The organism is Ruegeria lacuscaerulensis, from assembly GCF_013031245.1.
Lineage (GTDB): Bacteria > Pseudomonadota > Alphaproteobacteria > Rhodobacterales > Rhodobacteraceae > Ruegeria > Ruegeria lacuscaerulensis_C.
This window is the reverse complement of the sequence record NZ_WPZL01000010.1, coordinates 1-115,343: the sequence shown is the minus strand read 5'-3', so window position 1 is coordinate 115,343 and position 115,343 is coordinate 1. Positions and strand designations below refer to the sequence as shown.

Annotated in this window: 108 protein-coding genes and 7 pseudogenes (1 of these 115 running past the window's edge); 48 read left to right on the top strand and 67 right to left on the bottom strand. The window is 55.7% G+C overall.

Features of this window, described 5'->3' with window-relative positions:
* From GOX66_RS13970 to nuoG, 15 genes are all read left to right on the top strand, one after another.
* Positions 1–163: the 3' portion of a complex I NDUFA9 subunit family protein gene (locus tag GOX66_RS13970; protein WP_336509480.1), read on the top strand. The gene continues 746 nt to the left of window position 1, outside the view; only the last 163 of its 909 coding nucleotides appear in the window; its start codon lies beyond the left edge, outside the window; the stop codon is at positions 161–163.
* A 335-nt stretch (positions 164–498) separates the two neighbouring features.
* Complete coding sequence (locus GOX66_RS13965) at positions 499–996, top strand: NADH-quinone oxidoreductase subunit J family protein (protein WP_170763346.1); 498 nt, start codon at positions 499–501, stop codon at positions 994–996.
* A complete protein-coding gene (gene nuoK / locus GOX66_RS13960; RefSeq protein WP_170763345.1) occupies positions 996–1,298 on the top strand; it encodes an NADH-quinone oxidoreductase subunit NuoK in 303 nt (100 codons plus the stop codon). Before GOX66_RS13965 ends, nuoK begins: the two co-directional genes overlap by 1 nt.
* A gap of 2 nt (positions 1,299–1,300) precedes the next feature.
* On the top strand, positions 1,301–2,761 hold the full coding sequence (locus GOX66_RS13955) for a proton-conducting transporter transmembrane domain-containing protein (RefSeq protein WP_170763344.1): 1,461 nt from the start codon (positions 1,301–1,303) through the stop codon (positions 2,759–2,761).
* Positions 2,758–3,012 carry a hypothetical protein gene (locus GOX66_RS13950; protein ID WP_170763343.1) on the top strand — a complete coding sequence of 85 codons (255 nt, stop codon included), beginning with the start codon at positions 2,758–2,760 and terminating at the stop codon, positions 3,010–3,012. The genes GOX66_RS13955 and GOX66_RS13950 overlap by 4 nt, the downstream gene beginning before the upstream one ends.
* Positions 3,005–4,765: a Na(+)/H(+) antiporter subunit D gene (locus GOX66_RS13945; RefSeq protein ID WP_170763342.1), complete on the top strand. Its 1,761-nt coding sequence runs from the start codon at positions 3,005–3,007 to the stop codon at positions 4,763–4,765. The genes GOX66_RS13950 and GOX66_RS13945 overlap by 8 nt, the downstream gene beginning before the upstream one ends.
* A gap of 8 nt (positions 4,766–4,773) precedes the next feature.
* Positions 4,774–6,249 carry an NADH-quinone oxidoreductase subunit M gene (locus tag GOX66_RS13940; RefSeq protein ID WP_170763341.1) on the top strand — a complete coding sequence of 492 codons (1,476 nt, stop codon included), beginning with the start codon at positions 4,774–4,776 and terminating at the stop codon, positions 6,247–6,249.
* Entirely contained in the window at positions 6,246–7,685 is a 1,440-nt protein-coding gene (locus GOX66_RS13935; RefSeq protein WP_170763340.1) for an NADH-quinone oxidoreductase subunit NuoN, read from the top strand. The genes GOX66_RS13940 and GOX66_RS13935 overlap by 4 nt, the downstream gene beginning before the upstream one ends.
* Positions 7,686–7,887: 202 nt before the next feature.
* A complete protein-coding gene (locus tag GOX66_RS13930; RefSeq protein ID WP_170763339.1) occupies positions 7,888–8,253 on the top strand; it encodes an NADH-quinone oxidoreductase subunit A in 366 nt (121 codons plus the stop codon).
* Positions 8,241–8,735: a NuoB/complex I 20 kDa subunit family protein gene (locus GOX66_RS13925; RefSeq protein ID WP_170763338.1), complete on the top strand. Its 495-nt coding sequence runs from the start codon at positions 8,241–8,243 to the stop codon at positions 8,733–8,735. The genes GOX66_RS13930 and GOX66_RS13925 overlap by 13 nt, the downstream gene beginning before the upstream one ends.
* The gene (locus GOX66_RS13920) at positions 8,732–9,283 is read left to right on the top strand and encodes an NADH-quinone oxidoreductase subunit C (RefSeq protein WP_170763337.1); all 552 of its coding nucleotides are present in this window, start codon (positions 8,732–8,734) and stop codon (positions 9,281–9,283) included. Before GOX66_RS13925 ends, GOX66_RS13920 begins: the two co-directional genes overlap by 4 nt.
* Positions 9,280–10,494 (top strand): NADH dehydrogenase (quinone) subunit D, encoded by a 1,215-nt coding sequence (gene nuoD, locus GOX66_RS13915; protein ID WP_214652657.1) that lies wholly within the window; start codon positions 9,280–9,282, stop codon positions 10,492–10,494. The genes GOX66_RS13920 and nuoD overlap by 4 nt, the downstream gene beginning before the upstream one ends.
* Positions 10,491–10,982, top strand: a complete 492-nt coding sequence (nuoE, locus tag GOX66_RS13910; protein WP_214652655.1) for an NADH-quinone oxidoreductase subunit NuoE — start codon at positions 10,491–10,493, stop codon at positions 10,980–10,982. The genes nuoD and nuoE overlap by 4 nt, the downstream gene beginning before the upstream one ends.
* A complete protein-coding gene (nuoF, locus tag GOX66_RS13905) occupies positions 10,975–12,240 on the top strand; it encodes an NADH-quinone oxidoreductase subunit NuoF (RefSeq protein ID WP_170763336.1) in 1,266 nt (421 codons plus the stop codon). Before nuoE ends, nuoF begins: the two co-directional genes overlap by 8 nt.
* A complete protein-coding gene (nuoG, locus tag GOX66_RS13900) occupies positions 12,237–14,714 on the top strand; it encodes an NADH-quinone oxidoreductase subunit NuoG (protein ID WP_214652652.1) in 2,478 nt (825 codons plus the stop codon). The genes nuoF and nuoG overlap by 4 nt, the downstream gene beginning before the upstream one ends.
* Before the next feature lie 20 nt (positions 14,715–14,734).
* Here nuoG and GOX66_RS13895 read toward each other — a convergent pair whose 3' ends face one another.
* From GOX66_RS13895 to GOX66_RS13880, 4 genes are all read right to left on the bottom strand, one after another.
* Complete coding sequence (locus GOX66_RS13895) at positions 14,735–15,175, bottom strand: CBS domain-containing protein (RefSeq protein ID WP_170763335.1); 441 nt, start codon at positions 15,173–15,175, stop codon at positions 14,735–14,737.
* 76 nt (positions 15,176–15,251) lie between these two features.
* The gene (locus GOX66_RS13890) at positions 15,252–15,818 is read right to left on the bottom strand and encodes an NADH-quinone oxidoreductase subunit I (RefSeq protein WP_170763334.1); all 567 of its coding nucleotides are present in this window, start codon (positions 15,816–15,818) and stop codon (positions 15,252–15,254) included.
* A gap of 8 nt (positions 15,819–15,826) precedes the next feature.
* Positions 15,827–16,813, bottom strand: a complete 987-nt coding sequence (nuoH, locus tag GOX66_RS13885) for an NADH-quinone oxidoreductase subunit NuoH (RefSeq protein ID WP_170763333.1) — start codon at positions 16,811–16,813, stop codon at positions 15,827–15,829.
* A 298-nt stretch (positions 16,814–17,111) separates the two neighbouring features.
* The gene (locus GOX66_RS13880; protein WP_170763332.1) at positions 17,112–18,026 is read right to left on the bottom strand and encodes a LysR substrate-binding domain-containing protein; all 915 of its coding nucleotides are present in this window, start codon (positions 18,024–18,026) and stop codon (positions 17,112–17,114) included.
* A gap of 146 nt (positions 18,027–18,172) precedes the next feature.
* Between GOX66_RS13880 and GOX66_RS13875 the strand changes: the two genes are divergently transcribed.
* The 7 genes from GOX66_RS13875 (at position 18,173) to GOX66_RS13845 (ending at position 24,224) form a co-directional block, all read left to right on the top strand.
* Positions 18,173–18,667, top strand: a complete 495-nt coding sequence (locus GOX66_RS13875; protein ID WP_170763331.1) for a TRAP transporter small permease — start codon at positions 18,173–18,175, stop codon at positions 18,665–18,667.
* Positions 18,664–19,962, top strand: coding sequence for a TRAP transporter large permease (locus tag GOX66_RS13870; RefSeq protein WP_170763330.1), 1,299 nt, complete (start codon positions 18,664–18,666; stop codon positions 19,960–19,962). Before GOX66_RS13875 ends, GOX66_RS13870 begins: the two co-directional genes overlap by 4 nt.
* Positions 19,963–19,998: 36 nt before the next feature.
* The gene (dctP, locus tag GOX66_RS13865; protein ID WP_170763329.1) at positions 19,999–20,991 is read left to right on the top strand and encodes a TRAP transporter substrate-binding protein DctP; all 993 of its coding nucleotides are present in this window, start codon (positions 19,999–20,001) and stop codon (positions 20,989–20,991) included.
* Positions 20,992–21,056: 65 nt separating this feature from the next.
* Positions 21,057–21,368 (top strand): (2Fe-2S)-binding protein, encoded by a 312-nt coding sequence (locus GOX66_RS13860; RefSeq protein ID WP_170763328.1) that lies wholly within the window; start codon positions 21,057–21,059, stop codon positions 21,366–21,368.
* Positions 21,355–22,752 (top strand): NAD(P)/FAD-dependent oxidoreductase, encoded by a 1,398-nt coding sequence (locus tag GOX66_RS13855; RefSeq protein WP_170763327.1) that lies wholly within the window; start codon positions 21,355–21,357, stop codon positions 22,750–22,752. The genes GOX66_RS13860 and GOX66_RS13855 overlap by 14 nt, the downstream gene beginning before the upstream one ends.
* Complete coding sequence (locus GOX66_RS13850) at positions 22,749–23,864, top strand: NAD(P)/FAD-dependent oxidoreductase (RefSeq protein WP_170763326.1); 1,116 nt, start codon at positions 22,749–22,751, stop codon at positions 23,862–23,864. Before GOX66_RS13855 ends, GOX66_RS13850 begins: the two co-directional genes overlap by 4 nt.
* Before the next feature lie 15 nt (positions 23,865–23,879).
* The gene (locus tag GOX66_RS13845) at positions 23,880–24,224 is read left to right on the top strand and encodes a RidA family protein (protein ID WP_170763325.1); all 345 of its coding nucleotides are present in this window, start codon (positions 23,880–23,882) and stop codon (positions 24,222–24,224) included.
* Between the two features lie 87 nt (positions 24,225–24,311).
* Here GOX66_RS13845 and GOX66_RS13840 read toward each other — a convergent pair whose 3' ends face one another.
* The 6 genes from GOX66_RS13840 to GOX66_RS13815 form a co-directional block, all read right to left on the bottom strand.
* On the bottom strand, positions 24,312–25,277 hold the full coding sequence (locus tag GOX66_RS13840; protein WP_237212603.1) for a D-cysteine desulfhydrase family protein: 966 nt from the start codon (positions 25,275–25,277) through the stop codon (positions 24,312–24,314).
* Positions 25,278–25,338: 61 nt separating this feature from the next.
* The gene (locus tag GOX66_RS13835) at positions 25,339–26,061 is read right to left on the bottom strand and encodes a hypothetical protein (RefSeq protein ID WP_170763323.1); all 723 of its coding nucleotides are present in this window, start codon (positions 26,059–26,061) and stop codon (positions 25,339–25,341) included.
* A gap of 130 nt (positions 26,062–26,191) precedes the next feature.
* The gene (locus tag GOX66_RS13830; protein WP_170763322.1) at positions 26,192–26,926 is read right to left on the bottom strand and encodes an aspartate/glutamate racemase family protein; all 735 of its coding nucleotides are present in this window, start codon (positions 26,924–26,926) and stop codon (positions 26,192–26,194) included.
* A 48-nt stretch (positions 26,927–26,974) separates the two neighbouring features.
* Positions 26,975–28,213 (bottom strand): NAD(P)/FAD-dependent oxidoreductase, encoded by a 1,239-nt coding sequence (locus GOX66_RS13825; RefSeq protein ID WP_170763321.1) that lies wholly within the window; start codon positions 28,211–28,213, stop codon positions 26,975–26,977.
* A gap of 5 nt (positions 28,214–28,218) precedes the next feature.
* On the bottom strand, positions 28,219–30,432 hold the full coding sequence (locus tag GOX66_RS13820) for a TRAP transporter permease (protein ID WP_170763320.1): 2,214 nt from the start codon (positions 30,430–30,432) through the stop codon (positions 28,219–28,221).
* An 81-nt stretch (positions 30,433–30,513) separates the two neighbouring features.
* Entirely contained in the window at positions 30,514–31,521 is a 1,008-nt protein-coding gene (locus tag GOX66_RS13815) for a TAXI family TRAP transporter solute-binding subunit (RefSeq protein WP_170763319.1), read from the bottom strand.
* Between the two features lie 129 nt (positions 31,522–31,650).
* Between GOX66_RS13815 and GOX66_RS13810 the strand changes: the two genes are divergently transcribed.
* Positions 31,651–32,619, top strand: coding sequence for a LysR family transcriptional regulator (locus tag GOX66_RS13810; RefSeq protein WP_170763318.1), 969 nt, complete (start codon positions 31,651–31,653; stop codon positions 32,617–32,619).
* Positions 32,620–32,712: 93 nt separating this feature from the next.
* Here the strand turns inward: GOX66_RS13810 and GOX66_RS13805 are convergent, their stop codons facing one another.
* The 12 genes from GOX66_RS13805 to GOX66_RS13750 all read right to left on the bottom strand — a co-directional run bounded on the left by GOX66_RS13805 (position 32,713) and on the right by GOX66_RS13750 (position 47,447).
* Positions 32,713–35,229: a cation:proton antiporter gene (locus tag GOX66_RS13805; RefSeq protein ID WP_170763317.1), complete on the bottom strand. Its 2,517-nt coding sequence runs from the start codon at positions 35,227–35,229 to the stop codon at positions 32,713–32,715.
* A 765-nt stretch (positions 35,230–35,994) separates the two neighbouring features.
* Positions 35,995–36,924: an autotransporter domain-containing protein gene (locus tag GOX66_RS13800; protein ID WP_170763316.1), complete on the bottom strand. Its 930-nt coding sequence runs from the start codon at positions 36,922–36,924 to the stop codon at positions 35,995–35,997.
* 514 nt (positions 36,925–37,438) lie between these two features.
* Positions 37,439–37,840 carry a RidA family protein gene (locus tag GOX66_RS13795; RefSeq protein WP_170763315.1) on the bottom strand — a complete coding sequence of 134 codons (402 nt, stop codon included), beginning with the start codon at positions 37,838–37,840 and terminating at the stop codon, positions 37,439–37,441.
* A gap of 27 nt (positions 37,841–37,867) precedes the next feature.
* On the bottom strand, positions 37,868–38,029 hold the full coding sequence (locus tag GOX66_RS13790; protein ID WP_170763314.1) for a hypothetical protein: 162 nt from the start codon (positions 38,027–38,029) through the stop codon (positions 37,868–37,870).
* Between the two features lie 18 nt (positions 38,030–38,047).
* On the bottom strand, positions 38,048–39,235 hold the full coding sequence (gene kynU, locus GOX66_RS13785) for a kynureninase (protein ID WP_170763313.1): 1,188 nt from the start codon (positions 39,233–39,235) through the stop codon (positions 38,048–38,050).
* A gap of 3 nt (positions 39,236–39,238) precedes the next feature.
* Positions 39,239–40,078, bottom strand: coding sequence for a tryptophan 2,3-dioxygenase (locus GOX66_RS13780; protein ID WP_170763312.1), 840 nt, complete (start codon positions 40,076–40,078; stop codon positions 39,239–39,241).
* The gene (locus GOX66_RS13775) at positions 40,075–41,694 is read right to left on the bottom strand and encodes an AMP-binding protein (protein WP_170763311.1); all 1,620 of its coding nucleotides are present in this window, start codon (positions 41,692–41,694) and stop codon (positions 40,075–40,077) included. The genes GOX66_RS13780 and GOX66_RS13775 overlap by 4 nt, the downstream gene beginning before the upstream one ends.
* A gap of 4 nt (positions 41,695–41,698) precedes the next feature.
* Positions 41,699–42,853 (bottom strand): acyl-CoA dehydrogenase family protein, encoded by a 1,155-nt coding sequence (locus tag GOX66_RS13770; protein WP_170763310.1) that lies wholly within the window; start codon positions 42,851–42,853, stop codon positions 41,699–41,701.
* Between the two features lie 45 nt (positions 42,854–42,898).
* Positions 42,899–43,699 carry an enoyl-CoA hydratase family protein gene (locus GOX66_RS13765; RefSeq protein WP_170763309.1) on the bottom strand — a complete coding sequence of 267 codons (801 nt, stop codon included), beginning with the start codon at positions 43,697–43,699 and terminating at the stop codon, positions 42,899–42,901.
* Between the two features lie 3 nt (positions 43,700–43,702).
* The gene (locus GOX66_RS13760) at positions 43,703–44,179 is read right to left on the bottom strand and encodes a MarR family winged helix-turn-helix transcriptional regulator (protein WP_170763308.1); all 477 of its coding nucleotides are present in this window, start codon (positions 44,177–44,179) and stop codon (positions 43,703–43,705) included.
* Positions 44,180–44,742: 563 nt separating this feature from the next.
* Positions 44,743–44,919 carry a hypothetical protein gene (locus tag GOX66_RS13755; protein ID WP_170763307.1) on the bottom strand — a complete coding sequence of 59 codons (177 nt, stop codon included), beginning with the start codon at positions 44,917–44,919 and terminating at the stop codon, positions 44,743–44,745.
* 176 nt (positions 44,920–45,095) lie between these two features.
* Entirely contained in the window at positions 45,096–47,447 is a 2,352-nt protein-coding gene (locus GOX66_RS13750) for an oxidoreductase (protein ID WP_170763306.1), read from the bottom strand.
* Between the two features lie 113 nt (positions 47,448–47,560).
* Between GOX66_RS13750 and GOX66_RS13745 the strand changes: the two genes are divergently transcribed.
* From GOX66_RS13745 to GOX66_RS13730, 4 genes and pseudogenes are all read left to right on the top strand, one after another.
* Positions 47,561–48,037: a MarR family winged helix-turn-helix transcriptional regulator gene (locus GOX66_RS13745; protein WP_170763305.1), complete on the top strand. Its 477-nt coding sequence runs from the start codon at positions 47,561–47,563 to the stop codon at positions 48,035–48,037.
* A 461-nt stretch (positions 48,038–48,498) separates the two neighbouring features.
* Complete coding sequence (locus GOX66_RS13740) at positions 48,499–48,975, top strand: P-loop NTPase family protein (RefSeq protein WP_170763304.1); 477 nt, start codon at positions 48,499–48,501, stop codon at positions 48,973–48,975.
* 88 nt (positions 48,976–49,063) lie between these two features.
* Positions 49,064–49,246: pseudogene (locus GOX66_RS26455) on the top strand (helix-turn-helix domain-containing protein); the annotation flags it as partial.
* Positions 49,242–49,874 (top strand): annotated as a pseudogene (locus GOX66_RS13730) (IS6 family transposase). The pseudogenes GOX66_RS26455 and GOX66_RS13730, both read left to right, overlap by 5 nt.
* On the opposite strand, the gene GOX66_RS26170 reads toward GOX66_RS13730, so the two are convergent.
* Both GOX66_RS26170 and GOX66_RS13720 read right to left on the bottom strand, forming a co-directional pair.
* Positions 49,831–50,088, bottom strand: coding sequence for a family 1 glycosylhydrolase (locus GOX66_RS26170; protein ID WP_170763303.1), 258 nt, complete (start codon positions 50,086–50,088; stop codon positions 49,831–49,833). The pseudogene GOX66_RS13730 and the gene GOX66_RS26170 sit on opposite strands and share 44 nt — an antisense overlap.
* A 38-nt stretch (positions 50,089–50,126) precedes the next feature.
* Positions 50,127–51,158 carry a LacI family DNA-binding transcriptional regulator gene (locus GOX66_RS13720; RefSeq protein ID WP_170763302.1) on the bottom strand — a complete coding sequence of 344 codons (1,032 nt, stop codon included), beginning with the start codon at positions 51,156–51,158 and terminating at the stop codon, positions 50,127–50,129.
* A gap of 239 nt (positions 51,159–51,397) precedes the next feature.
* Between GOX66_RS13720 and GOX66_RS13715 the strand changes: the two genes are divergently transcribed.
* The 6 genes and pseudogenes from GOX66_RS13715 to GOX66_RS13690 all read left to right on the top strand — a co-directional run.
* Positions 51,398–52,756, top strand: a complete 1,359-nt coding sequence (locus GOX66_RS13715) for an ABC transporter substrate-binding protein (protein WP_170763301.1) — start codon at positions 51,398–51,400, stop codon at positions 52,754–52,756.
* A gap of 96 nt (positions 52,757–52,852) precedes the next feature.
* Positions 52,853–53,859: pseudogene (locus GOX66_RS13710) on the top strand (carbohydrate ABC transporter permease).
* 11 nt (positions 53,860–53,870) lie between these two features.
* The gene (locus GOX66_RS13705) at positions 53,871–55,019 is read left to right on the top strand and encodes an ABC transporter permease subunit (RefSeq protein ID WP_170763300.1); all 1,149 of its coding nucleotides are present in this window, start codon (positions 53,871–53,873) and stop codon (positions 55,017–55,019) included.
* A 21-nt stretch (positions 55,020–55,040) separates the two neighbouring features.
* On the top strand, positions 55,041–56,696 hold the full coding sequence (locus tag GOX66_RS13700) for an alpha-glucosidase (RefSeq protein ID WP_170763299.1): 1,656 nt from the start codon (positions 55,041–55,043) through the stop codon (positions 56,694–56,696).
* 3 nt (positions 56,697–56,699) lie between these two features.
* Positions 56,700–57,824 (top strand): ABC transporter ATP-binding protein, encoded by a 1,125-nt coding sequence (locus GOX66_RS13695; RefSeq protein WP_170763298.1) that lies wholly within the window; start codon positions 56,700–56,702, stop codon positions 57,822–57,824.
* A gap of 97 nt (positions 57,825–57,921) precedes the next feature.
* A pseudogene (locus GOX66_RS13690) lies at positions 57,922–58,002 on the top strand (IS6 family transposase); the annotation flags it as partial.
* Positions 58,003–58,060: 58 nt separating this feature from the next.
* Here the strand turns inward: GOX66_RS13690 and GOX66_RS13685 are convergent.
* From GOX66_RS13685 to GOX66_RS13645, 9 genes are all read right to left on the bottom strand, one after another.
* The gene (locus GOX66_RS13685) at positions 58,061–58,651 is read right to left on the bottom strand and encodes an MFS transporter (RefSeq protein WP_170763297.1); all 591 of its coding nucleotides are present in this window, start codon (positions 58,649–58,651) and stop codon (positions 58,061–58,063) included.
* Between the two features lie 410 nt (positions 58,652–59,061).
* Positions 59,062–59,403: a hypothetical protein gene (locus tag GOX66_RS13680; protein WP_170763296.1), complete on the bottom strand. Its 342-nt coding sequence runs from the start codon at positions 59,401–59,403 to the stop codon at positions 59,062–59,064.
* On the bottom strand, positions 59,400–60,035 hold the full coding sequence (locus tag GOX66_RS13675; protein WP_170763295.1) for a hypothetical protein: 636 nt from the start codon (positions 60,033–60,035) through the stop codon (positions 59,400–59,402). The genes GOX66_RS13680 and GOX66_RS13675 overlap by 4 nt, the downstream gene beginning before the upstream one ends.
* Positions 60,036–60,148: 113 nt before the next feature.
* Positions 60,149–60,994, bottom strand: a complete 846-nt coding sequence (locus GOX66_RS13670) for a class III extradiol dioxygenase family protein (RefSeq protein WP_170763294.1) — start codon at positions 60,992–60,994, stop codon at positions 60,149–60,151.
* Positions 60,995–61,022: 28 nt separating this feature from the next.
* Positions 61,023–61,391: a protocatechuate 3,4-dioxygenase gene (locus GOX66_RS13665; RefSeq protein WP_170406630.1), complete on the bottom strand. Its 369-nt coding sequence runs from the start codon at positions 61,389–61,391 to the stop codon at positions 61,023–61,025.
* 131 nt (positions 61,392–61,522) lie between these two features.
* Positions 61,523–62,707, bottom strand: coding sequence for a 4-hydroxybenzoate 3-monooxygenase (locus tag GOX66_RS13660; protein ID WP_170763293.1), 1,185 nt, complete (start codon positions 62,705–62,707; stop codon positions 61,523–61,525).
* Positions 62,708–63,059: 352 nt separating this feature from the next.
* Positions 63,060–63,932: an SPL family radical SAM protein gene (locus GOX66_RS13655; RefSeq protein ID WP_170763292.1), complete on the bottom strand. Its 873-nt coding sequence runs from the start codon at positions 63,930–63,932 to the stop codon at positions 63,060–63,062.
* 65 nt (positions 63,933–63,997) lie between these two features.
* Positions 63,998–64,573 (bottom strand): TMEM175 family protein, encoded by a 576-nt coding sequence (locus GOX66_RS13650; RefSeq protein WP_170763291.1) that lies wholly within the window; start codon positions 64,571–64,573, stop codon positions 63,998–64,000.
* Positions 64,574–64,713: 140 nt separating this feature from the next.
* The gene (locus tag GOX66_RS13645; RefSeq protein WP_170763290.1) at positions 64,714–65,556 is read right to left on the bottom strand and encodes a nuclear transport factor 2 family protein; all 843 of its coding nucleotides are present in this window, start codon (positions 65,554–65,556) and stop codon (positions 64,714–64,716) included.
* A 189-nt stretch (positions 65,557–65,745) separates the two neighbouring features.
* Between GOX66_RS13645 and GOX66_RS13640 the strand changes: the two genes are divergently transcribed.
* Positions 65,746–66,657: a LysR family transcriptional regulator gene (locus GOX66_RS13640; protein WP_170763289.1), complete on the top strand. Its 912-nt coding sequence runs from the start codon at positions 65,746–65,748 to the stop codon at positions 66,655–66,657.
* A 34-nt stretch (positions 66,658–66,691) separates the two neighbouring features.
* Here the strand turns inward: GOX66_RS13640 and GOX66_RS13635 are convergent, their stop codons facing one another.
* The 6 genes from GOX66_RS13635 to GOX66_RS13610 all read right to left on the bottom strand — a co-directional run bounded on the left by GOX66_RS13635 (position 66,692) and on the right by GOX66_RS13610 (position 71,827).
* Entirely contained in the window at positions 66,692–67,480 is a 789-nt protein-coding gene (locus tag GOX66_RS13635; RefSeq protein ID WP_170763288.1) for a nuclear transport factor 2 family protein, read from the bottom strand.
* A gap of 108 nt (positions 67,481–67,588) precedes the next feature.
* The gene (locus GOX66_RS13630; protein WP_170763287.1) at positions 67,589–68,458 is read right to left on the bottom strand and encodes an amidohydrolase family protein; all 870 of its coding nucleotides are present in this window, start codon (positions 68,456–68,458) and stop codon (positions 67,589–67,591) included.
* A gap of 11 nt (positions 68,459–68,469) precedes the next feature.
* A complete protein-coding gene (locus GOX66_RS13625; RefSeq protein WP_214652649.1) occupies positions 68,470–69,543 on the bottom strand; it encodes a 4-oxalomesaconate tautomerase in 1,074 nt (357 codons plus the stop codon).
* On the bottom strand, positions 69,536–70,207 hold the full coding sequence (gene ligK / locus GOX66_RS13620) for a 4-carboxy-4-hydroxy-2-oxoadipate aldolase/oxaloacetate decarboxylase (RefSeq protein WP_170763286.1): 672 nt from the start codon (positions 70,205–70,207) through the stop codon (positions 69,536–69,538). The genes GOX66_RS13625 and ligK overlap by 8 nt, the downstream gene beginning before the upstream one ends.
* On the bottom strand, positions 70,207–70,941 hold the full coding sequence (locus GOX66_RS13615; protein WP_170763285.1) for a PIG-L deacetylase family protein: 735 nt from the start codon (positions 70,939–70,941) through the stop codon (positions 70,207–70,209). Before GOX66_RS13615 ends, ligK begins: the two co-directional genes overlap by 1 nt.
* Before the next feature lie 106 nt (positions 70,942–71,047).
* A complete protein-coding gene (locus tag GOX66_RS13610; RefSeq protein WP_170763284.1) occupies positions 71,048–71,827 on the bottom strand; it encodes a coniferyl-alcohol dehydrogenase in 780 nt (259 codons plus the stop codon).
* A gap of 398 nt (positions 71,828–72,225) precedes the next feature.
* Here GOX66_RS13610 and GOX66_RS13605 point away from each other — a divergent pair, with 398 nt between their 5' ends.
* Together GOX66_RS13605 and GOX66_RS13600 are read left to right on the top strand one after the other, a co-directional pair.
* Positions 72,226–72,789, top strand: coding sequence for a putative antibiotic biosynthesis monooxygenase (locus tag GOX66_RS13605; RefSeq protein ID WP_170763283.1), 564 nt, complete (start codon positions 72,226–72,228; stop codon positions 72,787–72,789).
* Between the two features lie 101 nt (positions 72,790–72,890).
* On the top strand, positions 72,891–73,352 hold the full coding sequence (locus tag GOX66_RS13600; protein ID WP_170763282.1) for an MOSC domain-containing protein: 462 nt from the start codon (positions 72,891–72,893) through the stop codon (positions 73,350–73,352).
* Between the two features lie 82 nt (positions 73,353–73,434).
* Here the strand turns inward: GOX66_RS13600 and GOX66_RS13595 are convergent, their stop codons facing one another.
* The 5 genes from GOX66_RS13595 to GOX66_RS13575 all read right to left on the bottom strand — a co-directional run bounded on the left by GOX66_RS13595 (position 73,435) and on the right by GOX66_RS13575 (position 78,354).
* Entirely contained in the window at positions 73,435–73,734 is a 300-nt protein-coding gene (locus GOX66_RS13595; RefSeq protein WP_170763281.1) for a DUF2218 domain-containing protein, read from the bottom strand.
* On the bottom strand, positions 73,731–75,218 hold the full coding sequence (locus GOX66_RS13590; RefSeq protein ID WP_170763280.1) for an aldehyde dehydrogenase family protein: 1,488 nt from the start codon (positions 75,216–75,218) through the stop codon (positions 73,731–73,733). Before GOX66_RS13590 ends, GOX66_RS13595 begins: the two co-directional genes overlap by 4 nt.
* Before the next feature lie 144 nt (positions 75,219–75,362).
* Positions 75,363–76,745, bottom strand: coding sequence for a TRAP transporter large permease (locus GOX66_RS13585; protein WP_170763279.1), 1,383 nt, complete (start codon positions 76,743–76,745; stop codon positions 75,363–75,365).
* Positions 76,742–77,278, bottom strand: coding sequence for a TRAP transporter small permease (locus GOX66_RS13580; RefSeq protein ID WP_170763278.1), 537 nt, complete (start codon positions 77,276–77,278; stop codon positions 76,742–76,744). The genes GOX66_RS13585 and GOX66_RS13580 overlap by 4 nt, the downstream gene beginning before the upstream one ends.
* A gap of 65 nt (positions 77,279–77,343) precedes the next feature.
* Positions 77,344–78,354: a TRAP transporter substrate-binding protein gene (locus tag GOX66_RS13575; protein WP_170763277.1), complete on the bottom strand. Its 1,011-nt coding sequence runs from the start codon at positions 78,352–78,354 to the stop codon at positions 77,344–77,346.
* Positions 78,355–78,435: 81 nt separating this feature from the next.
* Here GOX66_RS13575 and GOX66_RS13570 point away from each other — a divergent pair, with 81 nt between their 5' ends.
* Both GOX66_RS13570 and GOX66_RS13565 read left to right on the top strand, forming a co-directional pair.
* Entirely contained in the window at positions 78,436–79,353 is a 918-nt protein-coding gene (locus GOX66_RS13570; RefSeq protein WP_170763276.1) for a LysR family transcriptional regulator, read from the top strand.
* Between the two features lie 138 nt (positions 79,354–79,491).
* Positions 79,492–80,931: an SLC13 family permease gene (locus tag GOX66_RS13565; RefSeq protein WP_170763275.1), complete on the top strand. Its 1,440-nt coding sequence runs from the start codon at positions 79,492–79,494 to the stop codon at positions 80,929–80,931.
* 102 nt (positions 80,932–81,033) lie between these two features.
* Here the strand turns inward: GOX66_RS13565 and GOX66_RS13560 are convergent, their stop codons facing one another.
* The 4 genes from GOX66_RS13560 to GOX66_RS13545 are packed head-to-tail and all read right to left on the bottom strand — an operon-like array spanning position 81,034 to position 85,691.
* Positions 81,034–82,560, bottom strand: a complete 1,527-nt coding sequence (locus GOX66_RS13560; RefSeq protein WP_170763274.1) for a tripartite tricarboxylate transporter permease — start codon at positions 82,558–82,560, stop codon at positions 81,034–81,036.
* A gap of 7 nt (positions 82,561–82,567) precedes the next feature.
* Positions 82,568–83,059, bottom strand: a complete 492-nt coding sequence (locus GOX66_RS13555) for a tripartite tricarboxylate transporter TctB family protein (RefSeq protein WP_170763273.1) — start codon at positions 83,057–83,059, stop codon at positions 82,568–82,570.
* Between the two features lie 12 nt (positions 83,060–83,071).
* A complete protein-coding gene (locus GOX66_RS13550; RefSeq protein WP_170763272.1) occupies positions 83,072–84,073 on the bottom strand; it encodes a Bug family tripartite tricarboxylate transporter substrate binding protein in 1,002 nt (333 codons plus the stop codon).
* 37 nt (positions 84,074–84,110) lie between these two features.
* Positions 84,111–85,691, bottom strand: a complete 1,581-nt coding sequence (locus GOX66_RS13545; protein ID WP_170763271.1) for a sulfatase — start codon at positions 85,689–85,691, stop codon at positions 84,111–84,113.
* A gap of 100 nt (positions 85,692–85,791) precedes the next feature.
* Here GOX66_RS13545 and GOX66_RS13540 point away from each other — a divergent pair, with 100 nt between their 5' ends.
* Together GOX66_RS13540 and GOX66_RS13535 are read left to right on the top strand one after the other, a co-directional pair.
* Positions 85,792–86,685 carry a LysR family transcriptional regulator gene (locus GOX66_RS13540; RefSeq protein ID WP_170763270.1) on the top strand — a complete coding sequence of 298 codons (894 nt, stop codon included), beginning with the start codon at positions 85,792–85,794 and terminating at the stop codon, positions 86,683–86,685.
* Between the two features lie 137 nt (positions 86,686–86,822).
* A pseudogene (locus GOX66_RS13535) lies at positions 86,823–86,981 on the top strand (transposase); the annotation flags it as partial.
* A gap of 597 nt (positions 86,982–87,578) precedes the next feature.
* On the opposite strand, the gene GOX66_RS13530 reads toward GOX66_RS13535, so the two are convergent.
* From GOX66_RS13530 to GOX66_RS13520, 3 genes are all read right to left on the bottom strand, one after another.
* The gene (locus tag GOX66_RS13530) at positions 87,579–88,118 is read right to left on the bottom strand and encodes a GNAT family N-acetyltransferase (protein ID WP_170763269.1); all 540 of its coding nucleotides are present in this window, start codon (positions 88,116–88,118) and stop codon (positions 87,579–87,581) included.
* 4 nt (positions 88,119–88,122) lie between these two features.
* Positions 88,123–88,566 carry a hypothetical protein gene (locus GOX66_RS13525; protein WP_170763268.1) on the bottom strand — a complete coding sequence of 148 codons (444 nt, stop codon included), beginning with the start codon at positions 88,564–88,566 and terminating at the stop codon, positions 88,123–88,125.
* A 130-nt stretch (positions 88,567–88,696) separates the two neighbouring features.
* Positions 88,697–91,240: a serine hydrolase gene (locus tag GOX66_RS13520; protein WP_170763267.1), complete on the bottom strand. Its 2,544-nt coding sequence runs from the start codon at positions 91,238–91,240 to the stop codon at positions 88,697–88,699.
* Positions 91,241–92,144: 904 nt separating this feature from the next.
* Between GOX66_RS13520 and GOX66_RS13515 the strand changes: the two genes are divergently transcribed.
* On the top strand, positions 92,145–93,563 hold the full coding sequence (locus tag GOX66_RS13515) for an aldehyde dehydrogenase family protein (RefSeq protein WP_170763266.1): 1,419 nt from the start codon (positions 92,145–92,147) through the stop codon (positions 93,561–93,563).
* Positions 93,564–93,632: 69 nt separating this feature from the next.
* Here the strand turns inward: GOX66_RS13515 and GOX66_RS13510 are convergent, their stop codons facing one another.
* From GOX66_RS13510 to GOX66_RS13475, 8 genes are all read right to left on the bottom strand, one after another.
* Positions 93,633–95,279 (bottom strand): choline dehydrogenase, encoded by a 1,647-nt coding sequence (locus GOX66_RS13510; RefSeq protein ID WP_170763265.1) that lies wholly within the window; start codon positions 95,277–95,279, stop codon positions 93,633–93,635.
* Between the two features lie 36 nt (positions 95,280–95,315).
* Positions 95,316–96,002: a GntR family transcriptional regulator gene (locus GOX66_RS13505; protein ID WP_170763264.1), complete on the bottom strand. Its 687-nt coding sequence runs from the start codon at positions 96,000–96,002 to the stop codon at positions 95,316–95,318.
* Positions 95,999–97,426 carry an amidase family protein gene (locus GOX66_RS13500; protein ID WP_170763263.1) on the bottom strand — a complete coding sequence of 476 codons (1,428 nt, stop codon included), beginning with the start codon at positions 97,424–97,426 and terminating at the stop codon, positions 95,999–96,001. The genes GOX66_RS13505 and GOX66_RS13500 overlap by 4 nt, the downstream gene beginning before the upstream one ends.
* Positions 97,423–98,199, bottom strand: a complete 777-nt coding sequence (gene ehuA / locus GOX66_RS13495; RefSeq protein WP_336509479.1) for an ectoine/hydroxyectoine ABC transporter ATP-binding protein EhuA — start codon at positions 98,197–98,199, stop codon at positions 97,423–97,425. The genes GOX66_RS13500 and ehuA overlap by 4 nt, the downstream gene beginning before the upstream one ends.
* Positions 98,196–98,861 (bottom strand): ectoine/hydroxyectoine ABC transporter permease subunit EhuD, encoded by a 666-nt coding sequence (gene ehuD / locus GOX66_RS13490; protein ID WP_170763262.1) that lies wholly within the window; start codon positions 98,859–98,861, stop codon positions 98,196–98,198. The genes ehuA and ehuD overlap by 4 nt, the downstream gene beginning before the upstream one ends.
* 3 nt (positions 98,862–98,864) lie before the next feature.
* Positions 98,865–99,584: an ectoine/hydroxyectoine ABC transporter permease subunit EhuC gene (gene ehuC, locus GOX66_RS13485; RefSeq protein WP_170763261.1), complete on the bottom strand. Its 720-nt coding sequence runs from the start codon at positions 99,582–99,584 to the stop codon at positions 98,865–98,867.
* A 62-nt stretch (positions 99,585–99,646) separates the two neighbouring features.
* Positions 99,647–100,492 (bottom strand): ectoine/hydroxyectoine ABC transporter substrate-binding protein EhuB, encoded by an 846-nt coding sequence (gene ehuB, locus GOX66_RS13480; protein WP_170763260.1) that lies wholly within the window; start codon positions 100,490–100,492, stop codon positions 99,647–99,649.
* 126 nt (positions 100,493–100,618) lie between these two features.
* Positions 100,619–101,782: a M24 family metallopeptidase gene (locus GOX66_RS13475; protein ID WP_170763259.1), complete on the bottom strand. Its 1,164-nt coding sequence runs from the start codon at positions 101,780–101,782 to the stop codon at positions 100,619–100,621.
* Positions 101,783–101,867: 85 nt separating this feature from the next.
* On the opposite strand from GOX66_RS13475, the gene lhpI reads away from it, so the two are divergent.
* From lhpI to GOX66_RS13445, 6 genes and pseudogenes are all read left to right on the top strand, one after another.
* A complete protein-coding gene (lhpI, locus tag GOX66_RS13470) occupies positions 101,868–102,803 on the top strand; it encodes a bifunctional Delta(1)-pyrroline-2-carboxylate/Delta(1)-piperideine-2-carboxylate reductase (RefSeq protein WP_170763258.1) in 936 nt (311 codons plus the stop codon).
* A gap of 11 nt (positions 102,804–102,814) precedes the next feature.
* A complete protein-coding gene (locus tag GOX66_RS13465; RefSeq protein WP_170763257.1) occupies positions 102,815–103,999 on the top strand; it encodes an aminotransferase-like domain-containing protein in 1,185 nt (394 codons plus the stop codon).
* Between the two features lie 17 nt (positions 104,000–104,016).
* Positions 104,017–105,042: a succinylglutamate desuccinylase/aspartoacylase family protein gene (locus GOX66_RS13460; RefSeq protein ID WP_170763256.1), complete on the top strand. Its 1,026-nt coding sequence runs from the start codon at positions 104,017–104,019 to the stop codon at positions 105,040–105,042.
* A gap of 67 nt (positions 105,043–105,109) precedes the next feature.
* A complete protein-coding gene (locus tag GOX66_RS13455; RefSeq protein ID WP_170763255.1) occupies positions 105,110–106,090 on the top strand; it encodes a GlxA family transcriptional regulator in 981 nt (326 codons plus the stop codon).
* A 63-nt stretch (positions 106,091–106,153) separates the two neighbouring features.
* Positions 106,154–106,642: a GNAT family N-acetyltransferase gene (locus tag GOX66_RS13450; RefSeq protein ID WP_170763254.1), complete on the top strand. Its 489-nt coding sequence runs from the start codon at positions 106,154–106,156 to the stop codon at positions 106,640–106,642.
* A 148-nt stretch (positions 106,643–106,790) separates the two neighbouring features.
* Positions 106,791–107,471: pseudogene (locus GOX66_RS13445) on the top strand (IS6 family transposase).
* A gap of 180 nt (positions 107,472–107,651) precedes the next feature.
* Here the strand turns inward: GOX66_RS13445 and GOX66_RS13440 are convergent.
* The 8 genes and pseudogenes from GOX66_RS13440 to GOX66_RS13405 all read right to left on the bottom strand — a co-directional run bounded on the left by GOX66_RS13440 (position 107,652) and on the right by GOX66_RS13405 (position 114,265).
* Positions 107,652–108,059: a hypothetical protein gene (locus GOX66_RS13440; RefSeq protein WP_170763253.1), complete on the bottom strand. Its 408-nt coding sequence runs from the start codon at positions 108,057–108,059 to the stop codon at positions 107,652–107,654.
* Positions 108,056–108,769, bottom strand: coding sequence for an ABC transporter ATP-binding protein (locus tag GOX66_RS13435; protein WP_170763252.1), 714 nt, complete (start codon positions 108,767–108,769; stop codon positions 108,056–108,058). Before GOX66_RS13435 ends, GOX66_RS13440 begins: the two co-directional genes overlap by 4 nt.
* Positions 108,770–108,773: 4 nt before the next feature.
* Positions 108,774–109,910: an ABC transporter permease gene (locus GOX66_RS13430; protein ID WP_170763251.1), complete on the bottom strand. Its 1,137-nt coding sequence runs from the start codon at positions 109,908–109,910 to the stop codon at positions 108,774–108,776.
* Positions 109,907–111,061, bottom strand: coding sequence for an efflux RND transporter periplasmic adaptor subunit (locus GOX66_RS13425; RefSeq protein WP_170763250.1), 1,155 nt, complete (start codon positions 111,059–111,061; stop codon positions 109,907–109,909). The genes GOX66_RS13430 and GOX66_RS13425 overlap by 4 nt, the downstream gene beginning before the upstream one ends.
* Positions 111,058–111,672 carry a TetR/AcrR family transcriptional regulator gene (locus GOX66_RS13420; RefSeq protein ID WP_170763249.1) on the bottom strand — a complete coding sequence of 205 codons (615 nt, stop codon included), beginning with the start codon at positions 111,670–111,672 and terminating at the stop codon, positions 111,058–111,060. Before GOX66_RS13420 ends, GOX66_RS13425 begins: the two co-directional genes overlap by 4 nt.
* 347 nt (positions 111,673–112,019) lie before the next feature.
* Positions 112,020–112,562 (bottom strand): AAA family ATPase, encoded by a 543-nt coding sequence (locus GOX66_RS26315; RefSeq protein WP_419555560.1) that lies wholly within the window; start codon positions 112,560–112,562, stop codon positions 112,020–112,022.
* 208 nt (positions 112,563–112,770) lie between these two features.
* Positions 112,771–113,401 (bottom strand): annotated as a pseudogene (locus GOX66_RS13410) (tyrosine-type recombinase/integrase).
* A 183-nt stretch (positions 113,402–113,584) separates the two neighbouring features.
* Positions 113,585–114,265 carry an IS6 family transposase gene (locus GOX66_RS13405; RefSeq protein WP_170763247.1) on the bottom strand — a complete coding sequence of 227 codons (681 nt, stop codon included), beginning with the start codon at positions 114,263–114,265 and terminating at the stop codon, positions 113,585–113,587.
* A gap of 242 nt (positions 114,266–114,507) precedes the next feature.
* Between GOX66_RS13405 and GOX66_RS13400 the strand changes: the two genes are divergently transcribed.
* Positions 114,508–115,080, top strand: a complete 573-nt coding sequence (locus GOX66_RS13400) for a GNAT family N-acetyltransferase (RefSeq protein WP_170763246.1) — start codon at positions 114,508–114,510, stop codon at positions 115,078–115,080.
* Positions 115,081–115,343: the final 263 nt, after the last annotated feature.

Sequence of the window (115,343 nt, the reverse complement as noted above, 5' to 3'; positions counted from 1 at the left end):
CTGGTGGTTTCTTGCTGCAGCGATGGCAGTTTTGCCCAAGCCGCCCATCACCCCCGCTCAGGTCGCACTGATGCAGCAGGACAATGTCGTCGGGGAAAATGTCGCAAATTTCTCTGATCTTGCGATCAATCCGAAATCCGCAGTGGCATTGGGCCTGGTCTGACCGAGCCGTAGGGTTGGCTTGATTGGCAACAAGCCCTTGTGTGAAGCATCCGCGTTCACTGGGATTCGTGCCATTGGCGACGTTCTCGAGGCGTGTTTCCGGTCGCCTGCCAGAGCGCGCGACCTGGCGAAAAGCGACCCTGAACAGACAATGCGCATGTTCGCTTAGTGGACATGAAAAGACGGGGTGGAAAGGGTTCCGGGCGCCTAACTCCGAGAAATTCTTGTTAAAAAACGCCATTTGAGGCACAATTCACGGGCACTTTGAACATTACCGCAATCCGAATTCCGGCAGTTTTGGACCGGATGGAATACGTACGTCGGGAGTCGACGTCGATGGAACAGGGGTTTTTTCTGATATTTGCAGTTGGGGCCGTGGCGGCGGCCCTGGGAGTGGTGTTGGCGCGCAATCCAATCCACAGCGCGGTGGCCCTGATGGCTTGTTTCATCAATATCTCGGCAATTTTCGTGATGCTTCAGGCGCCGCTTCTCGCTGTTATCCAGATCTTTGTTTATGTCGGCGCGATCCTGGTCCTTTTCCTGTTCGTGACCATGATGCTGGATATCCGCGACGCGTCGCTGAGGCGGTTCTTGCCCGGAAGCAACTTCGCCGCTCTCGGACTGGTGGCACTGTTAGGGATTGAGATGCTGGTTCTGGTCATGATGGGCCAGCGGTTCCCGAAAACCGTCGCGGGGACTACGACCGGCGGCGAGATTCGTGAGTTGGGTACGACTCTGTTTGCCGATTACCTGCTGCCTTTCGAAGTGGCCTCGGTCATCCTGCTTGTGGCTTTGATCGGTGCCATTGTGTTGGCGCAGAAGGAGCCGCGTTAATGGTGCCGCTGTCTTGGTATATCGTTCTGGGTGTGATCCTGTTCGTGATCGGCGCTGCCGGGGTTCTGATACGGCGCAATGTTCTGGTGGTGCTGATGTCGCTGGAACTGCTGCTCAACTCGGTCAACATCAACTTCATCGCGTTCGCCCATTTCCACGACGATTTCCGCGGCCGTATTTTTGCAATCTTCATCATCGCGATTACAGCAGCGGAAGTTGCGATTGCTCTAGGCATCCTTGTTGCCTTGGTGCGGAACAAGGCCACGCTGAAAGTCGATGAAATCACGATCATGCGAGGGTAGCGGTGGAGGCGGTTTTTTCCATAAGGCCGCTTCTGGCCATCGCCGTCGCCGGACTGGCGTCAGGTCTGGTTCTTTATCTTCGTGATCGCGTTGGGCCACGGGACCTCGTGTCACCCGTCGCGTCCGTGGCGCTGTTTGCACTGGTTGCGTCAATGGCGCCGCGGGTTTTGTCGGGCGGAACTTATGAGCTCGTTCTTTTCGAAATCCTGCCGGGGGTCGATTTCGCATTCCGGGTGGACGCGCTGGGGATGGTGTTCGCCACTATTTCCTCGCTGCTGTGGATTTTCGCGTCGATCTATACGATCGGGTATATGCGCAGCCTCGGTGAGCATGCGCAGACCCGGTTCTACATCTGCTTTGCTGCTAGCCTTGCCGCCGCAGTCGGAGGGGCGTTCGCAGCCAATCTGTTTACGCTGGTAATCTTCTACGAAGTGTTGAGCCTCGTGACCTATCCGCTGGTTTACCACCACGAGGACGACGAGGCCTGGGAGGGCAGCCGCAAATATCTCGTCTACCTGATGGGCGCATCAAAAAGCGCTTTGCTGGCAGCCATAGCGCTGACCTACCACCTGGCAGGCACGCTCGATTTTGTTCCTGGCGGATTACTGGCCGGGGTGGAGACCGCGCCGGTTCTGCTGACGGTTGTCTATTTCTGCTACCTCTTCGGGTTCGCAAAGGCGTCGTTGATGCCGTTACATGCCTGGCTGCCCGCCGCGATGGTGGCCCCGACCCCTGTCAGTGCGCTTCTGCATGCCGTTGCGGTGGTGAAAATGGGCGTCTTTTGCGTGTTGCGCGTGGTGTTCGATGTTTTCGGCACCGGGCTGATGGACGCGCTGGGGCTTGCAATCGCCACGGCCTATCTGGCCTCGTTCACCATTCTGACCGCGTCGATATACGCGCTGACCCGCGATGATCTGAAGGCGCGGCTGGCGTATTCCACGGTCAGTCAGCTGTCCTACATCATCCTCGGGGCGGTCCTGTTTTCGCCGGTCGCAATGGTCGGAGGTATCATCCATATCGCCGCGCATGCCTTCTCCAAAATCACGTTGTTCTTTTGTGCGGGTTCGATCTTTTGCGCCACGGGCAAACGGAAGATCAGCGAGATGGGGGGCATCGGGCGGCAACTGCCCTGGACCATGGCCGCCTTCTTCGTCGGGTCGCTCGGCATGATCGGCGTGCCGCCAGCCGGAGGGTTTGTATCCAAATGGTATCTGGCATGGGGCTCGGTCGAGGGGGGGCAATTCGTGTTTCTGGTCGTGCTGTTGGTCAGTTCGATCCTGAATGCCGCCTATTTCCTGCCAGTCAGCTATATCGCCTTTTTTGGTAAAGAAACGGATGGGGATAGTCGCGTTCGTGAAATCCCCTTGGTCACGGTGCCGCTGGTCGCAACAGGGATACTGTCACTCTTGATGGGCATTTTCCCCGGCTATTTCATCACATTGGCAGAGGAGGTGGTCAGATGATCGCGCGTATCGTCAGTTTTTTTGGAGACTCAAAATATGCCAATCTCCGCCTTCGCCTGTTCTATCTTGTGCTGGCACTGATCGTCGTGGCAGATTTTTTGGTTCCCCGCGAACATGTTGAATACCTATGGGAACGATTGCCAGGCTGGTCGGCAGTATATGGGTTCGCATCCTGCGTGGCGATCATATTTGTTTCCAAATTCCTCGGTCATCAGGGCGGGCTCATGCGGCCCGAAGACTACTATGACTGAGTTCGTGCACCCAACAATCCTGTTCTTCGTCGGAGCCTTGGTGATCCCGTTTCTGAACGGTACGGTGCGAAAGTTCTGGCAACTGCTGATCCCGGCCCTTGCCATCGGCGTCGTTGCGATTGCGCAACCGGGCTCCTATGGCACTGTTTGGTTTCTGGGGCAGGAACTGCTGATTGCACGGGTCGACAAGCTCAGCCTGGTCTTTGCCAGCGTCTTCACGATCATGTCGCTGATTGGCATGGTCTACGCGCTGCATCTGAAGCGACCAGGCCAGCATGTTGCAGCCTTCCTCTATGTCGGCAGCGCACTTGGGGTGGTATTTGCCGGCGACTACCTGACGCTGTTCGTGTTTTGGGAAGGCATGGCCTTTGCCTCGGCCTATCTCATCTTCGCTGCGGGTGATGAAAGGGCGGTGCAGGCCGGGTTCCGCTATCTGATGGTGCATCTCACTGGGGGCATTGCGCTGTTGGGCGGGGTCATCCTGCATGGCGCGGCGACCGGATCGGTTATGTTCGGCCCGATTGAGGGGCCGCTGGGCGCTGCCGCCTATCTGATTCTGATCGGCTTTACACTTAACGCTGCCGTGCCACCATTGAACGCCTGGCTGACGGATGCCTATCCCGAGGCCACCGTCACCGGCGCAGTGTTCCTGAGCGCCTTCACCACCAAGACCGCCGTCTACGTGCTGGCCCGTGGCTTTCCGGGGGCGGAACTGCTGGTCTGGTTCGGCACCGCGATGGCGATCTACGGGGTGATCTATGCGGTGATGGAAAACGATTGCCGCCGCCTGCTGGCTTACCACATCGTCAGTCAGGTCGGATACATGGTGGCCGGGATCGGCATCGGAACCGAGATGGCGCTGAATGGCGCGACCAGCCACGCCTTTGCCCATATCCTCTACAAGGCACTGCTGTTCATGGGCGCAGGTGCGGTGATCTATGTCACGGGACGGCGCAAACTGACCGAGCTAGGCGGGCTCTACCGGACCATGCCGCTGACTGTGACGCTTTACATGATCGGGGCCTTTGCGATTTCCGCCTTTCCCTTCTTTTCGGGCTTCGTGACCAAGTCGATGGTGGTGTCCGCTGCCGGGTACGATCACCGGGCGGTTGTGATGCTGCTGCTGACGTTGGCGTCGTCGGGGACATTCCTGCATACCGGCCTGAAACTGCCGTATTACATGTTCTTTGGAAAAGATTCTGGTCTGCGCCCGCCAGAGCCGCCGCGCAACATGCTGGTCGCCATGAGCATCGCTGCAGCGTTGTGCATCGGCATCGGCGTCTATCCCGCACCGCTTTATGCGCTTTTGCCGTACGAGGTCGACTATCACCCCTATACCTGGCCGCATGTGACCGAGAGCATGGGCATCCTGATGTTCACGGCGCTTGGCTTCGTACTGTTCCTGAAAGCCCTGGACCCCGAGGACACGATCAGCATCGACACGGATTGGTTCTATCGCAAGGGCGCGCGGGCGTTCATGCGCTTCGCGGAAAAACCGTTCGCGCGCTATGAGCAGGCGGTAAGCGCGGTGTCGGAGAAATCACTGTTGCCCTTCATGCACCGTTCGGCTCAGGCAGGGCTTCGAGCCGATCTCGGCGGGATCGATGCGATCGTGAACGGTGTCGCCCGCAAGGTGCTGCGCGGCGGAGAGAAACTGCGTCGCGTTCAGACCGGTATCGTTACTCACTACGCGGTAGGAATGATCGCAGGCGTGATCGCTGCAATCGCAATATTCGCCGTTGTGTGGCTTTAGGGGGCGGCATGGGGTTTCCGCTGCTCAGCCTCATCATCTTCCTGCCGACGGCGGGGGTTGTTGCTGTTCTGTTCATGCGGGATGCGAAGACGATTAAATGGACCGCGCTTGCGGTCACGCTTGTCGATTTTGTGCTCTGTCTGCTTTTGCTTTTGGGTTTCGACACGTCCACGCATGAGATGCAGTTCGCCGAGGAGCGGAATTGGATACCCGCGCTGGGGATCAAATATGCCGTCGCGGTTGACGGCATATCAATTCTGTTTGTTTTTCTCACCGCGCTACTTGGCTGGATCTGCGTTCTCGCATCGTGGAATGCCATCGAGACGATGGTAAAGGCCTTCATGGTCAGTCTGCTTGCCATGCAGACACTGATGCTGGGCGTCTTTTCGGCGCTCGATCTGTTCCTGTTTTACGTGTTCTGGGAGGCGATGCTGGTCCCGATGTACGCGATCATCGGTATATGGGGCGGAGAACGCCGTGTGTATGCGGCGTTCAAGTTCTTCCTCTACACCTTAGCGGGCAGCGTGCTGTTCCTGATCGGAATTATCGTGCTGTATTTTCAGGGCGGCAGGACCTTTGACATTCTCGCCCTGATGAACGCGGATCTCGCGTTCGTTACACAAGCCTGGCTGTTCTTTGCCTTCCTTATCGCCTTTGCTGTGAAGGTGCCGATGGTGCCGGTGCACACCTGGCTGCCCGATGCCCATGTTGAGGCACCAACCGCAGGCAGTATCATACTGGCAGGAGTTCTCCTGAAGATGGGCACCTACGGTTTTCTGCGTTTCTCCCTGCCGATGCTGCCCGAGGCGTCTGTCTATTTTTCCACCTTCATGCTTATCCTGTCCGCCATTGCGATTGTCTATGGCGGTTTGCTGGCACTGGCGCAGGACGATCTGAAAAAACTGGTGGCCTATTCCAGCATCTCTCATATGGGCTTTGTCACGCTCGGCATTTTTGCCCTGAACAGCCGGGGGGTTACGGGCGGAATTCTGCAGATGCTCAACCACGGCATAACCACCGGCGCGCTGTTTTTGTTCGTCGGGCTGATGTACGAACGCACGCACAGCCGCAGCATCGCCGATTATGGCGGGCTGATGAAGGTAGCGCCGTTTTGCTCCATATTTCTTGGGTTGTTTACGCTGTCATCAATGGCTCTGCCTGGGTTGAATTCATTTGTCGGCGAATTGCTCATCCTTTCGGGCGCCTTTGCCGCAAATCCGCTGCTGGCGGGCATTTCGATCCTTGGGGCCGTTCTGGCAGCCGCATATCTGCTGAGCATGTTCAGGCGCGTGGCCCTTGGCAGCGCGCGAGTGGAAGAGCAGTACGACTTCTGGGATCTCGACAGGCGCGAGCTTGCCTCGATCCTGCCTCTTGCCGTTCTGGTGATCTGGATCGGCCTCTATCCGAAACCATTCCTTAGCATCATCCAGACTTCGGCCGATCACTTGCTGACACAGGTGCATGACAAGGAGGGTGCGGAGTGAACCAGGCGCAACTCCTCCAGTCGGTTCTGGTCAGCCTGCCCGAGATCGTAGTGATCACCGGGGCCTGCGTTCTGTTGATCCTGAGCCTGTTTGTACGCCCCGAGCGCGGGTATATTCTGGACTTGGCCGCGATTGCCGTGGTTCTTGTCGCCGCCGCGCTGACCTGGGCGTTGGCGGATCAGAACCTGCTGGTCTATTCCGGCATGTTCGCGTCCGACCGCTATTCCGCCTTTTTCAAGGCCATTTTCTACATTTCCACCGTGCTGACCCTCTTGCTGTCGCGTCGTTATGTCGAGATCGAACGGGTCCAGCGCGGAGAATACAACGTGCTGCTGCTATTTGCGTTGTCCGGCATGATGATCATGGCCTCAGCCAACGATTTGCTGTCGATCTACGTCGGGCTCGAGCTGATGGCGCTGTGCACTTATGTTCTGACGGGGCTATTGCGGCGCGAGGTGCGCTCGAACGAAGCGGCGCTGAAATATGTGATCCTGGGCGCGGTTTCGACGGGCGTATTTCTGTACGGGGTGTCGTTGATCTATGGTTTGACCGGCACCACGGAACTCGATGCTCTTGCCACAGCCGTAACAGCGAGCCAACGCGACCCCGGTCTGTTGCTGGCTGTCGTGTTCATTGTGGCTGGATTGGTTTTCAAGGTTGGTGCGGTGCCGTTTCACATGTGGGTTCCCGATGTCTACGAGGGTGCGCCTACCCCCATTACCGCTTTCATGTCCGTGGGGCCAAAGGCTGCGGGGTTCGCTGTAATCCTGCGGGTTGTCCTGAACCCCCTACTGGCTGCGACGGACGTCTGGATTGTTGTTGCCGTAATTGCTGTTTTCACAATGGCGCTCGGCAGTTTCGTGGCGCTGGTTCAGGACAACATCAAGCGCCTGCTGGCATATTCCAGCATCGCCCATTCCGGCTTTGTCTTACTGGGCATTGTGGCGGGCGGCCCGGATGGTGCGGCAAGTGTGATGCTTTACCTGTTGATCTATACCTTCATGAATATCGGTATTTTTGCTGCTGTAATCGCGATGCGTTCCGAGGTTGGCCGGGGTGAAGCCATTGATGACTTTTCAGGTCTTTCCAGATCGCACCCTGCGCTTGCCCTGTCGATGCTGCTGTTTCTGTTCGCCTTGGCCGGTATTCCGCCTACGGCGGGGTTCTTTGCAAAGTTTTATGTGCTGGTCGCATTGATTGAAGGGGGACATGTGACGATTTCTGTCATCGCAGTGCTGCTGAGTGTGGTTGCGGCTTATTTCTACATTCGTATCGTCATGGTGATCTACATGCGCGATCCGGCGGGAAAGTTCGAGCTGGCGTTTACGCCAGGCTTGAAACTGGCGCTGGCGATTGCGGTCGTCGGAACCATCGTGATCGGTCTGCTTCCGGCGTGGTTTTTGAATCTGGCGCAAATGTCGGTCTTGGGCGGATGACCAGGGGACGAATACGTCGACGCAAGTCACCATCGGTACCGCCTGCTAATTTGCACGCACATGTTTTTTATTTGAAAAACAGACATCCACGGTTATTCTTTTAATCACAAGGAAAGGCAATGAACTTTCCCAAGGGCTGGTAAGCCCTTGATCTTTGGGCAGGTATCACGAGCGCAAGGTCCGGAGTACAGGGTTTTGCGATATGACTGGACTTGAATTTCTGCCTGTTCTCATCATGGTTGCCGGGGTAATCCTCGTGGTGACAGCAACGCTTTTTGTTTCGTCACTGCTGCGCCCCTCCAACCCGTACCCCGCCAAGAACATGCCGTATGAATGCGGCATGGACCCTGCGGGTGAGGCGGCTGCGGGTCAGTTCAAAGCGCAGTTCTTCCTGATCGCGATCCTGTTCGTTGTTTTCGATGTCGAGGCGATGTTTCTCTTCCCATGGGCCGTCGTACTGAAAGAGATCGGCATCGTCGGTTATATCGAGATGTTCGTTTTCATTGTCCTGCTGCTGGTTGGGTTTGCTTACGCCTGGTTGAAAGGAGCGTTGGAATGGGAAACGTAATCCGTGACAGCGTGCTGTTCACCACAACCGATCAGATTGTCCGCTGGAGCCGCAAATCAGCACTCTGGCCCGAAACTTTCGGCATCGCCTGCTGTGCGATCGAGATGATCTCGGCCGGATGCGCGCGCTATGACCTGGACCGGTTCGGAGTGGTGTTTCGACCCTCTCCACGCCAATCCGACGTTATGATCATCGCCGGTACGGTGACACGAAAATTCGCCCCAGTGATACGTCGCCTTTACGACCAGATGCCCGAACCGCGTTGGGTTATCGCCATGGGCACCTGCGCAATCTCGGGCGGGGTCTACAACACCTATGCGGTCGTGCAGGGGTCCGAGACCTTCGTGCCGGTGGACGTGCATGTCCCCGGTTGCCCGCCGCGCCCCGAGGCGCTGATGCACGGCTTTCTTCTGCTGCAGGAGAAAATCAAGAAATCCGAGGCGCTTGCGGATACGCCGCTGGGTCGGGCCGTCGGACCATGACCATCCCGCCGGACCCATTTGTTGCCCGGCTCGAAACCCGGTTCGGCAATACAGTTCGATACACCGGTGTGGCGCATGGAATCCATGTATTTACAGTTTCACCGGAAATCATCGTAGATATCTGCCGCTTCCTGAAGGACGAACTGGGCTTCAATTTTCTTTCGGACATATGCGGGGTCGACTACCTGCCGGACACGCCCAGATTCGAAGTCGTCTACCATCTGTATTCTCTGTCCGACAAATGGCGCGTTCGCCTCAAATGCCGGTTGGACGATCCGCCCCATATCGCCAGCGTCGCCAGCATCTGGCGTACCGCCAACTGGCACGAGCGCGAAGCGTGGGACATGTATGGCATCACCTTCGATGGCCACCCGGATCTGCGTCGCATCTATATGTGGGAGGGGTTCGAAGGGTTTCCGCAGCGCAAGGACTTTCCGCTCAGAGGTTACAGGGATGAGTTGAACCCCTTTGGTGCTGAAGGGGTGCCGCCAACGCGGCCTGATCTTGAGACCAAGGACATCCCCGGCGGCACCGGAGATAAATTATGACCGAAGCCACAGAACTCAGGCCGCCACCGGGCGGACTGCCGGATACCAAGGAGGTGCTGCTGAACCTCGGACCGCAGCATCCAAGTACGCACGGGGTTCTGCGGCTGGTGCTGGAAATGGACGGTGAATATGTCGAGCGGGTCGACCCACATATCGGCTATCTGCATCGCGGCACGGAAAAGCTGTCCGAGACCTTCACCTATACGCAGATCTTTCCGCTGACCGACCGGCTGGATTACGTCTGTCCACCGTCCAACAATCTGGCCTTTGCGATGGCGGTGGAAAAGCTGCTGGGAATTGAGGCACCTGTTCGCGCGCAGTATATCCGGGTCATCATGGCCGAGTTGGCGCGGCTGTCGGGGCATCTGCTGATCACCGGCGCATTGCCGATGGATTTGGGCGCAATGACCGCGCTGCTTTACGCGATGCGCGAACGGGAAATGATCATGGACCTGATGGAGATGGTCACTGGCGCGCGGATGCATACCTCTTATTGTCGGGTCGGTGGCGTGCGCGAGGATTTGCCCGTGGAATTTGCGGGCAAGATCAGAGAGTTCTGCGATATCTTCCCCAACCGTATCCGCGACTATGAACGGCTGGTTGAAAAGAACCGGATGTTCATCAAACGCACCAGAGGTATCGGCGTAATTGAGCCCGAGGATGCAATCGACCTTGGGCTCAGTGGTCCAAACCTGAGGGCCTCGGGCGTGGATTGGGACATTCGCAAGGATGAACCCTATGAGATTTACGATCAGGTCGAATTTGATGTGATTACCCGAGAGGAGGGTGATTGCTACGCCCGTTGGCGCTGTCGGGTCGAAGAAATGCGCGAAAGCGTCAGGATCATCGAACAATGCCTCAGGCAGATGCCCGAAGGCCGATTTCTGGCAGATATTCCTACAGTGGCCTTCCCGGTCGACAAGGACAAGGTCCACAACTCGATGGAGGCGCTGATCCAGCATTTCGACCTTTCGGCCTATGGCTTCAAAGTCCCTGCCGGCGAGGTCTATTCCGCCATCGAGGCCCCGAAGGGCGAACTTGGGTTCTATATCGTCAGCGATGGCAGCCCGAAACCATTCCGGATGAAGGTTCGGGCCCCGTCCTTTGTCAATCTCCAGGCGCTCTACGGTACGAAAAACGCCCATTACCTTGCTGACATGATCGCGGTGCTGGGCAGTCTGGACCCGGTGATGGCGGAGGTCGACAAGTGAACGCTCCAATGGACATGCGTATGCGGATCGAGGCGGCGGCGGCGCGGTATCCCGACCAGCGATCGGCCATCATGCCGGCGCTATATATCGCGCAGAAAGAGCGCGGCGTTCTGACCGGCGAGGTGCTGGAAGAGGTGGCCGATATCCTTGGCGTGGAACGGATCTGGGTTTATGAGCTGGCCACCTTTTACACACTCTACCACACAGAACAGGTGGGCCGGTTCCACTTGCAGCTTTGCAACAACCTGTCCTGCATGCTGCGCGGCGCTGAGGAGTTGCAGGCGCATATGGAACAGGTGCTTGGCATTGAAAAGGGTGGCACGACCGGGGATGGGCTGTTCACACTTTCTACGGTGGAATGCCTGGGCGCGTGTGAGATGGCGCCGGTGATGCAGGTTGGTGACGACTACCACGGCAACCTCGATGCGGCGCGGATCGACGAATTGCTGACGGCTTTGCGAAACACCGGGAGGGTGGGGGATGACTGAGGCTGTCCTGCTCAAGAATGTCGGTATTGCCGACAGCCAGCGGTTGAGCGTCTATGAGACCACTGGCGGGTATAGTGCGCTTGCCAAGGTGTTAAAGGAATACACCCCTGAAGAGACCATAGAAATTGTCAAAGACTCGGGCCTGCGCGGGCGCGGCGGCGCGGGGTTTCCGACCGGGCTCAAGTGGAGCTTTGTACCGAAAGGCGCGGAGAAGCCGAAATACCTCTGCTGCAATGCGGATGAGGGTGAGCCGGGCACATTCAAGGACCGGATCATCATGGAAGAGGATCCGCATCTGTTGATTGAGGGGATGGCCATCTGCGCCTACGCGATCGGGGCGGAAACCGCTTATGTCTACGTTCGCGGCGAATACGTGAAGGCGATCAGGATCTTGGAAGCAGCGATCTCGGAGGCGCGGGAACAGGGGTATCTCGGGCGCCGCATAATGGGGTCGGATTTCAGTTTCGACGTCCATATACACGAAGGCGCCGGCGCCTATATCTGCGGTGAAGAAACCGCGATGCTGGAATCTCTGCAAGGCCGCCGCGCACAGCCAAAACTGAAACCACCCTTCCCGGCGGTCGCGGGGCTATATGAAAGTCCTACGGTCATCAACAATGTTGAGACGCTGGCCTGTGTGCCCGCGATCATCGAACGCGGCGCATATTGGTTTCGCGGGATCGGACCCGAGAAAAGCCCGGGACCCAAGCTTTACTGTCTGTCCGGCCATCTGCGTAAGCCCGGCCTCTACGAGCTTCCGATGGGTATCCCGCTGCGTGAATTGGTCGATGATTACGGAGGAGGGCCGCCCGAGGGGCACCGGATCAAGGCGGTTATCCCCGGTGGCGTGTCTGCGCCGTTAATCCCTGAGAGCGGGCTGGATGTTGGGATGGACTTCGACTCGCTGGCCGCCGCCGGTTCCATGTTGGGTTCAGCGGGGGTCATCGTGATCGATGACCGCACCTGCATCGTCAAGGTTGCGACCCGGATTATCGAGTTTTTTCACCATGAAAGCTGCGGGAAATGCACACCCTGCCGCGAAGGGCTGGACTGGGTGGTCAAGATTCTGCGCCGGATCGAGGCGGGCGAAGGCGCGCCAAATGACCTCGATCAGTTGGAGGGGCTGTGCAGCGGCATTTTCGGTAACACTTTCTGTGCTTTGGGCGATGGCGCGGCGATGGGACTGCGGGCGTCGCTGGAGCATTTCCGGGACGAATTTGTCACCCATATCGACGAAGGGAGGTGCCCGTTTCATTGAGCGATACCAGCGATGTTACTACCCTGACCATCACCATCGACGACCATGAGCTGCAGGTGCCGCCGGGAACCACAATCCTGAGCGCCGCGGAAGGCTTGGGCATCGACATTCCCACCTTCTGCTTCCAGAAGCGGTTGCCGGTCCTGGCCTCGTGCCGGATGTGTCTTGTCGAGATCGAAGGGCAGGGCAAGCTGCAGCCCGCCTGCGCCACGGCGGTCATGGATGGAATGGTGGTGCGGACAACAACCGAGCAGGTCTCCGAAACGCGTTCGGTGATGCTCGACATGCTGCTGGCCAACCACCCGCTCGACTGTCCGATCTGCGACAAGGGCGGTGAATGCGAGCTGCAGGACATGGTGATGGAGTATGGCCCTCGGGAAAGCATGTTCCGCGATCCCAAACGGGTGTTTCATTCCAAGGATATCCAGCTCAGCCCTGTCGTCATCATGAACGTCAACCGTTGCATCCAATGCCAAAGATGTGTGCGCATGTGCGAAGAGGTGGTCGGCGCTGTGGCCCTGGGCACCGTCGAAAAAGGCATGGATACCGCTGTCACCGGGTTCGAGGGCAGCCTTGCCAGTTGTGACCAATGTGGCAACTGTATCGAGGTCTGCCCGGTCGGGGCGCTGATGAGTTTTCCCTACCGCTACAAATCGCGGCCTTGGGATCTGGTTGAGACTGACACGATCTGTGCTCATTGCGGGACCGGTTGCCATCTGACGGTCGGCACCCGCGAAGGTGAATTCATGCGGGTTCGGTCGCAATGGGACAAGGGTCTGAACCTGGAAACCCTGTGCGTGCGTGGGCGGTTCGGAATGGACGTATTTGCCAGCCCGGACCGGGTCAAGCGCCCGATGGTTCGGCAGGGAGAAGCACTGACGCCAGTGTCCTGGGAGAACGCGGGCGAGTATTTGCGCACGCGACTGTCGCGGGCCAGGGGCAGGGCGGCCGGGATTGCCTCCGCCCGATTGACAAATGAAGCGCTGTTTCAGTTCGGGCGCCTGATGCAGGGAACATTTGACAGCGAATTGGTCGCGGTGTCTTCGCGTTTCGATTTTCCCGATGCGCTTGGTCCGCTGTTACGCGATTTCTATACGCGCGCGCCTTTCGAAGAGATTATCAAAAACGACTGCACGCTTGTCGTCGGCAGCAATGTGACAGAGGAAAACCCGGTCAGCGAGTACCTTTTGCGTGGCGCGGTGCGAGGTGGAGAGACGCAACTCTGCCTGCTGTCGGCGCGCCCGTCGCGGCTCGATGCAGATGCACGCGCCTCAGTGCGGATGCTTCCGGGAACCGAGGCCTTCGTTCTGTCAGAGTTGCTAGATGGTCTGCTTGACCGGCGCGAGGGGCACGCCGAACCATTCGCCTCCGAATTTGAGGCGGGAAGCGCGCGAGGTCAGAACGAGCAGGCAAAGGCAGGACTTGGCGATCTGATCTCTGCGTTATCCGCCGCCCCAAGCGTAACGGTTCTTATTGGGATGGACCTGTTCAGAAACCCGGATACGGAAGCAGTCTGTTCGTTGCTTCACTGCCTTTTGCAGCGCTTGCATATACTTGGAAAAAACGTTGCATTGCAGGGGCTTTTTGATCGCCCCAACCAGATGGGTGCGCTGGACATGGCAGTTGGCAAAGAAGGTAAACCCCTTACAACGGTCGGCGAAGTGCTCGACCAGTGCGCCGAGGGCCAAATCAGCACGCTTTATGTTGCGGGGGCCGATCCTGTCAGTTCTTACCCGGATCGTGCCCGTGTTATTGACGCGCTGAAGAACGTGGACCTTTTGATCGTACAGGATTGGGTGCAGACGGACATTGCCGAACTTGCGGACGTGGTTCTGCCTTCGGCGGCACATGGAGAAGAGACCGGAACCTTCACCAACAATGAAGGACGGGTTCAGGTCGTTGGAAAATTCCGTACTCCGGTATTCACAGCGCAAAGCAATATTGAAATATTCGAGTGGATTGCGTCACTTGGAGATACGCCGCTGGAAGTCTCTGATCAAGCAGGTGTTTTTGGCGAAATCACCAGAACGAACCCCGCATATTCCGGTCTTTCGCTCGCCCAGATTGGACCGAATGGAGCTTTCACATCAGCGCAGCAGCGACCCCTGGACAGATCGCTTTTGGTCCCAGAAACGGCCAATGGGGCAGATGTGGAAGGGCTGGCGCTGGCCACGGGAAACGGGCTTTTTTACGGGGGATATTTCTCCGAACATTCGGCCACGCTTGCTACGGTTGCAGATGAGCCTTACGTGGAGATGAGTGTCAGGGAAGCCGAAGAGCGGGGGATTGAAGCCAATCAAATGGTTGTGGTGACGTCAACTACAGGGCACCTGACGGCCCGCCTGAAGATTAATCCGCGGTTTCCCGACGGGCTGGTGTTTGTGCCGGAAAGCTATCGGAGCTTGCGGCTCAACAGCCTGATGAAGAATGGTGAATATCCATGCCGCGTCGAGGTCCGTAAAACGGACGGTTGAAACTCGCGAAATGGTGGGGGTCAGTGGTACCCGGTTCCCGCGATATATGCATGCAGTTCTTTTTGCGTCCTCAGCGCTTCGTCCAGGCGCGCCTTGACTACGTCACCGATGCTGACCACCCCGGCAAGCGTATCACCGTCCATCACCAGAACGTGCCGTGTCCGTTCCTGGGTCATTATTGCCGAAACCTTTGGCAGCAAGTCATCCTTGGAACAGGTGGATATGTCGCTGCGCATGATTTCCGACACGGGTAAATTGGCGACCATGGCACCACGTTGCGCCACAGCATTGCAAAAATCACGCTCTGAAACCGTGCCTAATACTTGAGCCGGCGTCGTACTTACGATGCCCAGGCCGATTTGATTTTCGTGGAAGAGTCTAAGCACCTCGACCATCGTTGTATCCGGGCTCACCGAAATCACCTCTGAGCCTTTCAACTGCAAAATGTCGGAAACGAACATCCATACCTCCTTGGCGGTGTTCCCGCCAGTTGCCAAATGCGCGTTTCTGTATCCTCGTGCCCGGCGCCGCGGATCTTCATTTGCGACGAATATTCCGCCACCAATTGTATCCGGCCTCCTGCGCGGTCTTCACGTGAACCCCGTCTATGGTTTCCAGACGTGCGTTTACTACACCGCCGCCGGTTTCAGCCTTGCCGGGCTTCGTCAGGAGCGTATCCCGATCCACCACCAGTTGGGCCGAGTCGTAGCTGGAAAATTCGTACTGTTGCCCCAGCGCGATGGCGTCCGCCGGGCAGGCGTCCTCGCAAAGCCCGCAAAACAGGCACCGCGCCGTATCTATGTCGAACACCTTGGGGTGGCGCGCACCGTTTTCGTCCTCGTAGGGAACAACGGTGATGCAATCGCAGGGGCAGATTTTGGCGCAAAGTTCACAGGCGACGCAGTTTATCTCACCTTCTTCGTTACGCTTGAGGAAATGGTGGCCGCGATAGCGCGAATAGGGTAGCCATTTTTCCTTGTCAGGATATTGCTCGGTCACCGGTCGCGACAGCATATAGCTGAACGTCAGCACCAGCGCATCGCCAAGGTCGGCGAAGAAAGCCCACCCAATCCAGCCTTGCCGCTTGTCTACATCGTCGATCATGGTTGCCCTCATAGGAAAACAACCCCGGTTATCATTATGTTCGCCAGTGATAGCGGAAGCAAGACTTTCCACCCGATCTCCATCAACTGATCATAGCGGTATCGCGGGAAAGTGAAGCGGAACCACATAAAGACATAGATGAAAAAGGCCACTTTCAGTATGAACCAAAGGATCGGCGGCAAGGGGATTAGCACGCCGTTCCAGCCGCCAAAGAACAAAATGACCGTCAGGACCGAGACCAGTACCATCACCACATATTCGCTGACCATGAAGAAGATGAACCGGATGCCGCTGTATTCTGTGTGAAATCCCGCACCCAAGTCGCCTTCGGCCTCGGCCAGATCAAAGGGAATGCGCTGAGCCTCGGCCAACCCGGCAACGAAGAAGACGAAGAACCCAACAGGCTGATACACCACGTTCCACATATCCGCCTGCGCGCGCACGATATCGAGCAGGCTCATGGACTGTGCCAGCATCACCACGCCGATGACGGCAAAGCCCATCGGAATCTCATAGCTGATCATCTGGGCGCAGGTTCTCAGCCCACCCAGAACGGAGTATTTGCTGTTGGAAGCCCAACCACCAAAAATGACCCCATAGACCTCGATCCCGATCACCGCGAAGACGAACAGAAGGGCCACATTCATGTCCGAGACGTACAACGTGATTTCGTGACCCAATACCGAAACGCTCTCGCCAAAGGGTATCGCGACGAACACGACAAACGGCGGCAGCATTGCCAGAACCGGGGCGAGTTTGAATATCAGCCGATCGGCATCTGCGGGAATATGATCCTCTTTGGTCAACAATTTGATGCCGTCGGCCAATGGCTGCAATAAACCGTGCCACCCAACACGCATTGGACCCATTCTCTGTTGGATGTGCCCGGCGATCTTGCGTTCAAGCCAGACCAGCGGTAGCGGCAGCAGCAGCAGAGCCGCGATCAGGATGGCGACCTTCAGGACGATCAGGCCAATTGCGATAGCAAGTTCCATGGCTATAAGTTCGTTCAAAGTCAGGACAAGGGCGCGATGGATGCAACCCGATGAATAATGCCTTCAGCCAAGGTTAGCATAATTTTGGAAATCTTGTCAGAGCGGTGCATTTAACCCTGGGCGATCAACCCCAGCATCTGATGGATGGGGTCCTCAGAGGTCCTACCCGGTGTTGAAACCCGCGTTGCAATTGGCACGATGGTTTCAACTTAGCGAAAGATCACCAAAACTAGCAACAGATCGCATTCCAAGAGGTTCGCTGGATTGGAAACACATGCGTTTGAGCATGCCAAAGTCCTCAGAACTGCTTGTTGATGCTTTCAAGTGCCGACCCCAATAGCTGGGCAAACTCGCTTGCAAGCGCTGACGGGGGGCGGTGTGCGGGCCGCATGATTGAAACTTTTAGAACTACATCTGGGCGAAATGCCCGGAAGACGACCGGACGGGGTTCAGGCCGCATATTGACGTATCCGGCTGCGGTGATCGGGTCGCAGATGCAATAGCACAGCCCCTTTTCCACCAATGTCAAAGCCGGGTGAAAGGTTCTGAGTTCGAACCGATGTTCGAACCGGGCCTTTTGACCGGCAAACGCCCTGAGGGTCGCAATCAGGTTTGGATGCCCCTCTTGCAACCCAGCCATCGGACGTCCCGACAGGTGATGCGCATCAACCGTATCAAGTTCGGCCAGTGGATCACCTGCCGGGATCGCACACACGCATCTCATATCAAAGTCGACGGTTTCAATCGCAGCGGTGGATTTAGGGGTTTCGCCCAATCCAATGTCATATTGCTGCGAGGCCACCCATTCCTCGATTACCGGGGATGCGCGCATCATCAGTGACGCGCGCACATCCGGTTTGTCCACCAGGAACTCACCCAGTAGCTGCGGCATCAACAGGCTGGCGGCGGCTGGCATACAGGCGATGTTCAGGCGACCCTTTGTCAGCGCCCCAATCTCGCGCATTGTCCGGGTCGAAAGCGACAGGCGATCCAGAATCGCTTCTGCCTCGGTGATGAAATACTGGGCCTCGGGGGTAGGGGCCATTTTCCCGCGCTGCCGGCGGAAGAGGGCGATGCTCAATTCGGCCTCTAGGTTTGCAATCAAAGCACTGACGGCGGGTTGGGTGCGGCCGAGGATTCGGGCGGCATCAGACACCGAACCCGTCCGCATGACCTCGCGAAAAGCCTGCAATTGGCGAAAACTGAGATTCATGCGCTGTTGTTAATCCTCATCTTTTCCTCATCATATAAAGTAACTCTATTCCACAATCAATTTAATCGTTTTGACTTGATGATCCCGGCCCGTGATTTTGCTCTCCAAGAATGCACCGCCTGCATTCGCTATGACGGAGGGGGGAAATGACACGCTTTGCAAGTGTCCTGCTGACAATCCTGATCTGCCTGGTTGCTCTTGGGCAATTCGTGCAGGTGATCACGCGCTATGTGCTGGAAATTCCGGTCATGGGGCTGGAGGAAAGTCTGCTTTACCCCACTTTGTGGCTGTACATGCTGGGGGCGGTCAATGCCTCGCGCGAGAACACGCATATCCGCGCCAATGTGCTGGAAATCTTTCTGTCCACCGAGCGCCAGCATCAGGTTCTGGCGGTCATAGGTGAGGTCATCAGCCTGATCGTAGGTATCTGGCTGACCTCCTGGGCCTGGGACTTCACCACGTACTCGATGCGTGTCTGGCGCGAGAGTCCGACGCTGTACCTGCCGACCTTCTATGTCGATGTCGCTTTGTTTGTCGGGTTGGTCCTGATGATGATCTTCACCGCCTGGCATCTGCTGATGCATCTGCGTGCTCTGTTCTCCCCAGTTGCCGAACCCGCCATTGAAGGAAGCCTGAAATGATCGAGATTGCGCTTTTCGCCGTACTGGTTCTGGTCATCCTGCTGACGCTTGGCGTTCCGCTGCCGTACTGTTTCGGTGCGGGTCTGATGGTGATGTATTTCGCCGGAGACGTAGTCATGAAGGGCAATATGCTGTGGGGGTTCCAGCAGCTTGGAAATCCGGTGCTGCTGGCCATTCCGCTGTTTGTTCTTGCCGGTACGATCATGTCCGTATCGGGTATTGCGGCAAGTCTGCTGAACTTCGTGAACATCTTCATCGGTCACCTGCGCGGAGGTCTGGGCGTTGTGGCCACCGTGTCCTGCGCCCTGATCGGAGCTATCTCTGGTTCGGGCTTAACCGGTGTCGCCGCGATCGGTCCTCTGCTGATCCCTGAGATGGAGAAACAAGGCTATCCCCGCGAATACGCGACGGCGTTGATCGCAAATGCATCGCTTCTGGGCCTGCTGATCCCACCTTCCGTGACAATGATCGTTTATGGCTGGGTGACGGATACGTCGATCCTGGCCTGCTTCCTGGCGACACTGGGGCCCGGCCTGCTGATCATGGCCAGTTTTTCAGCGGTCAACATCCGGATGGCCCGCAGGTTCCCCCTGCAACTGAACGAACCGCTCAAAGGCTCGGCCTTCATGACCGAAGCAACCCAGCGCGGATTCAAGGCCACGCCTGCTTTGCTGATGCCGGTGATCATTCTGGGTGGTATCTATGGTGGCATCATGACCCCCACCGAGGCGGCCGCGGTGGCGGTTATCTATGCAATCCCGGTAGGATTCCTGATCTACAAAGGATTGGATGTACGCACCTTTTTAGGCGCAGGAAGAGAAGCAGCCACTTCGGTCGGGGCGATCATGCTGATGATCCTGTTCTCGATGATCCTCAGCCAGATGTTCGTACTGGAAAGCATACCGCAAGCCATCGTGCAGGCGATCTTTTCGGTGACCGAAAACAAAGTGCTGCTGCTGGTGCTGATCAACATCCTGCTGTTTCTCGTCGGGATGGTTGTCAATGACGTCACCGCCATCATCCTGATCGCGCCGCTCTTGCTGCCGCTGATGCAGGCCATCGGCGTCAGCCCGATCCAGTTTGCTGCGATCATGGGGGTCAACACCGCCATGGGGGGTGTGACACCCCCCTATGCCTCGATCCTCTATCTGGGCGCGCGCATCGGTCAGGTGCCGGTCACTAAAGTGATCCGCCCCGCCATGACCCTGATCCTGCTCGGCTATCTGCCCGTCGTGTTCCTGACCAGTTTCTGGCCGGACCTGTCGATGTGGCTGCCCCGCTTCTTTGGCTACTAAGCCGCCCATTTCATCACTCACGGAGGAGACTTATCCATGATGAACTTTCTGAAATCCACCTGTATGGCCGCTGCCGTTGTGGCATCCGCCGGTATCGCTGCTGCGGATACGCTGAAGATCAGCCATATCCGCCCCCAAGGCGCAACAATCGACAACGAACTGCGCGCCTTTGCGGACGAGTTGAAGACCGCGACGGATGGCTCGGTTGAACTGAACCTGTTCCCGGCTTCGGCGCTAGGAGACTATACCTCGGTTCAGGAGCGTATCTCGGTCGGAGCTATCGACATGGCCGTGCAACCCGCTGCCACTGCTGTTGATCGCCGCATGCAGATCTCGGCATTCCCCTACGTTGCTGCAAACTGGGCTGAGGCGAAAGAGATTTACGGCCCCGGCGGTGCGATTCACGGTGCGATGAAGGATCTTTATGCCAAGCAGGACATCACCATGCTGGCAGCCTATCCGGTCTATTTTGGCGGCGTTGCGCTGAACACCGACGCGGTGAACCCGGGCGATCCGACCTCTGCCAAGGGCATCAAGGTGCGTGTGCCCGGCATCAAGAGCTTCCAGCTGACTGCTGACGCTCTGGGTTATATCTCGTCGCCGATCCCGTTCTCGGAAGCGTTTACAGCGGTGCAAACCGGCGTTGTTGACGGCGTCGTCGGGTCGGGGGCCGAGGGGTATTATGCTTCGTTCCGCGATGTGACCACGTCATATGTACCCGTCAATACGCATTTCGAAGTTTGGTACATGATCATCAATTCGGGCACGTTGGCCGACATGAGTGACGAAGATCGGGCTGCGTTGGAAACAGCCGCGCTGGAGTTCGAAGCCACGCGTTGGGAAACAGCCGAGGCCGATCAGGGCGCATTTGAACAAAAGCTGGCCGACAACGGGGCTACGATCGTTTCGCTGACGGATGAAGAACTTGCCGCCACCGCTGCCCATGTGCGCGCACAAGTCTGGCCGCAGGTCCTGCAGGACGTTGGTCCGGATTGGGGTCAGGGCATTCTCGACCAGATCGGCGAATAACCCTGAACCTGGGCAAGGCGTGCTCTTCCCAGCGCCTTGCCCTGTATTCCGACGGAGAATCTCTAATGTTCAGATCCTTGCAAGATCACAATCGCGACCGGGTGACGCTGACCATTAATGGCCAGCAAGTGGCCGCGCGCGAGGGCCAGACCGTGTGGTCCGCCATGGCAGTCAGCGGCCAGGTCGAGACCCGTAAAGCAGCACTGTCAGGCGATGCGCGCAGCGCGTATTGCGCGATGGGTGTCTGTTTCGAATGCATGGTGAACATCGACGGGCTTCCAAATCAGCAAGCCTGCCTGAGACGTGTGTCGGAAGGTATGAACGTCACCACTCAACATATTGCAGAAGACTCCGAGGCGAGCGATGCAGGCCTTTGATTGCGCGATTGTAGGGGCAGGCCCGGCAGGCATGTCCGCCGCCATAGTGCTGGCGCGCGCGGGCGTTCAAGTGGCGGTTCTGGACCGTGCGCCAAGGGCAGGGGGGCAGGTATTCCGCTCGGCCGCGAACAGCCCGGTTCCGGATGTAGCGGCCCTCGGTTCTGACTATAGTTCAGGGGCGGCACTGATTTCCAGATTTGAAGAATCTGGTGCTGCGCATTTCGCTGGCGCGGACGCGTGGCATCTGGGCGATGACGGTCGCATTCTCTTTTCACACGAGGGCGACACGCGAGAATTACGCTGCCGTGAAATGCTGCTTTGTCCCGGTGCCATGGAAAGGCCCATGCCGATCCCCGGGTGGACAAAGCCCGGCGTTATGACTGCCGGTGCGGCGCAAGTGATGCTGAAGTCAGATGCGGTTGTGGCCGAAGGAGCGGTTTTTGCTGGTTCCGGCCCGTTGCTCTATCTGATCGTGGCGCAGTACCTGCGCCTTGGAGTGCCTGTGGCGGCTTTGGTCGATACGACGCCTCGGCGGCACTATTTTGATGCTGCGCCACAAATGTTCCGGGCGTTGGGGCATATCAGGCAGCTGAGTAAAGGCTTGTCTTTGCTGCGGGAAATCCGCGCCTCGGGTGTCGCGGTCCATCAATTTGCTGAACGGCTTGAGGTGATCGGTGGCAATAAGGCCGAAGGGGTCAGGTTTGTCGCGACAGGCAAACATCACGAGATCGCCGCCGACACTGTATTTCTGCACCATGGCGTGCAGCCTAACCTGAACATGACGCGGGCGATGGATCTGGACCACCACTGGAATCCTGAGCAAATGTGCTGGCAGGTTTCCGTTGATGACTTCGGTCAAAGCTCGATTGCACACGTGTCAGTGGCAGGCGATAGCGCGGGCATTGTCGGTGCCGATGGTGCACAGGCTGCGGGTCGGCTGGTCGCGCTGAATATCCTTAACCGCCTTGGCCATTTGTCGCAGGTCGAGCGTGATCAAAAAGCGGACAAAGACCTGTCCTATTTGTCTTCCCTGAAACCGTTTCGACGTTTCATTGATTGCCTCTATCACCCAACCGATGCGTTGCGCCTGCCGCGCGACCCGGAAACACTGGTCTGCCGTTGTGAAGAGCAATCCCTGGACGATCTGCGAAAGGGGTTCGAACAGGGCGCGCGTGACCCGAATGCACTGAAATCACTGACCCGCTGCGGAATGGGGCCGTGTCAGGGTCGGCAATGTGGTCACGTGGTGGCCGGGTTACTGGCAAAATGGCGCGGCGAGAATCCGGAAACAGTAGGATATTACCGCTTGCGCAGCCCACAGCGCTTGCTGACGCTGGATGAATTGAGCCGGTATGGCGCCGTTCAGGCGGAGGCTGCTGAATGAAGGCGGATGTTCTTGTCATAGGCGGCGGGATACAGGGCTGCGCCACGGCCTTCCATCTGGCGCGCAGGGGCGTATCTGTGATCGTGGTCGAGAAGGATTATGCCGGGCGTCATGCCTCGGGTGTCAATGCCGGTGGCGTGCGTCTGTTGGGCCGCGACATGGCAGAAGTGCCGCTGTCCAAGATGTCGATGGAAATGTGGCAAAGTCTGGATGAGGAATTGGGTCACGAGACAGGCTTTCGCCGTCAGGCCCTGATTAACATTGCCGTGAATGAGGTGGACCTGGACACCCTGCGGGCGCGCGAGGACAAGATGCGCGCGGCGGGATACACGCATGAACGTATCATCGACCGGACCGAGCTGATCGGGCGCCTACCGCATGTGAACCCCGAATGCGTGGGCGGCGTGATCTCGGAATTGGATGGCTATGCGATCCCCTACAAGGCCACCGCTGCCTTTCGCCGAGCGGCCGAAACACTGGGCGCACAAGTAATTGAAGGCGAAGAAGTGCTAGGGCTCAGACGGATTGGAAACACATGGCTGGCACAAGGTCGGAAGCAACGATACGAGGCCGAAACTGTGGTCAATTGTGCGGGTGCCTGGGCGGACCGGATCGCCTTGATGATCGGGGACAACGTACCGCTAAGCCACGCGGCACCCATGCTGATGATCACGGCCCGGATGCCGCATTTTGCCAAACCGGTGGTTGGTGCAGTCAGCCGCCAACTCAGCTTTAAGCAGTTTGAGAATGGTACGGTCCTGATCGGAGGCGGTGCCAAAGGGTTTGCAGATCGCGCCAACGATCGAACCCGGTTGGACTATTCGAAACTGGCTGCTGCGTGCCGGACCGCGGCCGAGTTCTTTCCGATCATGCGCAAGGCCAGCATCAACCGGATGTGGGCGGGGCTGGAGGCATACATGCCGGACAACCTGCCGGTCATCGGACCCGCTGTGAATGCTGCCCGTGCCTTCCACGCTTTCGGCTTTTCTGCGCACGGTTTTCAGATGGGCCCCGTGGTCGGACAGGTCATGGCCGATTTGGTGACTGGTGGACAAAGCCGTTTCGATTTATCGCCTCTTCGTATCGACCGCTTTGACCGCAAGGTCCTTTAACAGGAGACATCCACCATGACGATCACTCGTATCGAAACCGGCCAACGCATGAGCCGGATCGTCAAACATAACGGCACCGCTTACCTGTGTGGCCAGACCTCTGACGCGGCCTCTGTCGCAGACCAGACACGCGACATTCTGGCTAAGGTCGAAGACCTTCTTGCCAAGGCGGGCAGCGATAAAACCCGGATATTGCAATGTGTAATCTGGCTGGCCGACATGGCGGACTTTGCCGAGATGAATGAGGTTTGGGATGCCTGGGTGCCTGAAGGACATGCACCGGCTCGCGCCTGCGGCGAAGCCAAACTGGCACGTGATGTGCTGAAGGTCGAGATGATTGTAACTGCCGCCTACGACTGAGCTGGAACAATCAGGATTTCAGGAATTTGACAGGAGCAAACCCACATGACCTTTTGTAGTCATGTGGGTTTACTCATTCTCGGGTCCTTAATTGTGCGTCAGTTCGTTCTGATAACCAAACAAAGCCGGCAACCCGCCGGTATGGATCATGACGACTTTCTGCCCTGGTTTGATTTGTCCTTCTCGAACGATATCCAGAAGCCCGGCGAACGTTTTTGCAGAATAGACAGGATCGAGGAATATACCTTCGGTCTGGGCCATCTTTTCCAGCGCCGATTGCGTCTTCGGGCCTATTTGGCCGTATCCCGGCGCCAGCGCGCCATCCCAAACTTCTATTTTTTCCAGTAACAAACCGGGATCGATGCTCAGCATGTCCGCTAGCTTTTGCAATACGACGGTCATGCGCGTCCGCTGATTTTCGGTGTCCCGTCGAACGCAAACTCCGAATACCTGAGCGGGCACCGTCGACAACGCTATCCCGGTAAGAAGACCACCATGCGTCGCGCCGCTGCCGGATGGGACGACTGCGGTATCAAAATCCTGCATCTGCTTGCACAGTTCCTGACCTGCAGCGACATAGCCAAGTGCGCCAAGTGGTGGATGGTTCAGCCCCAGATGAATGACGTAAGGCTTACGTCCTTGCTCCTTCAACTCATCAGCGCGCGCATGCAGCGCGGCGTCCGCGCCAGCCTCGTCCTCACCAACAGGGTAGCTCATGTGCTCTGCGCCCAAGATTTTGGCCAGTAGCACATTTCCGGACTTGTAGTATTCCGGCCCCATGTTCGGGACACGCTCTTCAAGCTGAAGAACAGCCTTCATACCCAGCCGCGCGGCCGCCGCGGCGGCGGAACGAACAAAGTTTGACTGAACCGCACCGGTGATCAGGACTGTATCTGCGCCTTGTGCCAGTGCATCGCCGAAATAAAACTCAAGTTGTCTTGTTTTATTGCCACCGAATCCAAGCCCTGTCAGGTCATCGCGTTTCAGCCAGAGATCGATCCCAAGCTCTTCGGACAACCTGTCAAGCCGCTCCAGTGGTGTCGCACCGGACATGAACTGGGCCCTGGGAAACCTGGCCAAAATATCGTTTTGAGTCATCATCCGCCCATTGGAGTTACGCCATCACATAGGCGCGTTGGAAGAGAACATAGCAAGCCACAAGGGAAATTACCCGAATTGCGGTTTTGATGAGGGATTGTGGCAGGTAAGGACGAGCGGCACGACCGCATAAGCTGCCGATTGTCGTTACCCCGACGAAGGCCCAAAGCTGTAGTCCCAGCGGGATGGATTGCCAGTCTGACAGGCTGTGCAACAGAAACGCGATCCCATACGCCACGAGGGCAATGGGTTGAACCAATCTTGCAACCGCGCGAGCCGAACGACCTTTTGCAATCAACCCAAACACCATAAGAGGCCCCGGAGTTGCGGCCCAGACCGTCGCCAAACCAGATAATCCCGAGACCGCCGCAAAACCCGATGTGCCGATTACGGCATGCGTCGGGACAAGGGTCGTCAACAGTCCGATCAGCAACAGGCAACCGGTCAATGCCAGCACAAAGGGTTCGCTCAGCATGGGGTAAATGGCCAATCCGAGTACCACGCCAACCAGACACCCCGAGACTGCCGTAGATATGGTTTTTCGCTCTTCAGTGAGAATGCGCCAGTCAGTCGCCACTGCTGACACGATGGTGTTCAATAGCAACAGGACCGGGACAGCGGTCGCGGTGCCCAACAGGATCATCATCGGCGGACCAGCGACAATGCTGAAACCGATGCCGATCCCAACCTGAAGCATTGCACCCAAACAGATCGCGAGCATTAGGATGGACAATTCCACGGACAACTCAAACCCTCATCGGCACATTCGGTCCCTCGCAGGATGCAGGCACCCAGTGAATTGGGTTTTGGTCTATCTTGTTTCCTAAACGCCGGAAACCATCCATTGCCCATATAAGGCCAGTGAGCCTTCAACCCCAGGGCATGATGCCTGAATATGGCACGCGCGCCGCAACGCTGTGTGCCATTTGGGCCAGTGTCGTGAGATCGAATACCGGCAGTTTCAGTTCTTGCTGTATCTGTGACGCGTATGGTGGCAAATCGGTGCATTCCAAGACCAGCGACCGAATTTCAGGCGCTTCGCGTTTCAGATTGCGGACGGCATTCAGAACTTCGGATTCGATCAGGTCCGTGTCCATTCTTGTCCGCGTGTTGCGCAAGATCACTTCGGCGAATTCGCTGGTCTCTTCCAGCCCTTTCACAGCCACCGGAATTCCCGCCGCGCCGACACCCTCAAAATGTCGCTGGGTCAGCGCCGATGCGTCAGCGGTCAAAATCCCTACCGGGGCACCGGTCATGTTAAAAGCCAACGGCACCTGAATCAGGCTGGATGCAAAAACGGGTACCGAAACAGCCGCCGCCAATTCTTTTTGAAACAACGCCAGAAAGCCGCAACTGCCAGTGATGGCTCGTACACCTTCTGCTTCCAGCCGTTGCGCTCCTTTGATGAAGGGCTCCAACAGTTCTGGCGTCGGGTTGTTCAGCAACTTTGGAACAGTAACGCCATCGATCATCTCATAGAGCACCGGAAACGGCAGGCTCGAGGGATTTTTGATATGGCCGGGAGGCTTCGGAAAGTAGCTCTCTAGGCACAGAACGCCAATCGAAGCCCCACAGATATTCTGTCCACCATTGTAAACCGGCATTTTGGTTGCGTCCTTCCGATGAGATTGCGCTGAATTGGTTGGTATTGCTTAGAACCGGGTCAGGGAAAACGGAGCAAGATCAATGTTATGGCGGCGACCTGATACAAGATCAGCCACAAGCTCCCCCGTTTTCGGTGCCATCATCAGACCGTAATGCGAGTGCCCGAATGCGCTATAAAGCCCTGAATTCCCGTTGAGCTGCCCGATTGCTGGAAGGCTGTCCGGGAAAGACGGACGTCGCCCCATCCAGAACCGCGCTTGGCTGGTATCGAGATTCGGCACCATTGCCTTGGCCTGATCCGTCAGGATTGTTTTTTTGCGCGGATCAACGGGGGCGTCGATGCTTGCAAACTCGGCCGTGCCCGCGACTCGCAAACCGTCCTGCATCGAACTTGCCACCACCTTTGCATCCACATCCATGACAGAGTTGTTCAGACAGGTGGACGGGTTGGGAAATTCAACATGATATCCGCGCTCGGCCACCAGCGGTACAGACAACCCGAGTGGTTTCAGAAGGTCCGCGGACCAGACACCGGCAGCAAGCACGACATGTTTGGCGTGCAGTGTTTCGTTTGACGTGGCCAGATTCCAGCCCCCGTCTTCCGCGCGCGCCAGACCCGTAATCTCGGTCCTGCAAATCTCGGCGCCCTGACTGCGTGCCTTTTTCGCCAGTACCACACCGACCCGGCCCGGCGAAGTGACCCGGGCCTGTCCTTTGATCAGCACGGCCGCTTTGAAGTCACGTGACAGGGCCGGTTCGAGTTGGTGCAACTCATTACCGTCAATACGTTCCAGCTGGCCGCCTTTTTCCGTGCGGATCAGATAATCCAGGCCATTCAGATTGGCCTGTTCCGGGTGGCGGAAAGCGTGAACGTAGAAACTGTCCGTGATCAGGTCTTCGTTGCCTGTTCCCTGAAGATGCCGCCGGTACAGCTCGATGGACGGACGGCACAGCAATTCCATTGCGTCCGCGACCTCGCGAACGGTCTTTTCGCCGGAATTTCCAAGAAACCGCAGTCCCCACGGTACCATTTTTGGCCAGAAGGATAAACGAACAGACAGTGCGCTTTTCGGGTCCAGCAACATTTGGGGCAGCTTTTTCCAGATGCCCGGCACTGATTGCGGGATGATCGACCATGGCGACACCACTCCGGCATTCCCGAATGAGGTTTCCTGACCAGGTTCGCCCCTGTCGACAAGCCGAACAGGAATACCACGTTCCTGCAGCGACAAGGCGCAACAGATGCCGACGATACCGGCGCCGATGATTGTGACTTGTTCGCTCATCGTGTTCAGGCCGTGGAATGGCTACGGTTGCGGGCGATTAGCTGGGTGACAATGACAGGGGACGCCACAGCGAGTGCGATCAGGTCCGCCGTCAGTGACGGAGCTACAAAGATCACCCCTGCGATAGCCATCAGAATGCGCGAGGCTAAATTCAAGGGTTTCAGCCAGTAGCCAACCACTGCCGCCGACAGGGCAATAACCCCGGCAATGCAACTGGTTGCGGTATAGGTGAATTCCCACAGGTTAAACCCGGTCGAGGACACGAACAGAAGTACGGGGGCGTACACAAACGCCATGGGAGCGATAACTTTCCCCAACCCCAGTGTGAAAGCCGACAAACCGGTTCTGAATGGGTTCGAGTTGGCAATGGCCGCCGCCGCATAGGCTGAGGTGCAAACCGGGGGCGTGATTTCGGACACGACGCCGTAGTAGAGCACGAACAGGTGGCTGGCGATGGGCGGAACGCCCAGTTGCGCCAGCGCAGGCTGAGCGACCGAAACCAGCATGATGTACAGCGCTGTTGTCGGAATACCGGCACCCATCAGGATGCAGACGATTGCGATAAAGACCAGCGAGATGAACAGTTGCAGGTCTTCCATGGCAAACAGTTGGAAACTGCCAAACGAGATCATGTTGTACAGGTCCGAGGCAAGATTCCCGGCACCCTGTGTCACCATGAAGCCGATACGGAAGCCGATCCCAGTTGTGTTGATTACACCAACCACGATGCCCACGGCAGCCGCCGCCGCACCGACCGCCAGCGAGTATTTCACGCCCAGCTCGACCGCCTGCAGCATCTCGGGCACTTCGATCCGTTTCTGCGGGTTCAGCGTGGCGACCACAGACAAACCGCACAGGATCGCCGTCATGGTCAGGTCGAACCCGCCGTCTGAGAATTTCCACAGCACAAAGGCCAGGAACGCCGCTGCATAGATCAGCGTCGGGGGTTGTCTCAGGCGCGACATGCCCGCGATTACGGCCAGTGAAATACCACAGAAGGCCGACATGAAGGGCGTGTAACCAGTGAACAGAACCACAAGCAGCCCGATCAGAGGCACGATATTGGCCCAGCCTTCGGCCCAGACGGCTTTAAGCTGCGGCAGTTGTTCCTTGGCCAGACCCTTGAGGTTCAGCTTGCGCGCCATCAGGTGCACGACAGCAAACACGCCGACATAGTGCAGCAGAGCAGGGAAGATCGCCGCGATCACGATGGTGGTGTAGGGCACCTCGAGAAACTCGGCCATGATAAAGGCCGCGGCTCCCATGATTGGCGGGGTGATCTGGCCCCCGGCCGAGGACGCGGCCTCAACGCCGCCGGCAAAATGGCCGGGGTATCCTAGACGCTTCATGTTGGGAATTGTCAGCGCGCCGGTTGAAACGGTGTTGGCCACCGAAGAACCCGAGATCGTGCCGAAGAAGGCCGAGGATACCACCGACACTTTTGCCGGACCGCCAGTATAGCGGCCCGCCAAAATAGTAGCGTTATCGATGAATAGTTGTCCCAACCCGGTTCGCTGCGCGATGACGCCGAACAGCACAAAGTGGAACACGATGGTCGAAACGACCCACAAAGTGACGCCATAGATGCCTTCCTGCGGGAAATACATCGACGAGACAAAGGTTTTGAAGTTCACGCCCGGATGTTGCAGCAAGCCGGGGAAATAGGGGCCTAGCAACGCATAAGAGATAAAGACGCAGATGATTAGCGGCAGCACCCAGCCCAGCGTGCGGCGGGCAATGTCCAGCACCAGCAGGATGATGACGACGCCCAGAAATACGTCATAACCGTTAGGGTTGCCCATACGAAAGGTTTGTTCCTCAATCCCCAGAAAGGGAATGCCGCGCCAGGCAATGCCGACATACAGCGCTGCGATGATGCCAAGCGCCATGAAGACCAGATCATATAATGGAATATTGCCGATCCGGAACCGGCTGATCTTGAGCGCATAAAGGCTTTTGGCACCGATCACGGGTATCGTCGCGTAGACCAGTATGAACAGAAAGGTCAGATAGATACCCATGTGCCAGTGGTCGGCAGGCAAGCCAAACCCGGCAGTGAAGAACTCGTAGAACGCAAAGATCAGGGCGACAACGCGCAGAACCTTGCCGGCCGTTGGTGTTACCTGCCGGACAGCGGCGCCTTCGTCGAACTGTTCTTCGATGGCTGCCAGTTCTTCGGCTGTAAGTTCGTGGTCATCAAGATTCTGAGTCTCGGACATGATGGCCCCCTGATTTTGCAAAAATTGAGAATGCGGTGCCCCCGCGGGGGCACCGAACGTACCAATCAGACTGCGGTCTGATTACTGAAGAAGTCCGGCTTCTTTGTAGAACTTCTCGGCACCCGGATGCAGCGGAACACCCAGAGCTTCGACGCCGTCCAGCGCGGTATCAGGCGTGATCTGCTTACCCTTGGCATGGCCATTATCCAGCAGCTTGCGGGTGTTGTCATTCCACAGCGCTTTGGTCAGCTGATAGACAAGGTCGTCCGACAAGTCCGAGGATACAACCAGCATCGCACTGACCGCAGGGGTCTTGGTTTCCGCGTCGATCCCTTCATAAACTCCGCCCGGAATGGCCGAGGGGATATAAGCCGGAATGATCTCGTTGATCTTTGCCAGATCTTCATCCGAGAACGAATGCAGGTTCATCCCCTTGGTCGAGGACAGCTGCACCATCGCGGCAACCGGCCAGCCCGCAGCATAGAAATAGGCATCCAGTTGACCGTCCGCCAAACGCTCGGCGCTTTGGCTATTGTTCAGTTCGGCTTCATCCATGTTGTCACGGTTGACACCCCAGGCATCCAGCATTTGAAGCACGGCGACCTGCGTGCCCGATCCCGCCTGCGCGATACCAACGCGTTTGCCTTCCAAGTCGCCCAGATCATTAATCGTGGCCCCGGCTGGCAGCACCAGATGCAGGTCTTCAGGGAACAGGTTGGCGACGATGCGCAGGTTTGGATGCGGCTTGCCTTCGAATTTGCCCTCACCCAGATACATCGAGCGGGTGACATCCGCCGCAGCAAGCCCTGCTTCAAGTTCACCATTTTGAACGGCAGCATTGTTGAAGACCGACGCGGTCGTAGACTGCGCAATTGCGATCAGGCCCGGCACGCCACATTGGCCGCCTTCCTCACAAGGGCGCGAGCCCGGAGGGGCAGAGATGCCGTTGGCAATGGTTCCGCCGATCGGGAAGTAAGTTCCGCCTGCGCCCCCGGTTCCGATGCGAAAGAAGGTTGGGTCCTGAGCTAGGGCAGGTGCCGCAAGAGCACCAGCCAATGCAAGGCCAGTGAGGCTTTTCATAAATTTCATTGTCATCTCCCAGTTTTGAATCCTCGGATTCGGCTCCTCCGAACTTCGATCCTGCAAGCCTAGAAGCAAATTTCATAAATACAAATTTGTTATATTTCACAAAACAAAAGTTTAACTTATATAGCAAGGATGAACCTCACGCAGCTCACCGTATTTCGCGAAGTGATGGAGACAGGCTCCATCTCTCAGACCGCCAGGAAACTGAACCGCACACAACCGGCGATCAGTCTGGCGTTAAAGAACCTGGAAAAAAGTCTTGGTCTGGCTTTGTTTGAACGCAAGGGGCGACGGCTGGTCCCGGTTCCGGAAGCCCATTATTTACTGGCTGAAACCACGGATATTCTGGACCGGCTCTCGACCATTTCCAATACTATGGCGGGCTTGATCAAGGGTCATTCGGGCAGTTTGAATATTGCTACTATGCCCGGTCCCTCCGCCTTTCTGTTTCCGCGATTCATCAGCGAATCAGTTGGCGAAAATCCCGATATTCGCATCACGCTGTCCACGCGCAGTTCCCCGCAAATCATGGAACTGGCCGGCACTCAGAATATCGATTTCGGATTCGCCGATTTTGAGTTCTCGACAGGCAGGCAATCACAATATTCGGCCGAAATTATCTGCGGCGATTGTTTTTGCGCTTTGGATCGGGAAAATCCTTTGGCCGCCAAGAACAGTGTCAAAATCTCTGATCTGGACGGCGTTCCGATGGGTGGGTTGCACACGACACACCCTTTTCAAAGCAAGGTGAGACAGCAATTTCAGGCCGTATCCGCCAATTATAACCCAAACGTAACTTGCCAGTACTTTCTGCCACTTATTCCTTTTGTCAGTTCGGGCCAATGTTGCACGATTGTTGACCCATTGACCGTTGCGACCGAGCGGGAACTGAACCTTTCCAACGGCAGGGTCATATTTCTCCCTTTTGATGATCCCCTCAGGTATGAGTACGCGATCCTTAAGCCTGAGCATCGTCCGCCTTCGCGTTTGGCCCTGAAGATCAGAGCGGGCTGGAAGGTCGAAGTGATAGAAATGTTAAAGGAAGTGGGAGCAAACCCACGCACCAGAGTGATTTCTGACGAGCGTGAGAAGCAGGGCTGAGGTCTTGCGGTAATTTGTGCCGAGAAGTGAAATTGCACAAAAATGGATTGGCCTTATCTTTGGTGGCTTTGATGCCCGTCGTGTTTGAGCAACTCAGTTCCCGGAATCCTGCCTGAAATTTGGAAGCGGCAACGGGTTGAGTTTCTGTTCGTTCATATTGGAATGCACCACGTCGCGTAAAGCGGCGCTGCGCTGCAACAGTTTTCGGAACTCGTGTTCGCGAAGCGCCAGCAAAACCGACGGCGCAATTGCCCGAGCCTGGGCAGGGCGTAGTTCCTGGTTCAACATTGTATCATGGCCAAACATGTCTCCCCTCCCCAACCGCGAGGTGCGACCGGCGCGGGTCACCTCAATGGCTCCCGACGCGATGAAATACACACTCTTTCCCGTGGCCGACACTGTCAGCACCTTATCGCCGGCATTGACGAAGATGGATTTGAGACTGCGTTGGAGCCTTCTTCGATTGCGGCGATCAAGGGAGGCGTAAAAGGGCAACCGACGGATAAGCTCCGCCCGTTGAACCGCAACATCCAAACCTGGTCGGCTGTCCAGCGCGGCCCTTCGCGCAAGCAAGTCCTGTAGTAGGGCCGTATACACTTCGGTGCCGATCAGGCCGTCTTCGTGCAGAGACCGGTACTCGCGTTCCTCAAACCGCAGAGCGGCGCGACGGATGAAGAGGCGTTCCAGCTCTTCTGCATAGCCGGGATATTGCAGACGTAATCCATCCAGTGCGGCGGACAACGCATTTTCACGCCGCGCGACTGTCGCATGCAGAAGCTGTGCGACACGTTTGCCGTGAATCCTTCGGATACGACTGTCAATGAAAACACCGAGATCCTCCAGAATGACCCGTTGTGACAGCATGAATTCGAACCGGTCCGCAGTCAGTTTACTTAGTGGTCCCGACACGCGCAGCCGGTTATGAAGCGCAAGAGCCATACGAAAACCGGGGCCATATGCCAGCATTCCGCCGGCGCTCCTGCGGTATCCGGCCCGGCCTTTTGTCCGGACAGCTTCAATCAAACTGTCGGCGTTGGTGATCAGCCGCTCAGCCACACGAATGGAAACCAGGCGCTCGCGCATCTGGTTGAGCGCCAACTCGCGTTCCGCGGCAGCCAGCGACACGAGTCCCAGCTTGACACGGTCCTTGTCGAGCAATCCCGTGGTTTCTTCGGCGACCCGAACAGCTTCACCCAGCCTGTTGCCAAAGCTTTTGGCTTCGGAGCGCACGGTCTCATGATTCAGGCGGTAGGATTGAGTAACATCAGCGACGTCCTCGCGCACGGTCTGCAAAGCAACGGCGACGGCTTGTTGCGAAATGGCGGCGTCGAACGAAGAAAGCCTGTCCAACCCCAGTTTTCTAATCACTCGGCGCAGAGTGGTACCTTGCACGATCAGGGTGAACAGAGTGAACCCGGTGGCCAGAATGCCGACGAGGCGTTTGGTTTCATGCGGGATCATTGGATTTTCGGTCACGGCCAGCGCCAACGCCAATGTCAGAGCGCCACGCAGGCCGCCCCAGAGGATTGCAAAGCGAAAACTTCGGTCAATGGCAGGTGAGACGCGTAGGCCGGTGAGTACCGGCATCAGCACAAAAAGTATTAGCGCGCGGGCCACGATGGCGGCGACAATGACAACCAGGATCAGACCAAAATCACTTAGCCGTATCTCTTGCAGAAGACGAGGGATGAACAATGCAGCGAGCACGAAGATCAAAGCCCCGGCCCAATGCGCCAGCAAGTCCCAGGATTCGCGCAGTTTTTCCCAGGCCTGAGGCGACAGACGTCCGGGGGCAGTGAGATGCAGTGAAAGCCCCGCCGCGACCACGGCAATCACTCCCGACGCGCTCAGCACCTGTTCGGACATGATGAATGCCAGGTAGGGCAGGGCGACAGAAATCGACAGCTGGGCAAGAATGAAATCAGGAAACAGACTCATGATCCACACCGCGAAACGAGTCGCCAGCCAGCCCGTCACCGCACCGCCAACAATGAGCAGTGGAAATCCGGACAACGCGGTTCCCAAAGATGGATCCGGTATGCCGATTGTGACGAACCCCAGAAAGAGGCCAAAAAGGGCAATCGCGGCTGCGTCATTCAGCAAGCTTTCACCTTCGATAATCCGCGTAAGACGCTGGGGCGCGGCAATGGAACGAAAGATGCTTACCACCGCCGATGGGTCCGTGGTGGATACAATGGCGCCAATCAGCAGACAGGCAGTTAAGGGCAATCCACTGGTTCCATAAAGGGCGTAACCGACAAATCCGGTTGCCACCACAACCGCGACCACGGCCAGTACCACAATCGGTACGCCGTCTCTTATCATTTGGCGCAGATCCATTCCGATCGTTGCCTGAAACAGCAAGGTGGGCAGGAATACGTAGATAAAGATGTCGCTGCGGATCGGCAGGCCGAGAATGGCCTCTGCAACTGGATTTAACGCATCCGTCAAATCAGTTCGCAAAAAGGCGCTCGCGGCCAGGCCAATGAAAATACCCAACAAGGCAATGATCGCGGTGAAGGGCAGCCGCAGTTTAGCAGCCAGGGGTTCGGCAAGACCCGTCACAAAGAACAGCACAGCGATAACAGAGATGATGACCCAGATGTCCATGTTTTTCAGTAGCCCTCTGCCGAACTAGTGAAAGCATTCCTTCGGGTGGCGCAAAGTGATTTCATCGACAATAAGATAGGCATTTTCCAAGCCAAATAATGCTGCTTAATCAGGCTGCGAGTGGGCATCCTTACTTCCATGCTTCGAACCATGCAGCATTGGTTGAATCGCAACAAGGGTCTGTGCAGTAGCTTGCGTTTTTCCGGATTATGATAAAGCTGAGCGTATGGCGCGGTTTGTGTCGTAAAATTCTTGAGTTGGTGGCAAGGGCCTTTGTTTGGGCGCGCCTATCCTGCGAGTTCGATAAAAGCCGATATCCAGATGCCGCTGCGCCAGGGAATTGTCTCTTTCGGATTCCGCTGCATAATCAATACAACCAGATGAGCCAGATCCTCTATTAGTTCAGGCCACTTTCAGGCCCAAAACGTCTGGCGTCAGACACAACAGTCTACGACGCGCCAATTGCGGCGTCGCAGTAGTCACACTTAACAAGATCCCGAATTCAACAGCGTCACGGTTTTTGAGGAGCTGGTCGACAGGTGGGATGAAGCTTCTATTTCGACACATGGTCCCTCCGACAGTAAACAGAGCTTGGGGTGATGGCACATGGTCCCAATCTTGCAGAGGATATCAGCGGGCAACCGGATGCTGCGTTGCCGATCTACACCTCCCGGATCCCCAGCGTAATTAATGGCAAGAGGCTCTGGTCTAAATGGAAGGCTTTGAAAAACAGCACAGTAGCGCCGGAACATTCGACCCAACCGGTTAAAACCGGAGACCAAGTCCAATGGAGAAGCCGTCGAATTTTTCGGCGACGACTCCGTTCAACATTATCCGGCCGGCGCGGACACCGGGTAGTCCCGTCTGGTCGGTCTCAATTTCAATACCCACGCCAGCAGTCGCCAACCATTCGGTATCCAGAACATTTGCGCCATCGCCATGGTAGAAAACCAAACCCGAGTCTAGAACGAGTTTGGTTGGCAGGTGGAAAAATCTGACACCATAAAGTGGATACCGGTATCGTGTGAACAAATTCGTCTGGTTGGAGTTGGCCTCAGCATTTCCGGCAAGCGGTTCGTTTATCGGATAAAATTCAAGATAGGTTTGTCGAATCCGGTATTCAGATTGCCATAGTCCGATCTGTGCCTCTCGAATAATGCTAAGCGACGCTCCAACTCCGAAAGCGGTCAGGTCGCCATCGACTGCTTGTGACGAATCCGACCGGATCGAAAAAACCTCAAAACCATCCAGAAAGGCATCGCCCGCGACGTGACCTAACGACAAATGCCCTGCGGGGCGAATTGTCCAGTCGTTGGGCAAAGGGAATTCCCAGCCAATGCCAACCGTTGCAGCCACGCTTGCCCAGGTTACGTCCACTTTGGTCCCGGGTGCTATTTCAGGAAAAAGAAGCACAGGATTGTATTTCTGATATGCCGCCAGCCCCTCGATATAGAGGCCATTGTCAAACGGGAGGTAGCCGCCTCGTAACTGTGTGGATCTGAGACTTTTTGTGTTTCCTGTGGCCCGCAAAAACGAAAAGGACGGCAGAGTTTCATTTGGCGTCGCCGCTATCCCCAGAACTGACAGGGCCGCGCGGGCGGCGGCTTCCGAGGCGTCCGGTTTAATATCCTGCGCTGCTGAAGGAGGGGCAAAGCAACTGGTCAAAAGCGCAATGCACACCAGAAATGATCTCAAAGCACGTGTCCTTGCCGAAAACCGCCCCAATTTGTCTGCTCTGGTTTCCAGAATGCATGATTTCGCATTGAAGGGGATAGCTGAATCGTAAATTGATGCCAAAAAAACAGGCTTGTGCGTCATCCACGACTTATCGAAGTTCATGAACCAGCAGTTGGATGCCATATGGCGCCTGGGCCTATACTCATTCGTTTCAAAGGTGTTTTAATGCCCTTTCCGGGGCATCGGCCGGGCGCACGGTTTCCTGCGTGGGCTCGGCTCCGTACCGCGCGTTATTGTAACCTCAAAGACCCAGCCGATGGTCGTATCCTAGACCGCATTGCCCCGCCGAATGCGGTTGTTATCACCCGCCCGGTTGGTGCACACAGTGAGACGTCATTCAACGTGAACCTGCCCACATTCGGGTTATCATTCATCAACGCCTTTATCAGCGACGCCGCCGGATCATCTGCCGTATCGACGAGAGCGCCCGGTGAGTGAAGGAGAGGTGCCGAAAACAAGTGCGTCTATGCCTCTAACCCTGCGAAATAAATGCCGTTGCTTCGATTTCGATCTGGGCTTCATCCTCGACGAGGTCCTTGACGATCAGCATCGACATGGCCGGGAAATGTTTGCCGAAGACCCGGCGATATGCCTGACCGACTTCGCGCTGCCTGGCGAGGTATTCATATTTGTCTTTCACAAACCATGTCAGCCGTCCGATATCCGTCACGTCGCCACCAGCAGCGCGAACAATCTCTGCGATGTTGGACAAAGCTTGTTCCATCTGTCCGATAAAATCCTTGGCCACAAAGACCTTGTCCTTGTTCCAGCCAATCTGTCCGCCGATATGCAAAGTTCCGTCGGCCATCAACATGCCGTTTGCATAGCCAAGTGCAGGGGCCCATCCTTCGGGATGAATAGTCCGAGGTGTCATGCGGTCTCCTCCATGACTTTATAGATATTATTGCGCATGTCCTTGGGCCAGCATGTCGCTATTTATGGCCTTGATGCCATCATTGATCACTTCGGAGTAACGCGGAAAAAGGTCATCCCGGCCGATCTGCTCAGCGGCCTTGTTGGTCGTGCCCGGTCCACAGCGGATCTGAACAATAAGACAAGCCAAGTTTCTTCCTTTCTTCGTTCAGGTCACGCGCGATTTCACCTGGTACTTCGGATCACGCCAAAGTTCACCGTTCAGGACATCCTCCATGATCTCGCAAGCGCGAAGGACATCGTTTTTATCCAGATAGAGCGGTGTAAAACCGAACCGCATGATATCGGGCGCACGGAAATCACCAATCACGCCGCGATCGATCAACGCCTGCATGGCGGCGTAACCGTGCTCGAAGGCAAACGAGACTTGCGAGCCGCGCTGCGACGCATCCCGAGGTGAGGCAAGCGTAACCTGCGGACAACGGGCTTCTATCTCCGAGATGAAGGTTTCACTAAGTTCTATCGAGGCGGCGCGAACTTCTTCCATGCTGACGCCGTCCCAAACTTTCAGCGCTTGTTCCAGGATGGAAAGTTGCACGATCGGCGGTGTTCCGACCCTCAGGCGCTCAGTTGTCATCGCCGGGCGATAGCCCAGCTCCATCGCGAAAGGCGCATCATGCCCCATCCACCCCGCAAGAGCGGCCTGGACATCGCCAACGACATCCGGACGCGCATAGATGAAGGCAGGGGCGCCCGGGCCGCCATTCAGGTACTTGTATGTGCAGCCGACCGCAAAATCAGCGTTTGAGGCGGTCAAATCCACAGGAACGGCACCGGCGCTATGTGCCAGATCCCAGATCATGATTGCCCCGGCATCGTGGGCCCGGCGTGTGATGTCATCCATGTCATGCAGTCGACCGGATCGATAGTCGACCTGTGTCAGCATGACGACAGCGACTTCTTCAGAAATTGACGCGATGACATCTTCGGGCGCCGGAGCACGCAGCTCATAACCCTTGTCGATCGTGTCGATCAAACCCTGGGCCATGTAGAGATCGGTGGGAAAGTTGCCGCTGTCTGACAAGATAACCTTTCGGTCCGGGCGCAACTTCAAACCGGCGGCCAGCGCCTGATACACTTTGATGGAAAGCGTATCACCCGTGGCGACCGAACCCGCAGGTGCACCGATGAGGGTGGCAATCTGGTCGCCCACACGCTTTGGCAGCGATATCCAATCTGCTGAGTTCCATGCCTTGATCAGTTCGCCGCCCCACTCCTTACGTATCACGTCGGTGGCACGTTCTGCCGCGCCACGGGGCAGGGCACCCAGGGAGTTTCCATCCAGATAGATTACGTCGTCCGGAAGGTCGAAAAGGTGCTTTTTAGGTAGGACCATAAGTCAAAGTTCTCCGCGCAGATTCCAGAGTTCGGGAAACAATTCGACGCTCAGCATCTTGCGCAGGTACTGCACACCAGATGTGCCACCGGTTCCGCGCTTGAACCCGATCACCCGTTCAACCGTCGTTACATGATTGAAGCGCCAGCGCCGGAAATAATCTTCGAGATCGACCAGCTTTTCACCCATCTCGTACAGCGACCAGTATTCGTCGATATCCTCATAGACGATTTTCCATCTCGCCTGAATTTCGGGCACGGCGCTGTGTGGCGTGTCGATCTGCGGCGGCGGCACATGGTCCTCATGCCCGTCGATTGTGCGAAACAGCACACGCACAACTTCGTCATAGAAACTCGGGCGCGCCAGTTCTTCTGCCAGTATCTGATGGACGTGGGGTAAATGCTCATGCGGTTTCAGCATGTTGGGGTTTCGGTTCCCCAGCACGTATTCGATCATCCGGTACTGATAGGACTGGAAACCAGATGACGGGCCTAATGCCTCGCGAAAGGTTGTGTAGTCCGCAGGCGTCATAGTGCGCAGGACGTCCCAGGCGTTGTTCAACTGTTCGAAAATGCGGCTGACGCGCGCGAGCATTTTGAACATCTGCGCTGTGTCACCCGTGCGCAGAGCTTTACGTGCCGCGGCCAGTTCGTGAATTGCCAGCTTCATCCAAAGTTCGCTTGACTGATGCTGGATGATGAAAAGCATCTCATCATGTGCGGTGCTTTGCGGATGCTGCTGTGCCAGAAGGGTGTCGAGTTTAAGGTAGTCGCCGTAAGACATCGCATCTGCGAACGTCATTTTCGCGCCGTCTGTACCGGGGTTGTAAGCTTCGGTGTTCATTTGGTTTCCCTCAGCTTGAAACGCTGAATTTTGCCGCTTTCGGTTTTAGGCAGGGTTTTGGCAAAGACGACTGAGCGGGGGTATTTGTAAGGGGCTATAGAGGCCTTTACGTGATCTTGCAGAAGTTGGGCGAGAGAATCGTCGGGAACAGCGTCCGACGACAAAACCACATGCGCCTGAACGATGGACCCGCGATCCCTATCCGGTATGCCGATCACCGCACATTCCGCCACCGCCTCGTGTGCCAATAGGGCGGCCTCGACCTCGGGTCCGGCGATGTTATAGCCGGATGACACGATCATGTCGTCATTTCTGGCGGCAAACCTGAAATACCCGTCCTCATCCAAGGAGAATGCATCTCCCGAAATATTCCAGCCGTTTTGAACATATTCGTCCTGACGTTCACCGCGCAGATAGCGACAGCCGGTCGGACCGCGTATAGCAAGGCGGCCTACCTCTCCGGACACGACATCCGTTCCATCTGAGCCAATGACCTTTGCCTCATACCCCGAAACGGGTTTCCCGGTGCAGGCCGGCTTATGATCTTCGAACCGGTTGGTAATAAAAATGTGCAGCATTTCGGTCGCGCCGATGCCATCCAGCATGGGTTTGCCGGTTTTTTCCATCCATTCGTCATAGACGGGCGCGGGCAGGGTCTCGCCTGCGGACACGGCTGCGCGAAGGGACGACAGATCCGCGCCTTCATCCATTGCGCGCATCATGGCATGATATGCGGTGGGCGCTGTAAAGCAGACCGTTGCCTTATACTTCTCGATGATTTCAATCATGTTCGGCGGGGAGGCCGTTTCCAGCAATGTTGCAGCCGCGCCAAAGCGAAGCGGGAAGATCGCCAACCCGCCAAGCCCGAAGGTAAAGGCCAATGGTGGTGAACCGACAAAGACGTCATCGGGCTGAACGTTCAAAACCTCGGTTGCATAGCCGTCTGCAATGATCAGAAGGTCGCGGTGAAAATGCATAGTGGCCTTCGGATTGCCCGTTGACCCGGAAGTGAACGCAATCAGAGCGACATCGTCCTGCGATGTCTGGACCGCATCGAATTCAACGGGTTTTTCTAACGCCAGTCGGTCAAGCCCGGCATCGTGGTTCGAAGTGCCGTCGAAGCCGATCACCGTTTTAAGAAACTTGCTGCTTTTGGCACAGGCCGCCATTTCGTCCATCAGGCGTGTGTCGCACAGAGCGTGCGTAATCTCGGCCTTCTCGACGTATTTTCCCAGTTCCGCTGCGCGTAACATCGGCATGGTATTGACGACGACCGCACCAGCTTTGGTTGCAGCCAGCCAGCAAGCCACCATGGCGGGGTTGTTGGCGGAACGGATCATGACGCGATTGCCGGGTTTGACGCCCAGATCCTCTACCAACACGTGAGCTAGCCGGTTTGTCCAGTCGGTCAGTTCCTTGTAGGTGCGCCGGCGTCCGTTCCCGATCAAGGCCGTGCGATCCCCAAAACCAGCCGCGACCATTGCGTCCGTCAACTCCACCGCGGCATTCAGTTGGTCAGGGTAGTCGAACCCGTCCAACAACAAGTCCGGCCAGCTCTCAGCGGGAGGCAGGTTGTCGCGGGTGAAAGTATCCGTATGCGCAGAAGGCTTGAGCATGGTTTCAGCTTCCCTGTTGTGCCGCAAGTGTCTGACGGGCAATGATCACGCGCTGGACATCTGATGCGCCTTCGTAAATGCGCAAGGCCCTGATTTCGCGATAAAGTTGCTCGACGGTCTCACCGGACCGGACACCGTCACCGCCATGCAGCTGGACGGCCTTGTCGATGATTTGTTGTGCCTGATCGGTTGCAAACAGCTTGGCCATCGCTGCCTCGCGGGTGACGCGGGGGGCACCGGAATCCTTCGTCCAGGCCGCGCGATAGACCAGCAGCGCGGCCGCGTCGATATCCAGCGCCATGTCGGCGATATGCCCCTGAACCATTTGCAGATCAAACAGCGGAGCGCCTTGGACGTATCGGGTAGTGACACGTGCCAGAGCCTCGTCCAGCGCGCGCCGTGCAAAACCCAGTGCAGCAGCCGCGACCGTGGAACGGAATACGTCCAAAACGGACATGGCGATTTTGAACCCCTGACCGGGTGCACCCAGCATAGACGTTGCCGGCACACGGGCATCCGTGAACCGCAAGGTTGCCAACGGGTGGGGTGCAATGGTGTCCAGCCGTTCGACAACTTCGAAACCCGGCGTGTCAGGGGTGAAAATGAAGGCACTCAGTCCCTGGGCGCCGGGTGCCTCGCCCGTGCGGGCAAACAGCGAATAGACATCCGCGATGCCTCCGTTCGAGATCCAGGTTTTTTCACCGTTCAGAACATATTCGTCGCCGTCCAGAACTGCCGTCATGGTCGAGTTTGCCACGTCCGAGCCCGATTGCGGCTCGGTCAGGGCAAAGGCTGATATCGCCTGTCCCGACCTGGTCTTCGGCAACCATGCGGCCTTTTGCTCGGGCGTGCCGAAAAGCGAGATTGCCCCGGTGCCAAGACCTTGCATGGCAAAGGAAAAATCGGCCAGCCCGTCATGACGTGCCAGTGTCTCGCGGATCAGACACAGGCTGCGGACATCCAACGGCCCTTCCTCGCTTGCCGAATGGGTCAGAAACCCTACGTCGCCCAGCATCTTCACGAGCTTACGACAGGCCGCATCGGTATCGGAATGATTGACACTGCGCAGGTTGGACGTGGCCCACCCGTCCAGCGCCTCGGCCAAATCGCGGTGGCGATCCTCAAAGAAAGGCCAGTTCAGAAAGCTTCGGTCAGCCATCCAGCACCTCCGGATTTTGCGCCGAAAAATCTTGCGCTTGCATGGTCAGTTCCCCTCAAAAACCGGCCGTTCTTTTGCGAGAAAGGCGTGATAAGCCCGGTGGAAATCCTGACCCTGCATGCAGATGGCCTGCGCCTGCGCCTCGGCTTCGATGGCTTGTTCGATCGACATGGACCATTCCTGCGCCAGCATCGTCTTGGTCATCATATTGGCGAAATTCGGCCCGTCCGCGATACGCCGCGCCAGGTCCCGTGCATTTGCCAACAGCTCATCCGCAGGAACAACGCGATTGAAGTAACCCCAGGCAATGCCTTCTTCGGCACTCATTGAGCGGCCCAGATACAGCAACTCGGCAGCGCGACCCTGCCCGATGATGCGCGGCAGGATTGCGCAGGCACCCATATCGCACCCTGCCAGACCGACGCGGTTGAAAAGGAACGCTGTTTTGGCTTCTGGCGTTGCGATGCGCAAATCCGATGCCATCGAAATGATGGCCCCTGCACCGGCGCAAACACCGTCCACCACTGCGATGATTGGTTTGCCACAGTTCACCATCGCCTTGACCAGGTCGCCGGTCATGCGGGTGAAGGCCAGCAGTTCTTTCATGTTCATCTTGGTCAGCGGTCCAATAATGTCATGCACATCACCGCCCGAGCTGAAATTACCGCCGCTCGGCGCAAAAATCACCGCTTTGACGGTATCGTCATAATGTAGATCGCGAAACCAGTCGCGTATCTCAGCATAGCTTTCGAAGGTCAGAGGGTTTTTGCGCTCGGGGCGCGTCAGTGCGACTTCGGCGATGCCATCGGCAACTGAACAGCTGAAATGAGTGACGTCCGTACGCATTTTTCAATCCTGACTTTCCAGAAATTTAGCAAGATGATCGAGCCGCGACATCATGCCTTCGATGTCGTTGGCATTCAGGCCACTGAGTATCTCGTCGATCCAGGCTTCATGTGTCGTCGCGTGTTCGGCAAACACCTGTTCCCCTTTTGGCGTCAGGCGCACCAGGTTGGCACGTCGGTCGCTGGGTGAGGCAATGCGCAGCACAAGTCCTTCGTGCGTTAGCCGATCAACAATTCCGGTGATATTGCCGTTGGAGACTCGAAGCATTTTTGAGATTTCGCTCATCTTCAAACCTTCGGGGCGGCGGGACAGGGTGGACATCACGTCGAACCGGGGCAACGTCCAGTCCAGTTCGCTGCGCAAGCGTCTGCGGATTTCGTCCTCGATCATGCTGCTGGTCTTCAGCAGGCTGAGCCACAGACGAAGACGTGACTTTGAGATGGGTTCGCTTGCGGGGTCAGGCTGTTTTTCGGAGTTCATTGTTCGCCCCTGAGAAAGTAAGTGTATGGTCGTTGTCGGAGAGCGCCGCATCTGAACAAGGCCAAAACACTACATTTGCTGTCACACTGGTGTGTTTTCCTGGGCCAACCATACACAGGATTATCTCTGCCTGACGGCGCGCAAAGTGCCTTTAGGTATAGTGATTTGCCGGAAAAAGATGAGTTTGGCGCGCCCAACGAACAGGCAAGAATTACGCAATGCACCCTCCCTTTCGCAGCGACAGTTACCCGCCCTTTGATGGGTTTAGTCGTAGCTGAGTTCGTTAAATATTTCAAGCTTAAATATTTTATGTAGTATTTTTACAAGTATGAACAAATAAATTTGGATCAGGGAAGTGGACGAGAGCCAGGCCGTCACACTCTGATTTTCACCCGCGACGCTCGCACATCAAGAGGGCCTATCGTAACGCCACTGCTTGTTTTGCCTCGTCTCAATCACTGGCGACGTTAGAAATGTGCATTTTCCCGAACGTGGTCTGGTGTAGGTGCAGCCGTGAATTACAGCTGTTTCAAAATCGAAACGCCGGTCTAATTTATTGAGTGCTAGCTAAGTGGCCACGGGTCAGTCAGGAAATTTCGCAGCAATTCAGCGGCCGATTCTTGTGGTAGCCAGTCCTTGCAGTTGCCGTCCCTTGCCGTGCCAACTAGTACGTCCTCCATCGACCCGACGAACATGCGGAAGAAGCTGTTCGAAAGGGCATTCATCGGCAAGTCAATCATTACCTCCACGACCTGCGTCTGAGTGTAGCCCGCTTTCAGAATTGCGTTCTGCGCGTCCTGGCCTCAGTTGCCACGGGTTTCCAGCACGTGTTTGAAAAAGCTTTGCAGCGCCCGGAGTTTGGCATTTATGGCTTCGGCGAAGCTGCGCGATTCCGGCGCGCAGGAGGCCGTTTGGCTTAACCGGTGCGGGTATGCCGCCCCGGGGCCGCCTTGCGTTGTAAGTCCAGGGTCTTCTCGCGGCTCTTTTCGGCCTCTCGGAAAGCTTGCATAGCACCGCTTTCGTATTGTTTGGCCCAGGCCCGCTTGTTTACCGCGCCATACCACGCGGCGGCCTGATTGGCGAAATACGGATTCCACAAATGTGGGCGGCCAATGGCGACCAGATCGGCCCGGCGCGTGTGCAGGATGGTGTTGACCTGCGCCGCTTCGGTGATTGCGCCCACCGCCATCGAGGCAATTTTGGGCACGTTGCGCACGGCTTCGGCCAGATGGGTCTGGAACATCCGGCCATAGACCGGTTCCTGATCCGGAATGGTCTGCCCGGCGGATACGTCGATCAGATCGCAACCCGCATCGCGGAATGCTTCGGCAACGGCGATCAGGTCCGCCTCGGTCAACCCGCCTTCTTTCCAGTCGGTGCCCGAAACGCGGACCGCCATCGGGCGTTCGGCAGGCCAGATTGCACGCATCGCTTTAAACACTTCCAGTGGATAGCGCAGGCGGTTTTCCAAACTGCCGCCATACTCATCACTACGCTGGTTGGTAAGTGGCGACAGAAAAGACCCCATCAGGTAACCATGGGCGCAGTGCAGCTCGACCATGTCAAACCCGGCGCGTATGGCGCGTTCCGTGGCCTTCTCAAAATCAACCTTGATCCGGTCCATGCCCGGCTGGTCCAGCTCGACCGGGACCTGGCTGATGCCGTCGAACCACGGAATAGGAGAGGCCGAGACAAGCGGCCAGTTGGATTCCGCATTCGCGATGGGATGGTCCATCTTTTCCCAGCCCAGCTGCGTTGAGCCTTTGCGACCCGCATGGCCGACCTGCAATGTCACTTTCGCGCCTGAGGTCGCGTGGATCATATCCACAATCTCTTTCCACGCGGCTTCCTGTTCATCGTTCCACATGCCCGGACACCCTTCGGTGATGCGAGCGTCGGGTGAGGTACAGGTCATTTCGGTATAAATCATGGCTGCACCGCCATGGGCGTGGCCAACGTAATGCACCTTATGCCAGTCATTGGGCACACCGTCGCCATCGCAGCTGTATTGTGCCATGGGCGACATCACCACGCGGTTCATCAATTCCAGGTCGCGCAGCTTGAAGGTTGAGAACATGGGTGTTGGGCGTGTCTCGCGCAGGTCCTCGCCGGTTTCGCGCAGATGGCGGGCATACCATTCATCGTCGGCCTGGCGCACGAATTCGGGGTCGCGGACAACCAGATTGTCATAGGTGATCGACTTGGCCCTACACATAACGACCATGGCAAACTGATAGGGGTCCATGTCCCAGGACCGGTTCATATGTTCGAACCAGGCCAGCGAGACATCGGCGTTATGCTGAATGATCTGGCAGGGCGTTCGGCGCGCGTCGTCGTAGGCATTGAATGCCGCTTGCACGTCGTCTTCGGCATGTTTCAGCAGGGCATCCGACAGGGCGATGGCACATTCCATGGCCAGTTTGGTACCCGACCCGATCGAGAAATGCGCGCTCGCTTTGGCATCACCCAGAATGACGATATTGTCGACATACCAGTTTTCGCAGAACACGCGCGGAAAGTTGCGCCAGTTGGACCGGTTGAGAAGCAGGGGATGGCCCTGCAATTCTTCGGCAAAGATCTCCTCCAGCTTTATTTTCGAGCCTTCTTCGTCAAACTCCTCGAAACCGTGACCCTGCCAGGTGGCCTCGTCCATTTCGAACACCCAAGTCGAATGGTCTTTTTCGTATTGATAGCAATGCGCCACTATCTGTCCGTGTTCGGTTTCGCGGAAGAAATAGTTGAATTCCTCCATAGGACGGGTCGACCCCATCCAGCAGAACCGGTTTGATTTCCATGTAGTTGAGGGCTGGAAGCCGTCTTCGTAGTAGGTGCGAATGGCCGAGTTGATGCCGTCGCCTGCAACGATCACGTCCGACTCTGCAAACCGGACCTTGAGGTCCTCTGGCTTGATTTCGACCCCAAATTCCATTTTGACGCCCAGTTCCCTGCAGCGGTCCTGAAGGATGCTCAGCAGTGTCTGACGCGAGGTGCCGCAGAATCCGTTTCCCGCGCAGCGCATCTCGTGGCCCTTGAAGTGGATCGCGACGTCGTCCCAATAGGCGAATTCGTCCTTGATACGGTCAAATACAGGTTTGTCGCGGCTCAGGAATTCGTCCAGCGTTTCGTCTGAAAACACCACGCCAAAACCAAAGGTATCGTCGGCCTGGTTGCGTTCGAACACTTCGATTTCCCAATCCGGGCGTGCTTTTTTGGTCAACAGCGCGGTGTAAAGCCCGCCCGGGCCGCCGCCGATCACTGTGATCTTCATGTCTTTTCCTCCGGATGTGATATGTGTGCAATAGCACATAAAATGAAATGGTTTAAGTATAAAGTTTCTGCTATGCTGAAAACGATGTATTCAGTTGGCGCAGAAAGGGTATCATGAATATCGAAGACACAGATCCGCCCGAATACCATCTGACAACGCTCAACATGCAGATTCGCGAGATGATGAACGCGGTACTGCGGCCACATAGATTGAAGCTGGTCGAATGGCGGTTGCTTCAATGTCTCTCGGATCAGGGCGCCTTGTCAGTTTGCGATCTGGCTTCGCTGGCGGTGATCGAACGAACAGCCACCAGTCGGCTGGTGGACCGTTTGGTAGAGAAGGGGTTCGTCGCCAAGGAACAAATGCCCGATGACCGGCGGTTCTCGCAGGTTTCCCTATGCGAGGCCGGGCTTGAAATACTGAAAGCCTGCACTGCGGATGTCGATGCGGCGCGTTCACAGCTTTTCGGCGGCCTAAACCAGACCGAAATTAGCTCTTTTTTGAACACGCTGAAAAAGCTGCAACACAACGCGGTTGGCGTCTTGCTGGAGCGCGGTCGAATGCCGCGACCTGTACACCGAAGCGCCTGACTGATCGCGCAGGCTGAGGGTAGTTGCTGTTCGAATGCAGGACTATCTGGGGTCCATTGCGAGAGAGTGTGAAATCCTACGCTAAGCCGGGAACAGCCGTTCAAACCTCGCGCGACGAAGGCCTGTTGAGAGCCCAACCTTTGAAATTGAAATTGCGTAATCCTGAACCTCGGAGTCTGTGCAGGAGACTTCAACGAGGCGTAATTGACCAGTATCTTGGTCGCGTTGAAGCCGCGCAGCCGATCCAGAGTACCAGCTGGCCATCGAAAATGTGTTGCATGAGGTCTTTTCCAGGGCGGTGTTGCAATTGCTGACTCGGGTGCGCTAGGTCGAGCCTCTGACGGTGGGCAAACGGCAGGGCGCTTTCGTGGGTATCATTCCGGTCAACTTGACTTTTCCGCGGGCCAGCATTCTGACAAAGATGATCAGGGCACGGTTGTGGCCAGCGCGGGCGGCTGGATGTGCTTGCGCTGGGGCGAGATGACTCGATCAGCCTGGGCGATCCGCATCGTGTAGTTTTCCTGACCGTTCTGTCGCCGGTCGCATTGCCGAAGTCGGTGTCCGCTGCACCGGTCGGGCCGGTAGCCTTTCTACGCGTGCTGGTTGCCAGCGCTGTCAATGCGATTGCACCGTCTCCGATTGATAGCGTTCAGTTGCCGATACGCGCGCCGACTGCCAGGGGTTTTTGGTCGCGGGCAGTCGATCATGGCGCGGCTTATGCATATAACCACACCGCTGACAGTTACATCGATAATGCGGGCAGTTTGCTTTTTCCGACTTCGATTCTTTTAGGCGAGCACCTGACGGTCGAGGTGCATGAGGTCTCATACCGGAACGGTGACGCGTCGACCCTGAATGAGATCAGCCTGACTATCCCGAGCGGCGGTACTACGGCATTGGCCAACCCCAATGGCGCGACTACTTTTACCATAATTTAGCTTCTGCGATTTTGGTGCCAATTTTGGCACATTCTAAACTGGGTTGCGACAAATCCCCTATCTTGCTGAAAAGCGAGGAGAACAGAAATTGACCAACACGGAGCTGGACCTGCGCGAGCGGCGCGCAATTGAGGACATGCTGAACGCAAAGATGCCCGTAAGCAAGATCGCGGCCGAGATCGGAAGGCATCGTTCAACCGTCTAACGGGAGATCAAGCGGAACCGTTTCGAGGACGATGAACTGCCGCATCTGAGCGGTTACTACAGTGTTTTTCTATCTTCGGTTCACTGTGTCCTAGCGCGGTTTAGAGGAGATAATGGCGGAACGTGGTGTACGGGTTGACCACGCCACTCTGATTAGGTGGGTGGTGACGTACTCTCCGCTGATCGCAGCGCGAGCGCAATCGAAGAAGCGCCCAACGCTAAAGTCTTGGCGTATGGACGAAACCTATCTGCGTGTGCGTGGCAAGTGGGTGTATCTCTATCGAGCTGTCGACAAGGCAGGAAATACCCTTGATTTTATGCGGTCTGAGCGCAGGAACGGTTCAGCGGCGACCAGGTTCTTTGCCAAAGCGCTGTCCACCAATGAGATCCCGGACAAGATCGTGATTGACAAGAGCGGAGCCAATGCGGCCGGTATTCGGGAAGTGAACAAGATCTTGAAGCGATTTGGCTGTTCCGCCAAAATACAAACGATCAGGTCCAAGTTTCTGAATAACATGATCGAGTGGGATCATCGGTTCATAAAGCGGCGTGTTCGACACATGTGCGGGTTCAAATCATTCGAAGCCGCGTCGGCCACCTTAGATGGGATCGAGATCGCAAAAATGATCCGAAAGAGGCAAATCCCCAACGCTACGACCTCAGGCTTTCGGCTATTTTCTGAGCTCGCTGGATAGGTGCGTCAAAGCGAAGGCTAATTTCAACCTTTCCGAAGTTTTGCGACACAACCAAATCGGCTTCGTATCGCGCATAGTGACCGCAAGCCCGATCACCGTTTTCTGCCCGCACAATATTGCCGGTTGTGCGGGCAAAACTATCCCAATGGGTTTCACCTACACCGCCAAAGACGTGGCCTTCAATCTGATAGGCAGAGGTGGCGACTCCAAACAAAAAAACCTTCGGGAAATTCGGAGCGTTTGTTTTTCATACTAAGCCTTGTTTGGTGCTGGGCCGGTGGAGCGTCCCAATACGAGTTCAGCTTCCAACAATTGTGTGCTCGGAGCTGCGGCAGGATTGTTTATTCGCGCGATGAGCATTTCGGCCGCAATCTCTCCGGCGTGTCGCACGGACGAACGCGTTGCGGTGAAGATTGGGACATCCCGACCATTCTGCATGTAGGAAAGAGCGTCGTCATGGGTGATGACGGAAACGTCGCGACCCATTTTCAATCCTGCTTCTTCCAAAGCGCGACGTACGCCGATGGCAGAAATGATGGATGATACCAGAATCGCTGTCGGCGGGGTTCCTTGTGCCAACAAGGCTTGCGTAGCTTCGTGGCCATAGATTTCGGTCATCTCGGCGCTTCGCATCAATGAGGGATCATGCGCGATGCCAGCTTCATTCAGGGCGGCCAAGTACCCGTTGCGACGGCGTTGGGCAAAGTCCATGTATTCCAATCCGTTGATGAGAGCGATGCGACGGTGCCCGAGGTCGATCAGGAATTGAGTGGCTCTTTGAAAAGATCGCTGGTTGTTGATGTCGATCCAGTCATATTCATCGGTCGCGCCCGTTGAGCGGCCATGCACGACAAAGGGCACGCCCAAGCGAGACAGCGTGCGAATTCTGGGTTCGTCAACTTTCGGTCCCTGAATAATCACACCGTCAACGGCACCACGCGCAAAAAGGTCTCGATAGCTTGCCTCAATCGAAGTATCCGGCGCGTTGGTGAACATCATGTCATAATTGTGCTCGGCATAGACTTTTGCCGCGCCGGCAACAAAGTCACCGAAGATCGGGTTTACCATCTCGTGCTGAGAAGAGCTGGGGATCACATGCCCAATAACCATTGACCGGCCGGTGGCCAGCCCTTTGGCACGTACGTTGGGGCGGTACCCATGTTTTTCGGCTGCAGCTTGCACCTTGAGCCGGGTTTCCTCTCTGACCTCGGGATACCCGTTCAGTGCGCGACTGACCGTGGTTTGGGACAAACCCAGAATATCCGATAGCTGCTTGAGGTTCATAGTTATTCAAAGCGCCTTCAAATTCGAGATTCGACAGTTTCGAGAGTCAAAACCGCTATAAAACTGTCTGCCTTTTTGCGTTCCAATGGTTTTGAAGGCCAAATGGTGCCCTAGTCAAGGGAATTCTGATCATTGACAGGCACCGAATGTTAGGGATAACAATGTGCATTCAAAGCGCTTTGAATAGATTCGCTGAGCGCTGGAGTTTGAGCGCCTTTGGCGCAAAGGGAGGAATGAGTATGAAAAAGTCACTGATGTTGGGTGTGGCAGTCTCTGCTCTGACAAGCACCGTTGCATTGGCCGATGACGGGCTGATCTTTGCGCCGGGCGACGGGCCATTCACTTGGGACAGCTATAACGCATGGGCCGAAGCTGCGCCGGATCTGAGCGGACAGACCATCACAATTGCCGGCCCTTGGCTTTCACCTGAAGACGGCTTCTTCAACAATGCGCTGGCCTATTTCGAAAAAGCGACCGGAGCGGATGTGGTTTATACTGGATCGGACAGCTTTGAGCAGCAGATCGTGATCGATGCCGAAGCCGGTTCCGCGCCCAATATCGCTGTTTACCCGCAGCCAGGTTTGGCAGCCGTCATGGCGTCCAAGGGCCAGCTTTACCCGCTGGCTGATGGGTCGGCCGATTGGGTGGCCAACAACTATGCCGCTGGCCAATCCTGGGTCGATCTGGGCACCTACCCCGATGCGGATGGCAACGACCAGATGTATGGCTTCTTCTACAACGTGAACGTCAAGTCGCTGGTCTGGTACAACCCAGAGAACTTTGAGGATGCCGGTTATGACGTGCCGGAGAGCATGGAAGACCTGAAAGCCCTAACCGAGCAGATCGTGGCTGATGGTGAGACACCTTGGTGCATCGGCCTGGGTTCTGGTGCCGCGACCGGCTGGCCAGCGACGGATTGGGTCGAAGACATGATGCTCCGCACACAGCCGCCAGAAGTCTATGATGCGTGGACCACCAACGAGATTCCGTTCAACGATGAACGTGTGATTGCCGCAATCGAAGAATTTGGTTGGTTCGCTTTGGATGATGCCAAGGTTTCGGGCGGTGCAGGCGCAGTCGCGTCCACCGATTTCCGTGATAGCCCCAAGGGCCTCTTCACCTCTCCGCCGCAGTGCTACATGCACCGTCAGGCGTCCTTCGTTCCGGCGTTCTTTCCCGAAGATGTTGAGTTCGGTGTAGATACCGATTTCTTCTATATGCCGTCTTACGCCGATAAAGATCTGGGCAACCCGGTTCTGGGTGGTGGTACGCTGATGGCAATCACCAGCCCATCGGATGGCACATCGGAATTAATGAAGTTCTTTACCCTGCCGATCAGCCATGAAGTCATGATGGCGCAGACCGGCTTCCTGACACCACATAGCGGCGTGAATGTGGAAGCTTATAAAGACGACACATTGCGCGGCCTGGGTGAAATCTTGCTGGGCGCGACGACCTTCCGCTTTGACGGTTCCGATCTGATGCCGGGTGGTGTCGGTGCAGGCACCTTCTGGACGGGTATGGTTGACTATACCGGTGGTAAACCCGTCAAGGATGTTGCCGACGAAATTCAGGCGTCGTGGGATGCTTTGAAATAAGCAAATACCCCGTGCCCGCTGTTTCTTAAAGCGGGCACCGAACTTACCTGAGGTCAGGCCTTTCTTCACAACCTTGACTTAAAGAGAGGGAAACCCATGCATCCGGCAATTTTGGGCATCATGACCATCGCGCTTGGCGTTGGGTTTTGTCTTCTCTATTTCTACGGATCGAACCTTATACTCGATAAGGTTATCTTCCCGAACAAAGGCCCCAATGCGGGGACCAATATCAATCGCGCCAACATGGTGCGGCCTTGGCTGTTTCTGGCTCCTGCGCTTCTCGCGCTGAGCCTTTACCTCGTCTACCCGGTCATCGAAACCCTGCGCCTATCTCTCACGGAGCGCGCTCCGGGTGGAGGGTATGAATTCGTCGGCTTCGACAACTACGCCCTAATGATGTCTGAGGGAAAATTCTGGGAGGCGATGCGCAACAACATGCTTTGGTTGTTGGTTGTGCCTGCAGCCTCGACCGGGTTTGGCTTGCTGGCAGCGCAGCTTACTGACCGTATCCGGTGGGGCAACATCGCGAAATCGCTGATTTTTATGCCTATGGCAATCTCATTCGTTGGCGCGTCTGTAATCTGGAAGCTCGTATATGATGCGCGGCCTGAAGGGCAGGATCAGATCGGGCTTCTGAACGCGGTTTACATCTTCTTCGGCGGGGAAACGCCTCATGCGTGGATCACTCTGCCGTTTTGGAACAATTTCTTTCTCATGGTTGTCCTGATCTGGATTCAAACCGGGTTTGCCATGGTGATCTTGAGTGCCGCTTTGCGTGGTATTCCGGAAGAAACTGTTGAGGCCGCGGTTGTGGACGGAGCCGGACCCTTTCAGATCTTTTCAAGATCATGGTGCCGCAGATCATGAATACGATCCTTGTTGTCTGGACAACGATCACCATCGCCACGCTCAAGGTATTCGACATCGTGTTCGCCATGACCAACGGGCAGTGGGAAACGCAGGTTCTGGCCAATTACATGTATGACAAGATGTTCCGCGGCCTTGATTGGGGTGTTGGTTCGGCGTCGGCAGTGGTGATCATGATACTGGTTCTGCCGATCCTTGTCTGGAACGTGCGCAACGCGCGTAAAGAAATGCGCTGAGGGCTGGGATCGTGGACAATATCGCAGGTACCAAATCAACATTGAGCTGGGCAGTTAACCTTTCGGTCGCGGCACTTGTCATCCTTTGGCTGCTGCCCACGGTCGGGTTGTTTGTGTCGAGTTTTCGCACGGCGGATCAGATTGCAACTTCTGGCTGGTGGCGCGCCCTTGGCACATCGGAACAAAACATCATCGTTCGCGCTGGAGCACCGGAAACCCAAGTGCAACAGGGCGACCTCTATGTGATCGAGGGCAACCTGTTTGAAGAAGGTGTGTCGGGCGAGGTTTCCTCCTGGGGGATTTCATCGCGTGCGATCAACGCCTTTCAACCCGGCGAAGTGGCGGAGCTGCGCAAAGGGGGGACGGCCACTGTGGATTCATCCGGGAACTACCGGATGGAGAATACGGAACCGTTTGAAGGCAAGCGCGGCCAACGTATGTTTCTGACCGCTGCAGTGCCGCCTGAACTGACCTTTGACAACTATCACGTGATGCTGCTGGACGAGAGCAACTCGGAAGGGATGGCCAAGGCGTTTTTCAATACATTGACCGTGACAATCCCAGCCACGATCATCCCGATCCTGATTGCGGCATTCGCGGCCTATGCGCTGGCCTGGATGGACTTCCCAGGTCGCGCACTATTGATCGCCGCAATCGTCGGTTTGCTAGTTGTGCCCCTGCAACTGGCGCTTATCCCGCTGCTAAAACTTCATTTGGGCATTGGGATCGGCAAAGGCTATATGGGCGTCTGGCTGGCCCATACAGGGTTTGGGCTGCCCTTGGCGATCTATCTGCTGAGAAACTACATGGCGGGCCTGCCGCGCGATCTAATTGAAAACGCCCGTGTCGACGGCGCGACCGAATTTCAGATCTTTACCAAGCTGATCCTGCCGCTGAGCTTCCCCGCACTGGCGTCATTCGCGATCTTCCAGTTCTTGTGGACGTGGAATGACCTGCTGGTTGCCAAGGTTTTCCTGATCGACAGTACCGGCCAGACGACCGTTATGACCAACCAGATTGTCGAACTGCTGGGAACGCGGGGCGGCAATTGGGAAATTCTGGCCACGGCCGCTTTCGTTTCGATCGCGGTGCCGTTGGCTGTCTTCTTTGCAATGCAGAAATACCTGGTGCGCGGATTGCTCACCGGGTCTGTGAAATAACCTGCGAAATAAAGGCGTGTGATGAACGTGCAAGTGAACACCGAAATGAAAACAGCGGCAAAGGCCAATGCGGATTGGTGGCGTGGTGGTGTGATTTATCAGATCTACCCGCGCAGCTTTCAGGACAGCAATGGCGACGGGATTGGCGATCTGAACGGGATCACCCAAAGGCTGCCTTACATCTCTTCTTTGGGCGTAGACGCGATCTGGATCTCTCCCTTCTTCAAGTCACCGATGAAAGACTTTGGCTATGATGTAAGCGATTACCGCGATGTCGATCCGATGTTTGGAAGCATGGATGATTTCAAGACCATGCTGGATGCAGCACACGCGCAGGGTCTAAAAGTAATGATCGACCTAGTGCTGTCACATACGTCGGATCAGCATCCGTGGTTTGCCGAGAGTCGTGCCAGCCGCGAGAGTCCAAAATCCGATTGGTATGTCTGGGCCGACCCCAAATCGGATGGGACACCTCCGAACAATTGGCTTTCCATCTTCGGCGGGTCGGCATGGCAGTGGGATAGCCGGCGTTTGCAATACTATCTCCACAATTTCTTGACAGCACAGCCCGATCTGAACTTCCATTGCGTCGAAGTGCAGGATGCGCTGCTTGATGTGGCACGGTTCTGGTTGGATCTGGGTGTTGATGGCTTCCGTCTGGATACTATTAACTTCTATTTTCATGACAAAGAACTGCGCAGCAACCCGGCCTTGCCGATGGATCAGAGAAACGCCTCGATCGCGCCCATGGTGAACCCATACAATCATCAGGATCACCTGTTTTCCAAAAGCCAGCCTGAGAACATCGCCTTTCTTGAACGGCTTCGCGCATTGACGGACGAGTATGAAGGCCGCGCTTGTTTGGGCGAGGTGGGCGATGCGCAGCGTGGGCTTGAAATCATGGGGGAATACACGACTGGTGATAAGCGCATGCATATGTGCTACGCGTTCGACTTCCTTGAAAAGCGGGGGCTTAGCGCGCAATACGTCAAATTCGTCTTTGATGAACTGACATCCAAAGCAGGCGATGCATGGCCATGCTGGGCATTTTCGAACCACGACGTCGAACGACATGCGTCCCGTTGGGGATTGAGCGAAGAAGCCACACGCCAACATGCCGTCTTGATGATGTGCTTACGTGGGTCGGCCTGTCTGTATCAGGGCGAAGAGCTGGGATTGGCCGAGGCAGATGTCCCGTTCGAGAAGTTGCAAGATCCCTATGGGATCGAATTCTGGCCTGAGTTCAAAGGCCGGGACGGATGCCGCACACCGATGGTTTGGTCCGCACAAAGCGAACATGCGGGGTTTAGCGCGGGTGAACCGTGGCTGCCGGTGAGCCCACGACAGGCTGAAAATGCAGTGGACAGGATGGACGCAGATCCGTCTTCGATGCTGCATCACTATCACCGTGTAATCGCATTTCGGAAGACTCACACGGCATTGGCAACTGGCACGCAGACGAAAATGACCCAGGAAGGGTCGATCCTGACGTTCCTTCGCGAGGATGAAGATGAGCAGGTTTTCTGCGCTTTCAATCTGGGAGAGGAAACATCTCAGGTGACCATACCCGGCGAAGGTTGGCACATGATTGGTCAAGAACTGGGAGGGTGCGAAGGCTCGGATTCCGTGACGCTTGAACCTGCGCAGTTCTGCCTGATGGCGAAAGATAAGGGGTAAGGCATGTCGGAACTCAAACTCACGGACGTCGCCAAGAGATACAGTGAAGTCGATGTGCTTCAGAACATCAACCTGGACATTCAGACCGGGGAACTGGTTGTTTTTGTGGGTCCTTCCGGCTGCGGCAAGTCAACGCTCCTTCGAATGATAGCGGGTCTGGAAAAGATCTCGGGCGGCACTTTGGAGATTGAAGGCTCCGTCATGAACGATGTGCCGCCTGCGCAAAGAGGAATCGCCATGGTGTTCCAGTCTTATGCGCTCTACCCACACATGACCGTGCGCGAGAATATGGCATTTGCACTCAAGATTGCGAAACGGCCTGCAGCGGAAATCAATGCGGCGGTCGAGCGTGCAGCGGAGATTTTGCAGCTTGGCGACTACCTCGATCGCTTGCCCAAGGCGCTATCCGGTGGGCAAAGGCAGCGGGTTGCGATTGGCCGCGCGATTGTGCGCGATCCCAAGGTCTATCTGTTTGACGAACCGCTTTCCAACTTGGACGCCGCTCTGCGCGTGGCCACACGGATCGAAATTGCCCGCCTGAAAGAGGCAATGCCCGACAGCACCATGATCTATGTGACCCATGACCAGGTAGAGGCGATGACATTGGCCTCGCGTATCGTGGTGCTGGCGAATAAGGGGATCGCGCAGGTTGGCACGCCGCTGGAATTATATGAGACACCCGATAACGAGTTCGTGGCGCAATTCATTGGGTCGCCCGCTATGAACTTGCTGTCCGGTACTATCACGGAAACTGGAGCTGCGACCAAGGTTCAACTTGATGGAGGAGGCACAGCTATTTCGGCTATCCCCACGGACGCGTTGCAGCAAGGCTTGAAGGTCAATGTGGGCGTGCGTCCCGAGGATCTGATGCCCACAGAAGGAGCAGCCTTGTTCTCTGGTAAAGTGGATTATACCGAAGCCTTGGGAGAAGTGACCTTGCTCTACTTCGAAGCCACCCAAGGTTCAGACGGTGTCATCGCCAAGCTTCCAGGCATTGAGCGGAATTTGCGTGGAAAGACTGTTAGCCTGACGGGACACCCGGACAAGGTGCACCTCTTCCATGATGGGCAGTCGTTGCGAAACGCGAGCGATCATCAACCGGAAGGGTATCGCCAAATTGGTGAATGACAGCTGCGCAAACCCGTTTACCGATGGGTCAAACGGCGATTTTTGCGGTGGGTATTGTCAAGTTGTTCATTTGTCTTGAGCGGGTTATCTGCGGATCATGAACATTCTGACCAATATGCCGCGCCTGAAAGGGTTCCGCTTTCCTCGTGAGATCATTGCTTACGCAATCTGGGCGTATCCAACGGAGAAAATTACCAAACCTTCAAGTTCAACGGCCCTTGGGAAAAAAGCAAACGTCAATTCGGCAGCGGCTTGCCGCGGCCCTCGGGAAGGCGGTTTAGCGCCATCAGCGATAAGGCTCCGGCTACCATGAGTACGTAGGCCGGAACAAAATCATTCGAAGTGCGTGACACCAGATACGTCACCACCAAAGGGGTTGTCCCGCCAAACAGCCCGAGACAAAGGTTGAAACCAATTGCCGTGCCGCTGCATCGCACCGAAGCTGGAAACATTTCGACCATGGTCGGCATAATGACCGCGAAGCCAACACCGTAGAGGACATCAAATCCGCACTGACCGATCAAAATATAAACAAAACTCTGATGATGAATGAGCCACCATAGTGGCCAGGCAAAAATCATGCTGCCAATGGCAACAAAAGCCAACATCGGCTTGCGCCCCCAACGATCAGCCAGCCAGCCTGCGGGCAGGGTTACAACCAGCATTGTGAAAATCGCCAGCGTATTGATATCCATGGATTTGGCGGTTGAGATGTGCATCTTCTCGGTCAGGAACGAGGCGGCGTAAACAAACTGCATATAATAGCAAATGCTGGTGACCAGCAGCAGGCAGACGAGGCGAAGGACGGGCCTCCAGTGGTTCCGCATCACCACAATCTAGGGCGAACCTGAGACACGCTCGGATGCGTCCAGAACACTTGGTTCCTCCATTTGGCAGCGCATCAACAATCCCCAAATGGCAATCAGCCCACCCAGAAGAAAGGGAACCCGCCAGCCCCACAGTTGCATGGCTGCTTCCCCCACAATTGTGCTTGTCAAAGCCGCGCAACCGGAGCCCAAGAGGGGTTTTGTTGCAATCTTTTGAGAACGATGACCTGCTCAAGAGATTGCAACAAAACCCAGGTGCGGCGACAGATAGAAGTGCGAACATTCCGAGAAGAGTACTTATTTTCTTTACGAATGATGGCATTGTATCCTCTTGTTTTATTAAGGTTTGGAACACTGAAATGATTTGCAGTCAACAGAGGGTGATGCCACCCCTTCGCAGAGCGACATGCTTACTGCTCAGAACCGCGCGGCATGCCAGATTGCGCTTCAGTGGCATTTTGGAATAGGAGTTGCATTTTGATTTCCTGAGGCATGGAATCAGCGGTTGGTTCGAACGGAGTGCTCGCTCCACCCTTCGCAATGCAGTAAAAAATTTTGCTCCAGTTTCTGTGCACCCAGCCGGGTTTGGAAAACGGATTCACGGGATTATCGGCATAAATCCGGGCCGCCGTGACCTGTCCGTTGGAGTTGTTGGCATAGACCGCTAGACCCGCTGTATCCTCCTCAAAGTTTATGGTGCCCCAGCTGGCCAAATTTTCCTCGATAGCGCAGGTTTGTTCGCCGCTTGTCACAAAAACCCAGCGTAAAGGGACACCCCCCGCTCTGCCATCGCTATGGTGAAAAATCGGATCTGTTCTTCTCCTCTGAAGGGCACGCTGGGTACACCCACGAGATAACCGTCTTCAGGAAATAGCTTGTAGACGTCAAATTCGGTGGCAGCGATCTGATCAACATATTTCCGAACAGGACCAGGTAACGAGTCAATCAGCGATTCACCAGTTGGCAACATCGCCTTCCTTACGAATTTCTGGTTGCCGCTCAGGAAGCCATAACTGTAGTAGAACCGCATGGCTGTTACACCTGAAATGCCAATATCAGATACATTTGCGAACATGATCGGTCGCGGGGCCGGTGGAATCGGCATTTGTATACCGACCTCGTGGACAACGCGTTCGGATGATGCCGTGTTTTTCACCAGTTTGAGAGTGTCAATTGACGCCCCCAGGCATTCCAACCAGGCTTTTTCTTCTTTGAGGAATCTGGCCACTGCGTTGCGGCCGGTAACCAGACCGCTTCGAGGGGCATCCATAACTGGTTCACCCTCAAATGCGTCGAGAATGGCTTCAATGTTCCCTGAAAGTAAATTCGAGAAAAAGTTTGCAGCGTCGTCATGAGGGCAAACATTGCTATCATCAGCTATCATAATATGCTTTCCCCAGCGGTTTTTCAGATGGAATTCTCGAAGCTAAAGTTCGAGTGAAAGAGTGAACCAGTGGCGCCCGGCCAGTTACAACGATCTACCGGACGCCACTATTCCTATGCCGCTTTGGCATCTTCCATGACCGTGACCGCCATGCCTGTCAGCATTGGCATGTAGTAGCTACGGTGGATTTTGTTGACCTCAGGGGTCAGTGCGCCGCGCATGCCAAGCCACATCATCATCTCAACCGACTCCGCGCCACCGCGCTCCATCCAGATATCATGCGGGATGTCGATCAGGGCCTTCGGATCATCCTCGATTTTGTTGAGGAATTCCTCATCCCAATCTTCGTTGGTATGGCCAAAACGTGTACCATTGAGCTGATGCGACAGACCGCCGGTGCCTACCACGGCAACGCGGGCGTCCTCAGGATAGGACTCCACGGCTTTGCGAAGCGCATGTCCCAGTTGCCAGATACGGTTGGGTGTCGGTAGCGGATGCTGAAGCACATTGATGTGCAGCGGCACGGTTTTGACGGTCCAATCCGGATCGTGATCAAAGAGAAGCGGCAGCGGAACCAGCAGACCGTGATCCATCACCATTTCCTGGCAGACGGTCAGGTCGAACTCGCTGTCCATAATAAGCGAGTTGGCCAGATGCCAGGAAAAATCGGCATCGCCCTTTACCGGCGGAAGATCCCGGATGCCCCAGCCCTCGTCCCCAATCGGGTATTCATCGGCCGCGCCCATCGCAAAGGTCGGGCACTTGTCGTAGAAGAAGTCGGTGCCGTGATCGTTATAGATGACGATCGCGTGCGTGACGCCTTTTTCCTTCAGAAAGGCCTTTGCCGGCTTGTAGCCTTCCCAGCACGGCTGCCATTCAGGAGACTGATCGTTCTGGTCATAGGCAGTCCCGATCGACGGGATATGCGACGAACCAATACCTGCAACTATTTTTCCCATGTTCGTATCCTTTGTGATCTGACTTCGTTCAGGTGTTCTGCTTCAGTGGAACGTTCCGTGTCTTCATGAACTCTTCGACGGATTCACCACGTTGCTGAGCACCCATAGAGGCAAGCCCGTCACCGGTGACGCCGCCAAGTTTGATCAGCATGTAAATACTGCCGCCGCCTTCCTCGATCAGTGCCTTCACGTCCTTTTCGACGATCTTCTGCTTTTCCCAATCCGAAAGCTTGTAGTTGTTCATGTAGGTTTCAGGATCCGCTTCGAACGCAGCACGGTTTTCGGCCAAGCGAAGTGAATAAGCGAACTTGTTCAGCTGGAGACCCTTTGCCGACCGTTGCCCGGTAAACACAGTGGTGCCCGGAATGTGGTCCGAGTGTCCGGTTTCTTTGCTCATGTTCTTTGCTCCTTTCCCAGCGAGAATTTGAACGGATTCTTCGCCCGGTCCTGGCTCAAAGAACCGGGCTGTCGGATTGCAGCCGCCGCAGTTTTGGCACCCTTGGCTACCACTACAGTCGCTGCGCTGGCTCACAGTTCCGGCCAGTACGCGAAAGGCAGACCCGTATGTTGCTTGGCATAGGAGATCTGCGCAGTTTCATCGGTCACCAGGTATTCCAGCTCGGCCTGTTGCATTCGGCGTTCAAAGGAATTGGTCCCGGGGAAGATGTGGTATTTGGCGGTATTTGCCCACGAGAAGCGTTGGGTCTGCACGTTCCGTTCCACTGCCAGCCTGGAATACTGATCGAGGATGGAGGAGTCGTCCTTCGTATAGTGCTGGATCAGACCGGCCGAGAGCACGCTGATATCAGCAAAGGCCGAGTTCAGACCCTTTGCGCCTGTGGGCGGTACGATGTGGGCCGCGTCGCCGGCCAGAAACATGCGACCATAGCGCTGTTCTTCACAGAAGAAACTGCGCAGCGGTGCCAAATCCTTCTGGAAGATTTCGCCGCGGATGAGCTCCCACCCTTCGGTGCCCATGCGGGCATCGAGCTCGTCCCAGATGCGGTCATCCGACCATTCCTCCAGGTTCTCGTCATTGGCAACCTGCAGATACAGGCGCTGAATCTCCGGGCTCCGCATGCTCAGGAGCGCAAAGCCCCGGTCATGGTAGGTGAAAAAAGCGACAGGTTTGGATTGCGGCGCCTTCACCATGATGCCCAGCCAGCCCAGCGGGTAGGTCTTTTCGTGCATCCTAATCCCGCCTTCCGGGAGCGATTTGCGCGACGCACCGTGATAGCCATCGGCCCCAACTACGAAATCGGCGGTCAGGGTCTTTTCGACGCCACCTTCCTCATAGGTAACAGTGATCTTGTCGCCATGATGATCAGACACTCCGGTCACAGGGGTCTCGTAGAGTACGTTGTGTCCTACGCTGTCCAGAGCACCGAGCAGGTCTTTGGTCACTTCCGACTGACCATAAACAGTGACACCCACGCCAATCAGTTTCTCAAAATCGATGAAATGATGAGTATTGTTGATGCCGACCTCGACACCACGCTGATACATGGATTCTTTCTGAAGCCGCTCGCCCACACCGGCGCGGATCATCAGATCGACTGCGTTTTTTTCCATAACGCCAGCGCGAATGCGGCCCTCGACATAGGCGCGGCTACGGTTTTCGAACACGATGCTCTCGATTCCGCGCTGGCGGAGAATCCAGGCCAGAAGAGACCCGGATGGTCCGGCTCCGATTATGGCTACGGGGACATGCATTGGCTGGCTCCTTTTTACCGTAATGTCCGTTGCTCTGGCCGGTCGACGGGAGTTCTCGCGGCTATTCTGCTCAGGTATTTGGGAGGAGGTGTCAGCGACACTTCAAAGATCAAACCGCTCTGCACTGCCACTAGGCTGGCATTACCCGTCAGTTTCGATCTCCTCCCAGTACCAAATTGGTGATCTAAAAATAACGGCCGAGAACCATAAGATCTATTCATGCTAAATGATAATCAATATAGACATCAGTTATGCATATGGCCGTGATGAGATGCGCTTGTGTGGGAGGAAGCTACTGAAAAATATTCCGACCAGTTGTTTGATCGATCGACTTCAAGTCACTGGCTGAATCTCAATCTTCCACCAACGACTGTGCTTCGGCATGATGGACAATCTCGTCAAAACGCAGCTTCAGCCCGTGCGCATCGAGCGAGGTTCTGATCTGATCTTCAAGAATTTTCCGGTAATCCGCGTTTTGAGATTTCGAGTAAACTTCCTGAATCTCAACAGGTTCATCCATAAGATAGCCATTCAAGCGCGCCCGCACATGACGAGGCATGTTCAGGAATTCCACTTTGATTTCTGATGTTCCGGCGCCTTTGATTTCTGAAAAAAGCTGATCGATCAAATAAGGGCGCAGATGCATATGGGGCAACAATGGCCCGACGAAGACATAAGTTCTGATCCCGGCCTCATTCAGACGTCGCAGTACATCCAACCTTGCGCTGGCCAGCGGTGCCATCATGTCCAGTTTTCGGCTCAGCACGTCATCCGTAGTTGCTATTGAAAGCCCGACTTCTGCATTCTCAAGCTCTTGCAACAGGCTTACATCATCCATGACGGCAGGACTCTTTGTAAGAATACTGACCCGACCACGATATTTGTGCCTGACCAAGGCCTCCAGAACGCCACGGGTCAGGCGGTACTTTCTTTCGACGCCCTGATACGGATCAGTCACAGTGCTGATTGAGAGGCGCGGATGTGGTTTCTTCTTTAGCAGGCGATGAACTTCCTTTTCGAACAAATCCACCGCATTGGTTTTCACGTAGACATAGTTACCCCAGTTCGAGATGCTTTCGCCGACGAACCGTCCCATGAAACTTGCGAAACAGTAGCTGCAAGCAAACTGGCAGCCTGTATACGGGTTAATAACAAAATCAGCGCTCGGAACCTTTGTGGATGAGATGATGGTTTTTGCCTCTACTTCGTGGATTTCAAGCACCATGGCCTTGACCCCTTGTTTGTTCGATCCCGTGGACCAGTGTGATGAAGGTGCTGCGAGTTACCGGATCAGGCAGCATCGCTGACCTCTTCGAGAATTTGTTCCGGCATCGCCCAGAAAAGAGCGACCACCGCGTAGCAAATGATCGAGACCCAACTGGCCGCAAAAGAGGCTACAATTCCAACGAGATAAACAAATATGACCTTGTATCTGTGATTTTTCAGGATCGACCCGCGCAAAACAAACTCATCGCCAGCGTGTTTTGCAATCGAGCTTTGCAGTCCCATATACGCAAGCGCACACATCGACAGAATGCCTCCATACAGTGCCACAGGGAGAGCGGACCCCAGATTTTCATCGACCCAGGACGTCGCGAATGGGATCAGCGAAAGCCAGAACAGCAAATGCAGGTTGGCCCATAGGATTTTACCGTTGACCCGACGAGTGACCGCAAGAAGATGATGGTGGTTGATCCAATAGATTCCAACGTAAACAAAGCTCATCACGTAGCTTAGGAACTTCGGTGCGAGCCCGAGCAGGGCCACTGCTGAGACTTCATTTGGCGCTTCTAACTCCAGAACCATGATGGTGATGATGATCGCAATGACACCATCGCTAAACGCCTCTAGCCTGACTGTTTTCATTGTATTTCCACAATTTTTAGATGCACCCGATGAAGAAAGGGACTGTTCAGATCATTGTTCCCTTCAACCAAAATACGGGGCGCTGATATGCGCCCCGCAGATAATTTTGGCGATTGCGCCTGGGTTCCGTGAGTGAATTTTCAGAACTTTCCGTTGTCGTTCTTCCAGTCGGACGCAGGTGGGATTGCCGCCATGATCCCCCAATGCTGATCGACGTAGCCGTCGTTCAGCCCCAGCAAGTCGAAATAGGCAAAGGGCTTGCCAGCAAATTTTCCTTCGGACATCACCAGAACAAAGTTCCCTTCACCATGTACGGCGTGGATCTTGTCATATACCATTGTGATGCCTTTTTTGGCGAATTCACCCAACGCCGCCTTCAGCCCCGATACGCCATTTGCGATATCAGGGTGATGCTGGATATAGTTGTCGTCTTTGACAAAATTCCCGATCTTGTCGATCTCGCCCTTAACAAGAACAGTGTCGATATAATCGTGTGCTTTCGTTTTGTTCGCCTCGGTCTTATCAGCGTCGACAATTTGGGTAACACCATCAAGCTGGGTATTGCCGCTGGGGTTGGGCTTTGAGGCCAACGGCATCATGTTGTCCCAGTGTTCAACAATCAGCCCGTCTTCGAAACGAAACACATCAATCGCAACCAGCGGAGATTTGTTATTCCATGCGCCGCTGTACAGGGATTGCACGACAGCAAAGTCTCCGTCGGATAGCGTTCTGTAGGAGTTTACGAGTGTCCCTTGGAATGCACCGGATTCCACCGCACCAATCACAGGCGCGATACCGTCGGGAAAATAAGGGTTGTGCTGAATGTACTTGTCCGGGTTGACGTACTCTTTCATTGCGGTTGCATCACCAGTCTGGAAAGATTGCAGTACAGCCGCAGCTTTATCGCCGTTGGACAAATCTTGGGATTGGGCAGTCGTCGCCAGCATCACCATCGACACTGCTGACAAGAAAATTCTACGCATTTCGGTTCCTGTTCATTTCAGTTTGTAAAAGCACATGGGCAATCTTGAAACTTCCAGGGAAGAGCTGATCCATGGTTGGTCAGTTACTTGAATACTCTCGCCCCGCGCCTGTGCGAATGAAATCTAGACACATCACCACCTTGCGGTTAGTCTGAAAAATATGAAAATTATCTTCCGATAATCTGAAAGATGTTCGACTATCTGCGAGGGATGGCCATTTTTTCGGTTGTGGCTGAAGCCGGCAGTTTTAGTGCTGCAGGAAAAAGGCTGGGGTTGGCCACATCAGGCGTCAGTCAACATGTCAGCAATCTTGAAAAGCGCCTTGGAACCACTCTGTTCTATCGCTCAACACGAGCTCTTTCACTGACGGCGGACGGAAAAAGCCTGCTGGAGGCGTCGCAGCGAATGTTGAGCGCTGCCGAAGACGGCGTGAATCGCATCGTTGACTCAGGTCCAAGTATTGTTGGTGAGCTAACAATTACGATGCCGACGTTCATGAACAACACCGAATATGAACATGCGATCTGGGATTTTGCGCGGGAAAACCCCGGTGTCTCCCTGACCGTCATGTACAGCGAACACCTTGTTGATCTGGTGAAGGAAGGTGTCGATCTGGCCCTGCGGCTTGGGGAGTTGAGCAGCTCAAACCTTCGTAGCCGCCGAATTGGAACCTTCAGCCGAACGCTGGTCGGCGCACCTCGGTACCTGGACCAAGTGGGCCCGGTACTGGAAGTCGATGATCTTGCTCGGTGCGAGTTTCTGTCTTTTCAGGGACTTCAGGCCAAGCTTGTACTGACTCGGTGGGACGAAGAAATTTTCTTTATGCCATCCGGTTCACGCATAAGAGTCGACTCTTTTTTCGCCATCCGTTCAGCGTTGTTGGCCGGGTTGGGGATTCATCGCGGGCCCAGCTTTCTATATGCCGACGACATTGCCGAAGGCCGCTTGCAAGAAGTGCTTCCGGACTGGAAACTGCCGAACATGGGAATTTTTGCCGTCTGGCCGGATATTGGCGGGCACAAGGCCATAACGAGAATGCTTGTCGAGCATATCGTCGACAAACACAAGTCCATCCAGGCCGAACGCCGCATTGCCCTGTAAATTTTGATCGTTCGACCGGCTTAGACGACAGAGATCAGAACTTTCCGGAGTTATTCCACTTCTCCGGCGCAAGAATTCTTTCCAGAACATCCCAGTGTTCGACCAGCTTGCCATCTTTCAGACGGAAAATATCAAAAGCTGCATAGTGACCATCACCGCGCTGAAGATGCCTATATGTTACGACGAAATTCCCCTGCCCGATCAGTTTGTGCAACTTGTGATACTTCGCAAAACCATATGTATCGCGTAGCCGATGAACGTGGTCCTTCAACCCTTCGATACCATCTTTGGCTCCGGCAGCGTGCTGATCGTATTGGTCCGTCGAAATATACTCAGTGATCTTCTCAAACCGACCGTTCAGAAGAATGTCGTCATAGAAACATTGCACAATCTCTTTGTTTTCAGCAGTGCGGTCCAGATCTTCGATATCAACCGGACCGTCCACCATGGTGCGTCCCGCCGGATTTTCACCCTCATACTTCGCAATAACGTCCCAGTGTTCGATCATTCGATCCTGGTCATCAGTATCGAACAGATCGGCGGTAACCCATTCTGCTTCACCGTTGTTGAGGGTCTGATAGACATGGAGGAATACATTTCTTCCGTCTTCTATGGCCCGAATGACCCGAATGTCCCTGACAGGGTTTCGCTTCACGAAGGGTTCAAAGAACTCAATGAAACCCTCTTTGCCGTCGCCCACGCCAGTGGAATGTTGCGTATAGCGGGCACCCGTGAACTTATCCAACGCTTCGCGTATGTTTCCATCCCGGATACCTTCCAGATACAGGCCCTTAGCATTTGCAATCTTTTTGCTGTCCGGCATAATGTTTCTCTCTTTTCCAATTCAGAAATTTCGATGTGATTTTGACGATCGCTTGAGAACCAATTCGGCAAACTGGCACTTCGGGGTCCGATTCTTAGCTTTCCGATCTCAACCCCAGTAAAGGCGCATTGGATTCTCGACCAACAAAGCCTGCTGCTTCGCTGGTGACGCCGCTATTCTGGGTATGACATCAACCAGTTGGCCGTCATCGGGAGTGTGTGACTTCATATTCGGGTGGGGCCAGTCTGTCCCCCACAGAACCCGGTCAGGGAAAAGATCGACCAGTTCACGGGCAATGGGGACGACATCGTCATAAGGTGGGCCGCTGACCGTCAGACGCTCTGGGCAGCTTACCTTGGTCCAAAAGTTCTCATGTTCTGTCATCAGACGTATAAAGCGCTGAAAATCTTCGTGATTTATGCCCTTGGTTACGTCAGGCCGCCCCATATGATCGACGACAACCGTTGTGGGCAGGCTGGACAGAAACGGGATCAGCTCTTCAAGATCGGGTGCTTCGAAATAGACGACAATATGCCAGCCCAACTTTGCGATACGCTCGGCAATCCCCTGGAACACCGACTTGGGCGTGCTGTCGACCAAACGTTTCACAAAGTTGAAGCGGACGGCTCGTACACCGGCTGCATCGAGGTGCCTCAACTCTTCATCCGTGATTGCAGGGTCGATAACTGCAACGCCCCGGGCCAGATCCCCGGCTGTATTTAACGCATCCACAAGCGCGTCATTGTTGCGACCGTGGCATGATGCCTGAACGATCACATTCCGCGCAAATCCAAGTCGGTCACGCAGGGCAAACAGCTTGTTCTTTCCAGCGTCGCAAGGCGTGTATTTGCGCTCAGGCGCGTAGGGAAACTGTTGTGCCGGGCCAAAAACATGACAATGCGCGTCGACTGCTCCGAGCGGCACTTTGAAAGCTGGGTTCGACGGATTCGGATGAAAAGGGAGATAGTCGGCGTCCATGATAATGTCCTTCAATCTGCAAAAATCGTTCCATCGAACAGTTTGCGTGCGGTTCGCAAAATTCCCGCAGTTTCGATTTCACCATTTTCTGACAGTTCAACCACGACAGTTGTTTCACCGCTTGGATGTTCGACGGAAAGGGATAGGGATGATCCCTGCGGTACATTTGCCTCAGCCGCTGCCGGCGCACCGTCCAGCAGGCAAGCGGTGGCGACACTGACCGCCCCAAGAACGCCAATAGATGCATGGCATCGGTGCGGAATAAACGTGCGGGTTGATATGGCACCCCCGGCTTTTGCCGAGGAAATCATCGTCATTTTGGGAACTGATTTGCTGGAGACATCACCCAGATTCATCAAATGCCCGGCTTTCAGGCGAATGCCTTCGAGCCGTGCTTTCAAGGCCTCGTTCCCATCAAGTTCATCGCGGGTTTCCGTGCCCTCGATGCCAACATCGCGGGCGCGCACTACGACCACCGGCATACCGTTGTCGATCAACGTGGCTTGAACTCCGTCGATTTCATTTACAGGTTGCCCGGTTGGAAGCAGTGAACCGCATGTTGACCCCGCTGTATCTGTGAACGAAATCGGGATGGGTGCGGCTGAACCTGGCACACCATCGATCCGTGCATCCCCGGCATACACCACACGCCCTTTACGCGTTTGCACCTGAAGGGTCGAAATCTGGCCCGTATTCTCCATGAAGACCGTAACAGGCGTAACTTCGTCTTTTGGTTGGACCAGCCCCCGCTCGATTGCGAATGGCCCGACCCCGGCGAGTATGTTTCCGCAGTTTTGCGCGTCAGTTACAATCGCCTGATCGACGAAGACCTGCAAAAACAAGTAGTTTACATCGACACCGGGCCGGGTCGATTTGGAAATAACAGCCACTTTCGAAGTCAACGGATCGGCGCCGCCCATGCCATCAATTTGGCGCGGGTCGGGAGAGCCCATAATTCTCAGCAGAAATGCGTCTCGCTCTGCCTTATCTGATGGCAGATCGTCGGCGAGGAAATACCCTCCTTTGGACGTGCCTCCCCGCATCCACATGCACCTTACGGCATCTGATGAAGACGCTTCAGACATACTTCAGGCCTTTGTCAGCAAGGCGACCACGCATGTCGTAAATGTCCAGTCCGAGTTCACCGCTGGCCAGGCGTGCGCGCTTGCTTTCTTCGTTCGCTTCGCGCGCCCTCGCCTTGCTCAGCACGTCTGCGGCATCCTCCCGACAAACAACACAAACCCCATCATCGTCCGCAACGATTACGTCACCCGGATTGATGTGAGCTGCAGCACACACAACGGGAACATTGACTGAGCCCAACGTCTCTTTGACGGTTCCCTGAGCAAAAACTGCCTTGGACCAGACCGGGAACTGCATCTCCGTCAAGTCGCGGATATCACGGACACCGGCATCGATGACCAGGCCTGCGCAACCCCGCGCTCTGGCCGATGTGGCCAAAAGATCTCCAAAGTACCCGTCGCTGCATGGGGAGGTTGGGGCCAATACCAATATGTCCCCCTCCTGCAGTTGTTCGATGGCTACGTGCAGCATCCAGTTGTCACCTGGTGGAGCCGAAATAGTCACCGCCGAAGCCGCAATTCTGGCACCGGAATACACTGGGCGCATATAGGATGCCAAAAGCCCCTTGCGCCCCTGTGCTTCGTGCACAGTCGCAACACCGCATTCAGCCAATCCAGCTATGACCGCCGGGTCTGCGCGTTCGATATTCTGCACAACCACGCCCATTACAACTCGTCCACCGTGCGCGGGTAGATCGACTGGAAGCCTTCGGCGTATTCGGCCTTGCGACCCCCGGCCATTCCCCCTGAGTTACGACGGAAGTGGTTGGCGCGGTTACGAGCGACATTGGTGTAGTAATCCCACAGGTGTTCCTGACCCTGCATGCATTCAATCGCCGCGCGCTTCTTGTCCCAGACCGGTGTGATGTCGAGGAAGGTATCCGGCTTCCAACCCATCTGCTCGGTTTGATGCGGCTCAAACAAATAGAGCTGCGGCGCGCCGAGGACTTTCTCACCCGGATTGTGACCCCAGGCCTGCGCTATCATCCGGCACTCCATCGCAATACTGGTCGCATACATATGGTCAGTATTGTAAGGATCGTAGGCCGAATGGCTCAGCATGAAGTCGGGCTGCACCTTACGGATCAGGTCCACTACTTCAAATTTCTGCTCGCGCTTCAGTTCAAGCGGGTAGTCTCCCGCATCGAAAAAGACGATGTCATGCGCCCCAAGAGCCGCCGCGGCTTTTTCGGCTTCGGCCCTCCGTTCTGTTTTCACTTGGTCAAGTGTACAGCCGTCCTGTTTCCAAAGCTTCGCAGATTCTCCGCGCTCACCAAAGGAAAGGCACGCGATGGTAACATCAAATCCCCTTTCCTGATGCAGGGCGATGGCACCACCGCAGCGCCAGACGAAGTCGGCGGCATGGGCACTTATGACAAGCGCACTCTTTTTGTCCGTCATGATATAGTTCTCCGGTAAGCAGGCGTTGGTCCACTTGGTTGAGCTTTAGAAAGGAACCCGGTCGGTCCGGCATGAACCGAGCCGGGTTCATTCCAGGGGGAGAAGGTTACAAACCGTTCATATTGCAGAGCGCGTTGGCCGCCTGACCACCATCCACGGCGATATTGGTGCCGCGAATCCAGGGCGTCATATCGGAAAGAAGGAAGGCAACGACCGGCGCCACATCTTTCGGAGTTCCAGCGCGATCCATGACCTTGCGGGCTTGTTCGGCTTTCTCGCCCAATGTCTCAAGGAAATCCTTCAGAATTGGCGTTTCCACCGCACCGGGGCTAATGGCATTCACGCGAATACCCCGATCGCGCCAGGTCCAACGATGCTGCATTGTCCAGACAACAAGCGCCTCTTTCGCGAAGAAATATGAACGGGCCTGTTCCTTATCGATATCGTGGCGGGCTACAAAATCAGCGACCTGTCCAAATTCCAGATTTGCCGCTTCTTTGATTTGGTCCACAGAATTTGGCCAACCCAGCCCTGCCAATGATGCCAGATTGACGATGGAAGCTCCATCAGCCAGCTTGTCGATCATCTTTTCTGTGAAGTACTTCAGGCCAACAAGATTAACTCTGATAACCGTTTCAGCATCGACCGTCGGCGGGACACCAGCGATGTTGGCTATGCCGTCGATATCGCCCGGAAGAGCATCCACCAAAGCATCGATAGACGACTTGTCGCCAAAATCGACTTTGTAGAAAGAATCGACGTTTTCAGAGACTTCATTCCGGTCGACACCAAGAACCGTGCCACCGAGTTCTTTGACAAGACGCGCCGTTTCCGCACCGATACCTGAGGCACATCCGGTCACGACGATTTTTTTATTTGTAAGCATTTTGAATTCACCTTCTGTCGGTATTGAACTTCGGCTTGTTCATTCGATTTTAGACAGTGAAATTTATTCGATCCATTGATGCTTAGTGATATTTATTATGACCAAAATTTATGAATATGCGTTGAGCGTAATCTCTAAATAAGCCTCAGGGCATCAGAACGCTTACCGCAACGCCAAAGAAAATTACTTATTTTCTGATACTTACAATACATCTGCAAGTTTGTTTTCCGCGAAGGCAATACCTTCGTCATTGAAGCAGGCAGGCTCACCAATCGCGAATTTGGACCTTTGCCCAACCGGCCCGGCACTTGTGAGATCAATGTCCCCTTCCTAGTCTGAAGATGATTAGAGTGCTTCGGAGTTCACCTCGGAATGCGCCTCCAAGTTGGAGTGACAGAATGTCAAACACATCGCCTGTCCTGTCCGTCATCGTTCGCAAATTCCGCGAAACGCAAAGGGAAGCAGCAAACGAGGTCCTTGCCCGTTTCGAGCTGGCACTGAAAACGCAACCGGGGTTCATCGAGGTCCGGCACAATGCACCATCAAACGAATCCGGTGGGACTTTCGCGACCGTAATCTCCTTTGCCACGCTGGAGGATTTAATCTCTTGGGAACAGTCTTCAACGCGCAAGGAAATAGTGGAAGAGCTGTCGCAGTATATCGAGGGTGAAGTGGTCAAGAACCGGCTTTGGGACCTCGACTCTCTGCTGGGCGGCCTTGGCGCGCGCCATGTCCATCAGAAATGGAAGACCGTATCGGTCCTGACCTTTTGGGTTCTGGTTGTCGGGGCGTGTCTAGGCTGGATAGCCGATCAGATTTCCCCCAATTTTCCAGTTGGTTATCCGCGGACCGTTGTACTTCTGATCTGCAACATCCTGCTAAACTCCTATTTCTTTCTGCCCCGATCGATGGAGCTTTTGCACCGGCTGGAGGAGAAGTACGGGGCGAAGCCATCTGCCTGATCCCGAGCCTCTGTAACACCCACCATGGTGCGAAAACAAAAGTTCATAAGTGTTCCCCGATATCGGGCGGTGACGCGGACACAGAAACCGAGAGTGATTTCATGAATAACGGAAAACTTCTCCATATTCACACAGCTGCAAGAACAGGGCGGCCAATGGTGTCGCACGAAAGCGCCATCGCAGTCGCGGACGCGGGATTGGAGGGCGACAGGTATTTGACCGGGGTTGGACGTTTTTCCCGTTCGCCCGGGTCCCGCGACGTTACTCTATTTGAAAATGAAGTGTTGGAAGCCCTTAGGAAGGAGCACGGCCTGGAATTGCAGCCAAACGAGCATAGGCGAAATCTGACCACAGCAGGTGTCGCATTGGCGCAGCTTGTCGGCAAAACCTTTACTGTAGGAGCGGTCACTCTGGAAGGACTTCGCCTCTGCAACACGTGCCGGTTTCTGAATGTCGCTTCTCGCAAACAGGTCTCGGTACCACTTGCAGATCGCGCCGGGCTTATCTGCCGGGTTGTAAAGGGCGGAGCAATCAACGTCTCGGACCCGATAACACTGGAGTGAAGTTCACCTAGACGGTCGCGGGTTCCGCATCGGAAGTTTTGCAAGCCTTATCAGAGCAACCATCATTTAAGGAGCATCCACCTCACTCAGCCTCTGACCAAGTGATCTCGGGCGGATCGCGAAACGCAAACCGTTCCAGATGCGATGCTGCCACATGTTCCAGTCGTTTTAGGTGTTCGTCGGTATCCGCAAATGTCCGCATTATCAGGGTATCCTCACCTTCGGTGCTCAGCTCAAAGTAGCCGTAGCTCAGGGTTACTTTCGCAGTTGCTTTGGTCTGTTCCACATCGACTTTATGTGCGAAATGCTGGGCGAGCTGCTGCAGGTACCGCGACGCCGGGGAAAGGGCGACGCGGGCTGTTGATGTAAGTTGAGCACTCATAGCAAGAACCCCTCGGGGCCTGTGATGGTATGCGCTTCTGTGAAGGCCAGAATACCGTCGTAGCCCAGATTGCGCCCAATCCCGGATTGCTTGAAGCCGCCAAACGGTCCGCGCGAATCCTGTGCTGTCGGACCATGAGCATTGAGATAGGTGTACCCTGCTTCGATCTGACGCGAGATCGCGACCGCACGTTCCTGGTCCGGCGTCCAAACCGAAGAGCACAAGCCATAGATGCTGTCGTTCGCTTTGGCGATGGCTTCTTCATCGGTTTTGAACTTCATGATCGGCAGAGCCGGACCAAACTGTTCTTCGTGTACGACCGAAAGCGACGGATCGGCATCGTAGACCAATGCAGGTCTCTGGAAATAGCCACCACCGTTGTACAACGCTTCGTCCGGCACCTGACCGCATTCGCGCACTTCCGCACCCTTGGCACGCGCCTCTGCGATCATGTCGGTCACCACCCTCAGCTGCTTGGCATTGTTGATCGGCCCCATGGTGGTTTCCGGCAACAGACCGTCACCAACAACCGCGCGCTCGCAAGCTGCGGTGAAACCATCGATCACCTCGTCATAGCGGCTCTCGTGTACATAAAGCCGTTTCAGAGCCATGCAGATTTGACCCGACGATCCGAAGGCACCCCAGTACATCCGATTAAATGCATCATCATCGAGCACCGCGTCGTCCAGAACCAGCCCGGCATCGTTGCCGCCCAGCTCCAAGGTGACCGGGGTAATGTTTTCGGCAGCCACCTTCATGACGTGACGGCCGATGGTGGTAGAGCCGGTAAAGTTCACCATGCGTACCAAGGGATGCCCAACAAGCGGATCACCGATGGTCGACGCAGAACCAGTGAGGATGTTCACCACGCCCGGTGGCAACAATCCGGCGATGATTTGCAGGGTCAGACTAGGTGCCAGCGCCGAATTGGCCGAGGGTTTGACAACCACAGTGTTCCCTGCGGCCAGAGCTGCGGGCAATTTGGCCCCCAGGATCGACAGCGGCCAATTCCATGGGACGATCAGCGCTGCGACACCGCGCGGCTGGCGTGCGATCAGCGTGTCAAACGGAGGGCCCTTGATCTGTTCGTCGATTGCCATGCGTTCGGCAAACGCGGCGGCCTGCATGAAACGATCCCCCAATCGGGACATCTCCAGCAGGGTTTCACGCCCGATCTTGCCGTGTTCACGTGTGAACAGGCGCGAGCGATATTTGACGTCTTCATCATCCGCTGTGAGCTTCAGGGCCACCTCGCGCAACAGCGCCGCACGCTCGCCAAAGCTCAGCGCGGACCAGGCTGGAAACGCAGCGTGGGCAGCCTGAACTGCATCTTCGACATCCCGTTCGGTGGCAGAGGCCGCATGCCCGACCAATTCCTCGGGCCGGGCCGGATTGCAAATGTCGTAGACCCTGCCATCCGAAGCATCGCGAACCTCACCATTGATGAAAATTCCAGTTGTAATGACCTTATCCATGTTGCTCATGGTTTCGCTCCTTCAAAGCTGGTGAGAGGCCGGGGGCACACCAGACGCCGACGGCGCCAAGTGGGCATCTTCCCGTGTAGGTCCGCATCTAATAGCGGGCATTTCGGTTTAAGCTTGGTATGAGAATGACCTGCCATGCCACCCTCACCCAATCATCGTCTGAGGAAGCCAAACGGCAATTTGCGGAAACAGGATCAGCAACAACAGCATCAAGGCCATCGCAAACCAAAACGGCCAAATTCCGCGAAAGACCTCGGCCATCGAGACATTGGGCGCGATGGATTTGACGACAAAGACATTGATGCCGACCGGTGGGCTGATCATTCCCATTTCCAGAACGATCACAACAAGTACCCCAAACCAGATCATTTTCATGCTGGCCATCGACGGATCGAAGCCGAATTCAAGCGCGGCGATGATTGGCAGCACAACCGGAATTGTAAGAACCAGCATAGCGATGCCTTCCAGGAACATGCCCAAGAACATGTAGATGAGGATAATCACAAGAAGAATTCCGTAATCCCCGATCGGCAGGGATGTCAGCAGAACCACCAGCTGACCAGGCAGCTCAGTGAGTGACATGAACGGAATAAAGATGAAGGCACCGATGAGGATCAGGAAAACGGTGGCCGAGGCCTTCATCGTCTGCAATACGACCTCTCTGATTGCGGAAAGGGTCAGGGTACGGCGCGCGGCAGCAACAATCAGAGCAAGAAATGCACCGACCGATGATGCCTCAACCGGGGTGAAAAAGCCCGTGTACATTCCACCAATGGTGATGCCGACGACAAATGCAAAAGGCAGCGCAGAGACCAAGGCGTCGCGCCTGTCTGGCCATGATGCGCGTTCGCCTGCGGGCCCAGCCTCTGGCTTGCGCAACACCGTCTGATAGATCGCGCCTATGAACAAAAGCGTCAGAACGATACCGGGTATCACACCGGCCATGAACAAACGCCCGATGCTTTGCTCAGTGAGCACCGCATAGATAATCATGCCGCCAGATGGCGGGATCAGAAACCCCAGGGTTCCACCTGCGGCGACAGCCCCTGTTGCCAGACTGTCAGAATAGTTGAATTTTTTCATCTCAGGCAGCGCCACACGACCCATCGTTATGGCAGCCGCGAGTGACGACCCGGAAAGCGCAGCAAACCCTGCACAAGCCGCAATTGTCGCCGAGGCCAGGCCGCCGCGATAGTGGCCCATCCAACGATATGCGGCGTTAAACAAGTCTGCCGACATACCGGAAACCCCCGCGAGATTGCCCATCAAAACAAACATCGGGATAACCAGCAGGTTGTAGTTTGAAGCCGCCTCGAATGTCTCTCCGGACATGTTCGACATCGCTGTTCGAAGGCCACGGGCCAATGCCTGGTCAGAGTCCATTCCGACCAGCACGAATTTCTGCGTCGTCGCGACGATTGTGCCCACAACACCCACCAAAATCATCGACAGTGCAACGGGAAAGCGCAGTCCAAGAAGCACAAACAGAGACAACAGTCCCAGTATTCCAATCAGCGTAAGGCTCATTCTGTGCCTCCCAGATCAAGAAGGCGGACAGACCCGCGGAACAGGCGCTGATACACATCCAAGAAAAGGACGATCCCATAGAGCCCGGAACTGATGGCCAACAGGTAGTAAAAAGGCTCGTACGAGATCAGAAGTTGCTGTGTTGTTTCACCGAATTTCGTGGCCTTTTGCCCCGCGTGGATCAGTTGCCATGACATGACGAACATCAGCCCGCCGCCGATAAGCCGCAGAAGCACCATCGACCATTTCTCAAAACCAGCCGACATGCGGGATTCGAATACTTCGATTTCAATGTGCGCGCCCGTTCGCCCGCCCAGTGGAATGGCCAGAGCTACCAGTATCACAAGGCTCAGAATCAACAGATCCTCTGCCCCTTTGATCGGTGCACCAAATATTTTGCGCATAACCAATACGTTGGCCGCACTCAAAAATACCATGAATGCCAATGTCAATCCGCCGCCGATCAAAGCAATACCAAGCAGAAACTTGTCGATCAGCCGGATCGGTATCGGCAACAACTCTTTGCCAGACATGGTCATCCTCCACGATGGGATAAAGCCAAAGAAGCGCCTGGCCGAACCGGGCGCTTCCTGCACAGTTATTGGTTGATGGCTTCGTAAATCTCGCGCGCACCTGTGATGCCGCGGGACTCATAATCTGCAAAAATCACTTCCAGACCTTGATTGACGGCATCGTCCATCTTGGCCCGCTCTTCAGCGCTGACTTCGACAAGCTCGACATTTGCCATTTGTTCCGCGCCATCCAGCATGGCCTCGGAACGCCCATCGGCTCCGTCAAAACTCGCCGCCCCCTGCAACGAGAACGTCTCGCCAGCAAGCTCGTCTATGATCGCCCGATGCTCATCTGAGAGTTCCATGTAACGCTCTTTGTTCATCGCGACAAAGAACACGGCAAACTGCACTGGTACGTTGGTGACGAGATGACTGGATACGTCCCAGAAATTCCAAGGTGCCGTGATATTGTTGTACGTGGCGGTGGTGGCGTCGATGGTTCCGGTTGAAAGACCGGTGTACATTTCAGTGACCGGCATCTGAACAGGTACAGCACCCAGCGCTTCGACGATCGGAGTGGTCATTGCCGCATAAGGCACCATTTTTTTGCCCTTGAGGCCATCCATGGTCGACACGTCGCTGGTCGCAGCCCAAACGTTCCCGGTCGTGGTAAATACACCCAACAGCTTAACGTCCTGATATTCTTGGGCGAGATGCTCTTCATAGACGCTCAGCATCCTTTCAGTGGACTCTTTTGCGCTCGTCGCTTTTCCCGGCGGAATAATCAGCATTGTTCGCGGAAAGATGTTTGGCGTGTAAGCCTGAAGGCCGAAGACAACGTCAGCCACTCCTTCGACCACGCGCTTATATTGTTGTACCGGCCCGGCGCCCAGTTGACCCGCCGGATACAGTTTCATGGTCAGAGTGCCGTCCGACCGCTTCTCCAACTCTTCACCGAACCACTTGAACAGGTTCGAGTTGATGTGATGTTGCGGCGGTATGAATGTTGCAACCGTCAACTCCTCCGCATGAGAAAATGAGGCGATGGCTGTCGACGCTGCGACGGTCAGGGCACCAAGTATGTTTGAAAGTTTCATCGCGTTCCTCCCGGCATTCATGATCGGGGCAGGTTACGCGCGGCTCGACATTCAATCTATTTATGTGTATTTATATATCTCATGCAGAAAACTAATTTCCTTGACCTGGATGGTCATATTCTTCGGACATTTCTGGCAATTCTCGAGAACAGTTCTGTATCTGTCGCAGCAGAACAACTGGGTGTCACGCAGCCTGCCGTCAGTCACACTCTGGGCAGGCTGCGCAATATTCTGGGCGATCCGCTGTTCGTTCGATCAGGGCAAGGTTTGATGCCCACAGAGACAGCGCTTGCATTGAAAGAACCAGTGCAAAGAGCCATCGACGGGCTCAAGTGTCTGACAGATGATCGCATCTTTGATCCCAGAGCCGAGAAAATGGAATTCGTAGTTGCAGCAAACGATATGCAGCGCGATCTCGTCTTTCCCCAGCTCATACGCGAGGCTTGGAGCGACGGAATTTCGGTTGATTTCCAGTTTCTGCCATCGGGCCAGCCAACAGTGAACATGATGCGGGAGGCACGGTGCGCCCTTGCCCTGACACCTCTGCCGCCAGATGGTCCGGACATTTTCCAGAAACCTTTGTTTTCAGGTGAAATGATGTGTTTCTACGACGCCGAAATGCGTGAGCCGCCGAAATCGTGGAAAGAGTATTGCAGCGCGGATCATTTGACGGTTCGATTTGCAGGTGGCGGGACCTCAATCAAGGTCATCACCGATCTTGAAGCATCGCAGATTGGCGAACCGCGAGTTTCCGTACCCAATTTCAACGCAATTCCACCATTCATAAAAGGTACACAGATGATCGCCACCGAAGTGAGCCTGATGCGCCTGCACACTTTGCGTGAACTCGACGTGGCCCCCCTGCCCTTCAAAAGTAACCGCGTCACAATCTACATGATCTGGCACGAGCGCAGTACAAACGATCCGGCACATATCTGGCTACGCAACAAAATTTCAGAGATTGCATCGAAGATTCCTGAATTGATGCAGGAATTGTGACCGGCACTCGCTTGGGCAGTCGCAATTCGATTGAGGAACAATAAAACCCTCTAATACTGAATATAAAACCCCATGAATGGGTTTTATGCTTAGTGTCGATATCCTGTTTAGATCAAATTTGGTTATCAGGAGATCGAGATGGCAAAGCTGTTAGCTGGCCGTCGGCGTTGGTTGGCTGGGCCCAATAGGTTAAAGCCAGCCAACCTTGTCGCTTTGCTCACAACAATGGCAGGGATCGTCATCCTGACGGGCGCATTGAATGACACCCTACTATCGGGCTCTGATCATGCGATGATCGTGGCTTTGAGCGTTGTCGTCTTTACTCTGGGCCTTTGGATCACCGGTGTAGTCCCCGAATTCTTCACCTCGTTACTATTCCTATTCCTGTCTGCATTGCTTGCCATTGCGCCACCGGAGGTGGTGTTCTCGGGGTTTCAATCAGGCGCGCTGTGGATGATTTTCGGAGGTCTCGTCATTGGTCATTCGGTAACACAATGCGGTCTCGGAGACAGGTTGGTTAATCGCCTACTTGCTTTGTCTGCGCCGGGTTACCTGGGGGTATTGACGACGGTCGCGCTGGCGGGTCTTGCATTGTCGTTTATGATACCGACCGCAATCGGGCGCGTGGTCCTTATGGCTCCAATCGCGGTTCATCTTGCCAAACAGCTCGGATTTGAACCGGGATCGAGAGGACAGGCAGGGCTGGTGCTGACCGCAGGAATGAGCACGTCTCTCCCCGCGTTCACCATCTTGCCATCGAACGTTCCGAACCTGGTTATGTCGGGTTCAGCCGAAGGGCTTTATGGCATCTCGTTCACCTACGGGCAGTATCTGTTACTGAATTTCCCAATTCTTGGTGTATTCAGTCTAATTTCTACAATTGGCCTGAACTGGTGGTTTTTTCGAGAACCGCCCAAGCGCCAGACGATTTCGATTGAACCCAAACCACTGACAGGATCGCAACTCCGGCTATCCGGCATACTCGGAGTTACCATTTTACTTTGGGTTACAGACAGCTGGCATGGAATCGCACCTGCGTGGGTCGCCCTTGGGGCCGCACTGATCTGCGCTTTGCCGGTAATCGGTGTCATCCCCGTCAGCGACTTACCTCAGAAAATCAACATTGCGCCAATCTTCTTTGTTTCCGGGGTCATTGGCTTCGGAGCCGTGGTTTTTCACTCCGGTATAAGTGCCTGGGCCGGAGAGTATCTGGTGGCCATGTTCCATGAAGCAAATCTTTCCAGCAATACGGCTATTTTTGCCTCTCTGGCCGCCATCGGATCACTGGTGGCAGTGTGCACAACGGTCCCGACCGCGCCAGGTGTGATGACACCATTGGCAGGGCAGTTGGCAGAAGCCACTGGTTGGCCAGTTGAGTGGGTCTTAATGGCGCAAGTTCCGACATGGATTCTCGTACCGTTTCCATATCTGGTTCCGCCCTTGCTTCTGACAATGTCAATCGGTCGAATTCCGTCAGCGCAGGCCGTTCGACTGCTGTTTGCTTACTTCGCGATTGGTGTCACAGTTCTCGCCCCACTTCACTTTCTTTGGGCAAGGTCATTAGGTTTCTTTCTTTGATTTCTACGCTCAGCTGAGTCGGGGCTTTGTCATTCGAAGTACCTCTGCCGTATTGACCAAGATTGAAAAGACACCTTGCACGGACTTGCCGTTAGAATTGTGTTATTCGTCCGCTGACAGCGCCTTTGCCAGTTCACTTTGCTTTGAACCGCGCGCCCGTTTGATGGTGAGATACACCATCGTCGCCAGCAGCAGTCCATTGACAACGACCAGAATTGTCGAAACCGGACGGTCCACAAATATCCAGTATCCCTCTCGCGAGATCAGAAGCGAGCGTCGCAGGTTGTCTTCAAGGATCGGGCCCAGGATCATGCCAATGACCACGGGTGCAAGCGGATAGTGCGCAGCCCTGAACAGGATACCAATAAGGCCGAATACCAGCATGATCTGAAGATCAAAAACAGATGCCTGAAGCGCGTATGTGCCAATGGAACACAACAACAGGATGCTGGGGATCAGGTAGACCTTTGGAATTCGCAGAACATAGACAAACAGGGGTGTGGCCAGAATTCCTGCGATCAGCAGGAAGATATTTGAAGCCAAATACACCATGAAGATGCCGCCAACCACGTCTGGGCTGTTTTCGAACATTGCAGGCCCCGGAATAAAGCCCAGAATCAGAAGCGCGCCCAATAGCATCGCAGAGGATGCGTCGCCGGGGATGCCTAAGGCCAAAGTGGGCACCAGCGTGCCTCCAACGGTGGCATTGTTTGCGGATTCCGTTGCAACTACACCACCTTCGGCACCGTCACCGTATTTCTCCTCTGGCTTTGCAGCCGCTTTCGCCACTGCATAGCTGGTGAACGAGCTGATCACGCCCCCCGCGCCCGGAATTGCACCAAAGAATGTACCGATGGCCGAGGATCGGATCAGGTTGACATAATGCTTCAACGTCATGGTGATGGTCCCAAGACCCGGTCTTTCCACCTTGACGTCCGGTTTCCGCAAAAGGTCCCGGCCCAGCATCTGGGCGGCCATCTCGGATATCGCAAACAAACCCACGACAACCGCCACAATGTGGAAACCGTTCAAGAGATTGTGTGATCCAAATGTGAACCGCAGACCGGTCGAAAAGGAATCCGTTCCAACGGTTGCGATGAGCAGACCGAAACATCCCGCTAACAGACCCTTCACAATGGACCCGCCGGAAATCACCACGATTGCAAACAGCCCCAGGACCGCCAGCATTGCGTATTCGGGTGGCGCAAAATTCGCGGCAAAGCTTGCGAGAATTGGAGCGCAAAAAATCAGAACAACCCCGCCGATCAAGCCACCTATGGCAGAACTGGTAATCGCGATACCAATCGCATCTGAGGCACGGCCCTTCTGGGCCAACGGGTATCCATCAAACAGTGTTGCCGCGGCGAGAGGTGTGCCGGGAATACGCAAAAGAATTGCGGATACCGATCCGCCACAGGAACCTCCTACAAAGATCGCGATCAAAAACCCCATCGCCGCAACAGGTGGCAATCCGATTGCCACTGGCAGCAAGAGTATGATCCCCATCAAGGGACCAAGGCCGGGCATGGCGCCAACCAACAGACCGACCAGGATGCCACAGAACGTGAACCCTAAGGCAAGCGGTGACAGGAAGACATCAAGCCCGGCGGAAAGAAACTCTACAATCACGATGCACCTACCAGGGGATAAAGATATTCCAGATGCCGAGCGGCAAGACGACATTCAGGAAGACTTCAAAAAAGAAAGCAAAGACAGTTGCGATGCCTAAGGACGCAATCGCCATATTCAGATACTGCCGCATCCCGCAGATCCACATAATCGCAAAGATCATCGGGGTGGTCGCAAGGTGATAGCCCAGTGTCGTCAGGCTCATAAGATAGACGGCGAAAACCACGATCAACATACCGGCGCGGCGCAAGTCAGATAGCTCGACCTCGCTGGCGTCAGATGTGTCCCCTTTTCTGACGAGCTCGGTCACGAGTTGGACTAGAAGAAGGATTCCCATGAATGACGCAACTATGCGCGGGTATGTGGCTGCGTTGTCATAGGGGCCGCCACTGGCGATCCCCTGTTCTTTCAGGTCAGTTTCGATCTGCCTAAAGATGGTCACGATGACAACGAGAAGAAATCCCAGAGCAGCTAAGTTCAGTAATCTTGACGATGTCATCGCGCCCTCTCCCTAGTTGAGTTTTCCGAGTTCTTCTTCTTCCCACGCCAGCGCGTTGCCCATCGAATTTAGCTGCGCATCGACCGAGCCCACGATTTCCTCATATTTGGTGTGATCCCAATCAAGCGGGACAAAGCCAATGGCCTCAATGGCTTCGATAACGTCAGGTCTGGCCATTGCGCGCTCCATTGCGCCGCGCAGTTTCTCGGTCACATCGTCAGGCGTATCCGGGTTGACGATCCACCAGGTCCAACCCATGGGGCCTAGGTTCGAGAGACCCAGATCAATTCCCAGTTCACCGATGGTAGGTGCCCCGTCATAGGCCTTTTTCGAACTCTCCAGTTCAGACAAAACCAGCAGGATTTTGACCTTATCCGGGTTTGCCCGGTAGTTGCCGACATTGATAAACGCAAAGTCCAAAACCCTCGATCCCAGGTCTTTGAAAACATTGCCGTCCTGAGTGTAAGGCACGTTCTGGGCAACGCAACCATATGACTGCAAGACCTTCGCAATTACCATATGCGGCAGGTTGTTCCGGGAACCCGAAGAATACCGCAGATCGCCGGGGTTTTCTTTGCAATAGGCCATCAGTTCCTGGAAGTCGGCCCAACGCGATTCATCAAGCTGACCTGCAATTGCAAAGGCGTTCGCCACGGCCGCGCTGAGCGGCTTGAAATCTTTGTAGTTCCAGTCGGCATTGCCCAAGATGGGCTGTAATACCAACGGGGCAACATAGCCGTCAAATATGGTATAGCCATCGGCGGGCTTACCCATGGCGGTCTTCTGACCCTTGGTTCCGGCCGCGCCCGGCAGTGAGATCACTGGCATGTCTGTGCCCAGTTCTTCGCCCATGGCCTTGGCGACGACCTTGCTCATGGCCATCGCATTGCCCGGTCCCCAAGGGTGGATGACTTCGATATTCCGCTCGGGGAATTCCGCGAGTGCAGCGATAGCTGATGCCGTCACAAATGCACCTGCAAGAACGGTCCCTTTTACTTTTCCAATATGCTTCATGATTTTCCTCCTGTGAGATTTCCGATCCGAAAAAGTGCTATTGCCCGGCCAGCGCGACCTCAGGCCGTGCCAGATCGAAATGCGTAAACAATTCCGGCGGCGCGTCGTGCAGTACAAAGTGATGCGCGATTTCTGATCCAAGCCGCTCTGCCACGGCAGGGTCGCTCAATGGTGTCTCTTGACGGGGATCGGTTTCGACGTTGTAAAGAGCGGTTTCGCAATCCTCCAGTGTGTCGCCGTCCTGGCCAACCTGAGTGTTCTTCGGATCCAGCTTGATCCTGAGCGTCGGTACGCCCTTGGTAAAATTGAACGGCGCTGCCAGCTCGCTCGATTGCAATTCACCAATATCGAAAAGAGCGGTCATATGGGCTGGCATCAGAGTATAAAGGTGCAGGTTTTGCCCCGAGATATCATCGGGATAGCGATAGTAAGAATACGTGCCGTCCGTTACGCCAACTGGTCCTCCGAACATGCCAAAGATCAGGCTATCGCGAGTGGGTATATCACTCGCCAACATCGGCAACAGTGAACTACCGGTCGCCGTTTCGGGGATGCTGCAGCCGTGAATATCCAGGAACGTTGGCATCAGATCGGTGGTCTGCGTTAGTGACTTACGGCGAGTGCCACTCTGATTTCTGTGATCGGGGTGCCAGACCATCATCGGAATGTGACTGATTTCCTCGTAATAGGGCATACGGTTCTTGGCCCACCAGTCATGTTCGGACAACAGGAACCCGTGGTCCGTGGTTAGTACCAGCGCGGTTTCTTTCCAAAGGTCATGTTCATCAAAGTAATCCAGCAGCTTGCCAAAATACTCGTCACACATTGCCACCAGCGCGGCATAATTGCCCCGGATTGCCGCAACCTCCTCTGGCGAATTTCCGTTCCTTTCGTAGGCCGGCCAATTGAAAATCTTGCCGTTATATCCGGTGTCATAGGCTGCCTTGAACCGCTCAGGTGCAACGAAGGGCTCGTGCGGATCGAAACATTCAAGCTGCAGGAACCAGTCGTCCTCTTCCTTGTTGGCGTCGAGAAACTCGAATGCGCTGGCAAAACACTTTGCTGTCGGGAAGTCGCTTTCCTCGACCAGGCATTCCTCAGAGATGGCGCCACGCAGTTTCTTCAACGCCATCCTGTCTGAATTACCTGTCGTGAGAGATCCGGTCTTGGGCAGTTTGTCCAAAGGATAATGCCGCTCGTCGAAGCGTTCTTTATAGCGTTCGACAGGTGGTCGAACCATGACCTTCAGGGCGTCATATTCCTGTCCACGCACGAAATCCCAGCTGTCAAAGGCGTTTGCATACCCCCAGCCGCCGTTTTCAAAATAGTGCAGATGGTCTGAAATCAGATGCGTGTAAACGCTGTTCTTGCTCAGAATTTGCGCAAAGCTTTCATCAAAAGGCTCCAACGGGCCCCAATTGCGGTGGGTGAAGTTCAGGCGCCCCGTGTGCATGTCGCGCCGTGCAGGCATACAGGGAAGTGAGCCGACGTAATGCTTGTCAAAGGTCACGGCCTTTTGCGCGAAACGATCAAAGTTCGGAGTCGCAACCGATTTTCCGCCGTAGGCACCAAGCGCCAGACGATTCAGGGAGTCAAACAAAACAAATATCGTTTTCATGAAATTGGTCGCCCCTTCGTCGGTTCCCTATAAGTTGCCATGTGGATATGTATTCTGCATAGTGAATTTAAGTGAGGTCTGTATTCGAAAAAGGAATATCATGGACAAGAAGCTCAGAGCGTTTCTGGCCGTTGCGCGGGATAAATCCATTACCGCAGCAGCATCGAGTATCAACCTTGCGCAATCATCGGTGACAAAGCGCATCAGCAGTCTGGAGGTCGAATTGGGCGCCCCCTTGTTCCACCGTGACCGGCGCGGCATGTCGTTGACTGAGGCAGGCGAAAAGTTTCTGGCGCGGGCGGAACGAATAGAACGTGAATACCGCAACGGGTTGGAGGAGATCGGGGTCATAGCATCCGCTGGTATGTCGGAATTAACCGTCGGAGCCGGACCAATCTTTCATTTTAACTGGGTGGCTGGCTTATTTGCCGATCTCATCGAGAGATTTCCCGATCTGAGGCTCAATCTCAAGACTGAGCACCGGGAAAGCATGGGCAAGCTTCTGATGGCCGGAGAGTTAGACGTTTACCTCGGAATTCTTTCGAAAGAAGAATTGGACCCTTCTCTCTTCGTGAAGCATGTTACACAGGTAGAACATGGGATTGTCCTTCGCGAGGATGATCCGATTTCTCAGACCGATACGATCAATCCGGCAGATCTCGCCAGCTATAAGTGGGTGAGTTTCACGGTTGATCCAGTCACCGAACAAAAAATTGAGAAATTCACGCTCCCTAAAGGGGCAAGCAAATCACTGATCAACATTCGGACGACATCGCTGGCAACGGGGCTTCAACTCGTCAAATCCGGGATATTTGTCATGTCCGCCCCACTTCTGCTTGCGAACGTCGTGGCGAAAGAAGGACTTGTCATCCGTCCAGTGTTGCACCGGATGGAGCCGCGCGATGCAGGAATACATGTAAGAAAAAGTTCTTTGGAATATGATGCTATTAAGACCGTGATTAAATATTTTGATCAACGTGTGATTCATAACTGACTGCGTGTCTAAAAGGCTTTGTTGCACAATTTGGCTTAAGGATTCACTCCATGAATCTAGCATGACAGCTGGGAAGCATGAGCAGTTCGGCCCCTACGAAGTACAAGACCAAGAACTGGCCTTCGTACAACACAGCACTGAGGCAACGCGGATCGCTTTCGATCTGGTTTGATCCTGGAATGGTTTGGACTCCGCCGCCGTCTGGTAAGCGTGGTCGGCGGCAGGAGTTCAGCGACAGGGCCATCCAGACCTGTCTGACGCTGAACGTGGTGTTTGGCTTGCCGCTGCGGCAAACCCACAATGGCACATCGAGGCCAGCGGGGCGTCTACACCTTCAGATCCTTAGATCGGCTTTCTGCTTGGCAGTTACTCTCCTGGCCCACGTGATTTCCGTAACAGCACAAATCTCCAATTTGCTTTGCGCTCATTATTGCTGTCACTGTGCCTTTAATTTCTGGACGCAGATACATTCTGGGGCATTTGACCCGATTTTGTGCCCTTAATTTTAGGATATCCACAAGTTGCCAACCCGCGATCTCAATTACCCTGGCTGAGGGATAAAAAGGGGCGCTGTACCTGTCCACTTCTGACTGATACGCGACTTATCCCCAAAATGCACAGTCTTGGAATTAAGGGCACAGTCCGGCATTTAATGACACAGTGCAGAAATTAAGGGTACAATTTGGGACTGATTTTGCTCAACTTTCTGAAGCGAACGTCCAGCAATTATAGGCACAGTCACAGTTGGCAAGAGGCACAAACAATGGCACTCTCGTCAATCCGATCCCAGAGTTTGCGACACATCCGGCTGGCCGCCTCTCACAGAAATGTCGCCGCCTGCCCCCCGGATTCTTTCCACTCCCCAACACCTTCAGAATCTTCGCCAATGGCGCTTAACGACAGAGCTCTAATGTGTAGCGGTGCAGCCGCGTTTCCCGGTCGGTTCCGGCTGCAAACCGGCGCAGCTTGCGGGGTTCGCGCCGAAACCCCAGCGCTCCGGCCAGTGCGATTGACCGGGCGTTGTTGGGCGCGATCAGGAAACGAATCCGTGCCAGACCCAGCCGATCACGTGCGATATCAAAAACCAAACGCATGGCACCGCTCATCAGACCACAGCCTTCGTGGGCGAAATCGACCACCCCCGCTGCCTCTGCCACCCGCGCGTCCGGGTCGATGGCGTTCAGGAAAATTAGGCCCGCAAGCCCCTCGTCAGATGCAGGGATGCCGAACATGAAACTGCGCCCTGCCCGCTCCATCTCCTCATGATGATCGATGTAGCGACGAGATTTTTCTAACGAAGCGCCCGCGTGCAGAAGACCGGGGAAGAAAAGCGCCAAACGATCTTCGTTGCGCCGGATCATGGCATGCAGTGCCGAAGCGTCAAGCCGGGAAACCGGGACAAGCGACACCGCATCACCAGTTTGACGTTGCATGCCATCAACCGTCCGTATCTCCGCCGGTTCCTCCTCCTTTGTCATCGTCGGTGTCCGTTCCGTTGCTGCCGCAATCGGAATCCGTCTCATTACAGCATGCAGAGACCAACAGAGCGGCACCGACAAGTAGGACAACGCCCCAGAATGCCACCGGATCGTCATCATCTTTGGCTATCCCAAGCTTCGAGGCCCGCTCCAGGGCAGATTCCCGGTCCTCCCGATCACCTGATGGCCCAAAGGCATTGGCGATCGCCCGCAATTCTTCGGGGGAAGATTGCGCCGCGGCCGACAGTGCTTTGGCGACCCGCTTGGTGCCATCGAGATCTTCATAGGCAAGTTCCGTCATCCCGAGATCAATCATCAGAAAGCGTTTACTGAATGCGGCGTCAACTTCGTTGCCGCTATCCTTCCATTGTGGGAGGAACTGCGCTTTGAATGAGTCTTTCATGCCATCCGATCGGAGACCAAGAAGACGGCCGACTGACAGGAAGGGGCCGTACCGTGAACCCCGGACAGGGATTTTGGCAATCATTGGCATTGCAATATCCTTTCTTGAACGAACCTCCAAAAAAAGGCGCTCACCAGGTGGCGAGCGCCTCCTGTATCGGCCCGCGGTAGAGTTCACGGGCAAATGCGCTTCTTGTTGTCACTGGTGAACTTGATGCGTAAAGTAACCTGCTTCCGCCGATCATGCTACCAACCGCATCTCCAACCTTCGTCCAAGAGAGCGGCATGCCATCGTAGCGGAAGATAGCACCTTTACCCGGCGTGAGACCGTAGAGCCTGCCACCGGCCACTGCGAGGCTGTCTGCTGCATTGCCAATTCGCGCCCACGAATTCGGGGTACCGTTATAGGACCAAACCTCTTGGCGGTCCGTTGTCATACCGAACAGCAGGCCGCCCTGACCGGCGACAAAGCCGATGCCCGGCCCGCCAATTCGCTTCCAGGAATTTGCGCTCGCATCATGAGAAAGGATGTCGCCGGTCGAACCGTCAATGGCATAGGCTTCATCGCCACCGCCGATTATCGAAACAACGTTATCGCGCACCCGTGTCCAATCATTCGGTGTGCCGTTCCATCGGAACAGTCGGTTCCCAGAAGGGGATATTCCATAGACCGTCGCTCCGACGCCCGCAAACGCGGCCCCAGGCCCTCCTATCCGCTCCCATGTCATGGGTGCCCCGGTAAAGCGCCAAATGTCGCTGGTCCCGGGCTCAATGGCGTACAGATCGTGGCCGCCGTCAATCAAAGTCTCAGCCGGACCACCGATCTGAGTCCATTGGCCTGCGGGCCCGTCGTGGCGGAACACCGCCTGTCGATCCGGCGTCAGGCCGTACGCCGTGGCTCCGATCCCGACCCATTGGCTGCCGGGACCACCAACGACACTCCAATTGTCATTAATGTCGAGCATCAGGAGGTCGGCGTCAGGCGGGATGTCGCGTTCCGGGTCGCGAATCTGATTGAGGAACCAGCCAAGCACGTATTTTTCAATTACAGGTCTGCCGCCGCCGCGCCGGAAAGGCAGGCTCAGCTCGGCAGCGTCCGCATAGCCGACGTCATCGCCGGACGGTCCGCCCGAGCCGCCCTTTCTGCGGAGAACAACGCTTTGCATGAAGTTCTGAACAATCCCGGACTTTCCGGCAGACAATGCCTCTTCCTCAAGCACGCTGAGCAGATCCGAGGCGCTGGCGGGTCCAGAGTCCCGGCCCGTGATTGGGCTGCTATAGGTCGGGTCGGAATCGTCTGCGACGATCATGTTCCCCTCGAACAGCCGCCGTGAGATCCCGAAGTCAAAAAAGTGCATGGCATCCACCCCCTCATAGAGACGTGCCATGTCCTGAAGTGTGATGATGTTGTCTGCCCAGGGCCGGGTTGCCGTCGGGCAACCTGGATACATCTCCGTTTGCGAAAACCCGAGCTCCTGCTGAGCCCGTCGTGTTATGGTCGTCGTTCCAAAAAGGTCCATGACCGCGTCGAGCGACCGGTTGTGGGATTCCCACATCATCGTCGGCAACGCATCTGTCAGCGGCGCCGAGCCCGAGACCGTCCCGGGCCCCGCCGTAAGGCAGACAGTGTCCGTCCGCGCAGCGCCTGAAGCGCCCGCAGTTTCGAACCATGAAACGCGTGTCGACATCGAGGTATTCGGGTCGCGGTCGACATCAATAAGCGCATGCAGATAAGGAAGCAGTTTCAAAACGCTCAGTGGTTGAAAACAGGTGTCCGCCGCGTGTTCGGCAAGGACGCGGCCGGAGGCGTGCTTCACAAGGAAGCCGCGCCGAACGCTCAGGCCATATTCGGGATGGTCGTAGCACCGCAGCATAAACGCGCGGATGCGGCTTGTTTCGGCCAGGTCATCCTCGAAAAGCCAGACTTCTTGTCGGTCGGGTGTGAGTCCGTAGACAAATTCGTCCGCGGCTACGAACTGCGCGCCAGGGCCTCCGATCCGCTCCCATCGAGTTCCTTCACGGAAATAGCGCCAGATGTCGCCCGTGCCAGGCTCGACGGCACAAAGATGGTTTCCTCCGCCGATCAATGTTTGTGCGGGTCCGCCAACCCTGTTCCAACGGTCGGCGCGCTCATCATATTCATAGACCGCCTGCCGGTCTGGCGTGAGGCCGTAGATCCGTGCACCCACCCCGACCCACTCTGCACCGGCACCGCCGATACGCCGCCAGCTTCCGTCGTACCGCGCCCAAGCCCATATTGCAGCGTCGCCCGGTGTCGAGGCCCAAATGCGCGAGCCCCCTTCCACTATGTTTCCAGCAGGGGACGGGCCGATGACTGTCCAGTCGTTTGCCAACCGATTATAGCGTAGAAGACGGTCGCGGTTGGGCGACAAGGCGTAGAGCGCGTTGCAAACACCGGTGAATTGGGCGCCCGGTCCGCCGACGGCACTCCAGCCGACACCATTGAAGCGGAAAACGCCGCCGCCGCCAGGTGAGGTTGCGTAGAGATCCCATCCTCCGCCGATGAGGGCCTCGGCCGGTCCGCCGATCTGCGACCAATCGCCGGTGCGAGGGTTCCGGGTGAACACCGCCTGCCTGTCCGGCGTAAGCGCTGCAAGTCTGCCGCCGTAAACGGCCAAACTGTGAGCGGGTCCTCCGATCTTCGACCAAGGCATCGTGTCGCTCCTTTGCATAGAATTCCGACGCCGCCGGCTTGTATTGCGGCGCCAAAAAGAGATTGCCGTCTTCTACGACAATGCAGCCCCATTGGTGTTAACAACCCATGGTCAGAGGCAGTGTATTATGGAGATGCCGTTGTATTTCCGCAGGTCCAGGCGGCGGTCAGAATAAAAAAACAATTCAAAATATTGCAGTTCAACGTTCCACTTCAATGGGCCTCGCTCAAATGCTTTTTCGCATCAGCGCAGTAGTTCCAAACATTTATTGATTGTAACGGGCTACATGCGAGAATTGGCACCAATTTAGCCTATATTTATACAACAATACCCAGTCGAAAACAACTTGTGTCGAACAAGTCCTATTTCCATTGCCAGTTGCGTAGCCTTCCATTAATCGTCCTCACGCGCAAAAAATATGTTGTGTCGCAAATTTTCTCGGAGCTGTCAAAAACTAGGAAATCGTTCCGTTTGTACTCAGCGAGAAGCCGAATTGATGGCCGAAACTGAGTGATTAGAGGCCAAATTACACCTATGCTGGTCCTCTTTCGCCTCCTCTCATGGTGACTATCAGAATAATATTCTGCTCAAAAAAATTTGCGACAGAACCTATCGAAGTAGCCAATATGATCAGGAAGCATCAGTTCCCCGACACAGGAATGACCGGGTTTCAGCTGTTCGTTCAACTCGTAGGATAAGTGTGTCTAGAGAAAGGTGACCTTTTCACTCGCAAGAAGTTTGCGACACATCCCTTTCATGCAGGCCTTTTCTATGGGCTAATAACCGTCGCGTTTCTCTCCACGTGTTGCTGTTTCCGCAGCGATTGCATCAGAATACAAAGTAGACAAATAATATATTATATTGTATTACTGAAAATCTGATTTGCACCCGCCAAGAGGCAAAAATGTTTCATCCGATCATCGACAACACCAGAATTCCCGCTGACGAGCGCGACATCCTTCCACTTGTAAACCCCGCACTTGGACAACCATTTGACGAGTTTATTTGCGCCTCCGAAGAAGACGTCGATCATGCTGCCAAGGCCGCTGCACGTGCTTTCGAAAGTTGGTCACGTGTCGCGCCTAAAGACCGTGCAAGAATACTGGACGACATTGCAGCCCGCGTGAAGGACGCGTCCGAAAAGCTGGCTGAGCAGATCACGCTTGAACAAGGCAAACCTCTGGATGAAGCGCGGCTCGAGATGTCTGGTGTCGTCGGAATGTTCGAGCATTTTGCCGAAATGGCGGATACCATGCCCTTCTCGTACGAACGCCCGGGCCACGGCGCACGGCGCACCATCGACATGGTGCCAGTTGGGCCAGTGATCGTTATCACCACTTGGAACTTTCCCGTGGAGACCGCTGCTGTTCATATCGCACCTGCGCTGGCGGCAGGATGCACGGTGGTGGTGCTGGCAAATAACGACACCCCTTCTTCGGTTGCTATGCTGGTCGAGAATATTAACGAGGCCGGCCTGCCTGGCGGGGCGGTTAATTTGGTCATGGGCGCCTCCTCCAAACTTTCGGCCCGCTTGATCAAGCATCCGGCGATGCGGCATTTGTCCTATACCGGTTCCGTCAATGTCGGACGCGAACTGGCGTCACAATGTGGCGCAGAGATCATGCGCTGCACGCTGGAACTGGGTGGAAACGCGCCGGCAATCGTGCTGCCGGGTTCGAATGTAGAAGACGTTGCGGCTTCGCTGATCTCGAAACGGTTCTGGAACGCTGGGCAGGTCTGCACCGCGCCCAACCGGATCTATGTGAACCGCGATCAGCATGACGCCTTTGCCGCAGCCGCTGGCGAATATGCCCGCAAGCTGGTTCTGGGCGATGGCAGTGACAAAAACACGACCATGGGGCCGCTGGCGAATATGGAGCGGGTGCGTACTATGGACAAGATCGCAGCCGACGCGCTGGCCAAAGGGGCCACGGCTGTACTGAACGAACCTGCAACACAGAACAAAGGCTTCTATTCCCCGCCCCGCGTGTTCGCAAACGTACCCGATGACGCCCTGGGCATGGCCGAAGAGGTTTTTGGGCCCATCGCCTGTATCGCACCTTATGACGACTTAGAAGAAGTCATCGCACGATCCAACAATTGTGAATTGGGTCTGTCCGGGTATGTCTACGGCCCCGATCAAGTTGAAGCCGAAGCTGTGGCGGCCCGCTTGCAGGTCGGTAGCGTCGCGGTCAACCAATTGACCACAGCGTATATTGACGTCCCGTTCGGTGGCCTAAAGATCAGTGGTTTGGGCTGCGTCGGCGGCGAGGCAGCGGTTCAGGAGTATCTATTCCCACGCCTGACTGCCACAAAATCGTGAATTTAACTCCCCCAAAACTGGAAAGGGTGGCCACCGGCTGCCCTTTTTTTACGCCCTTTGCCTATATCCTTAGCGCTGCGCGGTTTCCCAGTTCGGATCCGAGAAATAGGGAAGGTTCGACGGAAGCAGCGGGTCTTTACCAAGGATCATGTCCGAAGCCTTTTCACCAATCATCATTGTCGGGCAGTTAAGGTTGGCTGACGGGATCACCGGCATGATTGACGCGTCCGCAACACGCAGATTGTCAATGCCATGGACCCGACATTCCGGATCAACAACAGCCATCTCATCAACTCCCATCTTACAGGTGCCGGACGGATGGTAAGAAGAATGGCAGTTTTCCCTTAGCCAGTTCTCGATATCGGATTCACTCTGCACCTGTTGTCCAGGGAAGATTTCGTCTCCGGTGAAGTTGGCCAGCGAAGGTTGCTGCGCCAGTTCTCTCGACAAACGCAGACCCGCTTTCAGTTCTTCGACATCCTCCGGGTGTGCCAGCATGTTGTAACGGATGCGCGGGGAGGTGAAAGGATCGTTTGAAGCCAGCTTGACGTATCCACGGCTTTTTGGACGCTGGTTGGTGAATTGCAATTGGTAGGCGTGTTCTTTGATGAATTCCGCAGACCCTTCGGCAACCGCAATCTGAAACAATGCGATCTGCATATTGGGGAAACGCACCCCGGCTTTGGTACGAAGAAAACAGACCGCGTCAAAATGGTTGTTGGCAAGCAAGCCCGTGCGGGTCAGCGCCCAGTCAATCACCCCTTTGGCCTGGCTGAAGAGATTCAGATGCCGATAGAGCGTGACCGGCTGAGTGCATTTCACTTGCAGGGAAGTCAGGGGATGGTCCATCAGGTTCTCGCCGACACCGGGCAGGTCGTGAACCACCTCGATACTATGCTCGCGCAGCTGTGCAGCCGGACCGATCCCTGAATGCATCAGGATCGTAGGGCTATTGAAGGCCCCGGCAGACAGCACGACCTCGCGCCGGGCGGTAGCGGCAATCTCGCGCTCGCTCTGCACATAACGCACACCTTTGGCGACTTTGTTTTCAATGATCAGGTTGCGGACTGTGCATCCGGTCTGAATGTCCAGATTTTTTGGCGGATTGCGTAGGTAGCAATGCGCGGTCGACGACCGGCGTCCTTCAGAAACGTTCTTGGGCAGATATCCGAAGCCGTCCTGCTGGCCGCCATTTACATCGTCAGTGCGGCAGTATCCTGCTTCTTCGCCCGCCTTCAGAAATGCCTGCGTCAACGGATCGTCCGAGCCCATGGTCGAAGCGCGGATAGGTCCGTCGTGGCCCTGGTATTCAGTATTACCGTCCACGCGGGTTTCCAGCCGCTTGAAATAGGGCAGAACCTCGGAGTAGGACCATCCGCGCGCGCCGCCTTCGGCCCAGCCTTCGTAATCCATCGGGTGGCCGCGCAGATACAATTGACCGTTGATCGAGCTGGATCCGCCCAGCACCTTGCCACGCGGTTGCACCAGTACCCGGTCGTTCAGATAAGGCTCGGGCTCGGTTTCAAAGTTCCAGTTGTATTTCGGAGCGTTGTAGGCATAGCGCATGGCCGCAGGCACATGAAACAACAGACTGGAGTCCTTCGGTCCCGCTTCCAGCAACAGTACTTTGTTGCTGCTGTCTTCGGCCAACCTGGCCGCAATGATTGCCCCGGCGCTACCCGAGCCGACCACGATGAAATCATATTCTGTTTGCATTTTGACTTCGTTGTAGATGCACCTCTGATCGATAGATCAGGCGGTGTCGGTGACAGACAAATCGTCCTTGTTTTCTGCTTCGGTCAGTTCCTTCGCAGCGCGTGTCGTAGCTTGATCAATATGCGAGGTCATTTCCGCAACTGCGGCGGCAACGTCGCCGCTTTTGGCCGCATCGAGGATTCGAGCATGTTCGCTGTGCAGTTTCTCCAGCTGATTTTCATGCGTGACCACGCGAAACTGTGTCAGCCGTGCTATACCGTCATACTGATCTGAAACGATGTCCAGCGACCGTTGCAGCCGCGACGGACCCAGCAACGTAAGATGGAAATCCTTATTCAGCTTCACCATTTCCCACGGGTCTTTGACCTTCGCAGTTCGGTTCAGAACTTTTTCACAATCTTTTAGGGTTTTCGCGGTATGCCTTGGGACGGCGTCCGCCAAAATAATTGGCTCCAAAGCGCCGCGAATCTGATTCATTTCCACAAGGTCCCGAACGTCGATGCGTGCGATGATCGGACTACGGCGGGGGCGCAGCTCGATCAGGTTTTCCGAGGCCAGCATTCTTACTGCTTCCCGCAGTGGGACGATCGAGACATCCATCTCGGATGCCAATGGCATGATCTTTAGCTCTTGGCCCGGTTCCCATTCACCCGCGATAATCTGTCTTTTCAAAATCTCATAGATCGCTTTGGGGCCATCGCCGTAGTTGAGGAGCTCTTTCATAATCCACTTCCCATTTGAATGACACCGGAACCGTTGAACGCGCTGGCGGCCGCAAGCAAAATATCGTCGCTGCCGAATGCTCCGACAAGTTGCACTCCAACCGGCATTCCCTCAAATCGGTCGCCGGTGGGCATGACGCACGCGGGCAGATACAGCAAACTGCCCAGCATATACAGCATGTGAAGCTTCAGAATAGGCATTTCAACACCGTTCACAGGCACGGTCCGGTCTGTCGCGTCATTGGCGACACGGAACGGGGGTGCCGGCCCCACGGCCGATGGGCACAAAAGAACATCGAACTCCTCAAAAAATTGGGCCACCCTCCGGCACATCTCCAACCTCTCCTCATGGAGGATCAGCCAGTCCCGATGACTCAGGGCGGTGCCCGTTGCGTTGAGTTCCGCAAACTTGTTATTTGTAGCGAGTTCCAACTGCTGTCGGGCGCGATAATCTGCAACAAGTTCGGATTTGCGCGAGGTTTCCGCACGAACCAACAAGTTCATCAACTCAGTCGCCCGGTCGAAATCAATATCGGGCTGCGCCTGGACAACGGTTGCCCCGGTACTGCGCAGATGGTCTGCGAACTTGTCCAGCACGCGCTGATAACGTTTGTCAATCGGGCAGCCTGACTGCGTCGGCAACTGTGCGATTTTGATTTTTTTGGAAACGCTTCTTTTGTCTGGGGCGGCCTTGGTGCGCAGAACCGATAACGCCAGTGCGATATCGCGGACCGAACGGGCCAAGGGGCCTGCCGCTCCGATGTCAGGTTCGCGGAGTTCGTTTAGTGGGCTGTGCCCAGCAAGCGAGATTTCACCCCAGCTCGGCTTCAAGCCGAAAACACCACAGCAATGCGCCGGATAGCGGATTGAACCACCCTGATCGCTGCCGATGTCAATGTAGGACATGCCGCTGGCCACCGCCGCCGCCGACCCGCCGGAGGACCCGCCCGCGCTGCGGTCTGGATCATGCGGGTTGCGTGTAGGCCCGAACAAGGGGTTCGCCGTTTCCCAATCCGACAGGTATGGGGGAATATTGGTTTTTCCGACAATGACGGCGCCTGCCTGTTTCAGGCGGGCAACAACCGCAGAATCTTCACGCACCAGATGGTTCGCCCGCGCTGGGTCGCCCCAGGTTGTCGGGTGCCCAGCCCAATCGAAACATTCTTTTATGGTGACCGGAACACCGTGGAGCGGGCCGATGGCGTCACCTGTGCGGTCGCAGACATCGGCCTGAACCCGCGCGCCCTGCCTGTCCTGATAGACGATCGCGTTGACGGCATCGTTGCGCGCGTCAATCACCGCAAAACAGGCCTCCAGCGCATCCCGCGCGGACACTTCGTGGCGCGCCATGGCGGCGCGCAGCGCCACTGCATCCGGGTAGAGGCCTGAATTCCGGTTAGATTGCTGTGCGGCTAACGTTATCATCCGGCCTCCAGAACCTTCGACAGGAACTGTTGCAGACGTGCGTTTTGCGGGTTTCCGAAAACGTCATCCGGCTTGCCCTGTTCGACCATCTTGCCGCCGTCAAAAAAGCAGACGCGGTCGGATACTTCGCGGGCAAATCCCATCTGGTGCGTGACTAGCAGGATCGTGTACTTGCCCGATTTGGCCAGATCGCGGATCACCTGCAGCACCTCACCCACCATTTCCGGGTCCAGAGCCGAGGTCGGTTCGTCAAACAGCAGAATTTCGGGATGCATCGCTAGCGTCCGAGCGATGGCGACCCGCTGCTGCTGGCCGCCCGACAACTGACTGGGATAATGGCCAGACTTATCCGCCAGCCCGACCATCTCGAGCAGACGCATCGACTCTTCGGTTGCCTCGGCCTTGGATTTGCCCTGCGTATAGATTGGGCTTTCGTTACAATTCTCAAGCGCCGTCATGTGTGGGAACAGGTTGAAGTTCTGGAACACCATGCCGATTTTGGACCGAATACGCCGGATATGCGCCTTGGACGCATCGACAAGCTGACCGTCCATGTTCATTTTGTTTAGCGGCTCACCGTCGACGAACATAGTGCCGCCCTGAATACCTTCAAGAGTCATCAGGACGCGCAGAACGGTGGTTTTGCCCGAGCCGGACGGGCCGATAATCGAGACGACTTCGCCCCTGTCGACTGAGAAATCCAGGTCTTTCAAAACCTGCAACGCCCCGTAGGCCTTAACGACCTTGTCGAATTGAATCATGGGATGGGTCAATGCAGGATGCTCCTCTTGACGTAGTTTTCAACAAGACGAATGCCGAACGCCGCGATCAGGCTCATGACCAGGAAGAAAATTCCGGCGATAGTGATCGCTTCGGTGAACCGGTAATACTCGGCGCCGATCAGTTTCGACACTTGCATGATTTCCGCCACGGCCACAAAGGACAACAGCGGCGTTTCCTTGAAGATCGCCACCAGATAGTTGCCAAGCGCCGGAATGATCGGCGGCAGCGATTGTGGAATGATCACATTCCGGAATGTCCGGTAAGGCGACATGTTCAGCGCGATGCAAGCTTCCCACTGCCCCTTTGGCACGGCCTGAAACCCGGCGCGGTAGACCTCGGCGCACAGGGCCGAATTGTAGATGCCGATCGCTAGAATGCCAGTGGTCAGCGGCGGCAGGGTGATGCCGATTTCGGGCAGCAGGAAGAACAGAAAGAAGATCTGTACCAGCAGCGGCGTTGCCCGGATCACCTCGATCACTTCGGTCGCCGGACGGCTGACCCATATCGAGCGGTGCGTTTTCAGCAGCATCAGGATCAGCCCGCCGACCAGCGCGAAAGCAAAGCTGGCCACGGTAGCCCAAACAGTGACGCCTGCCGCTTCCCACATCCGGGGCAGCACCACGTCAAAGGTAAAATCCCATCTCCAATCCATGGCTCAGACCCTCTTGTTCAGGTGATGGGTGAAATACTCTTCCAAGGCCTCGCCGCCGAAGCGGACGAACTGGGCCAGGCAATAATAGAGCATCACGGTGATCAAGAAGATTTCGATCGTCCGGTAGTGCAACTGGTTTTGCTGCACGGCGGCATAGGTGATATCGACCAGCGTGACCGCCGAGACCAGGGCGGTGGCCTTGATCAGCTCGATGGTTAGGTTGCTCATACCGGGGATCATGATGGCAATCGCCTGTGGCAGAACGATGCGGGTCATACGCCGATAAGCGGACATGTTGAGCGCGACGGTCGCCTCGGTCTGGCCCTTTGGCACGGCCCCCAACGCGCCACGCACGACCTCGGCCCCGTAGGCGCCGAAGTTCAGCCCGATAGCCGCAACTCCTGCCACCATCGGCGACAGGGTCAGCCCGAATTCGGGCATAACGAAGAACATCCAGAACAGAATCACCAGCAGCGACGTGCCCCGGAAGACCTCGATATAGATGGTCGAAATCCAGCGGATGGCGGTGTTACCACGCGACCGGCCGATGCCCGCGATTAAGGACATGAACAGGAACAAAATGATGGACAGGACCGAAACCTGCGCCGTCACCACCGCACCTTTGAGGATCGCGGGCAGGAATATCCGCAGTTCCGAGAAGGTGGCGGCAGACAAGCCGACCAAAAAGGCGATCAGCGCGGAAACGATGGCAACGCGATTCATGCGCATTCTCCGCAGTACAGAAAGTTAACCCGGCCCCTTGAGAGGGCCGGGCGCAGGAGGATTCAGCCGCCGCACAGCTCGGAGGTTGTGCTGATCGGCAGTTCATCCGCCGTCATCCCGTGCTTTTCCATGATGGCGATGTGCTCGGGCGAGCCGATGAATTCATTCATGGCCTGATTAAAGGCCGCCACGAATTCCGCGTCATCCTTGCGGAAGGCAAAGGCGCCATGCGATACCGCCGGCTGTCCGGCCACTTCGGCGAAGACAGGCGTGGATTCAACACCGCCCGGATCGCTGGCGATGATCTGGCGGACACCGGGCCCGGACACCGCCCAGGCGTCGATGCGCCCGGCCTTCAGCGCGGCAACACCCGTCGGGTTGTCCGGCAATTGCGAGATGTTGGCATCGTCGATACCGGCTGATTGGGCATAACCCACCTGCGCAGCACCTGCGACGGCACCCACTTTTAGGCCGTTTTCAGCGATGGATTCATAGTTGCTGACGCCCTTGGGGTTGCCTTCCAGAACCAGCATCGCCTGTTTGATGCCGAATGTCGGTTCGGAAAACTGCACCTCGGCGCAGCGCTTGGGGGTCACGAACATGCCTGCGGCCACCACGTCGAACCGGTCGGCCTTGACGCCGGGGATCAGTGCTCCCCATTCGGTCGAGTTCGCCTCGGCAATCTTGCCACCCATCTTGTCCAGCACAGCCGCCAGGGTTTCCACGTCGGTGCCGACCAGCGTGTCACTGTCGTCCTTATAGGCGTAAGGCGAGAAATTATAGAAAGCGACGCGCAGGCCATCGCCCTTGGCGCGATCCATCAGCCCTTCGGCAAGGCTTGCGCCTGCGGAAAGGGCCAGGGTCGCCGTTGCGGTCAGCGCCATCAGTGTTCTGCGTTTAATCATCATGAGATGCTCCCAGTTGTAACTTCAGTTTGTTGATTTCCCGCCGGTTTTCCAGCCTGAGTTATGGTATGGCCGCTTATTTTAGTTCGAGGACTGCGCCACCACAGACGACGGCGCAATCCGATTTCATCAAGCCTCCACGACCGGGATTTCCCAATCCGCGGCCGGTGCCGACAGCAGATCGGGTTCACCGGTGGTGACGGCCCAGTTGTCTTCGGCGTTGATAAAGCCGAGGTGGTTCGAGAAGTTCGGGTTGCAGGCAAAGACGTTGCCCACCTCGAAGGTGATGTCCTCGAACGCGGCCAGCGAGGGGTATTCGGTGGTCTCGATCCCCACGCCGTGGCCGACCCGGCCCACGCCCATGGTTTTCAGCCCGCGTTCGGCCAGATATTTGTCGACGACGCGGATCACGTCGGCGGGCTTGTTGCCTGCGGTTAGCTGCATGTTGCAGTCATGGCGCAGCTGCATCATCCAGCCATAGAACTCTTTCAGTTCCTCCGACGGGGTGCCGACCGAGGCGGTCCGCGCCAGATCCGACCAGTATCCCTTGTAGCTGACGCCGACATCGAAACCGAGGGTTTCACCCTTCTGGATCACCCGGTCGGTGGGCAGCAGCACGATGCCTTTGTCATTGGCCCCTGACAGCACGCACAAGAGCGAGATTTTCTCGGCCCCGTTTTCGATCAGGTTCTGACGCAAGATTTGCGCGACCTCGTTTTCGGTCATGCCCGCACGAACCTGGGTAAAGGTCTTTTTCTGCGCTTCGGCCGAAATGACCGACGCGCGGCGCAGGTATTCGACTTCCTGCGGCGACTTCACGTTGCGCACTTTCAGGATGATGTCGGCGGCATCCTCGAACGTGGCCTCGGGCAGGCCCTTCATCACTTCCTGCAGGCCCAGATAGGAAATGCCCAGATACTGTTCGCGGCCCAGTTCACAGCCGATGCGCGCCTTGGACAGGCCCAGTTCCTTCAGCACACCGATGATGAATTCGGGGTGGCCCATCAGGCCACCGGTGGTGCGGATGTCGGTGATGAACGATGTCTGTTCGACCTGCGCGACCTCGAACGGCATGGTGATCAGGGTCGGGTCGCCATCCTTGGGGAGGATGACCATGTACGAGCGGATCTTGTCCACCGCGCACTGTTCCGAGCGATGGCCCGAGTAATACTGATAGTTTAGCCGCTCGGTGATCAGCATTGCGTCGAGGTTCTTTTCGGCCATCAGCGCACGCGTTTTCGCAAAGCGCTGTTCGAATTCCTCACGTGAAAAGTCTGCGTATTGGGGTGCCATGAGAGCCCTGTAATTCTGAGTTGACGTGGCGGTGATACTAGATAATATATTATTTAACGCAAGAGAATTCTTCAGGAGCCGCAGGATGAAAGTTTTTTCGGACGCACAAGTGAAAGAAGCGTTGCCGTGGGAGGGATTGATCTCGGAACTGCGCGCGGCATTTGCCAAGGGTGTCTCACAACCACTTCGCACCGCGCATACCGTGTCGGTTCCGGGTGAGCCGGATGCATCATTCCTGGCTATGCCCGCATGGGAAGAAGGCGGCAAACTGGCCGTAAAAATCCTGTTTATTGCACCGGGTAACTCGGCCCGGAACGTTCCTGCGGTCAATGCCTCGGTCATGGTATTCGACGCCACGACCGGTCAGGCCGAAGCCGCGATGGAAGGCGCGGAACTGACCGCGCGGCGCACCGCGGCAACCTCGGCGCTGGCTGCCGATCTGATGGCCCGCAAGGATGCCAAAACATTGCTGGTCGTCGGCGCGGGCACAATCGCAGGCAACCTGATTCCCGCCCACCGCGCCGTGCGCGACTATGATTCGGTTCAGATCTGGGCCCGCCGCCCCGAACAGGCGCAGGCCCTGGCCGATCAGTTCGACGACAAGGTGACGGTCGCCACCGATCTGGATGCCGCAGTGGCCGAGGCCGATGTCATCTCCGCCGCCACGATCACAAACGATCCGCTGATCAAGGGCGCGTTGCTGAAAGAGGGCGCGCATCTGGATTTGGTGGGTGGCTTCACCGCCGACATGCGCGAGGCCGACAGCGATGCCCTGAAACGCGCCGCTGGTGGCATCATCGTCGACACTTTTGACGGCGCAATGGCTGAGGCGGGGGACATCACCCAGCCGCTGGCCGAGGGCGCGATCACCCGCGACGACATCGTGGGCGACATGGCCGAACTGTGCCGGGGCGAGGCAATCCCGCGCGCGTCCGACACACAAATCACCGTTTTCAAATCCGTAGGGGCCGCGATCGAGGATTTCGTCGCTGCCCGCATGACTGCTGCATCTCAAACCTGACGGGAAAGACAATGACTGAGTTCAGATTCGCCCGCCGGTCTGCCATTCTTGGCAAATCGGTCTTCGACCACGCGCCCGGCACCATCGCGCTCAATTCCGGTGCCGCCTATCCGCCCTGCCTGCCCGATGTGGTGCGCGAAGCGACCGAGGCAGTCGGCCCCCTGCGCGAAGAAGCGATGCAATATGCGCCGCTGATGGGTCTGGATGACCTGCGCGACGAGATCTGCAATTTCGTGGCCGAGGATGGCATTCAGGCTAGCCGTGAAAACGTACTGGTGACCTACGGCTCCAAAAGCGCTTTTGACCTGGCCCTGCGCACCTTTTGCGAACCCGGCGACACGGTGATCGTCACCCGCCCGACCTATATGACTGCCGTGCATATCATGCGCACCCATAACGTGCGTTTCCTCGATATCGGCCAGGATCACGAAGGATTCTGCGCCGATGAATTGGAACACAAACTGAAGCGCATGGAACACAACGCCGAACAGATGCCCAAGCTGCTGTTCGATGTGCCCGATTTCCACAATCCGACCGGTGTCACCACCTCGCTCGCGCGCCGCAAAAAGATGCTTGAACTGGCGCAGCGTTTCAATTTTGTGATCTGCGAAGACGACCCCTATCGTCGTATCCGGTTCGAGGGTGAGGTGATACCGTCGATCAAGTCGATGGACACCACGGGCCATGTCATCAGCCTGGGCACCGTGTCGAAAATCCTGGCCCCCGGCCTGCGCGTCGGCTGGGCCATCGGCAATGCCGGTGTGATCCGACGCATGGCGATGCAAAAGGCCGATGGCGGTTCGAACGCGTTTGCGCAACGGATTGTGGTGCAGCTGATGCAGTCGAATAAGTTGGCGCATCACATCGACGAAATGATCCAGCAGATGCGCACCCACCGAGATGCGATGATTGCGGCCTTTGCCGAGCACCTCCCCGAGGCCAAGATCCGCGCGCCACAGGGCGGTTATTTCCTGTGGGCCGAAATGCCCGAAGGCGCCGACGCCGAGCGGCTGGTCGAAATGGGCATCGAGGAAGGGGTCGAGGTGTCCTCGGGCCGTCTGAGTTTTCCCAATGACGATCCGGGAAACTTCATCCGCATGGCCTATAGCTTCATCACCGTCGACGAAATCAATGAGGGCATCGCCAAACTGGGCGTTGCCTGGCGCAAACTCCAATCCCAAGCACAAGCGGCATAAGAAGAAGGATCAACCCAATGCCCTGTCCCAAAGTTTCCCTCGCCCCGTCCTGCGAGATCGATCTGGACGCCGAAGGCAAGCACCACGGCTATGTCCGTATCCAGTTCAGCTCGGACCGGTCCGCCTATGGCTGGCTGCCGATGCCGATCATGTCGATCAAGAACGGCGATGGTCCTGTCGCGGTTGTGATCGGCGCCAACCACGGCGACGAATACGAAGGTGTATCGGTCACCAACGGCCTGTATCAGGAACTGGAAGCGTCCGATATCAAAGGTCAGATCATATTTCTCCCCGCCGCCAACGCGCCCGCCTTCTATGCCGGTCGCCGCACCTCGCCGCTGGACTGGACCGGTGAAGCCAACCTGAACCGGATGTTCCCGGGCAACCAGTACGGCTCGCCCACCGAAATGATCGCGTGGTACATCACCAACCACATCGTGCCGCGCGGCGAAGCGTTCTTTGACCTGCACTCGGCCGGCAAGTCGATCGACCACCACCCGTCGGTCAAAATCCGCCTGATGGGGGACGAGGCCAAAGACGCCATGCAGATGAAATTCCTGGAGTTGTTCGGCGCACCGCTGGGCATCGTCGGCGACCGGGTGCATGAAACAACCCTGTCGGGTGAGATCCTGCCGCTGGACAAGATCTATCTGTCCACCGAACTGGGTGGCGCGGGCAAGATCCGGCCATGGATCCGCGATTTCGCCTGGAACGGCATGAAACGCTGCCTGCGCGAAATGGGTGTGCTGCAAACCGATGAAATGTTGCCGGAGCCCGAGCACAAGGTGGCACTAAAAGCGATGCAAACCGGAGATCACTACATCTTCGCCCGCAAGGACGGAATGTTCGAGCCCCGTGTAAACCTCGGGGACGTCGTCGAGGATGGACAATTCGCTGGCTATGTATGGAACCTGAAGGAGCCGTGGGAAAAACCCGAGGAGCTCCATTTCAACAAAGGTGGCGTCGTCTTCTGCAAGCGTACCCCGGCACTGTGCGAGATCGGCGACACGCTGTTCTTCACCCTCAGCGATTATGAAGGATAACGCTGAAAGATGTGAAGCAGGGCCCCTTTCCCACCTTTCACCCTGCCTCACCGGGCGCGCAGCATCGTTGCGCGCCTTTGACACGGCTCTGGGCAACGGAGAAGACCGCGGTTCCAAAAGCTATGTTTTTCTTCTGCTGCCGGGCGCTTCGATGCTGAGCTTCAGCGCCGCGGTCGAGCCTTTGCGTATGGCCAACAAACTAAGTATTCGCACGGTTTACGAATGGCTAACCGTATCTCTGGACGGTGAGTCGTTGCAATTTTCCAACGGCGTGAACGTGGCCGTCGATGGCCGCTGTCTCTTGCCCGATAAGCCCGACTTCGCCTTTGTTGTCGCCGGAAACGAACTCAGCGCTGGTCAGGAGAAATCTGCGGCGCGTTGGCTGTACACCCATTATCGTGCAGGCGCGCGGGTCGGATCGGTTGGTGGTGGTGCCCGGATCATGGCGCAGGCCGGGTTGCTAGAAGACCGCGCCTTTACCCTGCATTGGGAGGATCAGCCCGGTTTCCGAGAACGGCACCCCTTTCTGGACCCCGAAGACCGCCTGTATTGCGAGGATGACAATGTCATCACCTGTGGCGGCGGCATGGCGGCAGCGGATCTGACGTTAAATCTCATTGAGCAGGACTTCGACCGGGATTTTGCCATGTCCGTGTCCGAGATGTGCGTGCATTTTGGTCTACGACAAGGTGAAGAACGCCCAAAAAGCTCAATATCCATGACGCTTGGGTCACGGAACCCACACCTGATAACCGCCACCCGGATCATGTCGGACAATCTGGAGGATATTTTACCGATGGACTTCATTGCACGCAGTTCAGGCGTGTCCCGCCGACAACTGGAACGGTTGTTCAAAACCTACACAGGCCGATCACCAGCAAGTTTTTACCGCGATCTGCGGTTGGAGCGTGGCCGCCAGTTGTTGCGCGACACGGATTACAAGGTCATCGCCATTTCGGCTGCCTGCGGCTTTTCCAGCGTAACGAGCTTTTCACGCAGTTTTCGAAAAAAGTTCGGCTTTTGCCCCATCCAGTCAAGAAAGGTGTGACCACTGACCCAATCCGTTCTATCGCCACAGCAGATTACGCATAGGATTGCAGAACACTGCCGGATGGTTTCCAACAATGCAGTGTTAGTTCTGGCGGATGACAGTTTTGAAGACTGGTCAGAATTACTGGCATTGATGCACCGGGCATTTGCACTACACGTCGGGAAAGTCGACCCGCCCAATACAGCGTTGGACTGCACAGAACAGGACCTGATCAAAAAAGCCGGGCAAGAGGCACTGCTGTTGGCCTATGCAGGGGGCAAACTGGCTGGCTGCATGTTCATGCTCAAGCTGCGCGGCGCGCTTTATCTCAACCGGTTCGCGATTTTGCCTGAATTGCACGGCGCTGGTCTGGCGCGTGTTATGATGACCGAAGCAGAACAGTATGCATTGGCAAACGGTCTGCACAAACTGACCCTGGAAACCCGCGTTGAGTTGCGCACAAATCAAGCGAAATTTGCGACTTTCGGATTTAAGATTGTCGGAGGCCGCGCCCACAAGGGTTATTGCAAAGTAACTACGCTGAAAATGACAAAGTCATTACGTGAGTAAAACATGGGGAAACTAAATGGAGATGTTTGGATTCGAGCTTTTGAGAAACGGGTCGCAGGAACAGGATCTGTTGCAAACTTTGAGCCCTTGACCTTCATGGCGTTAGCGCCTGTGTGGCGAATGGCATTATCCAGTTGAAGGTTGGTTTATGATTTCTTTTAAAGGTGCGCAGTATCCGAAGGATGTGATCCTGGTCGCGGTCTTCTTTTAAGTCCGCTACGGTGCTTCCTACCGAGACCTTGAAGAAATCATGGCCGAGCGCGGTGTATCGGTCGATCATACTACACTGAACCGTTGGGTCGGAAGATATTCTTGTGCCATTGCAGAAGCAGCGCGTCCTAGAAAAGCGCCATGTGGTCGCTCTTGGAGAATGGGCGAAACTTACATCAAGGTTAAAGGCACGTGGGTTTATCTCTATCGGGCTGTCGACAAGCACGGCAAGACCCTTGATTTCATGCTTTCACGACGCCGAAACAAGCCAGCAGCCACAATGTTTTTCGCCAGAATGTTGGAGGCAAATGGCTTGCCAAGAAAGATCGTGATCTACAAGAGCGGGGCCAACACCGCTGGTATCAAAGCCGTCTACAAGATGTTGAAAGGATTCGGCTGCCCGATCCCAATCGAAATGGTGAGGCGGAAATACTTGAACAATATCGTCGAGCAGGACCATCGGTTCATAAAGCGGCGCGCTCGACCGATGCTGGGGTTCAAAGCATTCGCTTCGGCAGTTGCAACGTTGGACGGAATCGAAGTCGCGAACATGATCCGCAAAGGTCAGTTCACGCCCGGGCTCTGTCCGTTTCGACAATTCGCAGAACTGGCCGCCTAACTCCAATGCAATCTCTTGAACAGGTCATCGTTCTCAAAAGATTGCAACAAAACATCGTGGACCCTCAGGCAATGCCCATTTGTCCTAAGCGGTGAATTCCCCAGTGGCATGTCGTAGTGAAGAGCTTCAGGCGGTTTTGGCGTTGCCCAACGATGAATCGCCATTTCGCAGGCTGTCCTTTCAGAATCGGGGCGCCCGCCAGATATGCACCCAAGCCACGACAGAAATGACCGACCAGACGCCCGTGCGCAGGGTCATCGCACCAATGGTGCGCATCTCATAGGCGTTGCCTTGCAGCACGTGAGCGCCGAAGGCCAGGAAAACCAGAACGGTGGCAACCAGAATGCCTATCGATATCCAGACCGCTGGCCGGTGCCGCAGAAACAGCCCAATACCGGCCACGACATAGGCGAATCCTGCCAGAAAGTTGAACCACAGCACGAAGGGCACCGCATTGCCGACAGCGGCACGCGCTTCCTCGCTACCGAACAAGGCCCGCCCGCCTGCGAAAACAGTCAATGCGCCGAACACTATTGCCACGCTTGCCGCAATGTTCAGGGCGCGGTTTCCAGGGTTTGTATTGTTCATGTCGCGTCCCCTTCCTCTCCATCAAGCTGGCCGTCGCGCAGATGGAACAGCTTGTCGAACCGGTCATAGATCTTCTCATCATGGGTGACCGCGATGATGCAGGCATCCTGTTCTGCGGCGAGCTTGCGCATCAGGTCCATCACGATCCCGGCCCGCTTGCTGTCGAGCGCCGCAGTTGGCTCATCAGCAAGAATGATGCGGGGGCTGTTGGCAAGGGCGCGTGCTATGGCTACACGTTGCGCCTCACCTCCAGACAGAAGCGCGGGCATCGCATCCTTGCGGTGACCGACCTCTAGATAGTCCAGCAGCTCGATGGCGCGCCTTTGCGCCTCAGCCGTCGATTTTCCAGCCAGTTTCAGCACCAGCGCAACGTTATCTTTGGCATCGAGAAATGGCAGAAGATTATGGAACTGAAAGATAAACCCGATCTTGTCGAGCCGGAGCTTACGCAGATCGTCTCGCAGCCATTGGTTGTCGTAAACAACCTCATCGTCCAGCGTAACCTTGCCCGTACTCGGAGCAATGATGCAGCCAATGACATTCAGAAGCGTTGTCTTACCCGATCCAGACGGACCGAGTAGCGCCACCACTTCACCCGCCTGGACTGACAGATCAACATCCTTCAGTGCATCGACGCGAGCATCGCCTTCGCCAAAGTGCTTGGAGACATTAGCAACATCTACAATCACGCGACGCGGATCATTGAGCATGACGTCACCCTCCGATTGCCGTGGCTGGATCGACCTTGAGTGCGGCACGCACGCCAAGGCCGCTTGCGACGATGCAGACAAAGAGGATGATCCCTGCTAGCGCGGCGGCGTTGATCGGCTCCAACACCACCCGACGGGGGAAGTAGTCCTTGACGAGCAGGATAAGGATCAGACCAAAACTCCAGCCAACCGCACCAAGTGCAATGGATTGCTGCACGATCAGCCCGACGATCGTGCGGTCGGGCGCGCCGATCAGTTTGAGCGTGGCGATCTGCTTCAGCTTTTCCATGGTCATTGTGTAGATAATCAGCGCGATCACAACGGCTGAAACGGACAATAGGATGCCCAGAAACAAACCTATCTGACGCTTTGCCCGGTCCACCACAGACATCAGTAAGATAGATTCCTGATCGGCTTGTGTCAGGGCCCCAAGATGTTTCCACTGCCGCACGGTCTGCGCCACTGCATGAGGGTCAGCATTCGGCTCAAGCCTTGCGATCACAGCTGCAACACTGTCCTGACTTTCGAGCAATCCTGCGCCTCGCGCCTCCTGAACGCGTTGCGCCGACGGGGCCAGTTGCGTCTGCAGCACCTGCGCATCGCGCAGGGTGATGAACACTGCCGGATCACCGGCGGAATTCGTCGTATCCTCGACCAACCCGACCACAGTGAAAGGATCGCGGCCCAGTCGGATCACATCGCCGACGGACAGTCCGGATTTGGCATCTGCCACGATCTCGAAATGGGACTGGCTGATCCCGCGTCCAGCCGAGATTGCTTCGGGTCCACCGGGATGACCTGGCTCGTATCCGATCACGTAAAGGCGTAGCGTTTCGCCGCGAAAGGGCGCCTCGACGGTTTGGTAGCTGATGCTGCCCGCTTCGGCCACACCATGCAGCCGCGTCACCGCATCACGCGTGCCGCCGGGGATTTTTGAGGCTTCTGCAAACGGCCCCTGTGTGCCAGATTCAACGACCCAAAGATCAACCCGCGGTGCCTTCACGATGTTCAGCGCGTCCGCGACCAGCCCATTGTAAATACCAATCATAGCCAGCACGACCGCCATCAGAAGGCTGAGGCCGAGGCAAGTTAGCACGAAGCGGAATAGATTATGGCGCACATCGCGGTATGCGAGGTTCATGGCGCATCCCTCTCGGCAACCCGAACCATGCGTCCCTCAGACAACCCTTTAACGGGTGCCACAATGAGCTGCGCGCCGTCGGCAATACCACTGACCAGCTCGACCCGCGCATCCTCGGTCCGGTGACCGAAGACTGCGGACACCTGATGTGCGCGCCCATCCTGTGCGACCCAGATACGACCTTCATGCCCATCAAACCCGGTTATGGCGAACTCTGGAACCAACAACGCATCGGCCAGCTCTGTCACCGTGATCCAAATTTCGGCCTGTTCGCCGAGAAAAACCTGTTCCGGGCACCGATTGCACGCAATCCAGACCCGGCGCTCTTCGTTCACCCGATCGCTTTCAATACCGATCCGCGCGATCTTACCCGTGAAGACCTGATGCGGCAGAGACCGCAACCGCACTTCGGCAACCTGTCCGAGTCGCAGAGGCCCGGCACGCTCTTCATCAATATAGGCCAATGCCCAGACAGTGTTCGGATCCATAAGCGTAAAGATAGGTTCACCCGCGATAACAACGGTACCTGCTTCGACATGGCGCTCAACGACGACCGCGTCAAATGGTGCCCGCAACACATGATGATCGAGCAGCACGCGTTCGTATTGCAGGGCTGCCTCGGCGTCCTTGTGCATGGACTTGGCTACCTCAACATCACTTTCTGCGACGGCCAGATCGGCCGCTGCAACATCGACATCACGCTGCGCCTCTTCTGCAGCCTGAGTCGAGACGGCATTGCGTCCGGCAAGTTCCTGCTGGCGCGCATTTGTCGATTGCCGCTGAGCCAGAATGGCACGGGCGCGGATCACGTTTGCCTCGGCCTTGCCCAGGGTGGCCTCTGCGGCGGCAAACCCCGCCTTGGCGCGCGCGACTTTTGCTTGTTGTTCCGTAGGATGAAGCCGGGCAAGGACCTGCCCCGCTTCGATCGCATCGCCACTATCGACCGAAAGTTCGGTCAGCGCGGCACCAACTTCAAATCCGACATCCGAGACGATCCGTGCTTCGACCGTACCCAACCCATAAACGCGCACAGGGACACTCTTTTCAATGGCGGCGGTGGAAACACTGATCGGTCGCTCTGTTAGGACAAACCAACCAAAGACTGCGAGGACGACAACAAGGGTTACACTCAGAATGATACGGCGGTTCATGGCGAAACCTCCGAACTTGCTATTCGGAACAGCCGCATCTGAGCGTCAAGCAATCGGCGCCCTTCGGATTCCAATGCGAAACTGCGTTTCCCCAAAGTCCAACGGATCGCCAGCCCCTGCACCAGCGAGACCAACAATAGCGCCCCGTCCTCTGGCGGTAGGTCTGTGTCGAACAGGCCCGCTTTCTGTCCCCTGGTCAATTCAATGGCCAGCGAGGCGACCAATTCGGTCATCAGCGCAAGAACGGATTGGCGCAGATCGTCGTTTTCTACCTGTAACTCACGCGAGAAAAGGATGGACGGGATGGCCGGCATTGTCTCAATCTGGTGCAATTGCGCCAAGATCAAAGCTTTTATCCGGGCTGTCGGATCGTCGGATGTCTTCAGCGCGTCAGCCCACGCGGTTCTGAGGCGGTCAGAAATCCCCGCAGCCACCGCCAGCCATAAATCCTGCTTGGTCGCGAAGTGCCGGAAGATTGCGGGCTGCGTCAACCCTACTGCATCAGCAACCGACTGCGTGGTCAGACGATCTGGGCCCAACTCGTCCGCGAGACGCAGCATTGCCTGCACGATCTCAGTCTTGCGTTCATCTGCGGGCTTACGTGTAGGCATTGCGCACCACGTTGTTAGTAATTACTCACTAACTATTTAGTGCGAGATACACTTACCGTCAAGCGCATCTGCAGTTGATTGCGGCATAGGGGATCGAAAATGGTCGCATGGCACTCTCTAGTAGCGAGAAGACGACAAGAAACAGCAGAGAGAGCCTTATGACTGCGCAACACCTATAGTCGACCTTCATGAAAAATGCGGTATCAAGTAGTTTGGGCTCAAAGCGGAACTCGGAGCCTACGCGCCCGCTTTTCGGACATTCGCCGCAGGTGCAAAACTTCGAAGTCAGCGAACTCACGATTTGCGGACAAAGCGCGCTTTCGCTAAGCATGGATCAATGGCGGCTATCAGTTGCTGGACAACGCCACCAGAATATCTTCGACCAGAGAGGTGGTGTTCAATTCACATTCTGTTTGAACTTCCACCAGAGTACCTACTCCTAACGGAAAGCGACACGCCCATGATGCCATTCGCTTTGCAAGCTCGTTAGCGTTACTTTGCCTGTCCAAATGGCCTGGGTGTCTTGTTCTAGCGAGAAACCGCATGTGTGCGACTTTCGGTGAACAAAGGCAGCATACTTCAACAAGCCGCTCGTATTCTTGTGCCAGCCAGTCTGATGGCGTTCCACTCTCGTCACTGTCCCCCAAGGATCGCCAATGTGATACGAGAACAGCGGAATTTGATCGAATAGCTGCATCTTCAAAGGTTAGGTCACTTTGCCTACTGAGCTGATTTCGGTCGTCCCACGAACTAACTCCAAAGCGGTCGAACATGTCCTCAAGGAAATCGTCTTTGTCGAGAAATTCAAAACCTAGGTGTTTTGCTATTTCACGCGCGACCGTAGTTTTTCCGCTTGCAGGAAGACCTGTTACAACTACACCTCTCTTCATAAAACGCCGATTGCCTCTCGAATCTACACGCGTCAAAGGACGTACCCTGAGATTGGCTGAACCCTAGCACCCGTTGTTCACCATCAAAAGCCGACAATCGCTTAGTGTGCAGCATTGGAATATTTGGGCTCTGTTCGGTCAACTTCTGCGGTGCGGCTATAGGTCTGGTCTAACGTGGCGAACGGCCTGAGCCGTCCGCCAACATCGTTCAGATGTCGATCTTTTCAGCAATGCTCAACGCATCTTCCAACTCGACGCCGAGATAGCGCACAATGCTATCGACCTTCGTGTGTCCAAGCAGAAGCTGTACCGCTCTGAGATCTCCAGTCTTTCGATAAATCTCCGCCGCATTGGTTCGGCGGAGTGAGTGGGTGCCGTATCCGCTCGGCTCCAGGCCAATCGCGGTGACCCAATCACGAACGAGCCGACCATATTGACGCGTCGAGATATGGGGCCAGTCATGGAACCGGCTTGGGAACATGAAATGACAGTCGATCATTTCGGGCGAACAAACCCAGGCGGAAATTGTATCCCGCGTATTTTCAGTCAGTTTGAACTGAACCGGTCGTTTGGTTTTGCTCTGGATCAACGAAACCCGCTCACGGACGTGCTGATCCTTGACCAGACCGGTCACAGCAAGCCTCACGAGATCGCGGTTACGCTGTTTGCTGTCGATGGCGACATTGAATAGCACCACATCGCGCAGGCTATCCGCCAGTTCGAGCCGCGCGGATTGCCCAGACTTGTTTCGGCAACAGCGGCCTTTTCTGGCCGATGATCCGGCCCTTGTTCCAGGCACTTCGTTTTGGGGTGACCGCGGGAAGTTGGACTCTTGGCATGATATGCCCTCCAATCCCCCGCCAGGCCCAGACGCCAACACCGCGCTGACAGCTGAACTTTACTGGTAGTTTGAATGGCCGTGTCCGGTGCTTGTTCTTTGGGAACCGCTGCAGATGCATAGGGCCGGTCGGATCTGTTGCGAAGTTTTTTGCTGACCGAAGAGATCCCAGTGTGTTTGCGAGTTAAGCAGCCAGTTCCGCGAAGTGACAAAACGGACAGCCTCCGGGCATGAGTTGGTCTTTGCGGATCATGTTCGCGACTTCGATCCCATCCAACGTGGAAGCTGGAGAAACGAAAGATTTGAAACCAAGCATAGGGCGCGTTCGTCTTTTGATGAATCGGTGATCTTGTTCCACAATGTTATTGAGATACTTGTGCCTTACCATCTCGATCGGGATCGGACAGCCAAAGCCCTTGAGCATTTTGTTGATAGCCTTGATGCCAGCGGTATTAGCACCGCTCTTGTCGATCACAATCTTCCTCGGCAATCCATTTGCCTCCAACATCCTGGCGAAGAACTTTGTGGCTGCAGGCTTGTTTCGACGCGGTGAAAGCATGAAATCAAGGGTCTTGCCGTATTTGTCGACGGCTCGATAGAGGTAAACCCACGAGCCTTTTACTTTGATGTAGGGCTCGTCCATTCTCCAGGATCGGCTACATGGCGCTTTTCGACGCCGCGCTGCTTCTGCAATGGCACAAGAATATCGTCCGACCCAACGGTTCAGTGTAGTGTGATCGACCGACACGCCACGCTCTGCCAAGATCTCTTCCAAGTCTCGATACGAAACGCCGTATCGGACATAGAAGAATACTGCGAACAGGATCACGTCCTTCGGATACTGCGCACCTTTGAAAGAAATCATGGACCAACCTTCAACTAAATAATGGCGTTCGCCACACAGGCGCAAACACCACTAAGGTCAATGCTCAAAACTTCGCAACAGAACCGGGCCGGTCTGAGCCCAAAGCGGACGCGCCTAGAAATCGCATGGCTACGCTGGCGGAGCTACTAGCTGGCCGCAGCTGCATTTGCTTTTTGTTGAGCACCAGCCTTAAACTTAAACTCAAAGCCGCGACATAATGCAAAATTCGGTGGAGCCTACCCATGGCAGCCATTAGAATCGACGCAACGCCACAACATCTTATCGATGTCCTTACATTGGGCTTCTCTTCTGATCCAATGATGCGGTGGTTATTTCCGGAACCACATGCATACCTCCAACATTTTCCAGTGCTGCTGAATCTGTTTGCAGGCGAAGCGTTTAAAAACGACACAGCTTTGAGCACAGACGATGGAAGCGCTGCAGCGTTGTGGTTGCGACCTGGCGCGTATCCGGATGGCGATGGAATCATGGCATTTTTCAATGATGTATTATCCAAGGAAATACTTGAAGACTCTAACAGGTTGGTTGAGTTGGAAGATGAACTTCATCCTGATGAGTCTTGTTGGCACCTAGCCATGGTTGCGAGCGATCCAACGTCACGAGGAAAAGGACTAGGTTCGGCACTTGTGGACCACATTCTCATCCAATGTGACGCCGAGGGAAAAGTCGCCTACCTTGAAAATACGAACCCCTACAATTTGGACTTTTATAAGCGGCGCGGCTTTGTTGTGGTCGGAGAGATTCAGGCCGGAAAGTCGCCGACAATGTTCGGAATGCGCCGCGATCCTCGTTGAATTTGAGAGGCGCCGTAAATATACAACTGTGAGTCTAACCACGAACGGATCAGACATATCCCACAGCAAATAGTTTGCTTTGGGCATTCACTAGGTTTGCAGTGCTCGAACATCAATCGAATGTCTGTAAAGTCCGGTGAGTTCAACGGGTCAGCGCAACACTTTAGTCTTTCTGGAAGGATGGAGTGTTGAGCATGAAGTATCGTCGGCGAACGTTTTATACGGACGAGCAGAAGTCGGAGATGTGGGACAGGTGGCAACGG

Coding starts and splice junctions, on each gene's coding strand:
- GOX66_RS13920 (WP_170763337.1), top strand. CDS start 8,732: ATGACCATCCCGCCGGACCCATTTGTTGCCCGGCTCGAAACCCGGTTC.
- ligK (WP_170763286.1), bottom strand. CDS start 70,207: ATGGGCGTGGTTGTGCAGAATATCGAACGCGCAGACCCGGCGGTCATA.
- GOX66_RS13630 (WP_170763287.1), bottom strand. CDS start 68,458: ATGGACGCCGACTATCTCCCTTTTCATCCGAATCCGTCGAACCCAGCT.
- GOX66_RS13625 (WP_214652649.1), bottom strand. CDS start 69,543: ATGTCTGAAGCGTCTTCATCAGATGCCGTAAGGTGCATGTGGATGCGG.
- GOX66_RS13605 (WP_170763283.1), top strand. CDS start 72,226: ATGTCAAACACATCGCCTGTCCTGTCCGTCATCGTTCGCAAATTCCGC.
- GOX66_RS13950 (WP_170763343.1), top strand. CDS start 2,758: ATGATCGCGCGTATCGTCAGTTTTTTTGGAGACTCAAAATATGCCAAT.
- GOX66_RS13775 (WP_170763311.1), bottom strand. CDS start 41,694: ATGCTCAAGCCTTCTGCGCATACGGATACTTTCACCCGCGACAACCTG.
- GOX66_RS13855 (WP_170763327.1), top strand. CDS start 21,355: ATGCAGGCCTTTGATTGCGCGATTGTAGGGGCAGGCCCGGCAGGCATG.
- GOX66_RS13525 (WP_170763268.1), bottom strand. CDS start 88,566: ATGAAAGACTCATTCAAAGCGCAGTTCCTCCCACAATGGAAGGATAGC.
- GOX66_RS13770 (WP_170763310.1), bottom strand. CDS start 42,853: ATGGCTGACCGAAGCTTTCTGAACTGGCCTTTCTTTGAGGATCGCCAC.
- GOX66_RS13925 (WP_170763338.1), top strand. CDS start 8,241: ATGGGAAACGTAATCCGTGACAGCGTGCTGTTCACCACAACCGATCAG.
- GOX66_RS13460 (WP_170763256.1), top strand. CDS start 104,017: ATGCCCTGTCCCAAAGTTTCCCTCGCCCCGTCCTGCGAGATCGATCTG.
- GOX66_RS13530 (WP_170763269.1), bottom strand. CDS start 88,118: ATGCAACGTCAAACTGGTGATGCGGTGTCGCTTGTCCCGGTTTCCCGG.
- GOX66_RS13575 (WP_170763277.1), bottom strand. CDS start 78,354: ATGAAACTTTCAAACATACTTGGTGCCCTGACCGTCGCAGCGTCGACA.
- GOX66_RS13465 (WP_170763257.1), top strand. CDS start 102,815: ATGACTGAGTTCAGATTCGCCCGCCGGTCTGCCATTCTTGGCAAATCG.
- GOX66_RS13895 (WP_170763335.1), bottom strand. CDS start 15,175: ATGTTCGTTTCCGACATTTTGCAGTTGAAAGGCTCAGAGGTGATTTCG.
- GOX66_RS13850 (WP_170763326.1), top strand. CDS start 22,749: ATGAAGGCGGATGTTCTTGTCATAGGCGGCGGGATACAGGGCTGCGCC.
- GOX66_RS13700 (WP_170763299.1), top strand. CDS start 55,041: ATGAACGTGCAAGTGAACACCGAAATGAAAACAGCGGCAAAGGCCAAT.
- GOX66_RS13870 (WP_170763330.1), top strand. CDS start 18,664: ATGATCGAGATTGCGCTTTTCGCCGTACTGGTTCTGGTCATCCTGCTG.
- GOX66_RS13760 (WP_170763308.1), bottom strand. CDS start 44,179: ATGAACTCCGAAAAACAGCCTGACCCCGCAAGCGAACCCATCTCAAAG.
- nuoH (WP_170763333.1), bottom strand. CDS start 16,813: ATGGAACTTGCTATCGCAATTGGCCTGATCGTCCTGAAGGTCGCCATC.
- GOX66_RS13810 (WP_170763318.1), top strand. CDS start 31,651: ATGAACCTCACGCAGCTCACCGTATTTCGCGAAGTGATGGAGACAGGC.
- GOX66_RS13930 (WP_170763339.1), top strand. CDS start 7,888: ATGACTGGACTTGAATTTCTGCCTGTTCTCATCATGGTTGCCGGGGTA.
- nuoK (WP_170763345.1), top strand. CDS start 996: ATGGTGCCGCTGTCTTGGTATATCGTTCTGGGTGTGATCCTGTTCGTG.
- GOX66_RS13580 (WP_170763278.1), bottom strand. CDS start 77,278: ATGTCTGGCAAAGAGTTGTTGCCGATACCGATCCGGCTGATCGACAAG.
- GOX66_RS13665 (WP_170406630.1), bottom strand. CDS start 61,391: ATGAGCAAAGAAACCGGACACTCGGACCACATTCCGGGCACCACTGTG.
- dctP (WP_170763329.1), top strand. CDS start 19,999: ATGATGAACTTTCTGAAATCCACCTGTATGGCCGCTGCCGTTGTGGCA.
- GOX66_RS13540 (WP_170763270.1), top strand. CDS start 85,792: ATGGACAAGAAGCTCAGAGCGTTTCTGGCCGTTGCGCGGGATAAATCC.
- GOX66_RS13600 (WP_170763282.1), top strand. CDS start 72,891: ATGAATAACGGAAAACTTCTCCATATTCACACAGCTGCAAGAACAGGG.
- GOX66_RS13520 (WP_170763267.1), bottom strand. CDS start 91,240: ATGCCTTGGTCGAAGATCGGAGGACCCGCTCACAGTTTGGCCGTTTAC.
- GOX66_RS13750 (WP_170763306.1), bottom strand. CDS start 47,447: ATGAAGATCACAGTGATCGGCGGCGGCCCGGGCGGGCTTTACACCGCG.
- GOX66_RS13425 (WP_170763250.1), bottom strand. CDS start 111,061: ATGAACCGCCGTATCATTCTGAGTGTAACCCTTGTTGTCGTCCTCGCA.
- ehuB (WP_170763260.1), bottom strand. CDS start 100,492: ATGATGATTAAACGCAGAACACTGATGGCGCTGACCGCAACGGCGACC.
- GOX66_RS13890 (WP_170763334.1), bottom strand. CDS start 15,818: ATGATCGACGATGTAGACAAGCGGCAAGGCTGGATTGGGTGGGCTTTC.
- GOX66_RS13615 (WP_170763285.1), bottom strand. CDS start 70,941: ATGACGGACAAAAAGAGTGCGCTTGTCATAAGTGCCCATGCCGCCGAC.
- GOX66_RS13845 (WP_170763325.1), top strand. CDS start 23,880: ATGACGATCACTCGTATCGAAACCGGCCAACGCATGAGCCGGATCGTC.
- GOX66_RS13715 (WP_170763301.1), top strand. CDS start 51,398: ATGAAAAAGTCACTGATGTTGGGTGTGGCAGTCTCTGCTCTGACAAGC.
- GOX66_RS13475 (WP_170763259.1), bottom strand. CDS start 101,782: ATGGCACCCCAATACGCAGACTTTTCACGTGAGGAATTCGAACAGCGC.
- GOX66_RS13840 (WP_237212603.1), bottom strand. CDS start 25,277: ATGTCCGGTGCGACACCACTGGAGCGGCTTGACAGGTTGTCCGAAGAG.
- GOX66_RS13550 (WP_170763272.1), bottom strand. CDS start 84,073: ATGAAGCATATTGGAAAAGTAAAAGGGACCGTTCTTGCAGGTGCATTT.
- GOX66_RS13505 (WP_170763264.1), bottom strand. CDS start 96,002: ATGAAAGAGCTCCTCAACTACGGCGATGGCCCCAAAGCGATCTATGAG.
- GOX66_RS13695 (WP_170763298.1), top strand. CDS start 56,700: ATGTCGGAACTCAAACTCACGGACGTCGCCAAGAGATACAGTGAAGTC.
- GOX66_RS13720 (WP_170763302.1), bottom strand. CDS start 51,158: ATGAACCTCAAGCAGCTATCGGATATTCTGGGTTTGTCCCAAACCACG.
- GOX66_RS13450 (WP_170763254.1), top strand. CDS start 106,154: ATGGTTTCCAACAATGCAGTGTTAGTTCTGGCGGATGACAGTTTTGAA.
- lhpI (WP_170763258.1), top strand. CDS start 101,868: ATGAAAGTTTTTTCGGACGCACAAGTGAAAGAAGCGTTGCCGTGGGAG.
- GOX66_RS13780 (WP_170763312.1), bottom strand. CDS start 40,078: ATGAACACCGAAGCTTACAACCCCGGTACAGACGGCGCGAAAATGACG.
- GOX66_RS13685 (WP_170763297.1), bottom strand. CDS start 58,651: ATGCGGAACCACTGGAGGCCCGTCCTTCGCCTCGTCTGCCTGCTGCTG.
- GOX66_RS13590 (WP_170763280.1), bottom strand. CDS start 75,218: ATGAGCAACATGGATAAGGTCATTACAACTGGAATTTTCATCAATGGT.
- GOX66_RS13945 (WP_170763342.1), top strand. CDS start 3,005: ATGACTGAGTTCGTGCACCCAACAATCCTGTTCTTCGTCGGAGCCTTG.
- GOX66_RS13670 (WP_170763294.1), bottom strand. CDS start 60,994: ATGGGAAAAATAGTTGCAGGTATTGGTTCGTCGCATATCCCGTCGATC.
- GOX66_RS13645 (WP_170763290.1), bottom strand. CDS start 65,556: ATGCGTAGAATTTTCTTGTCAGCAGTGTCGATGGTGATGCTGGCGACG.
- GOX66_RS13650 (WP_170763291.1), bottom strand. CDS start 64,573: ATGAAAACAGTCAGGCTAGAGGCGTTTAGCGATGGTGTCATTGCGATC.
- GOX66_RS13435 (WP_170763252.1), bottom strand. CDS start 108,769: ATGCTCAATGATCCGCGTCGCGTGATTGTAGATGTTGCTAATGTCTCC.
- GOX66_RS13610 (WP_170763284.1), bottom strand. CDS start 71,827: ATGCTTACAAATAAAAAAATCGTCGTGACCGGATGTGCCTCAGGTATC.
- kynU (WP_170763313.1), bottom strand. CDS start 39,235: ATGGTCCTACCTAAAAAGCACCTTTTCGACCTTCCGGACGACGTAATC.
- GOX66_RS13830 (WP_170763322.1), bottom strand. CDS start 26,926: ATGCCGGTTTACAATGGTGGACAGAATATCTGTGGGGCTTCGATTGGC.
- GOX66_RS13570 (WP_170763276.1), top strand. CDS start 78,436: ATGCAGAAAACTAATTTCCTTGACCTGGATGGTCATATTCTTCGGACA.
- nuoF (WP_170763336.1), top strand. CDS start 10,975: ATGACTGAGGCTGTCCTGCTCAAGAATGTCGGTATTGCCGACAGCCAG.
- GOX66_RS13940 (WP_170763341.1), top strand. CDS start 4,774: ATGGGGTTTCCGCTGCTCAGCCTCATCATCTTCCTGCCGACGGCGGGG.
- GOX66_RS13675 (WP_170763295.1), bottom strand. CDS start 60,035: ATGATAGCTGATGATAGCAATGTTTGCCCTCATGACGACGCTGCAAAC.
- GOX66_RS13745 (WP_170763305.1), top strand. CDS start 47,561: ATGAATATCGAAGACACAGATCCGCCCGAATACCATCTGACAACGCTC.
- GOX66_RS13795 (WP_170763315.1), bottom strand. CDS start 37,840: ATGACACCTCGGACTATTCATCCCGAAGGATGGGCCCCTGCACTTGGC.
- ehuC (WP_170763261.1), bottom strand. CDS start 99,584: ATGAATCGCGTTGCCATCGTTTCCGCGCTGATCGCCTTTTTGGTCGGC.
- GOX66_RS13510 (WP_170763265.1), bottom strand. CDS start 95,279: ATGCAAACAGAATATGATTTCATCGTGGTCGGCTCGGGTAGCGCCGGG.
- GOX66_RS26315 (WP_419555560.1), bottom strand. CDS start 112,562: ATGAAGAGAGGTGTAGTTGTAACAGGTCTTCCTGCAAGCGGAAAAACT.
- GOX66_RS13820 (WP_170763320.1), bottom strand. CDS start 30,432: ATGTCCGAGACTCAGAATCTTGATGACCACGAACTTACAGCCGAAGAA.
- GOX66_RS13965 (WP_170763346.1), top strand. CDS start 499: ATGGAACAGGGGTTTTTTCTGATATTTGCAGTTGGGGCCGTGGCGGCG.
- GOX66_RS13635 (WP_170763288.1), bottom strand. CDS start 67,480: ATGCCGGACAGCAAAAAGATTGCAAATGCTAAGGGCCTGTATCTGGAA.
- GOX66_RS13545 (WP_170763271.1), bottom strand. CDS start 85,691: ATGAAAACGATATTTGTTTTGTTTGACTCCCTGAATCGTCTGGCGCTT.
- GOX66_RS13420 (WP_170763249.1), bottom strand. CDS start 111,672: ATGCCTACACGTAAGCCCGCAGATGAACGCAAGACTGAGATCGTGCAG.
- ehuD (WP_170763262.1), bottom strand. CDS start 98,861: ATGGATTGGAGATGGGATTTTACCTTTGACGTGGTGCTGCCCCGGATG.
- GOX66_RS13515 (WP_170763266.1), top strand. CDS start 92,145: ATGTTTCATCCGATCATCGACAACACCAGAATTCCCGCTGACGAGCGC.
- GOX66_RS13765 (WP_170763309.1), bottom strand. CDS start 43,699: ATGCGTACGGACGTCACTCATTTCAGCTGTTCAGTTGCCGATGGCATC.
- GOX66_RS13755 (WP_170763307.1), bottom strand. CDS start 44,919: ATGATTGACTTGCCGATGAATGCCCTTTCGAACAGCTTCTTCCGCATG.
- GOX66_RS13500 (WP_170763263.1), bottom strand. CDS start 97,426: ATGATAACGTTAGCCGCACAGCAATCTAACCGGAATTCAGGCCTCTAC.
- GOX66_RS13640 (WP_170763289.1), top strand. CDS start 65,746: ATGTTCGACTATCTGCGAGGGATGGCCATTTTTTCGGTTGTGGCTGAA.
- GOX66_RS13595 (WP_170763281.1), bottom strand. CDS start 73,734: ATGAGTGCTCAACTTACATCAACAGCCCGCGTCGCCCTTTCCCCGGCG.
- nuoD (WP_214652657.1), top strand. CDS start 9,280: ATGACCGAAGCCACAGAACTCAGGCCGCCACCGGGCGGACTGCCGGAT.
- GOX66_RS13440 (WP_170763253.1), bottom strand. CDS start 108,059: ATGAACAATACAAACCCTGGAAACCGCGCCCTGAACATTGCGGCAAGC.
- GOX66_RS13555 (WP_170763273.1), bottom strand. CDS start 83,059: ATGACATCGTCAAGATTACTGAACTTAGCTGCTCTGGGATTTCTTCTC.
- GOX66_RS13805 (WP_170763317.1), bottom strand. CDS start 35,229: ATGGACATCTGGGTCATCATCTCTGTTATCGCTGTGCTGTTCTTTGTG.
- GOX66_RS13585 (WP_170763279.1), bottom strand. CDS start 76,745: ATGAGCCTTACGCTGATTGGAATACTGGGACTGTTGTCTCTGTTTGTG.
- GOX66_RS13405 (WP_170763247.1), bottom strand. CDS start 114,265: ATGATTTCTTTCAAAGGTGCGCAGTATCCGAAGGACGTGATCCTGTTC.
- GOX66_RS13880 (WP_170763332.1), bottom strand. CDS start 18,026: ATGAATCTCAGTTTTCGCCAATTGCAGGCTTTTCGCGAGGTCATGCGG.
- GOX66_RS13875 (WP_170763331.1), top strand. CDS start 18,173: ATGACACGCTTTGCAAGTGTCCTGCTGACAATCCTGATCTGCCTGGTT.
- GOX66_RS13660 (WP_170763293.1), bottom strand. CDS start 62,707: ATGCATGTCCCCGTAGCCATAATCGGAGCCGGACCATCCGGGTCTCTT.
- GOX66_RS13860 (WP_170763328.1), top strand. CDS start 21,057: ATGTTCAGATCCTTGCAAGATCACAATCGCGACCGGGTGACGCTGACC.
- GOX66_RS13430 (WP_170763251.1), bottom strand. CDS start 109,910: ATGAACCTCGCATACCGCGATGTGCGCCATAATCTATTCCGCTTCGTG.
- GOX66_RS13655 (WP_170763292.1), bottom strand. CDS start 63,932: ATGGTGCTTGAAATCCACGAAGTAGAGGCAAAAACCATCATCTCATCC.
- GOX66_RS13565 (WP_170763275.1), top strand. CDS start 79,492: ATGGCAAAGCTGTTAGCTGGCCGTCGGCGTTGGTTGGCTGGGCCCAAT.
- GOX66_RS13815 (WP_170763319.1), bottom strand. CDS start 31,521: ATGAAATTTATGAAAAGCCTCACTGGCCTTGCATTGGCTGGTGCTCTT.
- GOX66_RS13400 (WP_170763246.1), top strand. CDS start 114,508: ATGGCAGCCATTAGAATCGACGCAACGCCACAACATCTTATCGATGTC.
- GOX66_RS13825 (WP_170763321.1), bottom strand. CDS start 28,213: ATGAGCGAACAAGTCACAATCATCGGCGCCGGTATCGTCGGCATCTGT.